Source organism: Neobacillus sp. 19, assembly GCF_049463095.1.
GTDB lineage: Bacteria > Bacillota > Bacilli > Bacillales > Cytobacillaceae > Neobacillus.
In genome coordinates this window covers 55,281-149,923 of the sequence record NZ_JBMPZU010000100.1, presented here as the reverse complement: position 1 = coordinate 149,923, position 94,643 = coordinate 55,281, and the positions used below count along the sequence as shown (strand labels likewise).

Sequence of the window (94,643 nt, the reverse complement as noted above, 5' to 3'; positions counted from 1 at the left end):
CCTTTAAAAGGCCTTATTAAAGACATTCCTCTCGTTTTCTTATACCATTTTGTCTTTAAGAGCCCTTATTAAGGACATTTCTCTCTCCTTATTATCGACTTTTGTCCTTAAGAGAGTCTTTATCATCCGGTTGTAAAGGAAATTGGCGAATCAGCTCAATTACAGAAGTCCGAATATTGTAAATAAGATATAATAAAAGGAAGAGCTTAACGAGGAGGAACGATCGGAGTGTCTGTAGAGGCTAGGTATGAAGAAATCGGAATTTTAAAGGAAATTGCTGAGCTTTTAAATGAAGGAACGGATACCAATGCCGTTTTATCTGGTGTGTTGAAAAAGCTGCTCCACGTAACGGGACTGCAAATAGGCTGGATTTTTTTCATCGACGAAAATGGCAAGCAGCAGCTCGCAGCCGATGTAGCCCTGCCTCCTGCTTTGGCATACAACGATAAACAAAGGATGTGTGAAGGTAAGTGCTGGTGCGTGAATAAATACAATAATCAGCAACTCACTAAAGCATCTAATATTATGGAATGCAAACGAATTGAAGATGCCATTGATGAGAGAGCCGGGGAAACGTGCGGCTTAACCCATCATGCGACCGTCCCGCTAAGAGCCGGGCAGGAACGCTTCGGAATCTTAAACGTAGGATCGCCCAACAAAACCCATTTTGAGAAAAATGAACTTGCTTTACTCGAAGCGGTGGCCTATCAAATTGGAACAGCCTTGAAACGAATCAAACTAACGCAGCGGGAACAAGAGACAGCGCTCGTTGCCGAGCGAAATCGGCTTGCGCGCGATCTTCACGACTCCGTCAATCAACTGTTATTTTCGCTAAGCCTCACCGCAAGGGCCGGTGTTGAAATGACACAAACCGATGAAGTCAAACAAACGTTTAGTTATATTCAAGATTTAGCCCAAAAGGCGCTTGGGGAAATGAGAGCCTTAATCTGGCAGCTGCGGCCGCTGGGACTCGAAAACGGCTTGGTAAGTGCCTTAAGAAGTTATGCTGATATGCTCGGCTTGTCGATTGAGACAACGGTGACCGGAGCTGCCAGTATACCCGGAAGGGCCGAGGAAACTTTGTGGCGCATCGGGCAAGAGGCGCTGGCCAATTGTAAGAAGCATTCACAAACCACAGCAGCACATTTATTTTTTCAAACCTCCAAAGATGGAGTTACGATGACCATTAGGGATACGGGCTGTGGCTTCCATTATGATGAAAATCTTGACATCCCCTCTCTGGGATTAAAAAGTATGAAAACAAGAACAGAAGCGTTAAGCGGGCAATTTCAGTTAAAAAGTAAACCGGAAGGCGGAACAGAAATACAGATCCACATTCCGTTCTAGGGGGAAGATTCAATGGGTATACGCATCTTAATTGCAGACGATCATCACGTTGTCAGAAGAGGCCTCGTCTTTTTTCTTCGGACACAACAAGGTTTTGATATTATTGGGGAAGCCGCAAATGGGAAGGAAGCCATCGAACTGGCAAAATCACTACAGCCTGATCTTATCCTGATGGATTTGGTTATGCCGGAAATGGACGGAATCCTAGCTACAAGAATCATTAAAAAAGACCAGCCTGAAATCAAAATTATGATGTTGACCAGCTTTTCAGACCAAGACCATGTCATCCCCGCCCTTGAAGCAGGTGCATCCGGATTCCAGTTAAAGGACATCCAGCCTGACGAACTGGTAGCATCAATTAAAAAGATCATGAATGGCGAAAACCAACTTCATCCAACAGCCACCTCACATTTACTGGCCAATTTATCCCACAAAGGCAGACAAGAGAAAAATCTGGTTGAGGAATTAACGAAAAGAGAGTTAGATGTGTTAAAGGAAATCGCAAAGGGAAAAAGCAACAAGGAAATTGCCGCCTCGTTATTTATCACCGAAAAAACGGTTAAAACACATGTGTCCAACCTTTTGGCAAAACTTGAATTGGCTGATCGGACCCAAGCCGCCCTTTATGCGGTAAGAAATAAATTGACTGAGTAACCTCCTCTTAGACGAATTCTAAGGGGTTTTTTACTGCATAATTTCCTTGCTGTTTTTAACACTATATAATGAGGTGTTTGTAATGAAAAACAGTGCTATGATAGTGTTTATTTTATTTGTATTTTGCCTGCATGTGCATGTTTCTCCTGTTTATTCGAAGGAACATATCCCTGACAATATCTACGAAGTCCGGTCCGGGGACACTTTACCAGGCATCGCCAACCAATACGAAACAACTGTAGAAGAACTGGTACTGACAAATGGACTACAATCCCACACACTTGTTGTGGGTCAAAAATTGTATGTTCCATTTATTTATGAAGTGACGTCTGGGGATAGTCTTGATAAAATTTCAGCAGCAAACCATTCATCCCCCTGGCTAATAAAAACGGTTAATGGACTTTCCTCTTCGGAGCTCTATTTAGGACAAAAACTAAAGATCCCGCCCAAAAGGATGAATATGCAAGGACAATATATACTGATGGACAGAGGGGAATTTCAGGATTGGTTATTCAATCAGAAATTTACGAGGAACATCAGCTTAATCCAAGAGCATCACACATGGTTGCCATCCTATAAGCAATTTTATGGAACCAATCATTTTCACATGCTGAAGAGTATGGAGAATTTCCATGTGAAAGAAATGAAATGGAAGACGATTGCGCAAAATCTAACGACCTTTCCAGATGGTACGATAGCTGTATCCAGGCCGTTTGACATCGCTCCTGAAGGTACGATTGGCCCGAAGGCAAATGCTGCCGGAATCACCATCGAAAATGTTGGCAACTTCGACCTTGGGCATGATGTCATGACAGAGGCCCAAAAGGAAACGATCATTACCGTTGCTGCTTTACTTTGTATAAAATTTGGACTAACCCCCTCCGTTGACAGTATCACTTACCATCATTGGTGGGATTTACGAACGAAGGAAAGAGTGTTAGATAACGGTCCCGATTATAATGTGAAGACATGTCCGGGTACAGGATTTTTCGGAGGCAACTCCACAGCTAGTGCTAAAAATAACTTTTATCCCTTGGTAGTTCAAAAAATGAAGGAGATTTCAGCGACTATGCATTAGCACCTTTTCAAATCCCGCTTAAGATGCGGGTTTTTTCTATTCTTAAGACGGTAAACAAATCTTACCCTATTTAAGAACTTGTAACCTTTCCCAGAATAGCCCGTCAATTAAGTAGTAGAAAGGGAGTGGGGCGTTCGGTGAAGAGGCTTTTAGGTTTATTTTTACAGTGTGTGGTTGGGGCGGAAATGCTGATCTTGATTACAGCTTTTCCAGTTTTATTTAAGAAGTTATCCTTCCATTTTTCGGATTATCTGCATGCCATTTATGAATTGAATGCAAGAATCATAACGTTTGGGGATTTCATGCTGGCTGATGGCATTAATTCCGTATTTCCGGTGATTTTTTATAAATACTTAAATTCGATGAAAATGCTGGGTCTCGGGGTGGTTGCCGCCTTTGTTATTGCCTTCCTTGTCTCCTATCTCGCCCTGCTTTTTTTCAAAAATAGAATCCATATTCTAAAAAATATCCTCGAGATCTTGGAAGCCATTCCTGATTTAATGATCATCCTGCTTCTCCAATTTATGGTCATCTACATTTATAAACAGACGGGGATTAAGCTGGCGCAAGTCGTAACTATCAGAGAGGAAGCCATTCTCCTGCCGGTTATTTGCCTGAGCGTGCCAATCAGTTTTTACATAACGAAAGTCATTATCCACCATATTGAAGAAGAGCTGGACAAACACTATGTCATTCTGGCAAAGGCGAAAGGCTTGAAGTTTTCTTATATCTTAAATGTTCACGTGCTAAGGAATATTGTCGACTCCCTGTTTGGAACATCGAAAACCATCTTCTGGTCGATGCTGTCTACCCTCTTGGTGATCGATTACTTGTTTAATATGAACGGCCTGCTTCGCGTCATGTTAACGGCTCCGGACCCATTTTTCATCGGATGCAGCCTTATCTTTATCCCATTTTTTATTCTTTTCCGTTTGTATGAATGGGTGAGCTTTGACCGTAGAAAGGATGTAGAATAATATGCTGTTATTTTTATTAAAGAGAAAAAGATTCGTAGTCAGCTCCCTGTTTCTAATCGGGCTGTTTACCTGGAGCATCCTTCAGTCAACTATATTTGATGGGGAAATCAACCAGGTGCGGTTCCGTCTGGATGAAAATAGCAATGTTCTCAGCCGGCCTCCCTATCCTCCCTTAACGGAATTCCTGCTCGGGTCGGACGTATACGGATACGATCTTCTCATAAAATTGGTTGTAGGGGCAAAATGGACGATTGGCATTACGTTAGCAATCGTCATCTTTCGGATGGTTATATCAATAATCTTTAGCTCCCTTGTTTATTCAATGCCTAATCGCCTGTATAACGGATTGAAGGCGGTATTTGAACCATTTACAGTTGTCCCGCAAACGATTGTTGCCTATTTTATTCTTTACAGCGTGCTGTGGATGCCTGTTTCTGGATTTTCCACCCCCTTTTGGCAGCGGGCTTTTTTTGAAACCTTTATTTTAGGGATTATTGCCATTCCAAACGTTACGATTCATCTTTCAGCAGAAATGAGGCTTGTTCAAAAGGAGTCTTTCATTGAGGCGTCCAGGATTCTTGGCGCGAGTAAACCGCATCTTTTTTTCAAACATATAGTCCCGCATGTGTATGAGAAATGGATCCTGTTATTTGGCCAGCAATTTATTCATACCTTGCAGCTGCTGGCTCATCTTGGCTTTATGAAGCTTTTCTTTGGCGGTACATTCGTTCCCTACGGATCGCCGGGGCTGGAAGATCCTCACTCCATCTCCTACGAATGGTCTGGCGTCATCGGGGGCGACATCAGTTACCTTTATAGCCACCATTGGATCGTCCTAATACCGATTGGCTTCTTCATCTTTACTGCGATCAGCGTCGCCCTCATTAACGACAGCATCCGTATGTACTTTCAAAGCTCGGCACGTATGCGGTTTGCTCATGTGGAAAAATAGTGGGACACACGCCGGATGGTAGGGAGTCTGAAAAATAGGGCGGTGACTTTGATGCAGCCGCCCTACACTTTACATTTTTCCAGTTGGATATATCTCAGAAATACCTCACACATTTCTCCAAATTAAATTACTTTCGGTCTAGAAGTGGTCAAAAAAACTTTGGTTGTCAGGATCACTACTTTTTAAACACAAAAAAGACCCTTTCCACATAAGTGAAAAGAGTCTTCGAAACGCCAAAGATTAACGTTTTGAGAACTGAGGTGCACGACGAGCGCCTTTAAGTCCGTATTTTTTACGTTCTTTTATGCTTGTTGTATATATTTTGTTATTGATTGATATTAATGTATAAAAGCCTAGGATTTTATTGAAGTTTAGGGAAGGTGGTTTCTACCGTTTTCTCTATTTTTTTATACTTTTTACATTCAGAGTACATTCGATACATTCATTTTACATTCACTTGATGCAAATTACATTCACTCACAAACCCTTTAACAGCAAGGGGTCACAGGGCTTTTTAGTTTGTACAGTCAAACTCATCTTCATTCTGGATTTTTACAGCCATTTTCTCTGCGGCTTTTCTCAACGCTTCTTCCTCAAAAGTCAAATACGCATTCCATTCAGCGAGCATCTTGTCCTTCTTTTCCTGTTCCCATTCTTCCCGTGTTCGGAAACGGATAATATTTGTCAAAGAATACACCTGCTTTTTAATGTTTGTTTTCTTTGATTATAGATCATTAGGATCACAAATAATAGGAATTAAAGAAAATAAAAAGGGAATCAAGGAGCAATACAACAATCGCACCCCGATTGTATCAAAATAAAGATTGCAATCGCTGCTGCCTTATGCTTTTTTTTACTAAAGCTACCTTTAGCCATCTATGTAGCACAAAATCATTGCCGCATTACAAAGAATTAGCCACTTTACGTATTTAGGGCATAAAAATAAACCCCAAAATGGGGTTTTAGTTATTTCTTTCTCACTTTTTCGACTCCAATGGTATCTTTTCCTGTAATCAAGGACATTCCATCTGATGTTTGGTTGATTCTTTCCGTCATATAGGATTGCGGAAACCAAACTTTTTTTTCTTCATTATAATTGATTCCCAAATGAGCGACAGCATTTTCGCACACATCATACACCAAGAACTTAACTGGAACACGACTTCCTTCTTTTGGTGCAAATTCAACAAATATATTGTTGTGGGGTGCTTCTGCCATACGATGCACGAGGAAGAAGAAAACCCACTTATCCTTGCTGAAATTGAATCTCTTTTTACCAATATTCCTTAACGCTGCAAAATCAAGTGTGCCATCCTTGATGTTTTGATAACCTTTTTCACCATAATAATTAATTAACTGGGAGCTATGAATTGTGCCTTCAACCAACTTTTTAATCCCCAGTAAGTGGCACAAGTCTTTTTCCTTGAAGGGAACTTCTATAGTTTGACCATCTTGAAGATGATATTCATACGTATTGTTTAACAAATAATGGTCATAATAATCTTGAAGCATTTTAAGTGATATATCCGTAATGGATGGGTTTCTTGTCAATTGTGCAAAAGTATGAATATCGAGCATCTTATTTTCCCCTAAAAAAATTAAAGCCCTTGATTATTTTTAATCAAGAGCTGTGAATTCCAAAGAAATGGCAGCAAGCTTTATTCCTGGCTTTTTTTAAGCTCCCCCCAGGCGGAGAAACTAGGAGCTGCCGTCCCAGTAATAACATTATACTCAGGTAAGTCTGAAAATATCCTGATGTTTTTAAAATATTTTTATGTGGTAGCAATCATTATTCCCAGCTTTTTTTAAGCTCCCCCTGGGCGGAGAAACTAGGAGCTACCGTCCCAGCACTTTCATACAAATACCTATAATCCTATCTTACACTATAGAAGTTGTTTTGTCTAGAAAAACCTAGTGTATGGAATGACCATGCTATGCAACCAAGTGTTACTAATATCGGTATTTTTTTTATAGTGTAATTACCTACTAATAACCTTGCTTCGATCCTCGTTATAAGCCTCTTTAATTTCTTTTTCCCTTTTAATTAGATTTTTATATTCTTTTTCATTAAAAGCATTATTATTTTTTAGTATTTCACTTTGTAATTTACTATAACTGTTTGAATACAGATGTTTCTTAAAGTTCTCAATAAATTTTTCAAGATCGAATCTAAAATATTTATTTAGTGGTAGACACTTAATATCAATTCGTTTATTTTTTGCATCAATAGTTTCTATTTTCATTTCAATATTTCTTAACGCTATTTTGAATTCGTTTATTAAATTTTCTTGATTGCTACGTTGATAATATCTTGAATTATTAAGTAGGTATTCAATGTCAAATTCCGCTCTTTTTTCAAAAGCAAATGAACCATACTTTTTTGAAAATAGCCTATTAGAAATTTCAAGGCTGATATGAAAGAACGGATAAACTGAAATTACAAATCCGCTGTCAGTAATTTTCTCTATCCTCATAAGATTAGAATTTATATTTTTATTGTATTGATGTGCAAGCTTTTCCAAAAAAATTGGTTCATTAATTTCATATAATACTTCGGAAGTAATAAAGCCATTCCCTGTACCTTTCACAAAACCTTTAATTCTAGAATAATCACTTGGTTTGTTTCTTTTTAACCAGTAATCGATTTCTTTCGTCATAACAAAGGTTTGATTTATATTAGAGTCAACATATTGTTTAATTTTTCCCCCTAGTTTTTCTTGTTTTAAAAAGATATTTCTTAATAGCTGAATTTCCTTTTGACTTTGCCTCTTATTTAATATGGATTTGAAAACCTTTTCTGCATTTTTTCCCAATTTTATATACGGATCCTCAATATTGGATGGTAAAACAATGTCCAATTCATCTAAAAATCTATTCCAGTGTTCAATCCTGCTTTTGGCCTTAGGAACAATTTCTAGAAGTTTAAGTAATCTTTTATTTTTAATTTGATTTGACACTAATTTTCGTCTATCTTTTAAAGCGTTTCTCCCAATATCCCCAAATTCCTCTATACACTCACTACCAACATTGATAACAACATTTGAAATTTTGTTTTTTATAAAGTGGATATATCTATTTTTAGTACCACAAAGCTGACACTTCTTCCATTCTTGTTCATTTTGGCCTAAATCAAGAGTCAATTGGTTGCTATTAGGTACTTTAGTTACAATCCATTCCTCAGTTGAATTCATTAGTAAATCAGAACGCATTTCTTTAATAAGCTGACTTTGTGTTGTATCTAAATCACTATATTTGAGGCCTTTTTTATCTTCTAACAATTCAATAAGCCAAGGGAGATCACTATGTTTAATGGTTTCACTATGTAATAACTTACTAGTCTCTTTTTTAGTAAAAATTTTTTTACTCAAAAAGCTTCCCCCTTATCATTCAGAGTGATTTTCTTTACTTTTTTACCAATATTTATATTATACCATTTTCAAAATGTAGAGCCCACATTATAATTCATAAACTATATTTAGTGTGTACACCATATCTTAATGAAACAGTCAGCTTCGGTTTCCTTTTCAATCCGCCACTAAACAGTTATCACCCATCGAATTAACAAAGCATATCTTAAACCGTATTGAAAAAATCGATCCGACAATTAATTCATATATTACCCTTCTTAGGCGAAAATGCCATTGAACAGGCAAAAGAAGCGGAAGATGCCATTATGCGCGGTCAATATAAAGGGCCCCTGCATGGAATTCCAATGGGCATTAAAGATAATTATTCAACAGCTGGTATACGATCCACAGCAGGTACAAAGATATTTGCTGACCATTTTCCTATGAAGGAACAGAAGAAGACCCAGCATCACTCAACCGTTATCTCACCCCAAAAAGAACATTGTCTAATTTTCCAATAAGATTATAAAACATCTTTCCGTAGGTTCCGCTGGAGAAAAACCAAGATGTAAAGCATAGGACTATCAAATATGGGATAAATGCTTTGTCCTTTGTAGTTACGAAAGCAGTTTTCCTAAAAATCAATTGGAGAAAACGGCTTGTAAGAAGGAATTGGGAATGCGATAACCATATATGCAGAACTATAATTGGAATTAACAAAATAGCCAATATTCCCAATAGATACCCAATTACTTTGGTAATTACAATGGCAAGTTCTTTTACCCCTATATCAGACAATAACTGTGTTAGCCCCCCATAAGCTTTAACATCAAATCCCCCTAAGTTGTAGAACATTATGTAAGATGCTGTTAAAATCAAAGCCAAGACAAAAATATAATACAAATTTAACCCTTTAAGGAGTTTATGTTTAGCAAGATATGAGGTAAATGCAACTACTCCTGATGTAGTTATAATCAATGAACTTAAAATGAAATGAAAAATTACTGTTTTGTATTCGATAAATAGCATAGTAATCAGCACAGAAGCAAAAAGGTAGATTCTAAAATCGTCGTTACTACCACGATTGCTCTTCTTTTTCCTATTGGAACGGGGAGAGCGATTTATATAAACAATTTCCCTTATATGATAAACCTGGTGTCGGAATGTTTGTGGATGGATTTTGGTTGGGTTTTCCTTTTGGAATAAAGCAGTTAAGTAACCTAATAATAGACCAACTTTAACATCCACAACTATTCCAACCCAATTGCTATGGAGGTATTCAATAAACACCATATCTAGATGTTCCCCTTTATTGTATTTTGTTATTTTGTATATATTTTAAAAAGTCCCCTCCTAAATGGAGGGGATTCTCACAACCACCTATTAACCCTGATACTGATAACGAACTTTGAACAGTGGGTCATTCTGCCATACCCATCCAATGACTCTTCTTAATCCCAAGTCGCTGTCGATGGTCTTGCCGACTACTTGCCCAGTTGGGTTTCCTTCTGCATCAGGAATATATCCTTCTGCTTCTAATACAGCACATCTGAACTGTTCGCCGCCACCTGGTAATTGAATATTCGCTATGACTTGTCCTCTCCCGACCACATTGAAGGATGGCATTGGAGCCCAAAGAGAAAGCTCGAATGTTCTTTCCTCGTTCGGGTAAAGAGCCAAGTCATATTCGAATGTTAAAACCTTTGTTCCAGCCTTATAAACAACTGCTGATAAAATAGTCGTCGATTTAAGTAGCTGATACATTTCCTCAAGCTTTACAGCGTCCCCTTGTTGTAGGGCATCCTTAAACTTGTCCAGCTCGTCTTGAATATCCTTGAACCGCTGCCCCGCAAAGTTAGTGATATTTCCGTCTGGAAAAATGGTGCGAGTGTCAAGTGGCTTGTCCTTGACAGGAATATAAAAGGTTTCATCCTGTTGCAATGGTGATTCAAGACCGATTTCGTGAAGTACTTTCACTCGGTCATATTCTTCACCGTATTTAGAACTTGAAAGAACTGTAGCGTTAAGTGAAACCCAAGCAACATTAATTTTTTCTTGATTTACAGTAATCATAAAATCTCTCCTATTCATATGAAGGTAATGGTAGATAGAAGAGATAATCTTTACAAATACATCAAAACATACTATAATAAGATAAGTTTTGGAGTATTTAAAGATAATCCTTTCATTCGGGACGGCAATCCTTGAAAAGTTCTTCTATCTTAGCTCTAATGACTTCGACAACTTAAGACTTTTAACTGAGACAAGGGTACTGCAATACTCTTGTCTCTTTTTATGCTTTCAAGGTCAATCGCCCCCTTTGTTTTCTACAAAATTTAGTATAACCAGTTTTTTCGGAAATGACAATACTTTTTCAAACAAAAAGATCACATAAAATGTTTACAAAGTAAACATTCATTGAAATAGCTTATGATAATAATGTTTACCATAAAAACAAAAATTGGGCTATTTCTGTTAATTATTATTGACTGTGCATTCTTTTAACGTGATACTGAACATAAAGAAATAGAGAAAAGGTGATGATATGGAGGAAATCTTATTTATTGAAATTGGTAGTCTTATCAAAAAGGCAAGAAAGCTTAAAGGATTGACACAGGAAGAGCTTAGTAAAGCTATAGATTTATCAAGAGCATCTATCGCTAATATAGAACGTGGGAATCAAAAAATATCTATATATACCCTTTATCAAATTGCTGAAGTTTTAAAAGTATCTCCCCAATCTCTCCTTCCAGAACCAGAAGTTCTTAAAAAGCCTCAAACAGATTTGTATGTAAATATTGATACTTTAAGAAATCAATTATCAAATGAAGAGATTGAATGGGTTAACAAAATAACCAAAAAAACAGAAATGAAAGAAGGGATGGTAAATGCAGACGACAAAGAAGATTGAACAAAAGGCAAACGAACTTCTTAAAATGTTTGAAATAGATGAAATACCAATTCCAGTATATGAAATTGCTAATAACTTAGGTATTATCGTTCAAGAGGAAGAGCTAGAAGGAGAAATGTCAGGAATTTTACTTAGAGATATCGACAAAACAATAATTGGGGTAAATTCAAAACACTATCCAAATCGAAAGAGATTTACAATTGCTCACGAACTTGGTCATTTTGTAATGCACAAAGGGAACCCAGTTCATATAGATAGAACTTTTAGAGTCAATTTCCGAGACAAAAATTCTTCTCTTGCTAACAATATTGATGAAATTGAAGCAAATGCATTCGCAGCTGCTTTATTAATGCCTGAAAAGAAAATTAAACAAGTGGTTAACAAAAAGTTAAAACAAGGAATTGATATAGAAGAAAGTGATGAATTAGCAAGTATTGCAGATATGTTTAAGGTGAGTAAACAATCACTTTTAATTAGGCTTTTTAAATTGGGGCTTATTGAGGATTTAGGAATTTAAGAATAAACAAAAGGGTTTTTTCCTTTTTTAAAATTAATCGAAAAACAATTCAATATTAAAGGAATGTTAACTCTAATAAGTAATATTTACACTCCAACTTAAAGTAAGAATTCAATTCGAAATTTAAAAATAATAATTCAAAATTTCTTAGAAATCTTTGAGTAGGCTATCATGCTTACTCTTTTTCATTTTAGAATATACTTAGCGATTTAAACCTTAGAGGCTAAACATTTAAAAATTAAATCCGAAAAATTAGTATCAGAATATTATTAAATTCAAAGCCATTGAAAGAGGAAAACTATGTCCATTATAAAAATTTAAAATCCTACTATCGGCAATTTTATACCCCTTTAGTTTTCAACCTACTTTTTGTAAGGAAGCCAATAAAAAAATCAAAAGCCTAAGTCTATATCGCTTAATGATATGGGCTTTTTTATTTCTTACACCTTGAATAATATATGTAATAAGTAAGCCTACTTTTCGAATGTTTTCCTTATAAAATATTACACAGGCGAATCATAGAGATTAGCGGCAGAAAAACACGCCACGGAAGTGTGACGTGTCTCTGATCAAATTTCAAAGGCTTCAAAAGCCCCCTCATCCTCAAAGTTTCGAATGTTTACTACCTTATCGGAAAAAGATTCGACAGAAGTTCGAGGGCTGCCAATCACAAGCGATAGTACATTGAATTTCTTTTCCTTTTTAGCTTTGTTAAATTTCCCTAGGAAACTATCACTTACGTTTGCTTCGCCATCTGTGATAAATACCACATCGGCTTTTTCAAAACGGCTCTTGTTGATTGTCGTCAACGCCTGCTTCAGCGGTCTCTCGAAGTTAGTACCGCCACCAAGAAATTCCGCAGCGAGGGCAACCATGTCATCAATGGTGATTTTTCCTTTGGGATATTCTTTTATTTTGGTTTGTACCGAAAAACGAATCAAACAGAAATCACGTTTCTGCCGTTTTGCAATTGACATCAAAGCAAGCGCAAAGCCTTTCGACTGCATATCAAGATGATCCATGCTCCCTGACTGATCCAGACAAAGAATGATTGGCCCCTTTCCTAGCGCTTCATTGCCTTTTTGTTCGTATTGAAGTGTTTCCCCCTCAACGAACCGCCGCATGAAATCCAATTTCGTTTTTGGATTCATGTACATGCCGAGTTCCACAGGTAGCAACCGTTCCACGCTGTTTCCTAACGTCACACCGCTTCTGTCAATGGATTCGGTGTGCTTCGATTTCTGCTTCTTTCGGGCAATCATTTTCATCCGTCCCGCCCATTCCGAAACCTTCTTAACTCTCATATCATTCGACAAGGTTTCGACAAGTTTGATCTGATCACGTAAGGGAACCTTTTTGAGTTCGGCATCCTGATTTCCCGTACTCGCGCCACCTAACAACGACTTTACACTGTTTTTAATGTTGTTGGTCTGTTGCATCGCTTTTGCCATCGCCTGACCGAAGGAACGGCCATTAGTAGTAAATGCACCTTGCAAGTGCTGATTCAATTCAGAAAAGGCTTGATTAATATTCTCATCATACTTGCCATTATGATTGTCCTGCTGCATCTTTTGGATTTCTTCCATCAGTTTCTGCATTTCCTCATTTTGTTGCTTCTGTTCCTTGATCCATTCGTGGGTTTCCTCCCCGAATTTCACCGTGCCGACAGCGGCAATCAAATCATCCAATTTGGTATGAATGCGATGATCCTCGAAGTTTTCATCGTTCATAATCCGTTCCATGATGGTTTTGTTTTGCAACAATTTTTCAGGAACTTCCTCCTTCAAAACAGGATTCATTTTATACAGGCCTGCCCAGATGTCACCTAGCAGCTGCTTGAACCCTGGCATGTCCGCTTTTTCAGCAAGTTGCTGCATCCCTTTCGACATATCGTATAAGGAATTGAAACGTCTTTTGTCGAAGGAATCCGTGTTCAAAACTGATTCATCTTTATAGCGACTGAACTTAATCAAAGAAATCACTCCCCATTTTATTAATCTGGCATATAGAAAAAAAGAGGGGAATCCCCTCTCACATTTACGGTAAAATTAGTTAATCGGATCAAGAACACTACCGGCTATTTCCTTATGGATAACCGTAACACGGTTTATGGCTTCCTGAATCTGCACATCCCGGCTAGGATTCTTCCCTTTTAAGTTTGAAAGTTCGCTTAACAACACTTTGACTTTCTTCACAGCTTCTAGACTTGACTCGGTAGAAGGTGCCTGTTTCAGGTTCACCAAAATTTCCTTCGCCTCCTGATTGGCATTTTCAATCGCCCGCAGCACGGTATCTTGTGCAAGCGCGCGGACGATTTTGGATGTCAATTCTTTCTGATCCGGCGACTCCCAAAGCGCGTTTTCAAGAAACACGATGTCGTCAACAATGACGTGCTGCCTTTGCGCAATCAACGCCTTCGCCTTTAGGATGGCCAACGATTGTTTGAACCTTCTATCGGAAGGACGGATGCCTTCATCTTTCAGATGGTATCGGATTTCCGCCAATTTCTCATAAACTTCATCCTGTACACTCACCATTTCCGTGAAGAATTGAAGATCAACCAATTCCGCCATAGTAAAGGCTGGCAACGATTGGTGTTGTCCCTGCCCTTTCATCATGGATATGAAATTGTTGTCATCCCCGATATAGTCCACTTCAAAACGAAGTAGGAACCGGTCGAACAACGCCTCCAAGCCCTCGCCTTCTTCAGGATATTCATTGCTAGAGCCAATCACGGACATCAGCGGCACTTTGACCGGGTGACCGTTGTTATAAAAGACCCGTTCATTTATCAGAGTCAGCAAGCTGTTCAGAATGGCGCTGTTTGATTTGAAGATTTCATCAAGGAATGCAATATGCGCTTCTGGCATCTTGTTAGCGGTGTTCCGCTTGTATACTCCATTCTCCAAATCTTTCAGGCTCAATGCACCGAACAATTCCTCGGGTGTGCTGAACCGGGTAAGCAGCCACTGAAAATAGCCCATTCCCTGTATGATTTTCGCCAAGTCAGCGGACAATGCCGACTTTGCCGTACCGGGCGAACCAATCATCAGCATGTGTTGCTTTGAAAGAAGGGCAACCAGAATGGCTTCGATCTCCTTTTCCCTTTCGAAGTATTTCGCGTTGAGTGCATTTTTTATATCCATCAATTTTGAGAAATTGTTTGTCATTTTTAATAATCCTCATTTCAATTATATTTTTAAAAAGTAAAAGGAAGCGTTGCGCAAGAACACTTCCTTTTTAGTCAAATCCCTTTATTTCTTTTTAGTTCGGCCAAATCTTGCAATGCCAAGGATTGCTTCTTTGAATACCCAAAGAGTTCGTCCTGGATCATTGACACTTTTTCCACCGCGAACATAATTCTCGTCATCGCAACCAGTTCGGAGGTCTGTTTGAGTTCGATATATTTTTTCATCAGTTCTAATTCGCGTTCTTTCAGATCATTCGCCCGTCTTGTTTCTTCCACCAATGCATCTAGACTTGAAACAAACTTCGGAAAGTCTCCTTCGTAGAATTTTCTTCCTCGTAACGTCTGGTGAAATTGAGGTCCGTTTGACATACTACCCATCCTTCATGTTTTATTTTCAACTTACTAATCCACGCGGAACACAACCTTGCAGCAGGCTCCGATAAGCTTCCTGTTTCCGCGTTTTTGACTTCAGCACCGACATTTCATCCTCGTTGTAGCCGACGATGGTTGTATGCTTCCCGACAAGGATCGGGGTCCGCAATACGGTCGGGTGTTGCCTGAACAGTTCAAGCAAGCCGCTGATCGTCAGCTCATCGAACTCCAAACCCTGATCTTTCAGTTCCCGGTACGCCTTTGAACGTGTCGCAAGAATCTCATCCACTCCCCTCGTCGTATACCGCAGAATTACTTGAAGTTGCTCCAAAGTGAGGGGCTTTCCCGGAAGGTAGTGTTCCTTACAGGCAATCCCATTGGTTCTTAGATACTTTTGGACCCTCCGTACATACGGGGTGATCTCCAAGTAGTACATTCTCGTTTCCATTTCATTCAACTCCTTCATAAGGGATTTTTAAAAAGGAATCATTCTATGTTTTCGATCAGCTTCGTCACTTCCGATTTAATTAAGAGAATTCTTTCCCCGAAATGATCGGCCTCGTTCTGAACAATGTTTTTATAGTTGCGATAATCCTTTATGACGGCATTTGCCTGAATTACCAATTCTTTTACTTGGGACTTCCGTAGGTGTTCACTGGATCGGCATTCAAGTAGAATGTTCTCCAAGTGCTCGCTTAGCTTCTTGTTCACCATCTGCTGATTATCATAGGTGTTGACGATTGGCACTTTGAACCCTTCACTGTTTTCAAGGGCGGACGTGAACCGTACCAATTTGTTTAACCCTTCCGTATGGGAATCGGGGATGAAATACACACCGCCATTTGGACGCACAGGCGTCGGGGCAAGTGATTGAAGAATTTTTCCGACCATGACGCGCAACTGTTGGGCGGAATAATAGTCCTTGTACACCTTGAATCTCTTTTCGGCTTCCTCGCACAATTCCTTTGCCAGGTCGTTTGACGTGACGAATATCAGCGAATCGTCCTTCTTGTTCAGGGTGATGATGCCCGCTTGACTGTCGTAATTCAGACGTTTCCCTGTCTGGTCCACTGTCTCCACGACGATGTTCCGTTGTATCTGTTCCTTATCGGCAAACACCTCCCGAATCAGGTAATTTTCAAATACATTAGCTGTCGCAGTAGACTTTTTTGCTTCAATCTCTTTGGTTGCCCGTCTGAACGCATCACTAGGACGTATCGGGTTGGGCATCCAACTCTCCTCTAGGCCGGCTTGTGTGAGTGTAGTCAGCAAATCCCCCCGTTTGACGAGCTGCTTGCCGACGGAGAACCACATCAGATGACCAAGAATTTCTTCCTCTCCAATGTTTTGAACCGCAGTCACGTTTTCTAGATCGAGTGACATACCATTCCATCCTTTCAATTGATATTTTTAAAAACAAAAAAAGTATCCAAACAGTGTTAAGCCGTTGAAACACATTTTGATACCAAACCTATTTATCTTTCAATAGAAAGCGTCACATCTTTAGTAGGCCCTCAAAGTCGAGATCTTTCGGAAGAGGCTGCCCTGTGCGAAGGGATTTCAAAATCTCGAACCGGACAAGTTCCTTCAAATAGATGGAAACGTCCATGTCGTCATATTCCGCATTGCAACTCTTGCAGACATTCAGCGGATAGTTGACAATCTCGATTATCTGTTCCTTTCCATTTATCATCTCGGTGTATTGTTTCGGCTTTTTACGGGTGACAACCGTTTTCTCATCGCAATAGGAACACACCAATGTAGGGATAGTTCCCTGCATCTCGTCGATGGACCGTTTTACCAATTCATCAACCGAAAGATCGTTCAGGCTCGCTTTAAGTTTCGTGATTGTTTTTTCTCGTTCGTCCAACTGCGCCACCAAATATTTTTCAGTCATAAAAACCTTCTCCTTTTGTGTTTTTCTTTCCATCATTCCGCATCATCAGGATTGCAGAAGCAGACACGCTTTTCAAAACGATCGTTCCATTTCCATGCGTGTGAGTTTGGATTGTATGCTGTGACAGCTACCCAAAGATCATCGCTTACCATATCAAAAACAATATGGAGGGGACGGAAATTTCGACCGACATAGCCAAGCAGCACAACGGAGGTTGACTTTGTTGTTTTGTTCCGTTCTACCACCCATCCGTAGGAAATAATTTCTTTCACATCGACTTCCGAAATCGAACGCTCCAGACTTCTTTTTTGAAAGTGCTTGTCGAATACGACTTTCGTTTTTCCTTTTTCGGCTTTTTCAAGAAACCGATCCAATTCCTTCTGACCGAGAGGACAGAACCGCTTTTGTAATTCCTCCCATCGTTCACGCTTTCGCTTGCATTCATATTGATCACTGCATTCGATTGTCATTTTTTTCGCCGTATATGCCACACAGAAGGATAGCCCCTCTGTATAGACTGCATACAGAGGGCTAATCCTCCTTTCATGAATTTTTGAAACACAAAAAAGCCGATCCTTCCCGAAGGAAACAATCGACTTTTCATATATTAACGCGCCAAGACGCGAAAATATCAAACGTATATAGTTTGCACGATGCAATTCCTGCCCCATAGGAGTCTGCCTGACATTTCTCCATAAAGAGAAAAATACAAAGGAAAAAAATTTGTGCCGAATCTCCTTTAAAAAGGTGTGACGACTTCTACTAAGTGTGTAGCATACAGAGCAAATGTTATACGTTAAGTGTAACAAATCCGATAGTTAATTACAAGACTAACCGAGTGATTTTTCGTTCTTATCCGAAAGCAGAAAATACCACCAGTAAGGTATATCCACGACAATCAATCTCTAATCACATCTAAAATTTCTTTAAAGCCATTTTTTTTAATATCTTTAAATGCCCTGCCAATTTTATTTTGCAATAAGCTCATAAAGCTACTTGTTGAGGGGATTATAGATACCAATTTTCTTTTTTCAAGTGCAAATTCTGCAATCATTTCGGAAGGGAGGTCTGCACTTTTAAGGCTCCTCTCCATTTCTTTCCCTTTATTGTTCCAGTACGTGATGTATGATAAACGCTTATTAAAATCATAAATACCCGCTTCAAAATTATCATATATATTCTGTTCCTTATAAAATTTAGCATCATCTTTGTTAACGATAATGAATAATAACTTTTCATTAAAATTAGGGTCTTTCATCAACTCAGTAATTTCATACATACAGTTTAAAGATTCCAAATATTTCCTACTAACAATCGAAACAACAAAATCATGATTTCTAATTGTTTTCATGAATTCATCCAAATCATCTCTGTATTGAGTTATGTTTATGTCTCTACTTACGCTAATATCAACATGTTTATTTAAACTTTTCTCAACAATATTTGCAAGGTCTGCATCAGCATGACAATAAGAAAGGAATACGGTTTTTGTTTTCATTTCTAGCAAATCTCCATCCGTGTTAATTATATAAGGAATATCATTAACTTTGACTAAATCTATTGATTTGTCAATGGAAATAAAACTAAGTTTTTTGCCTTCAAATTGGAAAGGCTCAAATATACAGTTTACATTAACATTTAAAAGTTTTCGTGCATTTTCTACTTGGAAGGGGACTGAATAATTTTTAACTCTCAGCGTTCGCCCATCATCATGTATACCCAAAATAATATCCCCCCCGCTTCCATTTGAAAAAGCAGAAATATATTTAGCTGCTTTTTCAGGAGTCAAAGTCGGGTGTATATATATTTTGTTATTTCTGTCGCTATTTCTTATAGCTTGTATAATTTCATCTTTTGTTCTCAATATTGTTGCACCTCTGACTTTTATAATTTTCTAAGAGGAATCTTTGTGATACCGGTTGTTTTGAGAAGATCACCCAATGTTATACTCTTTTGCTCGGTACCGTTATCTGTCCACAACTCATACTCCAAACTATCAAGAACTTCTAATTCTCCGTCACCATAAAAAATAATTTGGTCTCCATCAGTTGGACGAATGACAATTGTGAGTTCCTTTCCATCTTTTTTAATAGGGAATATCGTTTCTGTATATTGGTTAGCTTGCCATTCTTCCAAAGTTGTTGGAAGGCTATATTGTGGTAAACTTTTCAAATAATTATAGACATTCAAAACGCTTCTTGCCAATATGGCCTCGAAATGCTTTCGCATTTCTGGTGTTGAAGTTACAACATGCTTTAATAATTCCCTTATTTGTTCTGTATTTAATTGAGGGTTTGCTAAAATGTTTTTGATTTGTTGCTGGTTGTTTAAGAGTTCATCTAAACCTTCCATATCTATTCCATTTCGTTCAACCTTTTCGGCAATTTTCATTCTTCGTAAAGTTTCTTCGGGTGAAGATAACAGCATTCTTTTTGATAGAATCTTAGGGAAGAGTTCTTCCGATAATTCAGGTTCCTGTAAAAAAAAGTCGGTCAGTTTATTAAAAGTGGCTTGTACTTCATTTTTTCTCTCTGCTTGATTAACGGTCTCTTCTGAAAGAATAGCAGTCACTTTAATTTCGATTATCCCAGCACAGGACCTAGTATCTTTTAGCTTCAAGGGGCTTTTTTGATAATAAGAATTAAATGCGGTAATATTATGGTCCAACAGTTTCTTTTTATAGGTGGAATCTAACTCAAATAAAATTCCTTTTAATTCGTCGTTGATATTTGAATCGTAAAAGACATTATTAATAATATGAAAATTTTTATCTTGCGTGGGAACAAATGCAGATTTAATTACCTGTTCCATACCTTCATCATCAACCCATAACGAATAAAATTTATTTAACCATTCACATGTTCTGAATTCGTCATTGAAATAACCATTAAATTCAGTAATATTCATTTCCTCGAACATCGAATTAAACTGTTTTAAATAGAAGTTACCACCAAAAATCTTTCTCCAACCAAAGAAGGTTTCTCTTGTAGGTATACTAACGTATCCACCATCAGTGAATAATTCCCAAAATAAAATGTCATTGTATTCCTTTTTTGCTTTTGGTAGATAAATTTGAATGCGTCCAGAATCGTCTAAATAAGACTTTCTTTCGTAACCGTAAGAAGGGTTGCTAATCGGTATAAGTGGCTTTTTCTCTATATACCCTTTAATTTCATCATAGCAATATTTTTGAAGACCGGAATATTGGCAATTTTTTAATAAACATATGTTGAATTCATTTCTAGTAATTACATTATCAGTACAAAAATCTATTAATATTTTATATAAAGAAACAGCCTCTTCAATTATCTTTTTATTCTCTGCATTACCATCCCTTATAGCGTTACGATCTATTTCAACATCAAAAAGGTCAGAATTCACAATGATAGGAAATGAGTATTCCTCGCTTCCTATTAACGGGAAGTTACAAAATAACTTTGGCATATTTTCGGGAATATTAAGAAACGATAATAACTTATTATCGAAATCATATGTTACAGGGCAAGCGATTGTTACGTTGTTCCGTTTTAAAAAGAATATATACTTCAGAGTATCGTTATCCACATTGCTAGTTTTTATAGAGAAAATATTTCTATCCAACGGAGTAGGTATAGAATTGGTAGTTTCTCTTTCATAAATATCACCATTATAAGTTATTGAATTTATATTTTGATTAAATGCTAAAAGATAGGGTATTGTTGCTATTAGATCTTCTACCCCCTGTTTCACTGCTGCTACTGATTCATGAGTTCCGTTAAGATTGTAAATGAATTTTGTTTTATTTATTTTCTCCATAGCCCCATCAGTACTACAGTTTAATGTTTCCAACTTTCTTAACATTTCTTCTGTCTTACTTCTAATTTCAAGATATTCTCCATTAGTACGATCAATGGTAAAACTCATATCAGCCCATGTGCCATTTTCACGAATAAAAGTCCCTTCAATATCAACAATCTCTGACAATAAGAAAGTTGAAATAAATCCTGTACCAAATTTTCCTGTTAATTTTTCTTCAGATAGTTGTTTTTCAGAACACTGAGTTATTAACGAAAATAAATTGTCATATGAAAAAGGTGTTCCATCATGACTGAAGCAAATTCTATCATCCGCAATTTCTAAAGATATGTTAATCGAACTGTCTCTAGGCGTACAATCAGAAGCGTTTTGAATTAATTCCCATATCCACCTGCGCCGAATTTCATTTTTCTTTGCCTCTGAAGATTCTTTTATATTTTTTAATTCATTGAATATTTTACTTGTGCTTGTATTTAATGCAATTTCGAAATATTTATCTTTTGTCAAAACATGACCTTCCTTCTATGTGAATTTATTTGAACCGAAGTATAATAAATGCCATTTGCATGGAGGCTGATTTTAATTGTTTCAAGTGTTCAAATAATACCACTTTTTGCGGCTTTTTTTAGAGAAAGCTCTGATGTAGTTTTTGATTAAGGTTTGATTATTTTTCTACCTATGATTTCCTATAATCGTCAAAATTCTATTGCCATGTGACAACCCATTCCTTCTACCTACTTATTTCGAGTTACTTCTATTATATATAGGTTAAGAAATCATTTTTACCGAATCCCTTTCTAATAATCACTTTTTATACCGCATAAATTTATCTACCGTAGAATCCGCCACAGTTAGGTAATGCTTATCCAACGTTTCAAGCGACTGGTGTCCTGTTTGCTTGGCAATGGTTGACAGATCAGCCCCCGATGAGTGCATGAAGGCAACCATCGTTTTCCGAAAATTATAAGGGGTGTAGCCTGTCCATTTTTTTAACTGCTTCCTATAAGCGGTTTCGGATATTTTTACACCGTCAAACTTTCCGTCCTTCCTCCGGCTCCCTACAAAATAATCATTAGGCCGTAATCCATATTCTTTGATATACGACTGGATTGCCTGCACCGTTTCTGGCTGCATACGTTTATTGTGCCACTTATCTTGTTTTCGCAAATGAACACTCACATATCGGCCTTCCAAATAAAAATCTTCCACCCGAAGACTCACCATTTCATTTGGCCGGTTTGCCGTATCAAGATTCACCAAGCAGATCGCCCTTGCTCTCGCATCGAGCTGATCTATGATGTGTAGCAATTCTTCTATATCGACCGGCGTCTTCCCGGTTTCCCGCACCAGACGTTCGCGCCCTTCCTCCCGGTACAGTTTCCGGGTATTGGCGATTCGAGATTGGACGGCTTCATCGAACTGGATGCCATGCTCAATGTTGAAGTATTTCCGCAAGGCGACCACACGCTTTTCCCAAGTGTTCTTCTTCACACCTTCCTCGGTGACAGAAACAAATAAGTAATCAAGAAAGGATTGACTGGATTCCTCCTGCTGCGTTGCTTCACAATATTTCTGAAACATACGGATGTCACTTTGGTATCCATCCGGGATATGATTTTCAATTTCAGAAATTTTCTTTTCTTGTTCGGCATAGCGCTTCCGATTCTCAAAATCTTTTGCATACACAACATTTCCATTATGCTCCATTTCGCCACCCCTTTGCGAAATATTTACCGCTTACGCTTTTACTCTCTATTCTATCATATTGGTTACGATAACGTGGCAATATCGTAACCTATTTTTAAGTAAAAAACCCCTTATTCAAAACTGGTTTTGTTTGCTTATGAAGTTTAATTACAGGACTATTTGAATTGGATAATAAATAAAGGAAGGGGTATGACGATCAGGACTTTCAGGACACCTGCACAGGCAGAGAAAGACAGAGACAAATTGAAGGACTATATCAATCTAATTGAACATTACTAACCTAAAACATTTGCACAGTATGTCGTATTCGAAAATGCGTTGCGGGGGAATTTACAAAAGATAGTCGGAAACCTGAACAGGCGAGGCGTTCACTTGGATGGCGGTCTGTTCACTCCTGATCCTGTGAAGGAACTTCTTCTGTCAATGCCGCAGAAGGAAGATGAATAAAATAAAAAAGTATGTTCCTGCTATTTGAAAAGGACACTCCCTGTCCGTCAAAAATACTGAACAACAAAAAAACACGCCACTTAAAAGAATGACGTGTCTGCATATTATATCCTATTCACCTTTAAGGACTTCATCGTTGCCCTCACATTTACAATCTTGATGTGAAATCCTCATCCAAAATTTCAAAAACCGTTTCCGTTTTAATTTTTCATGATAACCTCTCCCTATTCACAAGAAACTATTTGATAAGTAGTTTTAATATTGAAGCCTCCAAAGCCCACGCTCGATAGGCACAAAATTATCGTGCATTTGAAGCGTCTGGCGGATTTTCTCTCTCCAATGTTTATTTTTTCTGGCTTTCTTGCTTCCTCCAATCAATTCATATATCTGTTCCAATTTTGCCTTACCACCCAACCATTCCATAGCCCCTTGAACCAAGTCACGCCATGTAATGTTATTGAACTGCCGCAAATCAAATGTCTTTGTCGTCGTACTTTTGAGTTGTACCATCCAGACGTGGTCCTTTTTGAATACAAGAAGATGTTCATGCACGATAGGGATGAAACTGTTATTCGCATACTCCTTGTTATCAGACAGGCAATTATGTTGCATCTTGATGATATGCGACTCCAAATTACCGAACCAGGCCATATCCTTAATGATGGAATAATACCGTCCTTTCCGCCGAACATCCCCCACTAAGAAAGCATGATACCCTCCGTTCAGCAAGGATTGATAGATTTTGGCATTCACCTTGTCCAATTTCTCAATAAATTCCTCATAACTCATGACATTCGAAAGATCGTCCGGGTCATAAGATTTCCTTTGAAATTCATATCGCACGATATCCCAATATGGTGGGTGTGAAAACACAAAATCCGAACCGTATGGAATCTCATCTTTCAAAGCATTCCATCCAATATTCAAATCCAAATGAACACTGTTGGTGATACCTAATTCTCTTACGACATCCTGTCCTGTTCCTCCACCCGAAAAAACTTCGACAAAGCGCTTCGGGGCCGAACGAGGGAAGAACTGTTGCAACAAATCCTTAATGACATGTCCTGAACAATTCCCCCTATAGGAAGCTTTCCCCCACTTACCACGATCCTGGTAACTAATGATAGATTTCAATTCAATTCCCTCCGTCTCCTGTCGCATCTTATCGGGTTATTCCGATCACTTTATAGGAGAATTTATCCTTTTGAATTTGCTCCAAGAGGGCTTCTCTACTTGGGAATCCGACCGTTTCGATTCCCTCCTCCGTCATCACTTGCCTGCCGACCAAAAAAGAACCAACAACTTGCAAACCATTTGGGAATTCGAATACGGGATTACCACTAACAAACAATCCTTCGTCATCCAAAATGAGATCAATCGTGGGATTATACGCCAAGATGTCGATTGTGCTGCAATCAATTGATTTACAGAAAAACGTTAATTTTTCTTTAATTCCGCCACTTGCAAATGAAACGACTTTTGTATTGATTTCCAAAAATCGTTTACCTTCCGTGTCTTTTTCTGCGTCAACCAATAGGAAAAACTCTTTCTTTGAACTCATGTAAACCAATCTCCTTTTCTGGGAAAATTTCAAAAAGAAAAAGACCGGAGCAATGGCTATCACCGCTGCATCCAATCTTTTTTTAAACAACTAATCAATAGAATTTACTTCCAAACATAAAATCCATGAATTCCGGAAATCGTTGTCCTGCAATTCCAGCACCCACGTTCCGATGCTTACCGTGAAATTTCACTTCGATTTATCCGCACCGTGCATGTTGCAAACGGGCAGATATTTACCGTTCCCGAGACCAATGACGATCGTTTCTCTTTGTTCCAAACTGTTAGATTTTGTGATTTTACAATAGTACACTCCTCTTTTTAATAAATGGGCAAAGCCGCCCGATTCGAAAAGATGGATTGTATTTTACGCAAAAATCAGTCAAATCCCTCGGACCCTGTTTTTTTACCTGTTCTTCCGCATTTACGTTCAACCATCCTCGTTGCATCAAGAAATCAGTCATTTCCCTGTCGTTGCTACCTTTTTCAAAACTGTCTTCTCAATCATTCCTACCATTTATTTATAGTTACGATTGAATAACTCACGAACTATTTCCGTTGAAATTCCTAGTTCAGCACCCAATTCACGAAGCAGCATTTCACTTTCCTTTGCAGAAGCCGTCTTTGTCATATCTCCAAGCGTCTTATTTGCATATCGCATCTTATCAGGTTCCGATGAAAAGTCAGTCGATCGCTTTGCCTGTTCCTTGCTGAATGCGGAAAACGAAACAGCTTTTGCAACGATTTCTTTTCGAAACTTCTCAATCTTGTGTTTTGTGATGTAGTCATGTGGATCGACGCCCCTAGGCAAAACCGCGAATCGCAAATCCATCCCTTTCTTTATCAGGGTTTCCCCAATCCGTTTAGCGGACTCCATGCCGGCACTGTCGCCGTCGTAGCACACGACAACTCGGTCTGTCCACTCTTGAAGGCTTTCAATCTGGTCCTCCGTCAAAGAAGTACCCATGACCGACACGACGTTCTCCAAGCCATGCTGCATTGCAGCCATCGTATCGAAATATCCCTCGAATAGGATCGCGAACTCCTTTCCTTTGATGGAAGCCACCGATTTATTCAAATTGTAGAGATGCTTGCCTTTCACGAAAAACGGTGTATCCGGCGTGTTCATATATTTCGCTGGGTAGGTATCGCCCGGAAGGACCCGGCCGGAAAACGCGATGATGTCTCCCTGCAAGTTTCGTATAGGAATGGTGATTCGATTATGAAACAGGCCAGTACGCATCCCGTTCCGCCGCCTGTCAGGTTTCAATAAACCGAATATTTCACACTCATCAAGGTCATAGGCATGTGCAAGAAGTAATTTTCGCAACACATCGCTTTGGTACGACCAACCTATCTGAAAGGTATCAATCGTCTCCCGCGTGAACCCCCGGTCTAGCAGATATTGATGAGCCTGTTCGCCTTCAACCGTGTTGCATAGTAGGTGATGATAAAAGGAAGCGACATAATTGTACAATGCCACATATCGCTTACGTAGCTCTTTTGCTGTGCCTGAAGGCTTCCAATCCGTCATTTTTGTCATTTCAAAACCTCTTTCATTTATATTTTTAAACAAGTGTTGCTAGTCCCCAGAATCCTTTCTTGGTTTCGCCTTCCTGCCGGTTCCTTTCCATATACAGACAGTAGTTGTCCCATCCGTACATATCCATTTTGGTCGCGCGGTCAAAATGAATCTTTTGAATCAATACGTCACATTCGTTGGTTGGCACATAGAAACGCTCGAACCCTTTATGATCCATAGTTGACACCGGGTACGGGCAACACGAGAGGATGTTATAGCGATAGGACAGGTGTTTTTTTCCCTTATGATCGCTGATCCTAATACTGTTGCTGACTCCGTAATCAAGTTTCAAGTAGATACTGTTCGTGCTGTAACTGTCATAGCGTTGAATAATGATCCCTTTCTTCTTCAAACACGCGATAATGTAGTCTACCGTCTCTTGCAGTTTCTTCTCAATCTTCCGGTTGCGGGGAGGTTTCCTTTTAGCCATGAGCCTATCCCCCTTAGCAAACACTCATCTTCTGAACGAACTCTGTAATCAATTCCGTTATCGAATGTCCACTTCTTGAAGTCTTCCTTACAAATGTAATTTTCATGCCGAGCATTGAATCTTGCGTGATTCAAAAACGTCTGCCCGCTGCATCCCTTGCCTTCCACAAGTTCCGCGTCTTCATCAACCCAGTAAAGGACCATACTTACCAACTCCTTTTGTTATTTTGAATGAAGCAAAAGACATTCCGAATGAACCAGAATGTCCTTGTCAGAAACGATAGCAAGGGTTACATGTACCCCTTTTCTTTTAAGGAAATGAACCGGTGATCACCGATGATGATGTGATCGAGACAGTCCACTCCCATGAGTTTTCCCGCTTCGACAAGCCGTTTCGTGACTTCAACGTCTTCCGTGCTTGGACTGGTGTTTTATCAAGAGTAAATTATTAAAAATCCATTAACATCAATGTCTTTACTTTAAGTACATATCTTTAACGTGGTAAATCAAAAAAAAAATACAATGTAATTATTAGATGACAATTGATTACGGTCAGAAGAATGTACAACAAAAAAAACTAATTCCTTTTTATTTTATCGAGGAATTAAGCTTCTGACCTGCAACAATCACGCCCAATTTCGGAATATCTATAATATGATTTCGATCTTAAATTATCTACTTTAACTGACGCTACCTGCTCGTTAAAGAAGACCTATTTAAAAAAGTTTATACTGCACCTGCCTTTATTATGTAAGTAAAAGTAGTGAAGCTTTAAATTGGTTTTCAAAAAAGTAGGGTTGATTATTTCTTTTTCATCAATTATTATTGTGTTATTATCACAATATCAGAAAGGAGGCAAAAAGTAATGGGAATTGATTTCATTAATGTCGAGTTTAAAAAGCATGTAAAAGTTTCAGGGGATTTAGGTACAACGGGATCAGTATGTCCTTTTTCACAAAGACAAAAAATGGAAACACTACCGGAAAACTTTTTGCCTCCTTTTATATAATGGGCAAAAATTTATGAATCTATTGCATTTGTAAAAATGCATACAAATGATTAGGCGCCGGTTGTTAAACTGGTGCCTTTTTTTGTTTGATCAGTTCAGTTAGTTTGGAGAACCGAATCTTTAATCATGCTGTAGAAATATGGTGAGTTCGTTGATTTGGTTTTACAATATAAATAGATATGAGGTGAGGTTTATGGTGAAAGCAGTGGATTTAGCCTCCTAAAATCACAATATATTTTAGGAGGAAATAAAATGAAAAATGATAGTAAATCTAAAGAAATGATTCAATTTGAAAAAAGGGGTTCTACTAGGCTTTTAATGATGGTACTCTCCCTATCTGTACTTGTAGCTGCGATTACGGTTGATTTAGTCAATCCCGTACTTCCACTAATAAGCAAAGATTTAGAAGCTTCGAAATCTCAAGTGAGTTGGATAGTTAGTGGTATTGCACTTGTTCTTGCGATTGGAGTTCCGATTTATGGTCGAATCTCAGACTTTTTTGAGTTACGAAAGCTATATATCTTTGCCATTATGATTCTGGCAAGTGGTAGTCTTTTATGTGCAATTGCCCCGAACCTCCCATTGTTGGTTTTGGGAAGAATGGTTCAGGGTGCTGGGATGTCCGCAATTCCAGTTCTATCAGTCATTGCAATTTCGAAGGTTTTCCCACAAGGAAAACGTGGGGGAGCTTTGGGAATTATCGCAGGAAGTATTGGTGTTGGAACTGCTGCTGGTCCAATATTTGGTGGAGTAGTTGGTCAATATTTAGGGTGGAATGCCTTGTTTTGGTTCACATTTTTGTTAGCCATTATGATTGTTATTGGTGCCTACTACGCGTTACCGACAATTAAACCGGCAGAATCCGTAGGAAGCAATAAGAACTTTGATTTCATTGGTGGTTTATTGCTCGGCCTCACAGTAGGATTACTCCTTTTTGGCATCACTCAAGGAGAAACTTCTGGTTTTTCTTCGTTCTCATCGTTAACTAGCCTAATTGGTTCTGTTGTAGCTTTGGTGGGATTTATTTGGAGAATTGTTACCGCAGAAAATCCATTTGTACCACCTGTCCTGTTCAATAACAAGGATTATGTCAATACGGTCATAATTGCATTTTTTTCGATGTTTGCTTATTTCACTGTTCTTGTGTTCGTCCCATTACTAGTCGTTGAGGTGAATGGACTCTCTTCTGGACAGGCTGGAATGATATTGTTGCCAGGTGGTGTGGCTGTTGCAATCTTATCTCCCTTCGTTGGCCGTCTTTCTGATCGATTTGGGGATAAACGTCTGATAATTACAGGGATGACTCTGATGGGGCTGTCTACCTTATTCTTGTCCACCTATGCATCTGGTGCTTCACCTCTGTTAGTTTCCGTGGGGGTCCTCGGAGTAGGGATTGCTTTTGCATTCACGAATTCTCCCGCAAATAACGCCGCAGTAAGTGCACTCGATGCAGACAAGGTTGGTGTCGGAATGGGGATTTTCCAAGGTGCTTTGTACCTTGGAGCAGGAACTGGAGCAGGTATGATTGGAGCATTATTATCCGCTCGACGTGATGCTACTGAGCCGATAAATCCATTATATATATTGGACGCTATGTCCTACTCAGATGCGTTCCTTGCAGCTACAGGGGCAATACTCATTGCCTTAATAGCTGGATTAGGTTTAAAAAAGCGTGGGTAATAACTTAGTTATGTAAAGATTAGTTATTGTTTAGTTCATCTTCTATAGTTTAAGCTGTAAATAAATAGCTTAGGAATCACGCAAATTTGACTTTCTTAGAATAGAATACTTTTAAGTAACTCAACTTTCGTACACTGTTTTATTGGTGCGAAAGTTGAGTATGTTAAGGATGAAACAATGAAAACATTGGTGATCGTTTCTCACCCAGATATGCCAAATTCTCGAATCAATAAAGTTTGGGTAGAAAAAGCAGCGTCCTATTCAAACGAAATTACCATTCATGATCTTTATAGAGAGTATCCTGATTTTATTATAAATGTAAAAAGAGAGCAGGAATTAGTTGAAAATCATGATAATATTATTTTTCAATTTCCATTATATTGGTATAGTTCTCCTTCATTATTAAAAAAATGGATCGATGAAGTGATTATATATGGATGGGCTTACGGATCAAAGGGTAAAAGAATATTTTATAATCGAAAATTAGGATTAGCTATATCAGCTGGCGTAAAAAAGGTGAATTTACAAGTATGGGTAAAAACAAACATACATTAACCCAGATGTTAACACCATTCAAATCTTTATGTGCATTCATTCATGCTGAATATGTACCAGAGTTTGTACTTTACGGTGCTAATTCGGATATGAAGAGCGAAGAGATACAGAAAAGTGCTAATGAGTATTTGCAATATATTAAAAAGTATTATTTAAGAGCATAAAACACTTCTGCGATCATGCCAACAATACTAGAAGAAAGCCCATTTCCCCTTAACACATTTAGGGAAATGGGCTATTGAAGTTATTGAAGGTTTTAGCGATTTCATTTTAGGTAGCCAATTCAAAGTACCCAATAAATTCCAAGAAACACAAATCTGCTAAAACAGCTTGCCATGTAATTTTTGAACTTGATCCTTTAACCGTTCATTCTCTTCTTCTAACGCCTTTATACGGCTTTTTAAGGTTTTTATTAATACGTCCTCTGAACGAGGGCTTTTACTAGGTTTACGGGGGGTTAACTCACTTATCTGCATACCTCTTAATGTCTCCACTCTAGTTCTAATATCTTTTTGTTTGTAAAGCCATGACTTTGAAACATTTGCTTTTTGTGCAACGGAATTAAAATTAATCTTCTCTTCTTTCAATGCCATCTCTGAAATTGTCTTTTCAACCCTAATTCTTGTTTTCTCCGACTTGTCTTTAGCTAGCTGAACTATGGCAGTTGTGTTACCTTTTCTAATCATTTTAATTCGTCTCCTTTAACGAATGAATAATCTGTTCTAATCTATTTTTAACACGTTCATTGGTTTCAACCTGACGCTGCCATTGGTTTTGTTTAGCCCTATTTAGTATTTCTTTAGTTCGGTCTAAGTGCTCTTCATGTTCATTAAGAAATTGTTTACTTGTACAGAAATTCGTACAATCTAAACATGCATTTGCGTGAGGACATGGTCCTGCAATTACTGGTAACCGACAATAGCCATTAGGAAGTGCCTGTGCATTGATATTCTTTTTAAACCATTGAAGATCTGTATTGTCAGCTTCAGTATTTTCCTCACTTAAATCCAGAATGCTACCGTTATTCGTTACTAAGGTTTCCTTAAATTTCGTAAATTCCTTCTTTAGGGTTTCATCAAAAATATGTGCATATCTTGCCGTCATTTCCGGTGATTCGTGACCCAAGAACTTCTGGACAATATGTTGTGGCACTCCGTTATTTATCATTCTAGTGCCAACTGTATGCCGAAAGGCATGAGCATGAAAACGAAAAATTTCTCCGTTGCTGTCCGTTATCTTTTCTTCATAAGCTAGTTCATTTAATTTAACCCTAAAGGTATCTTGTTTCAATGGTGAGCAATCTTTTCGGGGAAACACATATACACATCCATCATCGAGTTCATCAGCCACCCTTTGCTCTTGAACTAATATCAATGCAGCAATTTCTTTAGAAATAGGAATGATATGCTCTTTCTTCATTTTCCACTGATAATACTTTAAAAAGCAATCCCCTTCTTTATCGGTTATGACGCTCCCTTTTTTCAATGTACAAAGTTCACTGATACGCATCCCGCATTCTTGAAGTACCATAACCATTGTAGCAATATAAGGTTCCAATTTATCTAATTTCCCATTTAATTGTTCAAGTATATGTTCATCAATATAACGTGGTAGTGCCTTCGGCACTTTAGGGTAATCTTCTTGAAAGATAAGGATCTTAGAAGGTGTATCCTTCCAGTCATATCTTTGAATTGTAGTAAAAAAAACGTCTAAAGTAGATATTCGTCCAGTTACAGTACTGGGTTTTAAACCTTTTAAATTAATATAATTAAAATATTGCTCAATTTCATTTCTAGTTAATTGATGAATCCTTTGTATACCTTCACAATTTTTGTTCATGAAATTAAAAAACTCTTTTAATTTTGAAGCTATATCTACTACGTGAGAAAAGCTAGCTGTGTTTAACATTAGTTTACAATATCGCTTAACTATTTCTTTAAAATAATTATTCTTAAAACCCTTAAAGTTGATCGTATATTCGTAGGATGTTGGGTTTACCTTATCTTCCGGTAATGATAATTTTCTTCGATTCCAAACATCTTTTTCCCATTCTTCCCCATCAAAATAGAAGTCCTCATAGAATTCCATAAACTGCTTAAGATGAGTAACGTAATAGGAATTCGCATGTACAGTAACTTTCTGCTGATTTACATCAAGTTTGTAATTAGTAGTCGTAGTTTTTACTTTTTGTTCTGTTAAGTAGGTCCGGTATTCTGTCAAAGCTTTTTTTATAGGCACTTCGGTTATCGATGTAATATTAGGATATTTTAAATTTAAAAATCCCATCATCCGGCTTATCACTGTTCCCTTTCTAATCCAAACGGATTTTGCATTCCAAGCTCCATTATTCAAGTGAAGGTAATAAAAATATTTTAATTCTGTTTTCAACCAGACATTTTCCACCTTATCGAAATTTACCCAGCGATTTCTTAGTGACGGACTCTTACTTAACTCAATTGCACTAGGATGCGGACAAATTCTTATATCCCATCTATCTGCTGCCCAATAACCTTTTAAAACACTTGTCATATTAGCTATTTTTTTATTAATCTCTGTATTAGCGATAAGCTTTCGATTAGTTGCTACACTTGGAAATTTCATTGTCATGTTTCTCTCCCTTGAAGATACTTTTTATATTCATTCTTCATATCTTGATCAGAAAGATGAACATACGTATCAAGTGTTGTTTGTACATGGGCATGCCCTAATCTTTTTTGTACATATGCAGCATCCCATCCACTTCTAATAAGCTCTGTGGCATGCGTATGACGTAATATATGGGCAGTGAAAGTAATCCCTGTCCGTTTTCCTAGTCTTCTTATTAAGTCTAATACACTTTGATATTTTAGAGGGTGGCCAAAATAAGAATCTTTAAGATTAATAAATATATAATCATGATCTAAATCTTCCCCATATTCATGTACTAAGTAATCGGTATATAATGCCATTAATTCCTTACTTACATCAATAGTTCTTTCTTTTTTAAGTTTAATATAAGCTCCATTTTCATTATGATCTCTTGGCCTGATGTTAATCTGGTTATCCCATGTTGAAATATCTTCAATACGAAGGGATAATGCTTCTCCTATCCGAAGTCCCCCTTCATACATAAGCATAATAAGTAACTTATCTCTTTTGGTATGACATGCCTCAATTATTGCTTTGACTTGTCCATGTTCTAATACTTGTACAAGTTTCTTTTTGACCCTAAGCTTTAAAATATTTTTTTTATAGGATCTACCTTTAGTAATATGGTGAAGAAACCCCTTAAAATTTCTTCCTCTTGCTTCTTTAGACATATCTATAGCTTTAAAATTTTCAGTGCGATTTAAATACTCTAAGAAACTAGTTACAGCGTTAAGTATGGAATTAACTGATGTTTCCTCTCTTTTAGCCTTCTTTGGTTGTATATCTATTACCTTTAAATGCCCCGCTGGATTTCTTAACCATCCTACAAAGTTTGCTAAATCCTCAAATTGTAAATCTCCTAATTCGATTCCACTTTGGCTCATAAATTCATAAAACAGCTTGAGATGATAACAATATGTTTTAATGGTATTTGGAGCTTTGCCCGTATTATCCAAGTACTTTATAAATCGCTTAACCGGTTCTATCACTTCAAATTCTTTATCTAGCAGTATGTATAACGGATATGATTTTTCCTCCACAATTACTTTCTGAACCTTCATCTTTCCACCACCTTTAAATACTTTAACTACTATTAATAATACCCTTATATATTTAATAGTTAAAGCACTGTAATTAAAAAATCCTAAACTTCGAGTACTTAGAGTACTCTAGTTTAGGATACTATGTTTAAAGGATGCCCACTGGGATGATTATGACTTACAATTATCGAGGCTGCCGAGTGACGGAATGCTTCTTTGTAAATCTCGCGCGGATGCACGATACTAGCATTCAGGCTTCCGATGAAGATGGTCTTTTTCGCGATAACTTCATTCTTCGTATTCAGCATCAACGCGACAAAATGTTCCTGCGTCAAATCCTTCATTTCATCCATCAGATAACTAGCTGCGTCTTCCGGGCTGCGAATCGTATAGCGTGAAGCCGCCTTGCCGGTGGATCGGAATTTCTTCGAAAGCAGGAATGCTGCATGTAGTTCCAATGCCTTTAATTCGGTCAATCCTTCACTTTTCAACTCTTGCACGCTCATTTCGATCAGTGTACGAATCCCCTTTGAAGCAAGTCTGCCGGACAATTCAGGAGTTGCTTGTCTTCCTAGCAAAACTGCAAGCAATTCCTGCAATTCGACTGCCGATAGATCGCTTCCCATCTTGGGATACATAGATACGGATTCTCGTGCCACCTCGATATATTTTCTGTTTTCCATTTTGTTCTCCTTTCCACACGAGACGGTGCATTGCAGCACCGTCTTTCATGTGCCGCAGTACACTCGCCTATGCGGAAGGCATATTATTTAATTAATCATTTTTATTAAACTAGTTTTGTCTTAATGTAGCTACTCCACCCAGTTGTCATCCTTTACATAAAGTGAATCGTGTAAAATGACAATTAACTTGCGTAGTGATTGAAGCCAATGCACCTGCACAAGAGGTTATCTTTGTCGTTGAAACCTGCTTCGTTAGCATGTTCCTCCGCGAAATCCGAGAGCGCGCCATATCCGCGGTGGATGATGTCCTTGGCGCCCTCCTGATTAAGTCATGTAATTGCGTGAACCATTCGCCGACAAACTTGTTGTACTTCCCAAGATTTCCGATCCATACGCTGATTTCATGTTCGCCATTTAAATGTCCTCTTTCGATTTGCAATTTTAAATAAAAAAAAATCGCCACGTTCCCGGACCGGGGAAACATAACGACTTTTATTGTCAACCATCTTGATTCCTGAGTGTTTTTATTCATTGCTCCATAATGGAACCGTATACCATCACCCGGAATATCTCTTTCCGTTCCGCAGTCATCAACCTCTTTTATATTTGATTTTTTAATAGCGAAATCTAGGTGTTTGCGTACAGCATCTTCCTTGATCGCAAGTGTTGCATGAGCTGCCTTTTCGGACAGTTTCTGCATGTGATCGTTCTCGATCAGGTAGATGCCTTTGATTTCATTCCTGCAATTCGTTAGGATTGCATGAAAATGCGCTTTTGCATCCCAGACTTCGCCTTCCAAGAACTTTTCAGACATCAAGTTGATAAAGTGCGTTCCGTGTTCCCGGACGATCCAAAGGAAAGTTACGTTTTCTGCATTCCGGTACAAGGACACATATGGACGTAAAAATCCACATGATACTGTTTGACATGTCGTTCGACCACTCCCATCATTGATCGAAGGATTGCATCGTTCCCTTTGCGAATTTTATTTCGCATGTAGCGGATATACCTTTTTTCTGTTCCTCCGACTTTTCGTAATAGGCTAGGGTAATGTGTCTACTTACCACTTTTAAAACTCCTTTCATTTTTATTTCGAAACATAAAAAAGCCGATTTTCTCCTGAAGGAAACAATCGACTTATAACTATATTTGACGCGCGAAAGCGTGAAATATCAAACTGATATAGGATGCAGACTTGCAAATTTAGACGAATTACGCCGATCCGGCCATTTCCCGAAACGGGGAATGCGTAGGTGTTGGAATTTATGTCGAATCTCCTTTGAAGGAAACAAAGGTATGACGACTTTCACTGCAATAGTGACACAGGGATTAATTAGTGTATACCCATTATAGCAAACAAACAGATAAATATCAACTTTTCGTGTAACATAAATCAGATAATAACAACACAAAATACAATTGAACATCAAATCAATGAATAATTTTATAACATTCGCTCAAATTCATTTTGTAGGCTAACGTCGAATGGATTCCCTTGGAATTGTTTGAATCTTAATTCACTCTTTTAAAACAACTTTATTAAATTAATATTATATGAAGTTATTCTAATTTTGTTTCCAATACAAAAAAGGAATTAAATCTTCCCCTCATCTTAATACTTCGAATACACAGTTTAGCCTAGGCTATTTTGATTAATAAAAATCTAAATAAATTCATCCTTAAAATTCTAATGTATCAGTGGGTATTTGTTTCAAAAAAATTTAAAAACTCATACTTATTAGATATTGCCATTTTAGTAGATATAAGTTATCCTATTAAATAAATATATATGTGCACATATTCATGTAGGTGATGTTAAAATTGATAGCAAAACCTATAGGAGGATAGAAAAAGTGGAAAACATGAGCTACCCTACTAAAAATGATTTACTATTGTCATGGGACCCCTTGTTACTTATCTTTTTTTTAGCTGTTGTTGTTATTTATTTTTATTTCATAGGGCCTGCTCGGAACAAATTTAAAAATGCCGAACCCGTGAGTTTTTGGAAGAAGTCATTATTTTTATTTGGAATCCTACTATTCTTCCTTGCAAAAGGTAGTCCAATAAATAAATTAGGGCATTACTTATTTTTAGTTCACATGACCCAGCAATCAATTTTATACCTTGCAGCTCCACCACTAATCTTAATTGGTTTACCATCATGGTTAATAAAACCTATTTTCAAGAATCGTTATTTTTACAGAGTTTTTTCTTTATTAACAAAGCCATTCATTGCAATTTTTCTTTTCAATACAATCTTTTCTTTTTATCATATCCCATTTATATTTGATGCAATAATGAGTAATGTGATTTTAATGAAGCTAGCAATTTTTGTTCTTTTACCTACAGCATTTATTATGTGGTGGCCAATTTTATCGCCCATTGAAGAAATTAATACTTTGAAGCCTTTACATAAAATTGCTTATATTTTTGGAATGGGTATCTTATTAACACCTGCTTGTGCTCTTATAATATTCTCGAAGGAATTTTTATATGATACTTATATTGGTCTACCAAGGTTATTTGGAATACCATTGTTAGACGATCAACAATCTGGTGGAATTATAATGAAAATCATGCAAGAAATTATTTATGGCGGGATTATGCTTTTTACTTTCATTCAGTGGATCAAGTATGATAAGAAAAAAACAGAGGAACTTGACAAATATAATATAGAACAAGCATCAAAATATAAATAATAATATAGCCCAAAATACTTCTATTAGAAAAGTATTTTGGGCTTGTTAGTTTTCTACAAACGTCTTTTAAAATTAAAATTCGTTAATTTAATAATTTTTTTAAAAATGGAAAACACAATATATTTCTCTTTTTCATAGAAGCATCTGTGTTTCCAAAATAGTATTATTCCTAAAATTAATTTATGAGTGGTATTTTCACTTTATCGATTTTCTTGATCACTTTCATTATCAAGTTTTTATATAGTAATTATATTTTGTATAAATATTACCTATCGATTTATTTCATGTCAAACTGTTTCTGGCATTTAAATGATGTATGTTTCGGCAGTATGTTTATCATCTTGAATCATTACTCGATACAAATTATGTATAGATAATTATATTTATACATAATTATTGAGCTGTGCTTATAGCGCTAACTGGCAGATTAGCGAAATAAAAAAATTATTATGATAAGATAAAACATAGAAGAGTAAAAAGAAAGTAGAGATGCTTCTTGCAATTTCCGATTAAAGCCAAAAAAGTTTTTTATATAGCCTTACCAGCTATCGGAGAATCTTACTTGCAAAGTTTACTTGGGGTAATTGATTCCTTTTTTGTTGCCAAATTAGGGTTGCTTGCTATTAATTCCATTGGTGTAACCAACATCTACTCCATGACCTATATTGGCGTTTTTACGGCTGTCTCTGCCACACTTTCTGTCTTTTTATCAAGAGCGTTTGGAGCAAAGGACACAAGGAGAAGCAAGTCTGTTATTTTTCACGGCCTTTTTCTTTCTGTTCTTTTGGGTTTGGTTTTCTCTTTTTTTTCCGTTGTTTTCGCCTCGGCCTTATTGGACTGGACTGGTGCTAAAGAACCGTTAAAAGAGAATGCGTCAGTTTATTTTAAAGTGGTTCTTGGATTAACCCCTTTCATTGCCTTATTTACGGCTCAATCTGCGTCGTTTCGTGCCATAGGGGATACAAGGACCCCTTTAAAGGTTGGCATAGAAATGAATATCGTCCATGTTATACTCGATTACCTTTTGATTTTCGGAATCGGCTCATTACATGGACTAGGGTTAACTGGGGCAGCGATAGCCATGATTTTAGCAAGAATTTATGGTTTTGTTCGACTTTTGAAAATTTCTCAACGTATCCCTTCCATTGCGTTAAAATTAAGTGATTTCGGACTTGTATGGGGTTTAGCCTGGAGTATGATTAAGTTTGCGATACCCGCCATGCTAGAAAGGCTGTCGATGAGATTGGGGCAAGTCATATATTTTGGCTTAATTGTACGCATGGGAACAGAAGTCTATGCCACCCATAACATTGCAGGGAATTTAACCACATTCGCTTCGACAATAGGCGGAGGATTTGCTGTAGCAGCCAGTTCTTTAATTGGTCAAGCAATCGGAGAAAAGAATCAATCCGATGTGAAGGAATATCGAAAATGGAGCTATATTCAATCTGCCATTTCCATGACCTTAGTTACGGCAATTCTTGCCTTGGGAAGTCCCTGGATAGGTAAAATTTTTACGACTGAGAAAACCGTTCTTCATTTGTTATTTATCATCTTATTAATTGATACGGTTTCTCAGCCGTTCTTGGCCTCCGTTACCATCGATGCTTCCGTGGCCCAAGCTGGCGGGAACAGTAAATTCCCGATGATTGTCACTTTCGTTGGAATATGGGTAATCCGAACATTAGGCGTTTATATCTTTGCATGGAAACTTGGATTTGGATTACCAGCCGTATGGACTGCCATTGCAGCCGATAATGCACTAAGAGCAGGATTATTTGCATGGTATCGCAAACAGAAAAAAGTAATCAGAGATTTGGCTTAATGTATATTAAGTAATCAACTAACAGCAAGAGTGTGGAATAATTTACTTAAACAAACGGGGGCTTTTGCTCAATATCTCCAAATTATCAATAAGCTGAAAATATGCAAGCTTCCATTCATTCCCTGCATATTCTCGGTTTATTCCATTCAAAAATCATACTGCTATAATTCACTAAACAGCCATATTCCTATTGTTCCGATGGACTTTTACCGCGGGTTGATAGACATAATAAATTACCCCAGGTTGTCAAGAGGTTATTAGCAACTTGGGGTAGTTATAAAAGTAATTAGATGGATTATTTAGAAGCGGTCCCTTTTTTAAGGATCCCTTTTAAGTCGTTATCCATTACCTCTACCTTTGCATCTTTAAGTTCTCTATCCATTACCTGCTGTACTTTATTATTGTCAATTTTAGAGACTTTTACTTTGTATTCAATCTCCTTTTTCATTTCGTCGAACGGTTTTTTCTCTTTTTTATCTGTTACCTGTATGATGTGGTAACCATTTTGGGTTTTTACAGGATCACTAATCTGATTAACGTCAAGTGCATAAGCTGCTTTTTCAAACTCCGGAACCATTTTTCCTGATCCAAACCATCCTAAATCTCCGCCTTTTTCAGCAGAACCCGTATCTTTTGATAATTCTTTTGCAAGATCCTCAAACTTACTTCCAGCATTCAATTTTTCTTTTACTTCTTGAGCCGTTTTCTCATCTTCAACTAAAATGTGTCTTGCCTTTATTTCTGGTTTGTAGTTGTCATAATATTGCTTAAGCTCTTTGTCATTAACCTTAATATCTTTTAGTGCAGCTTTTTCTATGAGTAATTGACTTTCTAAAACTTTTTTTAATTCCTTTTCATCTTTAATATTATTCTGTGCAAGAAGCATATCAAAATTTGGGCCAGCCTGCTCCTTTATTTCTTGTACTTTTTGGTCTAATTCTTCCCTTCGTTACTTTGTATTTTGCTGACAAAACTTTTTCATATAAAATCTCTTGCAATGCTTGTTCACCATATTTTTCTTTCATCACATTATAAAGTTCGTCCTTTGAAATATTGCCTACTTTTGTTTCCGCGACTACATTCGAACTACCGTTTGCAGAACTACATGCACTTAGGCTAATAACTCCCATAGCTAATGCAAGAGATAACATCCAATTTTTCATGAGAACACTCCTCGTATATTAGTCTTTTATAATAAAAATAGGGTAAGGCCTATGAATTTTTCTATTTAAAGTTTCACTAATCATAAAGTTCCCTATGCTTCTGCATATATTTTTCAATGACATTCTAGAACCTGGTTACCAAAGCCTCAATATTAATAATTACCTATATTTTATTATGTGAATATATGCTCTCCCATTCATGTATCTTCTCTTATATTATGAAGTGAACCTACTAAAAGGTCAATTTATTATCATAGAAAGCTCACCTTCTTTTAAATTGTCAAGTCAATTTACAGTAATAACCCCATAGTAACAGTTCTTGCATTAAATCCCATTTTCTCATAAATATTAATTGCAGAGTTACCAACAAATACATTAAGGCGAACTTCAGGGTACCCTTCCTTTTTAAAATGATCAATTGCTCTACTCAGCAACTGCTGTGAAATCCTTTTTCCTCTGAATTTCTCCAAAATATAAAGTTCAAAAATAAATCCAATCTTCTTATCAGTAAATTGGTCTTGGTTTTCCCCAATTAGAATCCATCCCATTAATTTATCGTCTTCCGTTGCTATTAAATAGAAACTTCCATATTTTAAAAGCGGTGTAACAAGCTGCTTTATTTTCCGATTAGTAGGCTTTACTTTACCCAACGTCCCTTCAAACATCACTTGAGGGGAAAGTTTGAAAATCTGTTTTAATTCCCTGTTAGTGGGTTTTCTTATATCCATTTTGCTGAGTTCAAACCTTTCTCATTCTACATTTAATCTATTTAATAATACCATCAAAATAATAATCTAATCCCACAAATATGTCTAATTCTATAGTGTTGTTAAATATTATAAAAACAGGATTAAAATAAATATACTCTTGATTGTAAATGATTCACCCTCAACTGATGAATTTTTATCCTAACCGAAGGACCCAATTTTCCTTCAGCCGGAATATTGATTATTTTTGTAATAGAAGGTATTCAGGATTTGAAATTGAAGGTGTTGTGTAATGACAAGAAGATGGTTTATATTTAAATCTAATTTCTAACAAAAAACCTGTGTCCAATCAGGACACAGGCTACTAGGAGGCTTTCTTTCAGATTTTACTGGTAGGTTAAAGTACTATCCAACAATACCTATCAAATAAACAATAGTAAAAATAAATACCCAAACAACGTCAATAAAATGCCAGTAAAGACTTGCAACATAAAACTTTGGTGCATTATATAAATTCAATCCCCTTCTTGCATTCCTAACCATTAGGGTGATAATCCACAGGAGACCAAAAGCAACGTGAGCACCATGGAATCCGACTAGTGTATAAAATGCTGAACCAAAAGCACTTCCAGTAAAAGTATGTCCTTCCTTAACGTACTCCGAAAATTCAAATATTTCTAACCCTAAAAAGCAAGCACCTAATAGAACCGTAATTCCTAACCATAGTAACATCTTATGGAAACGGAAATTTTTCATATGATGCATTGCATAAACACTTGTCAGCGAGCTAGTTAACAGAAGCATAGTAGAGATAAAAACAATCTCCAAACTGAACAGATCTTTCGATACTGGGACGTCCGAATTAGGAACCCGGTCCCTTAATGCAAGGAATGTTGCGAACAGAGAAGCAAAAAGGACTGTCTCCCCGCCTAAAAATAACCAAAAACCCAAAAATTTATTTTTTGCCTCAAGAGTTGCTTTTTCCGGCTCAGCAGGCCAGGTTTCCGCTGTAAACTTTTCCTCATAATTCATAAAAATTACCTCCAAATGTTTTACCTAATTTACCTTGACTACATCATTTACCCTAAAACCACGAAATCATTAATAAAAAATTATTTGGACAACAAGGATTTTAATCTGATATTCAGGACGCAAATCCCCCCTTAAATATTTAAAATTCCCCCACACTTTCCCTACTCAACAATCTTAGGTAATTTTTTATGTAAAAAGTATAAAACAACTATAATATAGAGACCTGAACGCTTATTTTTGAAAGCGTTATTCTCATCATTATTATATTAAATGAAAGAAGCTAATTAAACAAGGACTACATATCTTATGAGACCACCCTTGAAAATATAAAATCCCCTTAGGAAAAACGCTAGAATTATGCTAAAAGTCCACCTTTCTGTAACCAATTATGTGTAAATTCCCCACTTTTATTTATAGACAACCAAACGAAATATTGAAGTAAACGAAAAAACAATGATGCCAATAATACTTACCAACTGGTGCCATTTGGAAAGGCAATCTTCGACTGCCTGCTCTCCGGGACCAAAGCAACCTACAATTTTCTACACAGCAATATTTTTTCATATTCCAACGGTTCTTTTAAAGTAGCCAGCATGGTAAAATTGTCTGTAGTTATATTCCTAGGTTTAATAGTATGGTTGCTGGAAGTTCTTAACTCAAGTTGAATAACTGGTTCAATTTTTTGTTTCAATGTAAGTTTTGTAACGTTTTTTTCTTCATTAGTGCAGTCCAATTAAATTAGATGAGCCACTAACATCAAAAATATTTCAATTAGGGAAATTATGTTTTTTAAATTAATTGTCGATATAATGAAAATAAGGAGGTCGTTGAATTTTGGATAATAATCAGGAATTCACCCCTAACGTATTAGATGAAGAAACGCTATTTATGGTATCTCAAACCTTCAAGGCATTATCAGATCCAACAAGACTAAAAATACTATATTTACTATTTAAAGGTGAACGTTCTGTTAATGAAATTGCCGAGAGTCTTTCCTTGCTTCAGTCCACGGTGTCGCATCAATTACGTTTCTTAAAGAATTTACGGTTAGTCACGTTCAGACGAGAGGGTACAACACTGTACTACCGTCATGACGATGAGCACATTATGAGTATATTAAAACAAACAATTGAACACGCCAATCATCACTAGTTGGATTAACTCTGGAATGATTTTGGGCATATAAAAATAAAATTATAATGTACTATATGTTGGCTTGTGGACATAGAAATTGTTGTTGTAAGTGAGTTTCAAATGGAGGGGTATTATGCAAAGAAATCAACGTCGACGTAGACTCCTGTTTATAGCCTTTTTTGTTTTGCTTATAATACCGTTTTTTATCAGTTTAATGTATGGCAATTCCCCATTCAAATACCAAATTAATAATGGAAATGGACAGACGGGTATTTTGTACAGTGATCCCAACTATAGTTTCCCAAATTCAAATGGTAAGTCACAAGGAATAATAAACAACACTTTCCCCCCTCATAATTATTCCAGCCTTGAAGCTAAGTATTACGCTTCTAGGACGATGACCTTTACACATATATTTAGGGATACAATAGTTCTTATGGTAATTGCGCTATTATCCATGATATTGGAACGGAAATTCCGCATATTAGATACAATTTTTAGAAGATAAAAATGAGATACATTATGTATCTTTTTTTTGTAAAAAAATCCGCCATTAATCAAAGGCGGATATAGTTAAATTATTTAATGTTGATGGCTATGCTTATGATCTTGCTCATTACTATGGTCATGATTATGGCTGTAATCGTGGTTATGATCACCTTGTTTTCCTTCGCTTAATGAACAAAGTAAAGAATCATCATGAGCATGATCCGCAGTTTCCGGCTGAAGTGTAACATGACCAATACCAATCTCAGCTAACTTCTGAGTTGCCGTTTGTAAAATAGATTGGCTTTCTCTAAAGGCAATCCCATCCTCCAAGACAACATGACAGGAAAGGGCATTCTTACCGCTTGTAATACTCCAAATGTGCAGATCATGAAGATTCATAATCCCTCTAACGGAACGAATGGTCTCGGCAACCTTTTCCAAATCTATTCCTGCTGGCGTACCTTCCATTAATATATGAATGGAATCTTTTGTAATACGGATACCAGAAATAAAAATCAGAATGGCAATGAGAGCACTTGCTAGTGGGTCAGCAATATTCCAGCCGAAAAACATAATTAATAATGATGCCGCAATTGCTCCAACTGAGCCAAGCAAATCCCCCATGACATGAAGTAACGCGGCTCTTACATTAAGATTATCACCTTCAGAGCCCTTCATTAAAATCCAAGCCCCCGCAATGTTAATTAATAATCCCATTACTGCAACACCAAACATCCAGCCACTCAAAATTTCTGGAGGGGATTCCAACCGTTGAAAAGCTTGCCATAAAATCCAAACATTCAATACTAACAAAGTAATTCCGTTTAAGGCAGCTGCAAGGATTTCAAATCGTTTATACCCATAAGTTTTGGCAGCATTCGCTGCTTTCTCGCCAAGCTTCAATGCGATTACCGCAATGAGCAAAGAGGCAGAATCACTTAACATATGTGTTGCATCTGAAAGAAGGGCCAAGCTGTTAGTAATAATTCCACCTATGATTTCTGCCACCATATAGGAAGTGGTTAAAATGAATGTTGTAAACAAAGCCTTCTTGTTCGCACCATGAGAATGGTCATGACCGTGGCCGCCATGACTATGTCCGTGTGAATGTGACATTGACAATTCCTCCTTTAATCTTGTGAATATCTTGCCCTAATTTGTAATTGAAATTCAACCGCTAATATATATGTGTTTATATGTTTATATTAACATATAAACACATATATATTAATTAAATAATTCAACTTATTTTTATAAATATGAAGAAGTAAAGTTCAATGCTAAAAGTAATGATTAATTCATTTGTGTCCAACTTTTATTGACGCATTTAGATTAAGTGCATATAATAAAAGTATCATTATATGAGTAACTGTTCATATGTTCATTGATATTTTTATAAAATTAGATAAAAATAACATTAGTAAAGGGGAGAAATATAGTGGAACGGCAAAATGCGTTAGTTAAACGCGAAATTCTCTTAGAAGGTTTAGATTGCGCGAATTGTGCAATGAAAATCGAAAATGGGGTAAAAAAAGTAAATGGCGTCTCTGCTGCATCTGTTAATTTTGTTAATAAGACACTTACATTAGAAACTGATTTGGAACAAGAAACCGCCGTGGTGACAGAGGTAAAGAAAAAAGTAAAAAGCTTGGAACCACACATCCATCCTCAAGAAAAAGGAAGAACAAGAAAAGGTTCCACAACTCGAACATTATATCTAAAGGGGTTGGATTGTGCAAACTGTGCAGCTAAGATTGAGCATGGAGTAGGACGTCTTGAGGGAGTGACTTCTTCCACAGTGGACTTCGTTTCCAAAAAATTAATTATGGAGACAGTAAAGCCTGAGGAAATGGATCGTTTAGAGGAAGAAGCAACGAAGATTGTAAAACGTCTAGAACCACATATAGAGGTTATTTCGTCAAACAACCATAACAACCATGGACACAGTCACAAACATAGCCATGGGCATGATCATAGCCACGGACACGAACATGGTCATAGCCATGATCACAGCAGCGACAATACGAAAAAAATGTTGATTCGCTTAGGAATTGGGACGATTATAGGGGGAATTGGACTTCTTGCCCCTGTTTCGGGAATGATTGAGCTTGGCCTGTTCATAATCGCCTATCTACTAATAGGCGGAGAAATTGTTTTACGTGCCGTTAGAAATATTATTAGAGGCCAAGTTTTTGATGAGCACTTTTTAATGGCTTTAGCGACAGTTGGCGCTTTTGCCATTCAACAGTATCCAGAAGGCGTAGCCGTTATGCTATTCTACCAAGTAGGAGAACTATTCCAAAGTATCGCCGTGAATCGTTCCCGCAAGTCCATCAGTGCCTTAATGGATATTCGCCCGGATTACGCTAATGTCAGGCACGGAAACGAGGTTGTGAAGGTTTCACCGGAAGAGGTTAAAATTGGAGATATTATTATGGTTAAACCAGGTGAAAAGATTCCGCTAGATGGAAAGGTCATTGAAGGCAGCTCAATGGTTGATACCTCTGCATTAACAGGTGAATCTGTGCCGCGTGAAGTAGAAACAGGAAACGATGTGTTAAGTGGCTTTATAAACAAGAACGGTGTCTTAACCGTTGAAGTAACAAAGGCATTCGGAGAATCTACCGTTTCAAAAATTCTCGAATTGGTTCAAAATGCCAGCAGCCGGAAAGCACCAACAGAAAATTTCATCACCAAATTTGCCCGTTACTATACACCGGTTGTCGTAATTGTTGCAGCAGCATTGGCATTAATACCGCCACTCATTATTGATGGTGCAACCTTTTCAGATTGGATTTACCGTGCGCTTGTGTTCCTAGTAATTTCTTGTCCATGTGCACTAGTGGTGTCTATACCACTTGGATTCTTTGGGGGAATCGGTGCCGCATCAAAATCAGGAATTTTAGTTAAAGGAAGCAACTATTTAGAAGCGTTAAATGATGTTAAATATATTGTGTTTGATAAAACAGGGACCCTCACAAAAGGCGTGTTCGAAGTAACCAGCATCAATCCAAAAGGATCATTGACAAAAGAAGAATTATTGCAATATGCTGCGTTTGCTGAAGTACATTCAAACCATCCAATTGCATTGTCCATTCGAAAGGCATATGGAAAGGAAGTAATTGAAGAAACAATCCAAGATTATAATGAAATCTCTGGTCATGGAATTCAAGTAACAGTGACAGGCAACACTATCTTAGCCGGCAATGCCAAGTTAATGAATAAAGAAAAAATTACCTTTGTTCAGCCTAATGAAATCGGAACACTTGTTCATGTTGCGGTTAACAACGAATACGCCGGATATATTGTGATATCTGACCAGGTAAAGGAAGATTCAGCACAAGCTATACGATCATTAAAAGAACTGGGTATTAAGAAAACAGTCATGTTAACCGGCGATGCGCAAGCAGTTGGAGATGCAGTTGGAAGAAAGCTTGGATTAGATGAGGTTCATGCTGAATTGCTGCCACAGGATAAAGTAGAAGAAATTGAAAAGTTGGATGCTCAAAAAACAGCAAAAGAAAAAATCATCTTTGTCGGTGATGGGATTAATGATACCCCTGTTCTTGCCCGTGCAGACGTGGGGATGGCCATGGGTGGTTTAGGTTCTGATGCGGCGATTGAGGCTGCTGATATCGTAATCATGACGGACGAACCTTCCAAAATCCCAGAAGCTATCGGAATCGCCAAACGTACACGCCGAATAGTCTGGCAGAATATCCTATTTGCTCTTGGTGTAAAAGGGGTTTTCCTTCTATTAGGAGCGTTCGGAATCGCAACGATGTGGGAGGCAGTCTTCTCAGATGTAGGTGTTACCCTCCTTGCTGTCCTTAACGCTATGCGTGTATTAAAAGTTAAAGGCTCAACAATTAATGCTACCAATTCTTCAAGATTGGAAATGAATGCTTAAAAATGGATACTCAAAACAGAAGCCCCTGGTACAATACTGGGGGCTTCTGTTTTGAATTGACCTTTTGTTAGTTTTTTTATATTACAGTTACCGATCCTTGGTTTCTTATCTCCACTGGATCCTTTACTTCAAACGGTTGATTAACTTCTACTATTGGTGAATTAATTTCCACGTTGGTTATGTTTCCAATTGGGCTCATTTCTGCAGGTTCACCCATGTCACTCATAGCCAAAGGAAAGTTTTTTTGCTTTGCCAGAATTACCACCTCCGGTAATAGTATTTCTTTTCCCTGATAATTTAATTTGCCAAACTTCAAACTAAATAATGGTAAAAATTAAAGCAAAAAACAAATTCTTCCCTTCTAATTAATCCCATACCTGACTTTTGGCTACGATAGAGGCTGCAAGTGCAATGCTGATAATCGTGAAAATCATATGAAAAGAAGAAGTAAATGGACTTAATTCGTTTGCTTTCGTTAAAAAACCAAAAATAGTTGTGATAACTAAGGTTAAGATTAGAAACAGAATTCTAAATTTATACTGATTGTCTTTAAAGAATAAAAACATAAGGTTGAGGCTTGAAATTACAATTGCTAGTCCTAAGATGCCATGAATAAAATAGATAAATTCTGCAAGTAAAGGGCTGTTAATCAAGACCTCGCCATTATAATTCGCATAAAGAAGCTTGCTAAATCGTGGATGCTTAAAGAATGCACCTATTACCGTTTCCACCATTATGAATAGAAGCAATAAGAATGCAGGGTCCTTGTAATATGGATTTTTTACTCCCGATTCTTTTGAAACATCTTTATTTACTAAGGCATAATGAAGATATATAACAGATATTAATAAAAGTAGACTGATAGTTACATCGAAAATAGTAAATCCAACTGGAGTCCCTAAAAGGACATTTAATCCACCAACCAAGGACTGTAGACCCAAAAGGAAAAGGGATACAACAGCAAGCCACTTTGCTTTTTTCCTTCTTAACTTAATCCAGGCTAAAATAGCATTAACAAGAATAATAAATCCTAGAACTGTCGTAAAAAGCCGATGGGAATACTCAATCAAAATATTTACGTTGGTTATATCCGGGAAAAGCGTTCCGTTGCATTGGGGCCAGTCAGAGCCGCATGCATCTCCAGAATTGGTTGCAACCACTAAATTTCCAATGATAAGCGCCAAAATTGTTGCAGCTACAGTAAACAGAGAAAATTTATTTTTCAAGTTGATCATCCTATCATTTATATAAAATGTATCCATCATACAATAAGACTTATTATAAAATTTAAAATCGAATTTCAGTATTCTGCAAAGTACATCAGCTTCTCGAACTGTTAAGTCCCTTACTTATAGATTAATGGTGCCCTGCTGCCGACCTTAAAAAGAAATATATAGCGCCCACAGATAGAAAGCCAATTATGAGAAAAATGGCACAAATGGATAAAAATTTCCTTTGATATAGCTTATCTTGAACCAATGTTTCTCCTTGATTTAGTCCTTTTATTTTCTTTGTTAGACTCATAATTCTAGCCAATACCAGGATCATGAACACACCAAGTCCTAACATTATATATAAAAAGATGGAATACGTATTTTTTGAAATTTCAATTGCACCTGAATGATTAGCAAACACAGGCTTTTGGTAACCAAAAAAGCCAACAGCAGAAATCAATAGTAGGATTAGAAAGTTATTTAGTTTTGCCAATAGGATACACCACCTATCTACCATTCTATTATTAAAGATTTAATATGATAACTTTTCCTATTTTGGTACAAATCATATTTTCCAGGTAAAAAAAGGTGAATGCGAAGGACAATCATCCTTCGCATTTCCAAGTCCTGCAAAATTCAACTACTAAAAATTCATTACCCAGGAGGATCCGCCAATAACGGTAACCACAATAAAGATACCAACCGTTAACGTAAGCAATATATAGCCTCGATTTTTGGTCTCATTTAAATGCATAAAATAATAAATTTGAATAACAAATTGGAAGCAAGCAGCGACAAGAATAAAAACAATCAAATAGGATCTCTCCATCAAATCATTTAAGACTAATACGAGAGGAACTATCGTTAATAAGATGGAAATGGTAAAGCCAATAATATAGGACTTTGCAGATGTATGATGATCTTGTTGTTTATGATCTTTCCCCACCTTACATCACCCCCATCAAGTAAACAACAGTAAAGATAAAAATCCACACAACATCGAGAAAATGCCAATATAGACCAACAATGAATACTTTCCGTTCTGTGACTTCATTAATTCCATGGCGCGCCAACTGTATAGTCGCACTTGCCATCCAGATGATACCAGCAGAAACGTGAAGTCCATGTGTTCCAACTAAGACAAAGAAGGCAGAAAGAAAAGCACTTGTTGAAATCGTGGCTCCTTCATTAACCAAGGTTATAAATTCTCGAACTTCTAAGCCTATAAACCCTAAACCAAGTATCATGGTAATGATTAGCCATCCAACCACATTTTGTTTATAACCCTTCTTTAACGCTAAGGTTGCAAGACCGCTTGTAAAGCTGCTCGTTAAAAGAAGGAAGGTCTCTGCTACAAAAATTGGAACTTCAAACAGTTCTTGACCAGTCGGACCTCCATTATATCGGTTCTTTAATATTGCGTACGTAGCAAACAATACGGAAAACAAGATTAAGTCCGTTATCAAGAAAATCCAAAATCCAAATATCTTTAATGAACTTTCATCATGACCATGTTCTTCATGGTCATGATGTTTAGGATGGGACAGTGTGTGTTCCATTAACGTGCACCTCCCGAAATAGCTTCAGTTTGTTTAACTTCTTCTGATGAAATATAGTAATCTGTATTATTTTGAAAATAACGTGTGAGCATTGATCCGGCAACACCGACCAAACCAATAATGCCAATCCAAGTCCATTCAAATACAAAGCCAAACCCTGCAATAAACCAGAATGCGCCCATAATAAATGGAATGCCTGAATCCTTTGGCATATGAATTGGTTTATAGACTTCTCCCTTTTTATACGTCTTAATCCCCTTTTGCTTTTTATACCACCAATCATCTTGTTCTTCGACTTGTGGAATAACCGCAAAATTATAGGCCGGTGCAGGGGATGGTATCGACCATTCTAACGTACGGCCATTCCACGGATCACCAGTTGTATCCTTCTTCCCAAACTTAATACCGTGAAGAATTTGGTACACTTGGAATAAGAATCCGATTCCCATGAGAAAAGCCCCAATAGTCGATACGAAGTTTAAAGACGTCCAGCCCATGTCCCAGCTGTAGGTGTAAACACGGCGCGGCATGCCCATAAATCCTAAAGCATATTGCGGCATAAATGTTCCGTAGAAACCCACTACCCAGAACCAAAAGGCCCATTTCCCAATTTTCTCGCTTAATGAAAAACCAAAGATTTTTGGCCACCAATAATAAATACCTGAAAAGAAGCCGAATACAACCCCACCTATTAACACTTGGTGAAAGTGGGCAATTAGAAAGTAACTGTTGTGGTATTGGAAATCAGCAGGCGCTACCGCAAGCATGACTCCTGTCCCTCCACCAACTAAGAAAGTCGGAATAAAGGCAAATGTCCAAAGCATTGGTGTTTTAAACTCAACCCGCCCCCTAAACATGGTAAAGATCCAATTAAATACCTTAACTCCGGTAGGAATCGCAACAGCCATTGTAGTGACTGCAAAGAATGCATCCACCTTTGAATCTGCCATCGTAAAGAAGTGGTGAACCCAGGTTAGGAATGACAAAATACTGATACTTAGTAAGGCAAAAACCATTGACTTATAACCAAAGATTTTCTTTTTCGAAAACGTACTGACAACTTCCGAAAAAATTCCAAATGCCGGCAGGACAACTAGATATACCTCAGGGTGTCCCCACATCCAAATTAAATTGATGTAATACATTGGATTTCCCCCGCCATCTAACGTAAAGAAATGTGCTCCAAAGTATCGATCAACGAAAAGCAAAGCTAAAGTTACTGTTAAAATCGGGAATGCAAAGATGATAATGATACAGCTTGAAAGAACAGACCAAGAAAACATTGGCATCTTCATAAGCTTCATCCCTGGTGCACGCATTTTTAAAATGGTCACCAAAAAGTTAATTCCAGTTGCTAAACTTCCAATTCCGGAGATTTGGATACCCCAAATATAGAAGTTTTGGCCGGGACCCGGACTAAACTTTTCCCCAGATAATGGTGGATAGCTTAGCCATCCTGCATCCGGAGATCCGCCAATAACAAAAGATAAGTTAAAGAGCATCGCTCCAAAGAAGAATAGCCAAAAACTTACTGCGTTTAAAAATGGATATGCAACATCACGAGCACCTAATTGAAGTGGTACTACCATATTAAACAATGCAAACATTAATGGCATCGCCATGAATAAGATCATAATTGTTCCATGGGTAGTGAAAATTTGATTGTAATGCTCAGAATTCAATAATTTCATATCCGGTAATGCCAGCTGGGTTCTCATTAGAAGGGCATCAATGCCCCCGCGGAATAGCATTAATAGCGAGGCAATCAAGTACATGATACCAATTTTTTTATGGTCAACAGTTGTCAGCCATTCCCGCCATAGCCAGCCCCATTTTTTATAATAGGTTAGAACAAAGACAATCGCGATCATGGTTAAAGCAATCGACACATCAGCCGCATAAATCATTGGGTTTCCTGTCACAAAAAAATCTTCTGCAAAGGATTTAATTTCATCTAACAATTTTAACTCCTCCTTCCTATAAACCTATTTATTTTCCTCTTGTTGATTGCTTTTGTAATACTGACCGCCATTTTTGTTGATAATATAGTTAAACAATTCTTTTGGATAAGACGTAAATTCCTGTTTCTTTACAACACCAGGATTGCTAAGCTTCTCATATCCTTCCATTGTTAATGAATTCGAACCAGCCTTTACCTCTTTTACCCAACTATTAAAGTCTTTTTCTGATTTGGCAATCACATCAAATTTCATATCCGTAAAACCTTCCCCGCTGAAATTATTGGCAGTACCATAATACTTACCCTCTGCTTCAGCCTCTAACCAAAGTTCAAGTGCTTTACCTGGTATTGTATATTTTTGACCTCCCAATTGGGGAACCCAAAACGAATTGATTGGGGCATCTGTTGTTAATTCAAACTTGACAGGGCGGTCGGTTGGTATTTCTGCATAGTTAACCGTTGCAATTCCTTGCTCAGGGTATAAAAACAGCCATTTCCAATCAAGGGAAGTAACTTGAATTGTCATTGGTTTTACTTCTGGTGATGGTGATTTAGCAAGTGCAAAGGTATCTCTAACTGTGTAAATACTTAGTACTACAATAACCAAAACAGGAATTCCCCACCAAACAATTTCCATCCACTTATTATCATCCCACTCTGGTTTATAAGATGCCTTATTTCCTTTTTTATCCCGATATCGAAAAATGACATAAAAGAAAAAAAGCAATACAGGGATAATGAAAACCCCTAAAATAACGGTGGACAATATAATCAGATTTAGTTGCGTTTCACCGACAGGTCCTTTAGGATCTAAGACAATATAATTCTCACTGCACCCCGATAAAACACCGATTAAAACTGCCATCAAACTTACTAGTGAGAACTTTTTTATATTCGTCAACTTCATTAACTTTATACACCCTCTCCTTATTCACATAAAAATTAATCTTTTTTAATTATGACGATTTATATTCCACTCCCTTTATTCTATTTAAAACATTACAACGTTGGAAAGCCAGGATAATAAGTTTTAATAAAATGTTCATAATCTATTCAAATTTCTGTCACCTAATCGACAAAATTAATCTCCAATTTTGTTATATTTGAACTTGAAAATTATTTGGCTATATGATAAAAAAGTTATTTTTCAATGTAAATGGTGTTTTCTGAAAAACCCATCCTTCTTATGAGTAACGGGTTCGGATTTTGAAGTACCCCCCCTTTTTAACAATGCATTAGTTTATTAAATCGCAAATTTATTAATTACCAAGCACCAAAAAATGCCCAAAGGTATCCTCTGGGCATTTCTTTTTCATCAGTTGAACTGAGATAGGCTTTACTTTATAGAAATAATAATTAAATAAAGGATCGAAGTTTTAAGATTTCTGATTCAGGTATCTTTAGTTTTATACAGTTCGCTTATATTCAACTTTCCAACTAAGCATTGTATTTAAGAGGCATTTTGCTAAAAAAAATTCACAAGATGAAACCGTTATCTACGAGGGACTGACTTAAATACAGCTACCAAAATTCATTGTTTTCTACTCTCAACATATTTATACGTTGAATGAAGGACGGCACCAATAATAAAAATTTGTAAACTTGCAATAATAAAACCACAGGTGAGGACTGCTACAAGACCATGATTTAAACCGCTTACAAAAAGTAGTAGCAACACGATTCCAATAAGAAGATAAATTAATGCAATTCTACTCATCAAAACTGCTGGTTTGAGATATTCATTTTTCTTAACAACAAACTTTTTAAAAGAAAATACGTTGGATATGATCATCACACCCCAATAAGATAAAAATCAATTGTGAATATTAGGAAAATTGCAAATAAAGCCTTCACTTTTATTGTTATATTTTATCATATTATTGGCTATTTATTCTTATTTTTTTGAGGGTTTTATATAACGGCTTTTTTGAGTATGGAAAATAGAAAAGATCCAACCTTTGGTTTGGATCTTAAATAGAGGGTTTTGAATAAGCATGTAGTTGTCCTAGCTACAATTGTTATTGTAGTTCAAAATTATTACCATTATATGAACAAATTTTTATAATAAAATTAAATTCAACTTTTTAAGCTGCTTGATCTAGCTATAGGTTAACCACTGTTTGGCTCCCTCGAATTATAATTAAAGGTAAAGGGTAGATGTCATACAATCAAACATGCCACCAAAAACAATTATTGTAGATAGGAAAGATACGGAAGAAATTTTTATTGTTTTTCCCTTCCTTATTTTAATAAGTTAAAGTAAATCAAAAAAAAACAAAATTAATACCCATTAAAAAGAGATTCCCTGCTAATTTTGCTGAGAAACAATAAATAACAGCCCTTTTGTAGAAGAGCTGTTACATTGAAACTTATTCAATTTTTTCGGAGCTAAGTTTTATTTATTGTTCATGCGTCCAAGTAATTGATTCTCCTGTTTTGGGACAGTTTGGGAACTTATCTCCTTGTTGCAGTACCACATGCTCACCATCTGCATCTACATAATGACCTGATTCCATAACAGTTTCCCCGGTTCTATGAGTGTGGCTTGCATGAGTCCAGGTTGTTGAGTCTCCTGTGGATGGACAAACAGGAAATGTTTCTCCTTGATGCAGTTCTTTTTTTTCTCCGGTAGCACAAATGTAGGTACCAGCTTCTGATACAGTTTCTCCTGTGTGGTGATGGTCTGCCATATGAGTCATAAGAATTCCTCCTTTTTTACTAAACAATTGTTAGTCTCTCACAGACCCATTAAATTATTCTATTGATGAAATGGAAGAAAACGTAAGAAATAATGAATTCCAATCATCCCCAAAACCGTGATTAATACCACTTTGCTTTTCGGTAGGTGTTTGGATTTCTTCCAAAGTAATTCATAAAATGTGACATAACCCATTGTCCCAAGTGTCATTCCCATCATAACGGTATTCCATTTAATTGAATCCATTCTTATATTCTTACCTATAAAAATATTCGCCACGATAACAATGGATAGAATAATGCAATAAAATGCAAATAAACTATTTTTCCGTTTAATACTAGGAATTGATGACATTATAATCATGCCTTCAGGAATATGATGAAAAACAAAAGTGGCTAATAATCCATAGTTATCCGGGTTTTGAAGACTCAGTCCAAAGCTAACCCCTGTGGGAATACTGTGAATAATTAATGCAATCAATAAAAGATAAAGTGTTTCATGATTTCCATGGTGAAGTTGGGATTTATTATGTAAAATAAACTCCATTGAAATCATGATAAAAACACCAATTGAAATGCCAGTAAAAATGCCGATGGATTGAAAATGGCTAAATGCATCAGGTAGTAATTCAAATGCAAACATCCCTGCCAATAATCCCCCGCAAAGGATTTGTAAATAAAGGGAATTTTTATTTAGAAAATGAAACATAAGTCGAATTAAGTATCCACCTAGAAACATCGCTCCCAAAATAAGTAGAATTAAAAAACCACTTAATTTTAATTCTTCAATCATTCCTTACCCCCATTTAATGACCTTAATCATTGGTCAAAGGTTTATCAATTAAGGATATGTGTTCTAGCCATTAAATAGAAGAAGTTACTATAACTTCACTTTACTCCCATAAAAAAACAGCACTCCTATTTATGAAGAATGCTGACGTCCAGCGATGAAAACCGCTGTATTGCCTCCAAAAAAAGCGCTTGAACCAATGGTTACCAATCAGGAAACTGCATGAATATTGCTGCTAGAATAGAATTTCTTTTATATACATATCTCCTTTTTGTGGTTCTTTTTTGGCTCACAAACGGCAATCCAAACAATAATTAAACCAAGCACATAACATTTTGACCTTGCATCTGCAAGTAGCACGGCAATTTGCCCCCGACTGCCCTTTAGATTCCACATCACGGTGAATACCCTCGCCACTAGCTAACAGTTCCTTCCCCAAGCCTTTTATAGACTTTCAAGATATAGCCCAACCGGGCGTGTACAAAAAAGTAGCCAATTTTATTATATGGCTACTCACTTTTATATTCTCGTATTTCATTTATTCGCTTTCTTATCTACATGATCCAGCTTCAACATGATAAAAGTCAGTATACCTGATAGGAGTGCCCCTCCTATAGCTATCAGTATACGCAATTGTAGTTGTACTGCTGCATGATACTTTCCTAGCATCCAAGTAGCTATAACTGCGACAACAATCATAATGGGTATGACGATTTTGAAACGTTTCATGATGTCCCCTTTCATTTACGTTATTTTTTATAGTATTTTTACAACGTATATTTTTTGTTTTCCCTTAATCAAAGTATACTGTTTTTATTTCAGTCCCAAAAATATATACTTTATATGTTTTAAGATTTAAATGGACAAAGACAGCATCAAACCTATATATAAAACAATGATAAAAATCACTCCAAATGTTACCGATAGTATAGGTCTTCTCTGCTTAAAGCTGAACAAAATCAGTAACAAAAATAGTATTGAAAGAATGACCAATATTATCGATTGGAATGAAGGTACTAAATGCATTTGTATGGTCGAAAGGATATTTTTCCCTAATAACCATTCCACCCACTTAGATGCACCCTCCGACTTCACGGTAAATTCAACTTCATGTGGCGGCGATAACGTCCCCATCACCGAAGTGAAATAAAAAACAATAAATAAAATAATGCTTTCTCCTCTTATCCACGGTTTAGGATTGAATGATGAAATATTTAACGATTTTCTTGAAAGTATACCGTTTATTAAGGCAAAAGCGATAACGGGAATTATACTAATATGCTTTAAAAGCAACATTTGCCCATAAGGCAATGCCCATGACTTTACATAATCTTTCGGTTCAACAACAAATAACATCAGATAGATTCCACTAAGGATGATTATTATTAAAGAAAAAGCCGCAAATGGAGTAAACCAGCGTAAAAATTTTGACCAATTATTATGATCCTTAGAGAACCAAGCAATATGAATTAAAATTCCTGTCCATAATGTTACCATTAAAAAATGAGTGCTGTGAGACCATAAGCCTGCCCAAAATGACAATGATGCCACATGACTGGAATAACCGACACCTAATATCATTAACAGTAGTAATAGTGATTGTAGATATTTAGAGCCATTTAGGATGATGGCAATCCATAATAAAGTTGCCATAAATCCAATAAAAATCCAAGCCTTTCCAACTTGGAAATCTAATAAAACAGATTTAGTAGCTAGAGCGAGACCAATTCCATCTTGAAAATAGGAAATGGTCTGAACAATAGGCCCTAACGTAAAAATAATAATCCCAAGTGTAGAAAGCAGTAAGACCGGTTTTGCAATTGTGATTTTAGGCTTAGTTGCTTCAGGTACAAATTGTAAGGCAACGTGTCCTATTAAAATTGAAAACACGAGATAATTTCCAAATTCAGCAAAAGGAATTACAAAACCCATAATTAACGCTTCCTTCTAAATAAGAGAAACAAACCGATAACCAAAATTAGGACAACTGCCACAATGATAATGTTTTTCAAGTCTGAAGAGGAATCCTTATCTTGCATATTAATTTGATCTTGTTTTGTATTCTCTATTTTAGTTTCTTCTTTTTTAACTTTCACAGGCTCTTTCGTTTCTGACTTTTGGTCCAACTTCACTTCTTCTTTTTCTACAGTAAAAGGAATTTCACCTGTTATCGGGTGACCGTCTTCGCCAGCAATACTCCACGTAAGTGTATAAGAACCATTTTCTAAGGGGGCAGATAATGTACCTATTAATTGATTTTCTTTTGGTGTAACACTTACTTCTGGCCCTTCTTGTCCATCTTTTATTAATGTCATTGTGCTTAAGGATTCAATCTTACCTCCATATGTTAAGACGATTTCTTTTAGGTCTTCTGTCACCACTTGATTTTCAGCAGGGTTAGAAGAAGTTAATTCCGTATGTGCACTTGCGATGGTCGGTATCATCACCAATAGGCAAATTAATAAAAATAGTATTTTTTTCATTTTGTTTCTCCTCTCTTAATACCTATAATTTTCCTATACAATCCATTCATCATAACATTTTTATCTTGTATTAAAATGCAATTATTTTCAACCAATTTGTATATCTCATAAAAATCCAACCCTATATCTGTTCCGAAAAATTTAACGATTGGACGAAGGATTTTTTGTTTCTTTGTCATTTTTTTATTTTGAGTGACAAACTTATCAAAAATAAGAAAGCTGCCATTTTTCTTCAAAACCCTTACTATCTCATCCAGCGTTTTTACAGGATCCGGGACCACACTTAGAATTAAACTTGCAACAATAAAATCAAAGGACTCTTCAGAGAAATTCATTTTTTGTGCATCCATTTCAAAAAAATGTACGGTTGATCCGGGATATTTTTGTTTTGCCACCTTCAACATATCATCAGAATAATCAATAGCCGTTATATCGTATCCTTTGTTCAAAAAGAAAGGAATATCAGCTCCTGTGCCAACGCCGACAAAAAGTATTTTACTTCCTTTTTCGAGAGGCAAATCGTTGAATATTTCTTTTCTGGCCTTCAAGAATACACCTGAATTAAAAAAACGATCATAAATAGGTGACCAGCATTTATATATCATGCGATTCCAACCATTATTCATGAATTCTCCCCTATTCATTTAATAATCCTAGTTTCTGTTTCCATTAAAAACCTGTAAAACCCCCAAATAAATAATTGGTTAAGAAAGAGATGAGAATTGTCATCCAATCAAAATACAAAACAATTCCCATAATAATCATTCCATAACCACCAAACATTATAATTTTAGGTGTCCATCTCTTCATTCCATTTATTTTCCCGATAAAGAAAGCCATTATAATAAAGGGAATTGAGAAACCTAGGGTGTACATCACCATATAAAACAATCCACCAGAAGGATTGGAAACCCCCATTGCGATAACAGCAGCAAGGATGGGTCCTGTGCAAGGTGTCCATCCTGCTGCAAAAGCCAACCCTATAAATAATGAACCAAAATAACCAGATGGCTTACTCTTAAATGCAATTTTTTTGTCCTTCATTAAAAATCGTGGATTAAGAATACCACTAACCACTAAACCAAAAAATACAATTAAAATTGCCCCTAACTGTCTTAGTAAATCATTATATCGAGTAAACAAACTTCCAATTAATGACGTAGAGAAACCAAGTGCCAGGAAAATAATCGAAAATCCCAATAAAAAAAAGAGTGTATGGAATATAGCACGTTTTTGAAACATCCCCTTGTTCCCTTTTAAATCATCAATAGAAACTCCTGTTATGTAAGAAATAAACGAAGGATATAATGGCAGACAACACGGCGAGATAAATGATAAAAAGCCCGCTCCAAATGCTAATAAGATATTTACATCAGACATTCATTAGTTCCTACTTTCCTTATTGCGATTTAATTTTTACTATATTCATCAAAAGAGCTCCCCGTTAAGGAAAGCCCTATTGATTATTTATCTTTCACTCGGAGGAGCCTTAGACCATTAAGCGTAACAATCAACGTGGCACCCATATCAGCAAAAATAGCAATCCAAAGGGTTAACCATCCTGGGATGACTAGTAATAAAGCTAAAAGTTTAATCCCTAAAGAGAAGGTGATATTCTGTTTAATGATAAATAAGGCTTTTCTGCTTAGTTTTAATGTGAATGGCAGTTTACCCAAGTCATCCGCCATTAAAGCAATATCAGCTGTCTCAAGGGCTGTATCCGTTCCTGCTCCGCCCATGGCAATACCGACAGTAGATGCAGCTAAAGCTGGTGCATCATTTACACCGTCTCCTACCATTGCCACATGGTCATATTTATTTCTTAATTCTTTAATGAAGGTTAATTTATCTTGAGGCAAAAGTTCAGCTTGTATTTCAGATACTCCTACCTGCTGACCGATAGCACCAGCTGTCCCTTTATTATCACCCGTTAACATGATGGTTTTTTGAATACCTAACGAGTGAAGTTTCTGAATAACTGATTTGCTGTTTCCTCTCACCTCGTCCGCAACTGCAAGTAATGCCAATATTTCTGTTGCGGTACCAACCACCATTACAGTTTTACCTTTATTTTGGAGGTCATTTATAGTTCCTTTTAGATTGGGTGGAATCCCATCCGCTAAAAATTCATCGAATAAATTAGGACTACCAACATAATACATTTTATCATTGACTCTGCCTTTGATTCCTTTACCTGTAATGGAAGAGAAGTCTTCAATAACAAGGTCTTGATAAGATAATCCTTCTTGTTCAGCCTTTTTCATGATTGCTGAAGCCAATGGATGTTGAGAACCATTTTCTAATGCAGCGATAACCATTAGAAGCTCTTTCGAATTTGAAGTTGTTTGGGTAAGATAATCTGTTACAACGGGAATTCCTTCTGTTAAAGTACCTGTTTTATCAAAAGCAATGGCTTTAATAGCCCCCATCTCTTCTAAATGGACCCCGCCTTTTATTAAAACACCATTTCTAGCAGCATTTCCTATGGCCGTCACAATCGACACAGGAGTGGAAATAACCAGAGCACAAGGACAACCGACCACAAGAACAGCTAGACCTTGGTAAATCCATTTACTCCAATCGCCATCAAATAATAGTGGAGGAATTACAGCCACTAACAACGAAATCAACATGATAACAGGCGTATAATACTTAGCAAAACGATCAACAAACGCTTGAGATGGTGCTCGTTCTGCTTGAGCTTCTTCAACTAGATGAATGATTTTTGCAATGGTGGTATCATCCACATGCTTGGTAACTTTAACTTCAAGAAGACCTTCTTCATTTAGAGTTCCAGCAAATACTTCATTATCCACTGATTTGGAAACAGGAACAGATTCCCCTGTAATCGCAGCTTGATTTACAGAAGATAATCCTTTTACAACCGTTCCATCCATGGCTATTTTCTGTCCAGGTTTTACGATTAATATATCGCCAATTTGAATATCGTCCACTTCCACTGTAATTTCTTGATTACCTCTTCGAATTAAAGCATCTTTTGGAGCAATATCCATTAAGGAACGAATCGATTGCCTTGCTTTATCCATCGAGTAGGATTCTAGAACCTCACTGATGGCGAACAAAATGACAACCGTTGCTCCTTCTCCCCACTCACCTATAATAGCAGCACCAATAACCGCTATTGTCATCAAGGTTCTCATATCAAAATCTAAACGGAATAAGTTTTTCAATCCCGTAATAAAAAGGCGATAACCACCTACTAAAATAGCAAAACAATACGCTAAAATCGATGAGATGCTTTCTTCGCCATTTATTTGTGCTGAAAACCATCCTATAAGCAAGAAAACAACTGAGGCAATGACCGTTGAATGCTTCTGTAAAAATGGTTCCTTTGTCTCTTCAAATCGTTGTTTTTCAGGAATGACTTTTATATTTTCAAAAGCCCCTGCTTTTTCTAATTCCTCTATTGTTGTTTCACCATAGATCGTAAGTTTTGAAGCCCCGAAATTTACACTTGCATTGACAACACCATCCAGGTGTTGGACGTTCTTTTCGAACTTTGTTGCACAGCCTGCTCAGGTGAATCCCTGTACACGGTATACTGTTTTTTCATTTGATTTTTCTAAAGCCTCGCTCATAGTTTTCAACCCACCTTTGATGCGTAATTGCGATTTTAATCAGTTGTCTCGTATGATCATCATCCAATGAATAAAAGACTAATTTACCTTCTTTACGGTATTTAGCTAAGCCTAAATTACGAAGAAATCGTAAATGATGAGATGCGGTGGCGGTCGTACTTCCTACAATGTTGGCTACATCACAGACACATAGTTCATCTTCTTCACTTAGTGCATAAGCAATCTTAATTCTAGTGTCATCGGCTAAAGCTTTAAATATTTGTGAGGCAGCCATTGTATTTTGCTTAGAAATAGATTCCTTTACCCGCTTCACTTTCTCTTCATCTACACAGGTTACTTCACATACATCATCGTGTTTCATTTTTTCACCCCCTTTTTATTCAAACACCTATTTGATTATAAGTATATGTCAATTAATAAAAATGGGCAAACGATTATTTGAATGTTTTGGTATGTGCTGTTAATCCCTTTGAATATTAGAATGTTGCATTCCTCTCTTGTTAACTTTCTGAAAGTAACAAAAAAGAACAACGAATTCGATGTTCTTTTTTGTTACTACTTATTCTGTTGGTGCCTTTTCTGATCCAACTGTTATTTCCTTTTTAGGCATATTGTGCATATCCCTTGCTGTTACATGAGCGACAATATAATATTTACCCTCTTCCGAAAATGTATTGTTAATAGAATAAATACCTTTGCCCTGTGATTTTCCTATATACCTTGCATGTTTTTCTTGACCTTCTTTCCATATTTCAAAATTCACTTCCTCGGCATCATTTACTTTATCTTCACCTTGTGTGACAATTGCTTCAATTTTTACCTCTTCCTTAGCGTTTACAATGTCAGGGGTTTTAATGGCCACCTCTAATAGTGCAGGAACTTCATCTTTTTGAGCAGTATTATCTGTTTTAGAACAACCTTCCAAGGCGATTAATAAACATAGCAGTAAAAAAAGATTTTTTTTCATAAGATCAATTCCACTCCTAGTGATTTAGGTTTTTATAAGTCAAAGTTTATTATACCGATTAATTTAACTGAAATTGTGTCAAATTAATGAACCTACTTTAAAATAAAAGATATTATTTTATGCTTGAACCATTGATTCTATACATAGAATTCGTTATCCTAATAATGAATTATGAAGAATTTTACCTATAAATAAGTTGATAATAGAACTTTGAAAGGAAGGTTAAATGAAGAAGTATTTATTTCCTATATTCACTATCTTCGCATTAGTTGCTGGTTGTTCTTCATCAGGAGATCAGTCTTCCAAGGAGGAGCAGTCAAACAGTAAAACCACAGAGCAAAGTGCTCCTGTTTTAACTTATAAAATAGGCAGTGATGATTGGTCTGCAATCACTACTTATAGTGACAGTCCAAAAGTATTAGAAGCCTACCAGTTTGCTGTCGAGCATCCCGAAGTGCTTAACTATATGCCTTGCTATTGTGGGTGCTACGAAGAAGATGGTCATACAAGCAATACAAATTGTTTTGTGGATAATGTAAAAGGAAGTACCGTTACCCTTGATACAATGGGCTTTGGCTGAGGGGTTTGTGTAGACATAGCCCGTGAGGCTAAATCAGAGTTTGAAAAAGGTACACCTTTAAAAGACATTCGAAATATGATTGATGAAAAATACAAGGGGACTGGAACACCGCCAACTCCCACACCTATGCCACAAGACTAAGAAAATTTAATAAACCGAAAGCAAGGGTTCAACTGAATAAGTTGAACCTTTTAAATTTGGATTTACATATGATTATTTTTAAAGGTCGGAGGAAAGAAATTATTTTGTTAAAATTAAATTTATTCTTAAGGGAGAGGAATAAATGAGGACAGTTGCTGATAGTAATTCCACTTATATTAACAATTAAATGTTAGGATTAATTGAACGGTTACACATCCCCTAAGCATTTATTTGCATAAATAATAAAGGTGTTCTCCCACTAGGAAAAAACAGTTACAACTACTTAAGTTTGATTTGCCTTTTGTGGATTACGCTAAGGCCAACTTTGTTTCCTCAGTTACAGCAGTAGGAATATTACCCGTTTTATTTATCATTGCTGGAGGATTTTTTAACGATTTTGTTAATATCTTTTGGAAACCTTAAAGAATTCCCGTTATTTTACCAATGATATTCTTTTAGCTATAACTATATTGACAAGAGTAATGGTATATAATAAAATTAGCATAATTTTTTATTTGAATAATTGTTCATATATTCAACAAAAAGATTTATTAGTCTTTTCCTTTTCTCTTCTTCGTGTTAATTGTTTTGTAAATTGGAGAATTTTATAAATATAAAGGAATAAAAAATAGGTTAAAAGGTGATGGTGATTGAAATGTTAGGGATCCAACTGGCCGGGGCAGCACCTGGTTTAGCCTTATTATTATTCTTCTATTTAAAAGATCGGTATGAACCAGAACCTCTCATCATGGTATTTCGAACATTTATTTTTGGTGCATTACTTGTATTTCCCATTGCCTTTATTGAATATGTACTTGAAGTAGAAAATATGGTTATGAATGAATTAAGCGTTGCCTTTTCTACAGGACTGATAGAAGAATTTTTTAAATGGTCTATTCTATATTTGGCCGCTTACAGGCATAGGGAATTTGATGAGCCTTTTGATGGAATTGTTTATGGAACCTCTTTATCGTTGGGATTTGCAACAGCTGAAAATATAATGTATTTGATGATAAATGGGATGGAATACGCTCTTATCCGTGCACTTTTGCCTGTATCGAGCCATGCATTGTTTGGTGTTATGATGGGATTTTACATTAGCAAGGCAAAGTTTACCAACGGACCAAAATGGCCTTGGATGGGGTTGTCATTCGTACTTCCATCCTTAATGCATGGGATATTTAATTATTTATTGTTAAGCCAGGAATCCTGGTTGGTGACTTTAATTCCTTTTATGATTTTCATATGGTGGTTTGGGATGAAAAAGGTACAAAAAGCGGAACTTTTGAGTAAAAATCATTTCAATAGGCAAGACAAACATTCATCCAGGACCTAATCAAATCAGGATACCAGTGTAATATAATAGTTATCTTCATTTTCAATTGATTTGCTTGGATAGTAATATAAACCATATAAAAGGGATACTTCATCAATCATTGAAATATGAATGAATCCCTTTTCATTATCCTCTCCCCCTATTAACCAAAAGTTAATAAAATAAATGTTTCCAATACAAACTTGTTATCCTTATTCAATTTAATACTCCTCTAAAATTGGTGTTAATAATTTTTAATTTATTATCACTTTTATTCATGGAATTCTTTTTTTATCGGTTGACTCTTAGCGATATTTTCAATTGCCTTAATATGAATATCCATCACAAGTTTACCGTTTTCAATCTTTTTGCTTAATATATAAGTATCTTTTATACTAGCATCTTTATTTAAATTGCTTTTCAGTTCTTCTTTAGCCATCTCAACTGCAACTTTTTCTGCTTGTTTATATGTGTACGTCCGAGTAATTTCTTCACTCTCTCGAATCGTTTTACTAACGTAGTATATAGGTAAATCCCACTTTAAGAAATGAATTTTCCTAACGCTCTTATCTGTCTCAAAGTTCTTAAATTTTGGATTTCCAAACCCTACAATCGGAATTTCAACTTTTCCTACAAGAATAGAATTTTTTTGCTTTACTTTCCCACTAAATACTTTTAAGTTTGTTTTTAGTGGCAAATTAACATGACTTTTATACCATGTTTCTCCCCAAACTTCACCTTTGGCTGGTACAAGTTTTGTTTGGCCATTCTCTCCTATTTCCCCTGAAACAAGTAATTGCCCTGGTTCAACATGTTCATTTTTATCTATAACCTTTTGTCCATTCTCAATATAATAATTTATAATTGTTGCTTCTTTTTTCGCCACCAGATGACGAGGAGATAATTTTTTACGTTTTTTTGTTTCATTTTTTTCTACCACTTGAAAGTGATAGGTTGTCCCTCTTAATTCCACACCAACCCAAGTTAATGTTCCAATGTTATTTATTAATTTCCTTTGAATCGTTTCAACATCACCAACTAAGAATTGGAATTCCCCGGGCTCCAGTCCCATCTTTTCCAATTCTTTGCGAATTTGATACTCTGTTGAGGGTTTTGCACCTTTAATTTCTATCTCCCAAATAACATTCGATAATAACATGATAATTAATAAAAAAAGGGCTGCACCTATCAAAAATCCACTATTTTTAAAGAGTCTTTTTATTAATAATGGGATTCCTTTGCGCTCTAAAAATGAAATTGAGCACCCACTATTTCTTGCATGATGCCTGATATCTTTTGCATCTTGAAACTTCATTTTGAATGTTAAGGTTTCAGTTCCATGCCGTTTTACATCCCAAAGTAGAAAACCATTCCTAGTAAGAATATTTAAAAACCTCTCAATTCCCCTTCCTGTTACTTTAACAGTTACCTTTCCAAATAAAACTTCAAACCACTGGTTTTTCATTTAGCTCCTCCCAAATTCATTTAAAACTGTTTATCTCATAACTATGAAATAATTGGAATTTCAAGCACTAGTTTTTTGGAAATTCCGATTTATTATTACATTATTTAAATAGTTAATTTCGTCCTAAAAAATAAAAAGGCTACCGTTTATAATGGCAACCAGTTCGAAATTCACAATATAAGTTTGTTTATTATATTTCAAGCATCAATCGTATACTTGCTACGAAATCGAACCTTTACTCGTTTTATTTTATCTTCATCCACACAGGTAACTTCATATACATCACCATATTTCAAACTTATTTTATTATTGGAATATTAAATATTATTCTAATGGGCAAATGTTTTATTTAATTGCATTTATTCAAGAGTTTGGACTTATTTTACTTTCTAGGGGTTAATTTACCTTTGGTACAATCGAATCCATATATTTCTTCACGTCATATTCAGTCATTGAACCCGTTATAATTTTTAATATCTTCCCATTTTCATCTATTAAAAAAGTGGTAGGGATTGGTCCAATGTTGTAAAGTTTAGTTACTTCACTTTTACGGTCCATTAAAATTGGAAAAGTTAAATTGTAACGTTTAACAAATTGATTAACAGCAAGATCGCTTTCCTCAATATTGACTGCTAGGATTTCAATATTTTTGTCTTTATAAAAGTGATACTGATTCTCCATATATGGCATTTCCTTTTCACATGGTTTGCACCAACTTCCCCAAAAATTTAGGAAAATACCTTTTCCTCTCATGTCCGAAAGTTGAACTTTTTTACCATCCAATGTTTCTAATGCAAAATCAGGAGCCGTAGATCCCACCTTTATGGGTAACTTATCCTTTGTGAAATTTGCATATAAAGTGTATACAACAGCTGTTAAAAGAAGAAATAAAATAACTGTCCTCATAACTAACCTTTTTCTTTTCAAGTAACTTCACCTACAGTCAAATGGAAATTAGAATAACCATTTTCATTATAGGAGATTTCTTCAGTTTATTCAAACATTAGTTTGTGTATATGAATATTTTTGTGACCTGTTGACTTCCAGGGGAATTATAATTCCCCCCCTTCTAAAAAGTTCCCTAAAACCAACTTTATTGCATGTTGTCAATCCACTTTTTATTGGATATAGTTTTTGTGGATCCTTAATTTTTTTCCTGGTCATAAAGTGTCATTTTCTTAAAAGGTTTGAAATTAAATCAAACAGTCAGTTAATGTAAGAAAAATGATTTTATTAAATAGAGCATTTTCCTAATCTGACTTTTAGATTTTACCAAGAAAATGTATATATTCAAGTGTATATTTGAAGAGTCGGAGATTTTCCAATGGCAGATTAATCTTAGAGTGTAAATTGATTTCAGCAAAAAATAAGTATTTAGAAAACTGGCCATGGAAAAGGCCATTTCCAGCCTAAGTTCAGGGGTTAAAACACCTAAGATATTGATAAAAAACAATTTTTAACTTTAGATATCTATTTTGTCTCGCATTTTTATAAAGGTACAATCCCTACTGGATTAATAGCATTTGTCTTGTTTGCATTCCATGAACCCCTATGAAGTTCGAAGTGCAAGTGTTGTCCAAAAGATTGTCCTGTGTTCCCCATATACCCAACTTGCTGACCTTTAGAAACCACTTGACCTGTACTTACAGAACGACTATTCATATGAGCATAAACGGTTGTGTAAATTTGCCCATTAATAGAGTGGGAAATAAAAACAACATTACCGTAGCTTGATGAGTAATAAGAACGGATGACAACGCCGTCAGCTGATGCAACAATTGGCACAGTTCCACTTTTGGCGATATCTGTACCATAGTGAGTTCCGCCACTTCGACCACCAAAACTAGAAGTGATGGTTCCACTAGTTGGTCTTGTAAAGTTCCCACTAGTAACAGGAGGAGATGATACAGAATTTTCTCCCTTTTCGCCAGCACTACTTACCGGTTTTACTTGGCGTTGTTGTTCTAACTGAATAGCTTTTTGCATTGCTGATTCCTGTGATGATAAAAGCTCTGCTTCATCTTCAAGATCCAGCTTCTCAACATGCATTTGCTCCTCTTGTGTTTTTAAAGAAGCCATTAATTTATCCTTTTCTGCTTTTTCAGAGTTTAAGCTTTGTTTTAGTTGTTCCAGTTCACTTAGCATCGTTTGAAAGCTTATCAGTTTATTCTCAACATCTACCCGACTTTTCTCCAAAAGCTCTTTATCCGCTTGGTGTTCACGGAGTATATCTTGGTCTGCATCTACAATCGTAGCAACTGCTGCAACTCGAGAAACGAAGTCGCTGAAACTATCTGCACCCAATAATACATCTATATAGTTGATCATGGTTCCATTTTCTTGTAGGGAACGCGCACGATCTTTTAACAACTCATTTCGCTTTTCAATTCGTTTCTCTAGTCCTTTAATTTCCTCTTTTAAATTAACAATTTCTGTTTCTGTTTCTTTAATTTCAGCTTGCTTCTGCATCATTTTTTTCTCAGCATCGCCGATGGCTAAATCTAATCGTTCAATATCCTTATTTATCATTGTTTGTTTTTCTTTTAATTTATTAATCTCTATATTTGTACTGTTAATTTTAGAATTAACGGTAGAACGCTTTTCTTCAATTTCACTTTTTTGATTTTTTAAATCCTCTAATTTAGATGCCGCAACTGCAATGTTAGCTGGATTCTCAGCTATTAAACTCCCAAATCCTAAAGCAGCGGCAAAGGTTAATGTTACCAGTGACTTTTTCAATAACTACTCTCCTTTCAAATAGACCACATGTATAGGTGTGTATATTATTCTTTTTATAGAGAAGAAACCTAAAACTTGGTGAATAAAGTATTTTTTATATGCATCTTTCATTTCGACTATCTGTATCACCAAGGTTGTTTATGAGAGAAATATTCGTTGGAAAACGACAAATTTTAACTTTATATACGCTGCTTTTTAGCACAAATCCAATTATAATATCTTATTTTGTCAAATTCATCTACTTTTTGTATTTTTAATTACTATGAAATAATTTGTTCATAGATTATTAATAATTATAATCCAGTATGAGTGGGTAACGAGGACAAATAGAAATTTGTTTTTTCCTATATTTAAAGGTAAGGTGAATAGCAGATCTTTTCCTTCAGGGAAAAAATAAAGCACTCTTGTAAGTAAATATTGTGCCATACAGCATTCGTTACTTCATAATTTATTAGAATTGAAAGTTGTTAAAGCTTAGCACACTTGTATGAATTATGGTAAACTGACATGGTATGATCACAATAGCAAAAAGGGACGATATAAATGAAAAGTGAAGTAAAGATTGGACAAAGTATTCAAAAAGCCTCTCTAAAGATTCCTAAACAGGAATCGCCAAAAATTCTGGCAGAAACCATTAAGATAGGTATTATTAAATCAAATTTGATTGCAATGCTTGCGGGATCGGCACTTGCCTTATATACAAATCATATTAGCCCTTTCGAGAAACTCCCAGAAATTATTTTTGCTATAATTGGATCAACATTAGTCATTGGTGCGGCAGGTACTTTTAATAACTTGTATGATCGCGACATCGATTCGATTATGGATCGTACAAAAAATCGCCCAACCGTTACCGGTGTAATGCCACAAAAGTTTGGACTTATTTTTGGAACCTCTATGGCTTTGTTTGGACTAGCAGCCCTTGCAATAGCAATGCCTCTCGCTTCATTCTTTGGCTTGTTAGGCTTATTTATCTACGTAGTCCCCTACACAATGTGGTCTAAACGCCGAACAATTTTCAATACTGAAATTGGAAGTATTTCTGGCGCCATGCCGCCCCTTATTGGTTGGACAGCTATCACTTCAGACATGACCCATCTTGGACTTCTTGGACTTTTTACGGTTATGGTCCTTTGGCAAATGCCACACTTTTATTCCATCGCTATTCGTAGGCACGATGAATATAAATCTGCAAAAGTTCCGATGCTTCCAGTTGTTAAAGGTTATAAGCGAACTTATATACAAACTAATATATATTTATTTGCATTAGTAGCTGCAAGCTTTCTTTTTGCTTCCGTAAGCATTGGAATTACGTTAGTCGCACTGCTTTTAAGTTTAGGATGGTTCATTTTAAGTATTGTCGGTTATAAAAAAATGCCGCCTGAAAAATGGGCGAGAATGATGTTTATTTTTTCACTTAACCATATTAGCATTTTATTTATTACTATCGTTATTTACGGGTTTATTGGCACTTTTTTCAGATTGTAAAATGCGGTTTTATTTAAATGGAGAGTTCGTTGATGTAATTGGCGGAGGTATTTGGCAAACATCTTCAACTTTATTTAATGCTGTTGATCAACTAGGGGTTAGTTATATCGAAAGGAATCATCACTTTTTTAAGCGTTGGCTATGTACCAATAGGCAGAGATGCAACCGTATCCTAGGACGGCTTAGACTTTAGATTTAAAAATACCACTGGTGTACCGTTGATATTAAAAACAAATGTAAGAAAATAATCCCTTACAGTAGAGGTCAGAACATCCAAAGCTTACAAAAGTCTCATTAAGAAACCTGAATAAATATCTTTTAAAACGGTTAAAGAAACATTGAGAACATATACGGAATGACAAAAAGACGTTTTTCCTTTCTAAGTAATCTTTAGTGCTGCTGACCATAGCAAGTTCATCATTTTACAATGAAATCTAATAAAAAAGACAGCCTTCGTTTTAAGGCTATCTATAACTGAAACAATATTCTAGATAAAAAACATATAAATAGCTGCTGCCAATACAATTCGGTAGATTGCAAACGGCAGCAGTCTAACTCTGTTAATCAGTTTTAAAAAAAAGCGAATTGAGAGAAGAGCAAATATAAAGGAACTGATAAAACCCGCAGCAAAGATAGGAAGTGCCTCCATCGTCAAATAACCCCAATTTTTCAATAACGATAAAAAGCTCGCACCAGCCATTATAGGTACCGCCATGATAAATGTAAAATCGGTAGCAACCCTGTGGCTCACCCCTAACAGAACTCCCCCCGAAATCGTAGAACCAGATCGAGAGAATCCTGGCCAAAGCGAAAAACATTGGAACAAACCAATAACGAATGCCTGTTTATAAGTTATCTCGTCCACAGATTTAGTCTTCGGGTTTTTAGGTCCTAGGAAATCAGCCAAAATCATAAAGACTGCTCCAATTACCAAGCCGATTAGTACAGTCGATGTCGAAAATAAATTCTCATCGATATAGTCTTCAAAAAGGACTCCTAATACCCCGGCGGGGAGTAAACCAACAATTACTTGGGACAATTTTAGACGCCCATTTCCATGGACAGTTTGTTTGTTGAAACGGCCTAAACTCAATAAATTAATGAAGCGATCTTTAAAAGTAACAACAACTGCTAAAATTGATCCTAACTGAATGACAACTTTAAAAGTATTTGCTCCATTCTTTGTTAAAAAATTTTCAGATTGCAGCCATATATCATCAACAATGATCATGTGCCCTGTTGAGGAAACAGGTGCAAATTCTGTTAGACCTTCTACTAATCCTAAAGTAATCACTTTTAAAATTATTTGTAAATCCATACTGTAAATTCTCCTAAATTTCTTGCATAAAAATATTAAGCCTGATTTCGCCTTCCTGATTTTCTCATTAACTAGCAGGGTTGTTAATTTATTTTATTATTATCCCAAATCTATTTTTGAACAATACTTTAAAGATATGATTTCTAAAGTTAGATTTTGAATACATTAGAATAATGTAGAATATGACGAGATTTGAACTAATCAGTTATAGACACAACTAATAAAAGTTAAATCGTCACTTTTTTGAATTTTTTAGCTTACAAAAGTTTTCTTTATGTTGATACAACGCTTATGGAATTAACATCAAGAACCAGCATATGAATGCAAACCCGCTATAACAAGATTTACTACAACAAGATTGAACATTATAATTACAAAACCTATTACAGCGAGCCAGGCTGATTTCTCTCCGTGCCATCCTTTTGACAACCGCAGATGTAAAAATGCAGCATAAAACAACCATGTGATTAAAGCCCATACCTCTTTAGGATCCCACCCCCAGAATCGGGTCCAAGCCATTTGTGCCCAAATCATTGCAAAAATTAGGGCACCCAATGTAAATACTGGAAAACCTATTAACACAGATCGATAGCCAATTTCGTCTACAAAGTCAAGTTTTATATTTTTAACTAATGGCTGAATGGCAGCGGCAATACGTTTTCTTAAACATAGGCGAATTAAACCATATAATAACAATCCCCCAATTAACGACCAAATGACAGAATTCAATTTTTTAGCATTAATAATTGCCGGCATTTCAACGAGTGGCTTAAATCCGCCCTTTGTCTCTAATTCATAATTGTGCGGGCCTGTAATAGCAGGCATTGTATATTCAACAATAGCTTTATTTTTGTTTTTATCAATCCAAGTGAACCTTTCTTGATAGTCTATTGCGGAAAATACAGATGATACTAGAACAAAACCAAGAGTCATAATTAATCCAAATAAAACTATTTCTAGCCAAAAGGTTCGTTTACTAGCTTTTGACTGATTAATTGTTTTCACTAGATAGATAAGGCCTGCTACGAAACTAATGGAAAGAATGGCTTCCCCAATGGCTGCTGTTGTTACATGAATTTTCAACCAGTCACTCTGCAACGCAGGTATTAAAGGAGTAACTTCCCGTGGAAACATACTTGCATAAGCAATAACTAGAATAGCCACAGGCATTGTAAATAATCCGAGAAGTACAGTTCTATAAAGATAATAAAGAACAAGGAATGCACCTACCAAAGCCATTCCAAAAAAGGTTGTAAATTCAAACATATTACTAACCGGTGCATGTCCAGCTACTAGCCATCTAGTAATAAAATAGCCTAGTTGGGAGATAAACCCAATTATTGTTAAGGAAACGGCAATTTTCCCCCATCTATTGGTACCTGTTTTTTTATCAGGATTTTTCTTTGACTTAATGGAACCACCAAAAAAAAGAGTAGCTACTAAATATAAAATAAAGGCAGTATAAAGTAAATTGCTACTTAATATTATCAACTAGACCTCCTCCTTCTCCAGGTTTTCCTTTTGAACCTGATCTTCCGGGACTACAAAATTTGTATCAGACGAAATTTTTTCAATTTCTCTCTTCAGACCGTGCCAATTTTTATTGGTATGGGCAGCAATCCATATTTCTCCATTTTTGTGTTGAATCCAAATTCTACGATGATTCCAATATGCCCCTTGAACAACCCCAATCATAAAAATAATGCCACCCAAAATAATCACCCATAAGGTTAAATCTTTCCGAACGGTAAGACCAGTAACATTTTTTGTTTCAATTCCATTAAAGGCCATTTTATACTCATTGTTTCCTAAAGGTTCGATTGTTTGTTTGATTGCAACGAAACTTGTTTCTCCTTTTGGTTTCTCGGGTGAAAACATACGAAATACAAACGCTGGATTATTTGGAATCCGCGATTTAGTTGTTGGATCTCCGTTTTTCGCAAATTCAAAATCAGGAAAATAGCTAAGTAGTTCAACAGAATAACCATTACCAAGATTATATTTTGACTTTGGATCATAAAGGTTAATTTTAATATTCCCGTGTGTTTGACCGGTTTTTTTATCCAATAAAGAAAATGACATAGAGTTTAATTCATCTAGCCTGTAACTTACTTGATAGATAGAAAATTTACCAAAACTTAAGGGATGATTAACCTGAATTTTAAAATCTTTTACTTTTTTTAGTTTTGGATTCTCACCAGGCAGAGAGTTTCCTTCCTTTTTATAAAGAATAGCATTCGTTTGGTAATTTTTCACCACATTTCCAACGCGGTCTATAGCTTGTTCAAAAGTTTTGTCTTTATTTTTATCATAGAATTGCAACATAAATTGATTGTTTTGGAGGAAATATTCACCGTCAGTTCCGGGAATAACCGCAGTTTCCCCTTCTCGGATCCATAGGACCTTATCTACATACATACCTGGAAAAAAGCGTAGCATACCTCCAATTAGAAAAATTATTAAACCAATATGGTTTACATATGGACCCCAGCGGGAAAATCGTCCTTTTTCAGCCAGTAAATCTCCGTTTTCTTCGCGTATTTTGTAGTGCCTTTCGATTAAATTTTTCTTGATAATTGAGAGTTCGTTATCATTTACGAACTGATTCACACCAAAAAGTCTTTGACGTCTTAAAAATCCTTCATGCCTTGTTACACGTTGAGCTTTCAAAGCTTTATATAAAGGTACAACCCGATCCAGACTACAAATAACAAGAGAAATACCGATCATGGAAATTAGCAATAAATACCACCATGAGCTATATAAATTATTAAAACCTAATTGATAATATAATTTTCCGAACCAGCCATATTGCTGCTGATAATACTCTCCGGGAGGCATGATTGGTGGTATATACATTTCTTGAGGAAGTATCGTTCCTATTGATGAAGCGATTAAGGTAATAACAATCAGCCAAACCCCTACTTTAACAGAAGAAAAAAAGCTCCAAATCTTATCAATAACTGTTCTATTATAGACTTGTGAGCGGCGAGCACTACCTTCATAACGCATATCTAAAAGATGTTTTTTATTTTCTTGCTCATCCAGTACTTTTCCACATGCTTCGCACAACACAGTACCATGTGGATTCACATGACCGCATTCACATTTAATGTCTTTCATTATAAATAACTCCCTATAAAAATATGGTTTTATTTTCTCTATACAATCTCTAATCGTTTGTTCAGTATGTTTTGTTATAATATTTAATCACTTTTTATCTATATAAGTAGCTTGAACCTACCACATACATCCATTACCGTTGTATCTTTACAGGAACCATAATTGAAAAGGAAGTTTTGCCTTTTGATAAATCTATCCACGGCTATAGGCTTTCAGCAATATTTGCTGCTAGCCTGAACCTTTTAAACTTTAAATTAATTGTATTGATTATCTATGTATATGGTTACACTATGTTCCGCAGAAATTAAGAAATCTCTCAAGCCTTTATATTTAGATAACGGTGTTTTTTTCCTTTCATATCAGTCAAATAAGAAATCGGGATCTTTTTTACCAATAGCAACCTTTGATTTTTTAGCCTCTGTAAAATTGGAATATGGCATAAGAAACCGTAATTCCTAAAAAAAATCTTCGTTTCTTCATTGAATTAATTGTTATTTACTGGTTTACCAAGTCAATAGTCAATCGGTAATTACTGAAGTCATATTTTTTACTAGTCAAACCATATCTTTAGTTATGCTGATATTTTATTACAAACTTAAAGAAATAATTATCTATAAAGATTGGTAGGATTGAATATACCAGCATGCATAATAATACCAACAACATATGTATAAATTGTGAATTTTTTGTTAATAAATCTTATGCAGTCTTTGTTGGACCAATCTGCAAATTTCCTCCACTTTGTTCTCTAAAAAATAATTAAGGAACAAACACCATTTTAATACCTGTCAGGGTCTTATTTCTAAGGTTAATTTAAAATCATAAGTATTTAAAAAAAGTAGTGAATCGAAATCAAAATTATCAATTATACTAGTGCGTTTTTAGAAATGGGCAGTTAGCCCTGTATAAATTGAACTTAGACGTATTCTTAAGACTAAACAGGGTACTAGCTACACCTTTTTAACATTAATGTTACTTAAGCAATTAACAAGATAAAAGGGGCTGACTCTTAATTGTCAGCCCCTTTTATCTTTAATCCATTGTATTGTCCTTTGCAGAGTAGCTGTATTTAGCAAGTCCTTTTGACCTTCTAAACCATAGTAAGAATAGCGCTACTTCTAGAAGGAATAGGGATATGACCTGAGCTATTCTCAATTTATCAGTCACCATTAAGCTATCTGTTCGAAGTCCTTCAACAAAAAACCTTCCAACAGAATACCAAATCATATAGGAAAGAAATAATTCCCCTCGCCGAAGAAATGGCATCCTTCTAAGAACTAACAAAATAACAAAACCCATAGTATTCCAAATTGATTCATAAAGGAAGGTTGGGTGATAGTATACACCTTTTATATACATCTGATCAATGATAAACTTCGGCAAATGGAGGTTTTCTAAAAAGGACCTTGTTACTTCGGTACCATGTGCCTCTTGGTTCATAAAATTGCCCCACCGGCCTATCGCTTGTCCTAAAATAAGACTTGGCGCTATAAGATCAGCAATTTTCCAGAATGAAACACCCTTCTTTTTCGCAAAAATAATGGTAGTGATTAGACCTCCAATTATAGCTCCATGAATAGCTATACCTCCATGCCAAATGGCAATGATCTCTATAGGGTTTTCTTTATATTGATCCCATGTAAAAAGAACATAATAAATTCTTGCAAAGATGATAGCTATAGGGATTGCCCATAATAACAAATCCGACAAAATATCTTTACTCAAATCCAACTTTTTTGACTCTCTTGTTGCAAGAAGCAACCCTAAAATTAACCCCGTTCCTATAATAATTCCATACCAATATACGGTTATCGGTCCGAATGTAAAAGCGACCCTATCAAGTTGTTGAATTTTATCCATAAAATATTTCCCTCATTAAATTTTCTAGTTAAAACATTCTTAGTTTGACTGATTTACCCACAGTACTAACTCTAACTATTTTGTTATTCCTATATAACTGGCTACATTGCAATCCTTTTCCAGTAAATATAAAATCTTTTAAGTAAAAAGCAGATCTCATGTGACGGCCAGTTTCATATGCTTCTTTTAAAACTTATCTTTCCCTATTTTTATTATTAATCAAATGAATAGTAAGCTTGGGATTTATATAAACATATAATGCTATGCTTCTTAATTTATGAGACATTGCTTATTACCATAATTAAGTGAAAATAGGAAAGATCCGACTGTAGTCGGATCTTAAATAAGAGAGGTATTGAATAAGCTTGTAGTTTGTCCTAGCTACACTATTTAAATTAGCTCATTTTTATTATCATTTTATGAATAAACTCTTACAATTTAGTTAAATTTACTCCGAATCTTTTCTATCTCCTTATTCTTAAAGGTTACATAAACAAAAAAAGTATGTAAAAAATGTATTTGGTAAAAAGTAAATAAAGAAATATACATAAGAAATGAGATGATTGAATGGAGAATTGGTTCTCTATTGTTCCATTTGTCGTTGCTGTTATTGTGGCGATGGCGACCCGGCAGGTTTTAGTAGGGCTGGCATTAGGGCTTCTGATTGGTTCCTATTCACTAAATCCCGGGCTATATACTGCGATTGCTAAAATGAGCAATTATTTGTTTACCGCTATTGCTAACAAGGAAAATCTTCGGATCATCATTTTCCTTTTCGTATTCGGCGGTCTTGTAGGCATGATGCATGTTGCAGGCGGCATTAAAGGGTTTTCTAAAGTTGTTCAAAAACGTATAAAAACCGAAAGAAGCGCTTTAATTGTCACCTGGGCAACAATTCTTGTTACCTTTATGGATTGTGAGTTCAGAATTATGACAACGGGCCCTGTTATGAAGGCGATAAAAACGAATGTTGACATAGTGAGATCGAAACTTGCTTATACCATTGACGTTTCCACTGTCCCTATAATTGTACTCATGCCCGTAGCAACAACATATGCCGGCTACATGGTTTCCGTAGTTGGTGGTGCTGTAAATCAAGCAGATATTAACCGTACACCCTATCAGTTATTTTTGACAAGTATTCCTTTTAATTTTTGGGCAATAACCATTGTGATTATTGGACTATTTTCTGTTTTAACAGGACGGTATATTGGAAAAGGAATAAAAACAAATAATAATCAAGAAAATCTAAAACGGAATAACGTAGATGAGGAAGAGGTGCATAGAGAAAGCATTGAAGCAGAATTAGAAAATGTGCAACCAAAAGCTTTGAATCTTGTCCTTCCTTTGCTTCTTTTACTTATAACCACTTTTTATTTGATTGGAAAAGATGGATTTCGTAAAGGGGCAAATACTGTTTTAAAGGCATTCCAGCAAGCAGATGCAACCCAGGCTATGCTAATCGCTCTCTTTCTCACTGTTATTTTTTCATCCATTCTGTTCCTTCTCCGGAAAGGAAAACTCTCAGAGCTTATGTTTCATTTCGTAGATGGTGGAAACCAGTTAATGATGGCGATCATCCTCCTCGTTCTTGTTTGGGCACTTGCCGATATGGCGGATGATTTAGGTTTTTCTCAATTTATTACTGGAACAGCAGGGACAGTCATACCAAAGTCCTTTGTTCCGGTATCTGTTTTTCTATTTGGATCAGTCATTGCCTATTTTATAGGCTCCTCTTGGGGAACATGGGGTTTGCTTATGCCTTTAGCCATATCCTTAGCTGATGCAACAGGGGCTTCATTCCCTATGACAATCGGTGCCGTCTTTGCCGCAGGTTCCTTTGGTGACTTCACTTCTCCATTAGGGGAAACCACAGTTACGACTGCCTCTGTATTTGATTTACCTGTCGTCGATTATGCAAAGGCCAAATTTGCTTCCTCCATTTTAGCTGTGGGCATATCAACAGTTTTGTTTATTATTGCTGGGTTGTTTTTTTAATCTGATATAATAACACATACTTTTTAACCAGCACCCAAAGGGCTGACTTCAAAGGGACTGAAATAGTCATTAAAAAATAACCAAAGGAAAGCTCTTATATTATTGGGAGCTTCCCCTTCCTTCGCTATTTTCTTCCTTTTATTTCACTTAAAATTAACTAACCTATAATATTTATTTTGCAAATTCGATATCATGGTCATAATACAGAACAAGAATGGATTAAAGTAAAGATGATAATGACCTATTCAAGCGGATTTTCTTTTCTATGGGTAATAGAGCAAATACGCGCTATTAGCTCATTAAATTCAAATGGTTTTATGATATAATCATCCGCCCCTGAATCCCGTGCGGATTTAATGTCTTTAATTCCATCCTTTGCAGTCATAAATAAAATTCCACTTCGAATCCTTTTTTCACGAAGTTTTTGGCAGACAGAAAGCCCGCTTTCCTTTGGTAACATCCAATCTAAAATAATCACATCATAATCAGAGTTGCAGGCAAGTTCATAAGCATCCTTGCCATTTTTAACCCAATCCACAAAATGAAGTTCCTTTGTTAGTAAATGGGTAATCAGCCTACCCAACTGAACATTATCCTCAGCTAGTAAAATATTCACCTTATCCACTCCATTTCAAAAAAATTTTCAGAAGACCTTCAGCCTCTTTTTCCGTGAGACACGTAATTTTTTCATGCTCCTTAACAGTTGACTTGATATTTGAATTTTATCAATAGGGTTATACTGGCCCCGTTCCTTCGATAAAAAAACGTCCAATTGAATACCACAGAGATACGACAAGAATAGTTCTCCACGACGAAGATTAACTTTTCGTAATAAAATTAGAATGATAACTCCAATTAAACTCCATAAAGATTCATATAAAAATGTAGGATGATAACAAATACCGTTAATATTCATTTTGTTAATTTTAAACGTAGGAAGATGTAGGCTTTCAAGAAAAGTTCTTGAAAGAGGACCCCCGTGAATAGCTATTCCTCCATTCCATTGGCCGAGATTTCATTTAGATGATTCTTAAAATAGCCCCATTCAAACAAGACGTAATAAGCTCTAGCTGAAATAATGGCAATTGGAAGAGTAAATACAAGGGGTGAAACTCCCCTTTTTTTACATTCTTGTGTTGCTATGTATAAACCTAACAAAGCACCTAAACCACTGATAACACCATACCAGTGGACGCTTATGGGACATAATTCAAACGCAATAGGGTTTATAGGGGTAAGGTTTGTATTCAAAATATTATCCTCCCTTTACTTTTGATCATTTCAATTGATACCATTTCTTGAATTACATTATTTGAGAGTTTTATACCGACACGGATAAGCTAATCGGCTCTACGTGGATATGAACATGGTATACACCGTTATCTTTTATCAAGACATTTTCGATATGGGTTGCTATTTCATGTGCATCCCTAATATCTAAAGTAGAATTTACAACAATCACAACATCTATCACTTCATTATTGCCGTAGTTCCTCCCTCTAATTTCCTTTATTCCTTTAACTCCATTTACTTTTAAAATGACATCCCGATAAAGTTGAATTTTATTTTCATCGAATCCGTCTGAAAGTTCATGAGATGCCTGTGTAAAGATTCCCCAAGCCGTTTTGCATATTAATAGTCCTACAATTATAGCAGTTACCGTGTCTAGCCAAGGCATATTTAATTGGGAACCAAATATACCTACAGCTGTTCCTATACTTACCCAAGCATCGGAAATATTATCCTTTGCAGCTGCCATTACAGCCTTACTATTAATCTTAATTGCCAATTTTTTATTATATCGATAAACGAAAAACATAGATAAAGCAGCAAAAATACCAACATAAGCAGCAATGATATCTGGCGACTCTTTTCCAACTTGAAACACAGAGGTGACAGCATCAATCAACACCTGTATACCTACGGCTAACATAATAAATGAAGCGATCATTGATGCAATACTTTCGCTTTTCCAATGACCATAACCATGGTCTTCATCAGGTGGTCTTTGTGAAAGCTTCAATCCGATTAGTACAGCAATAGATGCAATAATATCAGTTGTATTGTTTAAACCGTCCGCCTTCAAAGCAGCGGAGTCACTTGAATAGCCCATACCTAGTTTTATAATGGAAAGAACAACATAGGCAATAATACTAATGATTGCCCCTCGTTCGCCTAATTTAAGATCTTCGTACTTTTGATTTTCCATCTTACTTATCCCCCAAAAATTAGGTCTACTTAAAAAGTATAGCAACTAAAATATAGTTGGGTCTACAACAACCTTTTTGCATTGTTCTACATAACTAAGCTATATATATAAATGTTTCGCTAGGGAAAAACACTATGACATTTTGCTCTATGATAATTAATATCAGAATTTCCTATACGTTGTAAAATGTCTTTTTCTGACGCTGCCCCTTCTAGCACCTTTACGTGATTATTCCTCTTACAAGCAAGTCCTGTTTGACATAATCAGCAAATACATTAATTAAAACACTAGATAATATCAATCCTAATGTAAGAAGCAATACAACAAAAATTCCTCTGAATAATAGCCCCAACTTCGTTGATATACTCTTTATTTCTTTTATTTTTCATTTAATGCTCCTTGGTTTTCAAAAAAAGTAACCATTTTTTCCATCTATATAATTGGAGAATTCTATTTAGTATTGAATCTAGAATATTACAGCTAAAAACCAAAACTTGGTACTTTTTGCTTGTCCTCATCTAGATTGAATTTCTTTATAAATTTTTTCCAAAATGAAAAGGAGATTGGCAAGTTGCCAATCCCCTTTTCATTAATTCTAGCCTATTTTATTGCAAAATTATTTCACAGATCAAAGCTTACTTTCTGTTTTGATCTGCTATCTTTTCTCCAGTTTTTATATCCGTGTAATCAACTATATAAACGGTTGTTTGTTCATTCGTTTCAATTGTTTGCTTTTGCACCATCCATTACTGCATATGTTAAGTATGAATAATCTCTTTACTCCCAACAGGGTGTTACCTCTGCTAAAACCTTAGGGGACCTCAGCTGATCCAGTGTGATTTATTTCTGAATCATTCATTCCTTCTAGATAGGCGTCTTTACGATTTTCTAATTCACGAATAACGGAATCACTCCCATCATTTTTTCCGAGAAGCGAACCGTTTTACGATGGTCTTCTTGCCGAGATTTGCAAGAAATGCTTCGTCCCATCCGAGTTTTTTAAGATTGGTAGCGTTGATTCCGAGGTAGTCCCAGGGATTGTCCCCACCTAAGGCGATATGCTGTGCGATATTTTTGAGTTGTGAAGCATCGAACTTGTAGGACACTGCTTCATTGATGTCCCAGATCGTATCCGCCGTTTCAACCGGGCCATTTTGTTCGACGAACTTCCGCAGATCAGTTTTCATGAGTTTAGCCGCGGCTTCAATCCGTTCGATTTCATTTGCGAGCTTCACCGCTCCCTCCTTCGTCATGCCGTTTTCAATCACCTTGTTTGCTGCTGTCGCCATGTTACATTACCTCTTTCTTTTCGTTATTTTTAAAAATGGAATTACCATATTGTCCAATGCCTTCGACTTTGTACATGCCGTTCGCGCTCCCTACACACAAATGAAGGAACTTCTGATGAGAAATCACGGTTATCACCAAAGATTTGCCATCAACACGGTAGAATGTGCCATTCTCAATGACAACAAAAAAACGCATGTTGGTGACAGGCGTTTTTAGACAAAGATAGGAACAATCCTTTAACAACGTTTGAAACGCATTTCTTTTTACTGTTGACACTCCGAACCTCTCCTTTTTAGTTAAGTTTAAACCCAAACAATGTCCTTTTGATTTTTAGAATTACTGGTTCGTTGGCGAAACTATGCCACAAAAGCGTAACCAACGTAACAATATCCGTTTCATTCATCAGAATCTCACTACACGAACACTAGAACAAACACACAAGCGCAACAAGCGACATCGAAATCGTAAATCTACCTTTGCAGTGTAGAAGAAATCCTCAAATTCTATTCATTTCATCACATCCTTTCAATATTTTTTAAACACAAAAAAGCCGATGATCCCCATACAAGTATGGAAACAATCGACTTTTTATCTATTTGTCGCACAAGTGCGCAAAAAAACAACCTGGGTATTGTGTACCATGCAAATTTAGACGAAGAACGTCAATCCCGCTTTTCCACAAGGGGGAAATGTAAAGGGAGAATTTATGCCGAATCTCCTTTTGAATCAATAGAAATAAAGGTACGACGGCTTCTACACAGTGTGTAGCTTAATGATAATAATTATACAATTAGTGTAACAAACGACATTCAATTATACAACTAAACAACATCATATTCACTCATACTTTTTTTTGTTTTCTGTTTTTAGATTGTTGCAAACGTCCGCAAGCACTCTCTCGCGAACGGGCAATGCTTGCAATGGCCTGACGGGTTGGCCGGGAAGATGCGTGTTGCTTCCCCAGGGACCATTCCGTAAAGTTCCATGCGTGCGTTAACCTCTTTCGCAAGCCCGAGCGCCCACAGTCTGGCCCGTTCCATATCCGCGGGCATAAAGCAATGGCTGCTTCTCTTCCTGAAACGCAGGAAATATAGCGTACCCACGACATGTGGGACATTGTACAACTCGCCCATCACCCATGCGTACAGGCCAACCTGATGATTGTCGAGGACGTGATACGGGACGCGGTTTGTCTTCCAGTCCGTGATTGCCATGCCGGAATTGCTGACTACATCTATATAGCCTTGTAATAGTGGACCATCCTGTGAATCGTTAAGTGGTAGTTTAAAGTGGAGTTCTGTTTTTCCCATACCGGGCGCGGCATTGGAACGCGATGTGAGAAATGAAACGTCTTCTGCTCTCACTTCGGGATGAAAGTCCGCTTCGATCAATCCATTCAAAACAGCTTCTCTATGCTCCACTCCGTTTATTTTATCTTCTATCGCTTTATGGACCGATTTTCCTAATGCAAGGGGAAGAGTCATTGGTTCTTCGTAGCCTAAAACGTACTTCTTGTAGAAACGGAACGGGCAGCTTTGGAACAGATTCAAACGGGAAAATGAAAAAATCATCATTCTTTACCTCTACTCTCAATTAACTTTCATAGGGATTAAAAAAGCAAAAGCCGAACCTCTGAAAAGAAGTCCGGCTTTCACATCATGCACTTTCATTCGGGTTTATCTAAAATGGAAGATCGTTATCCGAAACTTGAATTGGTCCATTATTCGCAAACGGATCATTGAAGTTTCCGTTTTGCGGTGGTTGGTTGAATCCGCCTTGCGGTTGCCCTTGACCATAGCCTTGGTTCTGCTGTCCTCCATAACCGCCTTGTGGCCGCTGATTATAGCCTTGACCGCCTTGATTGTAGCCTCGCTGTTGATTTTGGTTGTACCCTTGCTGATTGTTATTGTATCCTTGGTTCCGCGGCCCTTGCCCCTGTTGCCCCTGACCTTGTCCATTTCCTTTCGGGTCGAGGAATTGGACGCTGTCCGCGACAATTTCCGTCACATACACCCGCTGTCCTTGCTGATTTTCATAATTCCGCGTCTGGACACGCCCGACAACTGCGGCTTGGCTTCCTTTACGAAGGAAGTTCGCCGAGTTCTCTGCCGTCTTGCCCCATGCCTGAATCATGATGAAATCCGCTTCGTTTTCGCCACTTTGTTTTTTGAATGGACGATTGACGGCAAGCGTGAAGCTTACGACCGCCTTGCCTGCCGGTGTGTATTTGAGGTCGGGGTCCTTTGTAAGCCTTCCAATCAAGTTTACAGTGTTCATCATAATAGTCTCTCCATTCATTTTTTAGTTATTTAGATTCCCGATAGCACTAACCTACTGTGTAACAACCATTTTATTTTGTGTAAGCTGTTTCTGCTTTCGTTCGGTTCTTTCTAGTTTCCACTGATAATGAAAGAACGGAACATAGAGAACAATCTTTTCAAGCTCGAAATCATCCGTCTGATAACAAGCCTTCCATGCCATCCGTGCAAGTTTCGTACCTTCTTTCGCCCATTCTGAGCGGAATTCTTCATCCTTCACATATTCTTTAAGCAGCTTTGAGAAGCCCAGATGAATCTGCGTGCCTTTCGCTCGGTCCATGAGATATCTCATCAACTCCTCCTGTCGCACCTTTGGCGTATTAAGAAACGCAATCAACATAAATTCAGCAAACAATCCGACCAGTTCCGTATACTCATATTCCTTCCAGTCGAGAAACACGTCTTCCCGCCTTTGTGCGAACGCCTTGCGATCTTTGCGCTTTTTGTCCTTCCACCCGATTGCATCAAGTTGTTTCGGATTAAGTCGTTCCGCGGGATGCAAAGGTTTCCGCAGCTTGCCGAGCCGTTTTTCCTTCACCTGATTGTATGGCAGGCCGGTCAGCTTTGCCTCGAATTGAATGACACCGCCCGATTCCCCGCAGTACCAGCAGCGGAAAATCTGCTCATTCGTATTTAGGGAAAGATAGAACCTTTTTTCTTTGCCCGGTTTGCTGTCCTCTTGGCAAAACGGGCATTTGCATAGAACCTGTCGCTTTCCATAGGTATTCAGCTTGATTGTTACGCCGTTTTCCTCTGCCACGTCCAAAATCTTAGGAAGCATGTTGAGCACCTACACTAGTAAGGAATGTCCATCCATTTTCCTCGCGTATCTGCAAGTTCACTTGTGTTCCATCCTGTAACCCTTCTGTTGCTTGGAATGCCTGTGGATCGTTTGCAAACACGACAAACTCATCTTGACTACCGGAAGGCGTCACATACAGTTTCGCATAAGGAACATTGCTTGGGGATACACCACGCTCCACTTTATTCAAAATGAATTGCCTGAACGGGGTTCCGCTCGTTTGTTGCGGTGCGGCATTCGATTCCGATTGGGCTGGTTCCGGCTGTTTCAATCCGTTCTGCTTCGCATTTCCGCCTGCATCCCCTGAATAGCTTTGAAGGAAATAGAATCCGTTTTGCATATTCATGGCCAGCTGTAATTCCGTGTTCGGCTCTACACCATTCAAGGAAGAGATCAGTTGTTGATCATCCTTTACAAGAATTGTGAGCGTTTCTCCTGAATCTTTCCGCACAACATCAAGTTTCCCAAACGGCACATTTTGAGGGTTCACACCGACCGTGTAATTGTGCACAATAAACACACCCCTTACTTCGCCCGTTTCTGATGTAGCTTGTTCTTGTCTCGGTTGCTTGGTTGCTCCTTGTTGCCCCTCTAGATTGCCTTGATTAGCCGGTTGTGTATTCGGGGCGGCTTGACCTTGACTTTGCGAGTGCAGCCTGGCACCATTCAGCATCATAAGCAACTGATCGCGCACACCGAAATACATTTCCACAGGCACTTTATCGAGACTTCTCATGTTCACAGTCGCAAGCACGCTATCGAAAGGAACATTTCGAAGCTGACTGATTTCTCGTGCGAACCCTTCAAGCTCATTGATCTGTTCCTTGCTGATAAAACGCGGAACGGAATGGTCGATGCGGTTCTGGAAGCTGTCTGGATCATCTTGATCGGTTGCGATATTGAATTGCTTCAATAGAAAATATTTTTCCGCGTAGCTAAGGGCTTTTCCTACTCCCTTTTCGCCTGCGAGGTCAATCCCTTGTGCATAGAATGGAATGACAACCTGGTCCCACGAATCTTGATCAACCCATGTGAAGTCAATATCGAGTTCAGTAAAATAGTTGTTCCGTCCTTTTTGATCGATTGTGACCGTGCATTTTTTATTCACCACCCGCGGAAACAACATCAAGCCGAGTTCATCCATCTTCTCACGCAATGCGCCAAGAACAGCGGAGGAGCTGACGTACTGGAACTGTGGTCCGATGGCATCCTTCTGCAGGTATGTTACTGTTTTCCGCAATTCCACCAACTTCTGAATGATGTTTGAGTTTTCATTCGGTTGTACATCGCTTTTGATAATGAAAGCCATTTTGAATCAATCTCCTGTCTGTAAGTATTTTTAAAAAGAAAAAAGCCGAAACGACACAAATTGTGACCCTCGACTTCCAGCCAAAACCCATCTGCAACAAAAAATATTTTGTTTTCTTTCTTCTACATAACATCGCTCCTTTTATTTTTTGAACACAAAAAAGCCGATGAATCCCGAAGGAAACAATCGACTTTTATATACTGACGCTTTTCCGAAAAAAAGGTAATTTTCGTAAGCGTGAGTATCAAACTGAAAATAGTATGCACATGCAATCTCTTGACAATATTTCGTCTACCTAGCGTTTCCAAAGAGGAATCCAAAGGCGGTAATTTTGCGCCGAATCTTTCCTGCGAAAGCAAGAATGTGACGACTTCCACTGAAAGAGTGACGTAAAAATGATTGGTATAGGGTTAGTATAGCAAACCTACTTACCCGTTTCAACAAAGTATATTTATTTTTCATTCAAATTGTGTAAGTATTCCGTTTGTAGCAGAGCGGGCTCCCTTTGTCCTGCTAGGAAGCCTGTTCCGAATTATAGGCATCCGGCCAGTTTGAACGGATATCGTTTGACATGGAAATAATCAGTTACATAAATACTTCCGTTTTGCATCAGCATCGTAATGAGGGACAGATAATAAAGGACGAAGGCGGGCAAATAGAACACAGTTGATTCACCTTCCATTCGTGCCAAATAAGAAAAGTTCTGGATCATCAACTCTCCATTAACCAAATCCCGAAGTTCAATTGTGTCATTCATTAATAGCAATATGGCAGAACTCATCGACAGGTAATCCCATGACTACTCGCAGGGCTTGAACACTTGCGACAATTCCATTTCTCCCCTTTCTTGCATGTAACTGCTTATTTTCACAGACCCTTCATAGACGTACGGAAATATCAACAGCCTTTTTCTGCATGAAATGCATCAAGATAAGATTGAACACGTAGAACGAGCAAATAATCGACACGCCCGCCACTTTAAAGGTGAGAAAGTCAGCCCACAGATTCGGTAGCATCATTGCCATCATAACTGCGATTCCTAGCACCATGATAACCATCATCATAATGTTCATCTTCATGCCTTTTCGTTTACCGAGCAGTTCATCCCGTTTCTGGATTTCACTCACCATCCGCTTCTGAATCAGATCGAACAATTCCTTCGCATCGCCCCCCCGGTCATATTTGACGGCTAGGTTCTGATGGAACTGGTCCAGGGAGGGGAAATCGTATTTCTCGAAATGCGACGTATCAAGCATCGTTTTTTCTTTCATAATCTCAATGGTTTTTTCAATATCCTTTCCAATTTCATCATTAACGGAATTGATGGAGGATTCAAGCGAGCGCATGACGTTCTCCCCGGAATTCAGCATGAAACTCATGTTGTTGACGTATTTCAATAAATACCGTAAGTTTCCCTGATAAGCTTTGAGTTTCCGGTCCTTATATGAAAAGACAAGGAAGAAGAACACCAAACCGATGATGCCGAAGATGGCACTGACGAACGGTTCTCTCGTCAGGTAATAAATGTATGCTGTGTTCCCGCCAAAGAAAAGAATGAACAGGACGATCAGCTCAACAGACGAATATAGGTTATAAAAGTTGTACCAGAACCGCTTCAGGCGTTTGGAAAGAGGTTCCTTTTCAAGACCCGCCGCGGGCGATCTTTTGCTTTTCCGCTTCTTCAGCTTTTTGGGACGTCTCTTCTTTTCTTCCTTAACGGTTCTGCCTCCTTTAAAAATTGTCATTGCGCGAGCACCACCTTTTCATCCGTATTCGGCACATAGAGTTCCGGCAGCTGGTGATAGAGTTTTGCGTCCTCAACTTTGGAAAGTAACCGTTTCGTCAGCGGATTCGTTTCTTCCGAAAGTGTGTACTCCTTTGTCTGTCGATTGAATTTGTTCGCCTGCCTGTACAGGTAATTGCCCTGCGCCCCGTATACATCATCGAAACCCGTGAACTCGACAATCTCCTTGATGCCCCGGATGACACCAACACCTTCCACTTCCTTCACATCGAGATGTACGCCGATTGGCAGGAATTCGATCAATTCACGGGCGATTAGCGTGTCGCTCATGTTGGCGTAGGAACCACCCTGCCGTATCATCGACATCAGACGAGATGGAATATTCATTGCGCCACTCGCGTGAAGGGTAGTGATGAGGGAATGGTTCGTCTTTACCGCATCGAGCATATCTGCCGCTTCTGCTCCCCGCGTTTCTGACACGATGAGCCAGTTCGGTAGATTCCGCAAACCGGACTTGACGAGGACTTGCTGCGTAATTTTCCGTTCCCGCTCATCGGACATGAGTACCTGCGTACTCTTGATATTCTTTTCGGGGTATAGGGACTTAATATGACTATCTCTTGTATCTTCGATGAGGAATATCTGCTGCTTGTCGTCAATGTAGCCGACGAGCAGCTTCTGCAATTCCGTTTTCCCCGATCCTGTTGCACCACTGATGATGATGTTGCATTTTGATTTAATCAACACTGACAGCAATTCTTCAATGGACGAGCAGATCTCCTCATTGTTGCTCATGATGGAGTCGGCAATGGAACTGACCGCTAGCCGCGGTCTTGACACACGGAATGAGAACGTCATGCCATCCGGGCTGACGGCCTCGTGCATGGCATTCAGTCGCAGGAAGCCGATTTCTGTATCGAGAATCGGGTTACTGACCGTGAACTCCTTCCCTTGAATGTCCGCAATCTGTTTGATAAGGTTGCGAACCGCCTCGATTGAGGGATGCTCGTGATTCTTTAAATTAATGGACCCTTTCCGGTTATGCTTGATGGAAAGTTTTACCCCATCGAAGTTTATATCAGTAACTCCTTCATCTTGTAAATATTCGTTCAGAAAACTCTTTCCTAGTATTTCGCTTGTCCGCTTTTCGATAAACTCTTTGTCTTTAAACAAAAGCACGCACACCTTTTCTAATTTTTATTGTTTTTATCCAATGTTCAGGTTTCCCATGACTGGTCCAAGCAATTTGATCACCATGATGACGAGGAATCCAATAACAAGGTACATCGAAATAAAAATCGGGATAAAACCGAGAAATTCCATGTCGTTTATCTTTTTCGCAATGACTTCGTTCTGCTTGTTCGCTTCAAGGTCCATGACGAACCGCTCCAATTCTTTCAACGGCTCCTTCTTGATCCCGAACTCGCTGAACTGATAGATCATATCCATCACCATGTATGCTTCACTTGTGCCAATATAATCGGCAAAATCCATGTAATGCTCCCGCCGGTTGTCATCCTCAATTTTTGCAATCAATTCTTCAAGGCCCGTGCGCAGCGGATCTTTCGTATATGGCATTGTTGCGACTAATGTCTGATATACGTTACCGGAAGATGGAATCAAGCCGATGAAACTTCCAAGAAAATCCGGGAACAGATACGAGTTGTCATTGTCGATCCGTTTCTTATTCTTCACCAGATTGTAGTAGGGATATTTGAAGGCAAGTACAAACAGAAACGGAACCGCAATGAAGTACAGCAGATTCCCCATCCTGTAAATAACCATAGCGCCAATAAGGGTAAGGAGAAGCCCGTAAATGATACGGACTTTCATAAAATCTTTTTTCTCTTTCTTGAAGTAGGCCAAATGTTCATTCAATCTGCTCTCGTTTATCAATTCGAAGAACAATCAATCTCACTCCTTTTCTATGAGTCTTTCAACCTTTTTACGGTATTCAAATAGCAGATTATACTGATAGCGGTTTTCACAGGTTCGGGGATCCCTACTTTTTTTGTGACCTATCCACGAACTGTGTCCTGTTTTCTCTCACTATCACGACTCGGAACTTACTGATTCAATCCAGGATGTTGGAAAGTCTGTTCTTGTGTGGAATTGCCGAGATAGCAAGGTTCGCCCTATCTGTGTTATTAATCATCCACCGTCTTCCATAATTGTTTTAACCGTCCGCTCATCCAACGGTATTCGTTCCATTCCGTTTCATGATGAAGGCTTTGTTCGTCGATTTAAGGGTTTGATCTTTAAACACGCTCTTAAATGTGTATTCGTATGTGACATATACCGTATCGCCATAATTGACGATGCTGTTCACGGACTGCCCATGCTGATCCTTGAACGTGATCACATAGCCTTTTTGCTTGTAACCATTTACGACCGACTTCACCCGGTCACTGACGCCTGCATCTTCCTGCACGAGTTCCGTGATTTCCTTAGTCGCTTTCATAAAGGCGTTCTGATTCAGGCTGTCGATGCCGAACATAAGAAGTCCCGGAACAATGAAACCAATGAAGAACAGAAGCGCAAACAAAGCTGATTTCATTTCCGACAAGTTGGCTTTCCTCCTTTTCTATTATTTCACCGTGATTTTAATTGCTCAGATAGTTCAGGGCGAGCCTGCGTTCCGCCGTGGCCTTTACTTTTCCCTTATCATCCACGTACTGTACCCGGAACTGGATACCACGGATCAGGTTATCGTCCTCCGTCACATTCCCCTGATTATCGAGGAACACATAGTCGAGTTTCACATCGAACCCAAGTGTCTTTTGTACGGTGGATACGTTCGTGATGAGGTTTGCTACCAGTTCATCCTTGTCAAAATGCGGGAAATCGTCGGTTCCTTCTTCGACTTCTCCCCGAATAATGCCGGCACTGACGCTTTCCGTCAGCACCTGGACTTCCGATGTCGTGGTCGTTGCCGAGTTCTGTATAAGCCCTCTGTAGACGATGAAGAACACAACGACCGCAAGTGTTGCGGAAATAACGAACCATTTTAATGGAGTGGCCATATCACTCCCTCCCTTTTTCAAAACTCATTTCTTTTTATTTTTAAAACGAACGCTCGTTTTAAAAATGCCCCCTCGCGCATAAGGGAGGGGGCAAAGATTAGGATGAAGATTCGGTTTTAATTAACAAGATAGAGAATGGTCTAGGCGTTTCAAACCTGCATGTGAGATTGTTTTTTTCTCTTCAATTCTTCGGTCCACTACCTTGCGTTCAGGTAGATAATCGGTAGAGTGATTGACCGCCAACTCACGGCTGTGTCGGTGTGTTTGGCGTCACACTAAAAACGTTGTCAACCATTGTAGTGAATCCGTCACCGATACTCGTTAGGATCGGGGAGATGTAGTTTTCTCCGAAGAAGATCCATAGTGAGAACAAGAGTAGAACCGCGATAAGTAGTGTGATGGCTCCCTTATGCTCTGCCAACAGCTTTCCCTCCTTTTTTTGTTATTGGCGAAACTCGCCATAAAGGAATCATCCGATGCTTGTTGCTTCTTTTAAAAAGCATTAGGTTGAAACGAGGGAGTTAACTTCTTTTGTGTTGTACGCCCTTGTCTTTCCTTGTAACTTAATAATACCAAGCCTGATGGATGGCAAAGTCCGCAAAACGTCCACGGAATGTCCGTGAAAAGTCCACGATCAAAAAAGAAGCATGGGACCTGAAAAGGCCTTCATGCTTCTCCCTTTCTTTCTATAAAAAGATCAGTGGAATAAATCCGCAATCTTGTCTTTAAATGACCGATCAAGCAGCCGGAATTTGTGCACCCTTTCTTTCGGCCGTTTAGCTTCCTCCGCTGCGATCCGCTTCAAATCTTCATATTTGATAAGCACTGTATGGATCTCTTCGGTGTTGACCGGAACGCGTGATTCCACTTGTTCGATCATCCATGCGTCATCTGCTCCTGACCCAAATAGATACCGCTCAAACTGAAATGATTGATTAAACCGAATTGATACATCACTTAGCCCCATATTTGAAAGGATGTAATGATTCTGATATTTCTCGCCCGGATGCAGGATGGAGTCCGCCGATACCGGCAACAGATAGCGTTGCAGTTTGTTCCGATTGGTCTTGCTGTCCGTGTCCGTGTAGAGGACATCGTCCTCCAAACTATATCCCGTCTCATGCTTGAAATTCAAAAAAAGTTTTGTTTTCCCTTCATTCGCCATTTGTGAAAAACTAGGAGATTCTTTGTTTGCAAGAATTGCATCTTTAACTGCCTTCGCGTTCGGATAACCGACGACATAGCCTGTATGCTTCCCCATAAAGAAGAAGTCACCCACATAGTCCATATTGAAAGATCGAGTATTTCCTGACCCCCCTCGATCGTTCATGATACTTTGCTGCAAAGGGAACATGTATTTGTATTCCGTATAGGAAGTTGTATTTCTATAGTCGTTTTTCAGACTGTCGTCAATGTCCGGCGGGAAGAAGTAACCAGCACTTAACTGACGTTTCATCGGGTGGAACGCGGGCGATAACTGCAAACCGGAAGGAAGCGAGACTTCATAGATCAGACCACCAACCGAGACCGGTATGGTAGATTGTGTTTTCAAAACGTATTCTGATTGATAACGACTGTTTTCCGCTTTCCTCCACCGTTCGAAGAAATCGTTCCTTGAAAGTTTCGCTGTCCCATTCCAACGGTCTTCCTGTCCGACAAGCAACTTCTGGTTCAGTGCATCCTCCAACGTCGGTAGGCTCAATGTGTCACCCTGCCTGTGATCTATCGTGAAGGTATCCATGACCGCGAAAGTCTTGCCAAGTTCCCAAGCAGGCGTCCGCTCCTTGAACTGCCACTTGAAGCAATCCTTCCCCTGCTGTTCGACGCATATATAATGATCGTAATAGAAATTTGTATATTCATAAGAGAAGCCGTATTTATAGGGTTCCCCTTTGACACGCATTCCTGCTTCGGCATCCTCAATTGGCCTTTTTTGTTCGATGAAGCGTCCCGCAAAATCAATTTGGTGTTTCTCATTCCGCACGGCATAGTGTTTTCCTGTGACATTGAACTGGTTGCTAACAGCCACATCACTTGCCCTTGACTGGTCGTTCCTCCGCAGCTCCCAATAGGCAATCCCATCTGCCCTTCCAGGGGTCATCCCTTTTTCTTCATAATTCTTACTAGGATCAGGGAGTGACCGGCGATACGTGAAGTCTAACGTTGTTTCCTTCTTAATGATGCCTTTGAAATTTTGATTCGCCGGTGAAGGAATATACAGATTCCCGTCCTTGTCCTTGAAGTGGCCCGAAGGTTTCGGTTTTGCCTCAAACTCATGATTGATGATGACTTTATCCTTTTCGGTTCCGAGAATCTTACCGGTATCCGCGTCTACATGCCGGATGGTCACATCCACTTCCTTAAAACGATAGCTTAATTTTGCTGTCGCCCCTCCGAATGTCCAATAACTAGAGGACGTCCACCGCACGGCATTTCCGTCATGCGGACTTCGCACGCCATACCACACTGCAACACCCGTGCTTTCGTCCTGTTCAACCCGTTGATATGTCTGGCCCAGCGTGAAGTATTTGCCGTTTTCATTCGGGTTCACCCCTCTCGGCACGGATCTGCGGATTGCACTGGATACATTCATCTTCAATTTATTTGTGTCCTTACCGCTTTCCAGACTCAATTCGCCATTAAGGAAGTCCAAACGATCGAATGCAAACGGCATGATGAGTTCATCGTATACGATATGCCCGTCTATGTTTTTCAGGATATAGAGAATCCAGTTTTCCTCTTTATCGGGATTAGGGAACAGTTCATCAAGGGGAAGCCATGCTTTGAATCCGACCCATTTGTATTCCATGTTACAGACATCGGACGGCGCATTTCTAACACTGCTGGCACATAGATTGTTAATAGGTCCCCCCGCTGACGTCTTACCGAACTCCATGTCCTTTCCCGCATCTAGGTTCGTCATTTCCGTTTTCACGATAACTTCCTTGCGTGTCCGTTCGTTGACCGCGACAATGTATGTCGCCTGATTGTCCTGGGAATGATGCTGCCTACCTTCGATTGCACTCCATCCGTAGAATTGAAGGAAGGATTCCGTCCCGCGCCCCTTGTTTGCCTTTGTGATGTTCCAACTCTGTTTTAGGGGATCGCTTGACGCACCAGAATACACGTCATAGACAAGTTTTCTTCCGGTTCCTGGCAGATGTTCTTTTCCTCCCTTCGTTTTTTTCCAATTTTGTTTGACTGCGGCATCGACAACAAATGGATTGAAGCCGGCACCCGTTGCATTCCCATCCGAAATTGCGGCTTCCGTATGGCGATTTGCCGGCCATATGACCATCCCCAAAAGACAAAGCAGCAGGAGAAAATGAGCAAAAC

General features: G+C 37.3%; 92 protein-coding genes and 4 pseudogenes (1 of these 96 only partly in view). 21 read left to right on the top strand and 75 right to left on the bottom strand.

Annotated elements, in window-relative coordinates:
- Positions 1-228 precede the first annotated feature (228 nt).
- The 5 genes from ACO1D1_RS28085 to ACO1D1_RS28065 all read left to right on the top strand — a co-directional run bounded on the left by ACO1D1_RS28085 (position 229) and on the right by ACO1D1_RS28065 (position 5,008).
- Positions 229-1,347 carry a GAF domain-containing sensor histidine kinase gene (locus ACO1D1_RS28085; RefSeq protein ID WP_423337741.1) on the top strand — a complete coding sequence of 373 codons (1,119 nt, stop codon included), beginning with the start codon at positions 229-231 and terminating at the stop codon, positions 1,345-1,347.
- Between the two features lie 12 nt (positions 1,348-1,359).
- The gene (locus ACO1D1_RS28080) at positions 1,360-2,001 is read left to right on the top strand and encodes a response regulator (protein WP_423337740.1); all 642 of its coding nucleotides are present in this window, start codon (positions 1,360-1,362) and stop codon (positions 1,999-2,001) included.
- Between the two features lie 82 nt (positions 2,002-2,083).
- The gene (locus tag ACO1D1_RS28075; protein ID WP_423337739.1) at positions 2,084-3,079 is read left to right on the top strand and encodes a LysM peptidoglycan-binding domain-containing protein; all 996 of its coding nucleotides are present in this window, start codon (positions 2,084-2,086) and stop codon (positions 3,077-3,079) included.
- A gap of 137 nt (positions 3,080-3,216) precedes the next feature.
- Complete coding sequence (locus tag ACO1D1_RS28070; protein WP_423337738.1) at positions 3,217-4,056, top strand: ABC transporter permease subunit; 840 nt, start codon at positions 3,217-3,219, stop codon at positions 4,054-4,056.
- 1 nt (position 4,057) lies between these two features.
- Positions 4,058-5,008 (top strand): ABC transporter permease subunit, encoded by a 951-nt coding sequence (locus ACO1D1_RS28065; RefSeq protein WP_423337737.1) that lies wholly within the window; start codon positions 4,058-4,060, stop codon positions 5,006-5,008.
- Positions 5,009-5,248: 240 nt separating this feature from the next.
- Here the strand turns inward: ACO1D1_RS28065 and rpsI are convergent.
- From rpsI to ACO1D1_RS28045, 4 genes and pseudogenes are all read right to left on the bottom strand, one after another.
- Positions 5,249-5,314, bottom strand: a pseudogene (gene rpsI, locus ACO1D1_RS28060) (30S ribosomal protein S9); the annotation flags it as partial.
- 208 nt (positions 5,315-5,522) lie between these two features.
- Complete coding sequence (locus ACO1D1_RS28055) at positions 5,523-5,696, bottom strand: hypothetical protein (RefSeq protein ID WP_187373114.1); 174 nt, start codon at positions 5,694-5,696, stop codon at positions 5,523-5,525.
- Between the two features lie 278 nt (positions 5,697-5,974).
- Positions 5,975-6,586 carry a PBECR4 domain-containing protein gene (locus ACO1D1_RS28050; protein WP_423337736.1) on the bottom strand — a complete coding sequence of 204 codons (612 nt, stop codon included), beginning with the start codon at positions 6,584-6,586 and terminating at the stop codon, positions 5,975-5,977.
- Between the two features lie 401 nt (positions 6,587-6,987).
- The gene (locus tag ACO1D1_RS28045) at positions 6,988-8,376 is read right to left on the bottom strand and encodes a hypothetical protein (protein ID WP_042353585.1); all 1,389 of its coding nucleotides are present in this window, start codon (positions 8,374-8,376) and stop codon (positions 6,988-6,990) included.
- A 215-nt stretch (positions 8,377-8,591) separates the two neighbouring features.
- Between ACO1D1_RS28045 and ACO1D1_RS28040 the strand changes: the two genes are divergently transcribed.
- The gene (locus ACO1D1_RS28040) at positions 8,592-8,876 is read left to right on the top strand and encodes an amidase family protein (protein WP_082193045.1); all 285 of its coding nucleotides are present in this window, start codon (positions 8,592-8,594) and stop codon (positions 8,874-8,876) included.
- On the opposite strand, the gene ACO1D1_RS28035 is transcribed toward ACO1D1_RS28040, so the two are convergent.
- Together ACO1D1_RS28035 and ACO1D1_RS28030 are read right to left on the bottom strand one after the other, a co-directional pair.
- On the bottom strand, positions 8,836-9,648 hold the full coding sequence (locus ACO1D1_RS28035; RefSeq protein ID WP_042353586.1) for a hypothetical protein: 813 nt from the start codon (positions 9,646-9,648) through the stop codon (positions 8,836-8,838). The two genes, ACO1D1_RS28040 and ACO1D1_RS28035, sit on opposite strands and share 41 nt — an antisense overlap.
- Before the next feature lie 90 nt (positions 9,649-9,738).
- Complete coding sequence (locus ACO1D1_RS28030; RefSeq protein WP_042353587.1) at positions 9,739-10,428, bottom strand: hypothetical protein; 690 nt, start codon at positions 10,426-10,428, stop codon at positions 9,739-9,741.
- Between the two features lie 472 nt (positions 10,429-10,900).
- Here ACO1D1_RS28030 and ACO1D1_RS28025 point away from each other — a divergent pair, with 472 nt between their 5' ends.
- Both ACO1D1_RS28025 and ACO1D1_RS28020 read left to right on the top strand, forming a co-directional pair.
- Entirely contained in the window at positions 10,901-11,266 is a 366-nt protein-coding gene (locus tag ACO1D1_RS28025) for a helix-turn-helix domain-containing protein (protein WP_052404702.1), read from the top strand.
- Positions 11,244-11,783 carry an ImmA/IrrE family metallo-endopeptidase gene (locus tag ACO1D1_RS28020; RefSeq protein ID WP_042353588.1) on the top strand — a complete coding sequence of 180 codons (540 nt, stop codon included), beginning with the start codon at positions 11,244-11,246 and terminating at the stop codon, positions 11,781-11,783. Before ACO1D1_RS28025 ends, ACO1D1_RS28020 begins: the two co-directional genes overlap by 23 nt.
- A 569-nt stretch (positions 11,784-12,352) precedes the next feature.
- Here ACO1D1_RS28020 and ACO1D1_RS28015 read toward each other — a convergent pair.
- From ACO1D1_RS28015 to ACO1D1_RS27940, 16 genes and pseudogenes are all read right to left on the bottom strand, one after another.
- The gene (locus ACO1D1_RS28015) at positions 12,353-13,756 is read right to left on the bottom strand and encodes a vWA domain-containing protein (protein WP_052404703.1); all 1,404 of its coding nucleotides are present in this window, start codon (positions 13,754-13,756) and stop codon (positions 12,353-12,355) included.
- Between the two features lie 75 nt (positions 13,757-13,831).
- Positions 13,832-14,953 (bottom strand): AAA family ATPase, encoded by a 1,122-nt coding sequence (locus tag ACO1D1_RS28010; RefSeq protein ID WP_042353589.1) that lies wholly within the window; start codon positions 14,951-14,953, stop codon positions 13,832-13,834.
- A 74-nt stretch (positions 14,954-15,027) separates the two neighbouring features.
- Positions 15,028-15,342: a hypothetical protein gene (locus ACO1D1_RS28005; RefSeq protein WP_042353590.1), complete on the bottom strand. Its 315-nt coding sequence runs from the start codon at positions 15,340-15,342 to the stop codon at positions 15,028-15,030.
- 25 nt (positions 15,343-15,367) lie between these two features.
- Complete coding sequence (locus ACO1D1_RS28000; protein WP_052404704.1) at positions 15,368-15,793, bottom strand: ArsC/Spx/MgsR family protein; 426 nt, start codon at positions 15,791-15,793, stop codon at positions 15,368-15,370.
- A gap of 38 nt (positions 15,794-15,831) precedes the next feature.
- Positions 15,832-16,728 (bottom strand): DUF6744 family protein, encoded by an 897-nt coding sequence (locus ACO1D1_RS27995; protein ID WP_042353591.1) that lies wholly within the window; start codon positions 16,726-16,728, stop codon positions 15,832-15,834.
- Between the two features lie 112 nt (positions 16,729-16,840).
- Positions 16,841-17,242 carry a hypothetical protein gene (locus ACO1D1_RS27990; RefSeq protein WP_042353592.1) on the bottom strand — a complete coding sequence of 134 codons (402 nt, stop codon included), beginning with the start codon at positions 17,240-17,242 and terminating at the stop codon, positions 16,841-16,843.
- Between the two features lie 32 nt (positions 17,243-17,274).
- The gene (locus ACO1D1_RS27985) at positions 17,275-17,877 is read right to left on the bottom strand and encodes a DUF4258 domain-containing protein (protein WP_423337735.1); all 603 of its coding nucleotides are present in this window, start codon (positions 17,875-17,877) and stop codon (positions 17,275-17,277) included.
- A 263-nt stretch (positions 17,878-18,140) separates the two neighbouring features.
- Positions 18,141-19,106 carry a TIR domain-containing protein gene (locus ACO1D1_RS27980; RefSeq protein WP_042353594.1) on the bottom strand — a complete coding sequence of 322 codons (966 nt, stop codon included), beginning with the start codon at positions 19,104-19,106 and terminating at the stop codon, positions 18,141-18,143.
- Positions 19,107-19,126: 20 nt separating this feature from the next.
- The gene (locus ACO1D1_RS27975; RefSeq protein ID WP_423337734.1) at positions 19,127-21,544 is read right to left on the bottom strand and encodes a sacsin N-terminal ATP-binding-like domain-containing protein; all 2,418 of its coding nucleotides are present in this window, start codon (positions 21,542-21,544) and stop codon (positions 19,127-19,129) included.
- Between the two features lie 297 nt (positions 21,545-21,841).
- The gene (locus ACO1D1_RS27970; RefSeq protein WP_042353596.1) at positions 21,842-22,744 is read right to left on the bottom strand and encodes a tyrosine-type recombinase/integrase; all 903 of its coding nucleotides are present in this window, start codon (positions 22,742-22,744) and stop codon (positions 21,842-21,844) included.
- A 702-nt stretch (positions 22,745-23,446) separates the two neighbouring features.
- Complete coding sequence (locus tag ACO1D1_RS27965; RefSeq protein WP_423337733.1) at positions 23,447-24,325, bottom strand: hypothetical protein; 879 nt, start codon at positions 24,323-24,325, stop codon at positions 23,447-23,449.
- Between the two features lie 28 nt (positions 24,326-24,353).
- Positions 24,354-24,752 (bottom strand): hypothetical protein, encoded by a 399-nt coding sequence (locus tag ACO1D1_RS27960; protein ID WP_042353598.1) that lies wholly within the window; start codon positions 24,750-24,752, stop codon positions 24,354-24,356.
- A gap of 189 nt (positions 24,753-24,941) precedes the next feature.
- Positions 24,942-25,064, bottom strand: a complete 123-nt coding sequence (locus tag ACO1D1_RS27955) for a hypothetical protein (protein WP_423337732.1) — start codon at positions 25,062-25,064, stop codon at positions 24,942-24,944.
- A 204-nt stretch (positions 25,065-25,268) separates the two neighbouring features.
- On the bottom strand, positions 25,269-26,294 hold the full coding sequence (locus ACO1D1_RS27950) for a DNA primase (protein ID WP_148347703.1): 1,026 nt from the start codon (positions 26,292-26,294) through the stop codon (positions 25,269-25,271).
- Between the two features lie 25 nt (positions 26,295-26,319).
- Positions 26,320-26,763, bottom strand: coding sequence for a hypothetical protein (locus ACO1D1_RS27945; protein ID WP_042353599.1), 444 nt, complete (start codon positions 26,761-26,763; stop codon positions 26,320-26,322).
- A gap of 289 nt (positions 26,764-27,052) precedes the next feature.
- A pseudogene (locus ACO1D1_RS27940) lies at positions 27,053-27,193 on the bottom strand (JAB domain-containing protein); the annotation flags it as partial.
- Between the two features lie 434 nt (positions 27,194-27,627).
- Here ACO1D1_RS27940 and ACO1D1_RS27935 point away from each other — a divergent pair.
- The 4 genes from ACO1D1_RS27935 (at position 27,628) to ACO1D1_RS27920 (ending at position 30,170) form a co-directional block, all read left to right on the top strand.
- On the top strand, positions 27,628-27,771 hold the full coding sequence (locus ACO1D1_RS27935; protein ID WP_368916152.1) for a hypothetical protein: 144 nt from the start codon (positions 27,628-27,630) through the stop codon (positions 27,769-27,771).
- A gap of 252 nt (positions 27,772-28,023) precedes the next feature.
- Entirely contained in the window at positions 28,024-29,451 is a 1,428-nt protein-coding gene (gene fexA, locus ACO1D1_RS27930) for a chloramphenicol/florfenicol efflux MFS transporter FexA (RefSeq protein ID WP_423336670.1), read from the top strand.
- A 177-nt stretch (positions 29,452-29,628) separates the two neighbouring features.
- Positions 29,629-30,006, top strand: a complete 378-nt coding sequence (locus ACO1D1_RS27925) for an NAD(P)H-dependent oxidoreductase (RefSeq protein WP_423336671.1) — start codon at positions 29,629-29,631, stop codon at positions 30,004-30,006.
- Complete coding sequence (locus tag ACO1D1_RS27920) at positions 29,982-30,170, top strand: NAD(P)H-dependent oxidoreductase (protein ID WP_423337731.1); 189 nt, start codon at positions 29,982-29,984, stop codon at positions 30,168-30,170. Before ACO1D1_RS27925 ends, ACO1D1_RS27920 begins: the two co-directional genes overlap by 25 nt.
- A gap of 156 nt (positions 30,171-30,326) precedes the next feature.
- On the opposite strand, the gene ACO1D1_RS27915 is transcribed toward ACO1D1_RS27920, so the two are convergent.
- From ACO1D1_RS27915 to ACO1D1_RS27890, 6 genes are all read right to left on the bottom strand, one after another.
- Positions 30,327-30,692 carry a DUF6262 family protein gene (locus tag ACO1D1_RS27915; protein ID WP_000619629.1) on the bottom strand — a complete coding sequence of 122 codons (366 nt, stop codon included), beginning with the start codon at positions 30,690-30,692 and terminating at the stop codon, positions 30,327-30,329.
- Between the two features lies 1 nt (position 30,693).
- Positions 30,694-32,607: a tyrosine-type recombinase/integrase gene (locus ACO1D1_RS27910; RefSeq protein WP_423336817.1), complete on the bottom strand. Its 1,914-nt coding sequence runs from the start codon at positions 32,605-32,607 to the stop codon at positions 30,694-30,696.
- Between the two features lie 2 nt (positions 32,608-32,609).
- Positions 32,610-33,695 carry a tyrosine-type recombinase/integrase gene (locus ACO1D1_RS27905; RefSeq protein ID WP_368916203.1) on the bottom strand — a complete coding sequence of 362 codons (1,086 nt, stop codon included), beginning with the start codon at positions 33,693-33,695 and terminating at the stop codon, positions 32,610-32,612.
- A 113-nt stretch (positions 33,696-33,808) separates the two neighbouring features.
- On the bottom strand, positions 33,809-34,357 hold the full coding sequence (locus ACO1D1_RS27900; RefSeq protein WP_423337730.1) for a JAB domain-containing protein: 549 nt from the start codon (positions 34,355-34,357) through the stop codon (positions 33,809-33,811).
- A gap of 145 nt (positions 34,358-34,502) precedes the next feature.
- Positions 34,503-35,171, bottom strand: a complete 669-nt coding sequence (locus tag ACO1D1_RS27895; protein ID WP_187373115.1) for a hypothetical protein — start codon at positions 35,169-35,171, stop codon at positions 34,503-34,505.
- 47 nt (positions 35,172-35,218) lie between these two features.
- Positions 35,219-35,353 (bottom strand): hypothetical protein, encoded by a 135-nt coding sequence (locus ACO1D1_RS27890; RefSeq protein ID WP_423337729.1) that lies wholly within the window; start codon positions 35,351-35,353, stop codon positions 35,219-35,221.
- An 866-nt stretch (positions 35,354-36,219) separates the two neighbouring features.
- Between ACO1D1_RS27890 and ACO1D1_RS27885 the strand changes: the two genes are divergently transcribed.
- Together ACO1D1_RS27885 and ACO1D1_RS27880 are read left to right on the top strand one after the other, a co-directional pair.
- A complete protein-coding gene (locus ACO1D1_RS27885; protein ID WP_042353748.1) occupies positions 36,220-37,056 on the top strand; it encodes a cytochrome c oxidase assembly protein in 837 nt (278 codons plus the stop codon).
- A gap of 496 nt (positions 37,057-37,552) precedes the next feature.
- The gene (locus tag ACO1D1_RS27880; protein ID WP_042353601.1) at positions 37,553-38,881 is read left to right on the top strand and encodes an MATE family efflux transporter; all 1,329 of its coding nucleotides are present in this window, start codon (positions 37,553-37,555) and stop codon (positions 38,879-38,881) included.
- Positions 38,882-39,176: 295 nt separating this feature from the next.
- On the opposite strand, the pseudogene ACO1D1_RS27875 reads toward ACO1D1_RS27880, so the two are convergent.
- The 3 genes and pseudogenes from ACO1D1_RS27875 to ACO1D1_RS27865 all read right to left on the bottom strand — a co-directional run bounded on the left by ACO1D1_RS27875 (position 39,177) and on the right by ACO1D1_RS27865 (position 41,783).
- Positions 39,177-40,044 (bottom strand): annotated as a pseudogene (locus ACO1D1_RS27875) (peptidylprolyl isomerase).
- Positions 40,045-40,334: 290 nt separating this feature from the next.
- Positions 40,335-40,772, bottom strand: a complete 438-nt coding sequence (locus tag ACO1D1_RS27870) for a GNAT family N-acetyltransferase (RefSeq protein WP_042353603.1) — start codon at positions 40,770-40,772, stop codon at positions 40,335-40,337.
- Positions 40,773-41,156: 384 nt separating this feature from the next.
- The gene (locus ACO1D1_RS27865) at positions 41,157-41,783 is read right to left on the bottom strand and encodes a cytochrome (ubi)quinol oxidase subunit III (RefSeq protein WP_042353604.1); all 627 of its coding nucleotides are present in this window, start codon (positions 41,781-41,783) and stop codon (positions 41,157-41,159) included.
- 888 nt (positions 41,784-42,671) lie between these two features.
- Between ACO1D1_RS27865 and ACO1D1_RS27860 the strand changes: the two genes are divergently transcribed.
- Complete coding sequence (locus tag ACO1D1_RS27860) at positions 42,672-42,935, top strand: ArsR/SmtB family transcription factor (protein WP_148347723.1); 264 nt, start codon at positions 42,672-42,674, stop codon at positions 42,933-42,935.
- 564 nt (positions 42,936-43,499) lie between these two features.
- Here ACO1D1_RS27860 and ACO1D1_RS27855 read toward each other — a convergent pair.
- Positions 43,500-44,522: a cation diffusion facilitator family transporter gene (locus tag ACO1D1_RS27855; RefSeq protein WP_042353607.1), complete on the bottom strand. Its 1,023-nt coding sequence runs from the start codon at positions 44,520-44,522 to the stop codon at positions 43,500-43,502.
- A gap of 322 nt (positions 44,523-44,844) precedes the next feature.
- Between ACO1D1_RS27855 and ACO1D1_RS27850 the strand changes: the two genes are divergently transcribed.
- Complete coding sequence (locus ACO1D1_RS27850; RefSeq protein WP_042353608.1) at positions 44,845-47,316, top strand: heavy metal translocating P-type ATPase; 2,472 nt, start codon at positions 44,845-44,847, stop codon at positions 47,314-47,316.
- A 76-nt stretch (positions 47,317-47,392) separates the two neighbouring features.
- On the opposite strand, the gene ACO1D1_RS27845 is transcribed toward ACO1D1_RS27850, so the two are convergent.
- The 18 genes from ACO1D1_RS27845 to ACO1D1_RS27760 form a co-directional block, all read right to left on the bottom strand.
- Positions 47,393-47,542 (bottom strand): hypothetical protein, encoded by a 150-nt coding sequence (locus tag ACO1D1_RS27845; protein ID WP_423337728.1) that lies wholly within the window; start codon positions 47,540-47,542, stop codon positions 47,393-47,395.
- Between the two features lie 139 nt (positions 47,543-47,681).
- Positions 47,682-48,542, bottom strand: a complete 861-nt coding sequence (locus ACO1D1_RS27840) for a COX15/CtaA family protein (protein WP_052404709.1) — start codon at positions 48,540-48,542, stop codon at positions 47,682-47,684.
- 130 nt (positions 48,543-48,672) lie between these two features.
- The gene (locus ACO1D1_RS27835; RefSeq protein WP_042353610.1) at positions 48,673-49,023 is read right to left on the bottom strand and encodes a hypothetical protein; all 351 of its coding nucleotides are present in this window, start codon (positions 49,021-49,023) and stop codon (positions 48,673-48,675) included.
- A 150-nt stretch (positions 49,024-49,173) separates the two neighbouring features.
- Positions 49,174-49,476: a cytochrome o ubiquinol oxidase subunit IV gene (locus ACO1D1_RS27830; protein ID WP_042353611.1), complete on the bottom strand. Its 303-nt coding sequence runs from the start codon at positions 49,474-49,476 to the stop codon at positions 49,174-49,176.
- Position 49,477: 1 nt separating this feature from the next.
- Positions 49,478-50,089, bottom strand: a complete 612-nt coding sequence (gene cyoC, locus ACO1D1_RS27825; RefSeq protein ID WP_042353612.1) for a cytochrome o ubiquinol oxidase subunit III — start codon at positions 50,087-50,089, stop codon at positions 49,478-49,480.
- Entirely contained in the window at positions 50,089-52,050 is a 1,962-nt protein-coding gene (locus ACO1D1_RS27820) for a cbb3-type cytochrome c oxidase subunit I (RefSeq protein ID WP_042353613.1), read from the bottom strand. The genes cyoC and ACO1D1_RS27820 overlap by 1 nt, the downstream gene beginning before the upstream one ends.
- A gap of 24 nt (positions 52,051-52,074) precedes the next feature.
- On the bottom strand, positions 52,075-52,914 hold the full coding sequence (qoxA, locus tag ACO1D1_RS27815; RefSeq protein WP_423337727.1) for a cytochrome aa3 quinol oxidase subunit II: 840 nt from the start codon (positions 52,912-52,914) through the stop codon (positions 52,075-52,077).
- 666 nt (positions 52,915-53,580) lie between these two features.
- Positions 53,581-53,766 (bottom strand): hypothetical protein, encoded by a 186-nt coding sequence (locus ACO1D1_RS27810; protein WP_148347706.1) that lies wholly within the window; start codon positions 53,764-53,766, stop codon positions 53,581-53,583.
- Between the two features lie 682 nt (positions 53,767-54,448).
- Positions 54,449-54,748: a hypothetical protein gene (locus ACO1D1_RS27805; RefSeq protein WP_042353616.1), complete on the bottom strand. Its 300-nt coding sequence runs from the start codon at positions 54,746-54,748 to the stop codon at positions 54,449-54,451.
- 59 nt (positions 54,749-54,807) lie between these two features.
- Positions 54,808-55,539, bottom strand: a complete 732-nt coding sequence (locus ACO1D1_RS27800; protein WP_042353617.1) for a ZIP family metal transporter — start codon at positions 55,537-55,539, stop codon at positions 54,808-54,810.
- A gap of 249 nt (positions 55,540-55,788) precedes the next feature.
- Entirely contained in the window at positions 55,789-55,932 is a 144-nt protein-coding gene (locus ACO1D1_RS27795) for a hypothetical protein (protein WP_423337726.1), read from the bottom strand.
- 459 nt (positions 55,933-56,391) lie between these two features.
- Positions 56,392-57,468 (bottom strand): copper resistance D family protein, encoded by a 1,077-nt coding sequence (locus ACO1D1_RS27790; RefSeq protein ID WP_042353619.1) that lies wholly within the window; start codon positions 57,466-57,468, stop codon positions 56,392-56,394.
- Positions 57,469-57,470: 2 nt separating this feature from the next.
- Positions 57,471-58,019 carry a copper resistance CopC family protein gene (locus ACO1D1_RS27785; protein ID WP_042353620.1) on the bottom strand — a complete coding sequence of 183 codons (549 nt, stop codon included), beginning with the start codon at positions 58,017-58,019 and terminating at the stop codon, positions 57,471-57,473.
- Positions 58,016-58,645: a class I SAM-dependent methyltransferase gene (locus ACO1D1_RS27780; protein WP_042353621.1), complete on the bottom strand. Its 630-nt coding sequence runs from the start codon at positions 58,643-58,645 to the stop codon at positions 58,016-58,018. The genes ACO1D1_RS27785 and ACO1D1_RS27780 overlap by 4 nt, the downstream gene beginning before the upstream one ends.
- Before the next feature lie 43 nt (positions 58,646-58,688).
- The gene (locus tag ACO1D1_RS27775) at positions 58,689-59,399 is read right to left on the bottom strand and encodes a cytochrome c biogenesis CcdA family protein (RefSeq protein ID WP_042353622.1); all 711 of its coding nucleotides are present in this window, start codon (positions 59,397-59,399) and stop codon (positions 58,689-58,691) included.
- An 83-nt stretch (positions 59,400-59,482) separates the two neighbouring features.
- A complete protein-coding gene (locus ACO1D1_RS27770) occupies positions 59,483-61,618 on the bottom strand; it encodes a heavy metal translocating P-type ATPase (protein WP_082193048.1) in 2,136 nt (711 codons plus the stop codon).
- Entirely contained in the window at positions 61,590-61,979 is a 390-nt protein-coding gene (locus ACO1D1_RS27765; RefSeq protein WP_042353624.1) for an ArsR/SmtB family transcription factor, read from the bottom strand. Before ACO1D1_RS27765 ends, ACO1D1_RS27770 begins: the two co-directional genes overlap by 29 nt.
- Before the next feature lie 198 nt (positions 61,980-62,177).
- Positions 62,178-62,585, bottom strand: a complete 408-nt coding sequence (locus ACO1D1_RS27760; protein ID WP_042353627.1) for a FixH family protein — start codon at positions 62,583-62,585, stop codon at positions 62,178-62,180.
- 226 nt (positions 62,586-62,811) lie between these two features.
- Between ACO1D1_RS27760 and ACO1D1_RS27755 the strand changes: the two genes are divergently transcribed.
- Positions 62,812-63,306, top strand: coding sequence for a PCYCGC motif-containing (lipo)protein (locus tag ACO1D1_RS27755; protein ID WP_281288012.1), 495 nt, complete (start codon positions 62,812-62,814; stop codon positions 63,304-63,306).
- Positions 63,307-63,961: 655 nt separating this feature from the next.
- The gene (prsW, locus tag ACO1D1_RS27750) at positions 63,962-64,642 is read left to right on the top strand and encodes a glutamic-type intramembrane protease PrsW (protein ID WP_042353750.1); all 681 of its coding nucleotides are present in this window, start codon (positions 63,962-63,964) and stop codon (positions 64,640-64,642) included.
- 250 nt (positions 64,643-64,892) lie between these two features.
- On the opposite strand, the gene yqfD is transcribed toward prsW, so the two are convergent.
- The 3 genes from yqfD to ACO1D1_RS27735 all read right to left on the bottom strand — a co-directional run bounded on the left by yqfD (position 64,893) and on the right by ACO1D1_RS27735 (position 68,825).
- The gene (yqfD, locus tag ACO1D1_RS27745) at positions 64,893-66,086 is read right to left on the bottom strand and encodes a sporulation protein YqfD (protein WP_042353629.1); all 1,194 of its coding nucleotides are present in this window, start codon (positions 66,084-66,086) and stop codon (positions 64,893-64,895) included.
- 396 nt (positions 66,087-66,482) lie between these two features.
- Complete coding sequence (gene resA, locus ACO1D1_RS27740; protein WP_082193049.1) at positions 66,483-67,013, bottom strand: thiol-disulfide oxidoreductase ResA; 531 nt, start codon at positions 67,011-67,013, stop codon at positions 66,483-66,485.
- Between the two features lie 561 nt (positions 67,014-67,574).
- Positions 67,575-68,825, bottom strand: a complete 1,251-nt coding sequence (locus ACO1D1_RS27735) for a murein hydrolase activator EnvC family protein (protein ID WP_042353630.1) — start codon at positions 68,823-68,825, stop codon at positions 67,575-67,577.
- Positions 68,826-69,368: 543 nt separating this feature from the next.
- On the opposite strand from ACO1D1_RS27735, the gene cyoE reads away from it, so the two are divergent.
- Both cyoE and ACO1D1_RS27725 read left to right on the top strand, forming a co-directional pair.
- Positions 69,369-70,313: a heme o synthase gene (gene cyoE / locus ACO1D1_RS27730; RefSeq protein ID WP_082193050.1), complete on the top strand. Its 945-nt coding sequence runs from the start codon at positions 69,369-69,371 to the stop codon at positions 70,311-70,313.
- A 1-nt stretch (position 70,314) separates the two neighbouring features.
- A complete protein-coding gene (locus tag ACO1D1_RS27725) occupies positions 70,315-70,506 on the top strand; it encodes a VanW family protein (RefSeq protein WP_342780571.1) in 192 nt (63 codons plus the stop codon).
- A 294-nt stretch (positions 70,507-70,800) separates the two neighbouring features.
- On the opposite strand, the gene ACO1D1_RS27720 is transcribed toward ACO1D1_RS27725, so the two are convergent.
- From ACO1D1_RS27720 to lgt, 4 genes are all read right to left on the bottom strand, one after another.
- Entirely contained in the window at positions 70,801-71,631 is an 831-nt protein-coding gene (locus ACO1D1_RS27720) for an undecaprenyl-diphosphate phosphatase (RefSeq protein ID WP_042353631.1), read from the bottom strand.
- A 303-nt stretch (positions 71,632-71,934) separates the two neighbouring features.
- Positions 71,935-73,122: a c-type cytochrome biogenesis protein CcsB gene (ccsB, locus tag ACO1D1_RS27715; protein WP_042353632.1), complete on the bottom strand. Its 1,188-nt coding sequence runs from the start codon at positions 73,120-73,122 to the stop codon at positions 71,935-71,937.
- Complete coding sequence (resB, locus tag ACO1D1_RS27710; protein WP_042353633.1) at positions 73,123-74,754, bottom strand: cytochrome c biogenesis protein ResB; 1,632 nt, start codon at positions 74,752-74,754, stop codon at positions 73,123-73,125.
- Between the two features lie 1,032 nt (positions 74,755-75,786).
- A complete protein-coding gene (gene lgt, locus ACO1D1_RS27705; protein ID WP_042353634.1) occupies positions 75,787-76,614 on the bottom strand; it encodes a prolipoprotein diacylglyceryl transferase in 828 nt (275 codons plus the stop codon).
- 567 nt (positions 76,615-77,181) lie between these two features.
- Between lgt and ACO1D1_RS27700 the strand changes: the two genes are divergently transcribed.
- Complete coding sequence (locus ACO1D1_RS27700) at positions 77,182-78,612, top strand: Na+/H+ antiporter NhaC family protein (protein WP_042353635.1); 1,431 nt, start codon at positions 77,182-77,184, stop codon at positions 78,610-78,612.
- Between the two features lie 241 nt (positions 78,613-78,853).
- Here the strand turns inward: ACO1D1_RS27700 and ACO1D1_RS27695 are convergent, their stop codons facing one another.
- The 18 genes and pseudogenes from ACO1D1_RS27695 to ACO1D1_RS27610 all read right to left on the bottom strand — a co-directional run.
- Complete coding sequence (locus ACO1D1_RS27695; protein ID WP_042353753.1) at positions 78,854-79,228, bottom strand: response regulator transcription factor; 375 nt, start codon at positions 79,226-79,228, stop codon at positions 78,854-78,856.
- Between the two features lie 133 nt (positions 79,229-79,361).
- Positions 79,362-79,863 (bottom strand): annotated as a pseudogene (locus tag ACO1D1_RS27690) (prolipoprotein diacylglyceryl transferase family protein); the annotation flags it as partial.
- A 70-nt stretch (positions 79,864-79,933) separates the two neighbouring features.
- The gene (locus tag ACO1D1_RS27685) at positions 79,934-80,821 is read right to left on the bottom strand and encodes a cation diffusion facilitator family transporter (protein ID WP_042353636.1); all 888 of its coding nucleotides are present in this window, start codon (positions 80,819-80,821) and stop codon (positions 79,934-79,936) included.
- A gap of 635 nt (positions 80,822-81,456) precedes the next feature.
- Positions 81,457-81,564, bottom strand: a complete 108-nt coding sequence (locus tag ACO1D1_RS27680; RefSeq protein ID WP_148347708.1) for a DUF1541 domain-containing protein — start codon at positions 81,562-81,564, stop codon at positions 81,457-81,459.
- Positions 81,565-81,738: 174 nt separating this feature from the next.
- Positions 81,739-82,110: a hypothetical protein gene (locus tag ACO1D1_RS27675; protein ID WP_042353638.1), complete on the bottom strand. Its 372-nt coding sequence runs from the start codon at positions 82,108-82,110 to the stop codon at positions 81,739-81,741.
- A 1-nt stretch (position 82,111) separates the two neighbouring features.
- Positions 82,112-82,387, bottom strand: coding sequence for a hypothetical protein (locus ACO1D1_RS27670; RefSeq protein ID WP_042353639.1), 276 nt, complete (start codon positions 82,385-82,387; stop codon positions 82,112-82,114).
- A gap of 590 nt (positions 82,388-82,977) precedes the next feature.
- Positions 82,978-83,685, bottom strand: coding sequence for a RecB family exonuclease (locus ACO1D1_RS27665; RefSeq protein ID WP_042353640.1), 708 nt, complete (start codon positions 83,683-83,685; stop codon positions 82,978-82,980).
- A 106-nt stretch (positions 83,686-83,791) separates the two neighbouring features.
- Positions 83,792-84,391: a single-stranded DNA-binding protein gene (locus tag ACO1D1_RS27660; protein ID WP_042353641.1), complete on the bottom strand. Its 600-nt coding sequence runs from the start codon at positions 84,389-84,391 to the stop codon at positions 83,792-83,794.
- Between the two features lie 51 nt (positions 84,392-84,442).
- Entirely contained in the window at positions 84,443-85,210 is a 768-nt protein-coding gene (locus tag ACO1D1_RS27655; protein WP_042353642.1) for a CHC2 zinc finger domain-containing protein, read from the bottom strand.
- On the bottom strand, positions 85,200-86,540 hold the full coding sequence (locus ACO1D1_RS27650) for an ERF family protein (RefSeq protein ID WP_052404711.1): 1,341 nt from the start codon (positions 86,538-86,540) through the stop codon (positions 85,200-85,202). Before ACO1D1_RS27650 ends, ACO1D1_RS27655 begins: the two co-directional genes overlap by 11 nt.
- Positions 86,541-87,072: 532 nt before the next feature.
- Positions 87,073-87,321, bottom strand: a complete 249-nt coding sequence (locus ACO1D1_RS27645; RefSeq protein WP_042353643.1) for a hypothetical protein — start codon at positions 87,319-87,321, stop codon at positions 87,073-87,075.
- A gap of 97 nt (positions 87,322-87,418) precedes the next feature.
- Positions 87,419-88,285: a type II secretion system F family protein gene (locus tag ACO1D1_RS27640; RefSeq protein ID WP_052404712.1), complete on the bottom strand. Its 867-nt coding sequence runs from the start codon at positions 88,283-88,285 to the stop codon at positions 87,419-87,421.
- Positions 88,282-89,457, bottom strand: coding sequence for an ATPase, T2SS/T4P/T4SS family (locus tag ACO1D1_RS27635; protein WP_042353644.1), 1,176 nt, complete (start codon positions 89,455-89,457; stop codon positions 88,282-88,284). Before ACO1D1_RS27635 ends, ACO1D1_RS27640 begins: the two co-directional genes overlap by 4 nt.
- A 33-nt stretch (positions 89,458-89,490) precedes the next feature.
- Positions 89,491-90,192 carry a hypothetical protein gene (locus ACO1D1_RS27630; RefSeq protein WP_042353645.1) on the bottom strand — a complete coding sequence of 234 codons (702 nt, stop codon included), beginning with the start codon at positions 90,190-90,192 and terminating at the stop codon, positions 89,491-89,493.
- Between the two features lie 280 nt (positions 90,193-90,472).
- Entirely contained in the window at positions 90,473-90,850 is a 378-nt protein-coding gene (locus ACO1D1_RS27625; RefSeq protein ID WP_042353646.1) for a hypothetical protein, read from the bottom strand.
- A gap of 37 nt (positions 90,851-90,887) precedes the next feature.
- Positions 90,888-91,307, bottom strand: a complete 420-nt coding sequence (locus ACO1D1_RS27620; protein WP_042353647.1) for a hypothetical protein — start codon at positions 91,305-91,307, stop codon at positions 90,888-90,890.
- 244 nt (positions 91,308-91,551) lie between these two features.
- Positions 91,552-91,728 (bottom strand): hypothetical protein, encoded by a 177-nt coding sequence (locus ACO1D1_RS27615; protein WP_423337725.1) that lies wholly within the window; start codon positions 91,726-91,728, stop codon positions 91,552-91,554.
- A 276-nt stretch (positions 91,729-92,004) separates the two neighbouring features.
- Positions 92,005-94,643, bottom strand: partial view of a hypothetical protein gene (locus ACO1D1_RS27610; protein ID WP_042353648.1) — the 3' portion only. It continues 16 nt past the right edge of the window; the window shows 2,639 of its 2,655 coding nt (coding positions 17-2,655); its start codon lies off the right edge, out of view — the gene reads right to left on this strand; its stop codon occupies positions 92,005-92,007.

Coding starts and splice junctions, on each gene's coding strand:
- ACO1D1_RS28080 (WP_423337740.1), top strand. CDS start 1,360: ATGGGTATACGCATCTTAATTGCAGACGATCATCACGTTGTCAGAAGA.
- ACO1D1_RS28075 (WP_423337739.1), top strand. CDS start 2,084: ATGAAAAACAGTGCTATGATAGTGTTTATTTTATTTGTATTTTGCCTG.
- ACO1D1_RS28065 (WP_423337737.1), top strand. CDS start 4,058: ATGCTGTTATTTTTATTAAAGAGAAAAAGATTCGTAGTCAGCTCCCTG.
- ACO1D1_RS28050 (WP_423337736.1), bottom strand. CDS start 6,586: ATGCTCGATATTCATACTTTTGCACAATTGACAAGAAACCCATCCATT.
- ACO1D1_RS28035 (WP_042353586.1), bottom strand. CDS start 9,648: ATGGTGTTTATTGAATACCTCCATAGCAATTGGGTTGGAATAGTTGTG.
- ACO1D1_RS28030 (WP_042353587.1), bottom strand. CDS start 10,428: ATGATTACTGTAAATCAAGAAAAAATTAATGTTGCTTGGGTTTCACTT.
- ACO1D1_RS28025 (WP_052404702.1), top strand. CDS start 10,901: ATGGAGGAAATCTTATTTATTGAAATTGGTAGTCTTATCAAAAAGGCA.
- ACO1D1_RS28020 (WP_042353588.1), top strand. CDS start 11,244: ATGCAGACGACAAAGAAGATTGAACAAAAGGCAAACGAACTTCTTAAA.
- ACO1D1_RS28010 (WP_042353589.1), bottom strand. CDS start 14,953: ATGACAAACAATTTCTCAAAATTGATGGATATAAAAAATGCACTCAAC.
- ACO1D1_RS28005 (WP_042353590.1), bottom strand. CDS start 15,342: ATGTCAAACGGACCTCAATTTCACCAGACGTTACGAGGAAGAAAATTC.
- ACO1D1_RS28000 (WP_052404704.1), bottom strand. CDS start 15,793: ATGGAAACGAGAATGTACTACTTGGAGATCACCCCGTATGTACGGAGG.
- ACO1D1_RS27995 (WP_042353591.1), bottom strand. CDS start 16,728: ATGTCACTCGATCTAGAAAACGTGACTGCGGTTCAAAACATTGGAGAG.
- ACO1D1_RS27990 (WP_042353592.1), bottom strand. CDS start 17,242: ATGACTGAAAAATATTTGGTGGCGCAGTTGGACGAACGAGAAAAAACA.
- ACO1D1_RS27970 (WP_042353596.1), bottom strand. CDS start 22,744: ATGGAGCATAATGGAAATGTTGTGTATGCAAAAGATTTTGAGAATCGG.
- ACO1D1_RS27960 (WP_042353598.1), bottom strand. CDS start 24,752: ATGAGTTCAAAGAAAGAGTTTTTCCTATTGGTTGACGCAGAAAAAGAC.
- ACO1D1_RS27950 (WP_148347703.1), bottom strand. CDS start 26,294: ATGACAAAAATGACGGATTGGAAGCCTTCAGGCACAGCAAAAGAGCTA.
- ACO1D1_RS27945 (WP_042353599.1), bottom strand. CDS start 26,763: ATGGCTAAAAGGAAACCTCCCCGCAACCGGAAGATTGAGAAGAAACTG.
- ACO1D1_RS27935 (WP_368916152.1), top strand. CDS start 27,628: ATGGGAATTGATTTCATTAATGTCGAGTTTAAAAAGCATGTAAAAGTT.
- fexA (WP_423336670.1), top strand. CDS start 28,024: ATGAAAAATGATAGTAAATCTAAAGAAATGATTCAATTTGAAAAAAGG.
- ACO1D1_RS27925 (WP_423336671.1), top strand. CDS start 29,629: ATGAAAACATTGGTGATCGTTTCTCACCCAGATATGCCAAATTCTCGA.
- ACO1D1_RS27920 (WP_423337731.1), top strand. CDS start 29,982: ATGGGTAAAAACAAACATACATTAACCCAGATGTTAACACCATTCAAA.
- ACO1D1_RS27915 (WP_000619629.1), bottom strand. CDS start 30,692: ATGATTAGAAAAGGTAACACAACTGCCATAGTTCAGCTAGCTAAAGAC.
- ACO1D1_RS27910 (WP_423336817.1), bottom strand. CDS start 32,607: ATGAAATTTCCAAGTGTAGCAACTAATCGAAAGCTTATCGCTAATACA.
- ACO1D1_RS27905 (WP_368916203.1), bottom strand. CDS start 33,695: ATGAAGGTTCAGAAAGTAATTGTGGAGGAAAAATCATATCCGTTATAC.
- ACO1D1_RS27900 (WP_423337730.1), bottom strand. CDS start 34,357: ATGGAAAACAGAAAATATATCGAGGTGGCACGAGAATCCGTATCTATG.
- ACO1D1_RS27895 (WP_187373115.1), bottom strand. CDS start 35,171: ATGTCTGAAAAGTTCTTGGAAGGCGAAGTCTGGGATGCAAAAGCGCAT.
- ACO1D1_RS27890 (WP_423337729.1), bottom strand. CDS start 35,353: ATGCGAAATAAAATTCGCAAAGGGAACGATGCAATCCTTCGATCAATG.
- ACO1D1_RS27885 (WP_042353748.1), top strand. CDS start 36,220: ATGAGCTACCCTACTAAAAATGATTTACTATTGTCATGGGACCCCTTG.
- ACO1D1_RS27870 (WP_042353603.1), bottom strand. CDS start 40,772: ATGGATATAAGAAAACCCACTAACAGGGAATTAAAACAGATTTTCAAA.
- ACO1D1_RS27865 (WP_042353604.1), bottom strand. CDS start 41,783: ATGAATTATGAGGAAAAGTTTACAGCGGAAACCTGGCCTGCTGAGCCG.
- ACO1D1_RS27860 (WP_148347723.1), top strand. CDS start 42,672: ATGGTATCTCAAACCTTCAAGGCATTATCAGATCCAACAAGACTAAAA.
- ACO1D1_RS27855 (WP_042353607.1), bottom strand. CDS start 44,522: ATGTCACATTCACACGGACATAGTCATGGCGGCCACGGTCATGACCAT.
- ACO1D1_RS27845 (WP_423337728.1), bottom strand. CDS start 47,542: ATGAGTGACATGGGTGAACCTGCAGAAATGAGCCCAATTGGAAACATA.
- cyoC (WP_042353612.1), bottom strand. CDS start 50,089: ATGGAACACACACTGTCCCATCCTAAACATCATGACCATGAAGAACAT.
- qoxA (WP_423337727.1), bottom strand. CDS start 52,914: ATGGCAGTTTTAATCGGTGTTTTATCGGGGTGCAGTGAGAATTATATT.
- ACO1D1_RS27810 (WP_148347706.1), bottom strand. CDS start 53,766: ATGAGTAGAATTGCATTAATTTATCTTCTTATTGGAATCGTGTTGCTA.
- ACO1D1_RS27805 (WP_042353616.1), bottom strand. CDS start 54,748: ATGACTCATATGGCAGACCATCACCACACAGGAGAAACTGTATCAGAA.
- ACO1D1_RS27800 (WP_042353617.1), bottom strand. CDS start 55,539: ATGATTGAAGAATTAAAATTAAGTGGTTTTTTAATTCTACTTATTTTG.
- ACO1D1_RS27795 (WP_423337726.1), bottom strand. CDS start 55,932: ATGTGGAATCTAAAGGGCAGTCGGGGGCAAATTGCCGTGCTACTTGCA.
- ACO1D1_RS27790 (WP_042353619.1), bottom strand. CDS start 57,468: ATGGGTTTTGTAATTCCTTTTGCTGAATTTGGAAATTATCTCGTGTTT.
- ACO1D1_RS27785 (WP_042353620.1), bottom strand. CDS start 58,019: ATGAAAAAAATACTATTTTTATTAATTTGCCTATTGGTGATGATACCG.
- ACO1D1_RS27780 (WP_042353621.1), bottom strand. CDS start 58,645: ATGAATAATGGTTGGAATCGCATGATATATAAATGCTGGTCACCTATT.
- ACO1D1_RS27775 (WP_042353622.1), bottom strand. CDS start 59,399: ATGTCTGATGTAAATATCTTATTAGCATTTGGAGCGGGCTTTTTATCA.
- ACO1D1_RS27765 (WP_042353624.1), bottom strand. CDS start 61,979: ATGAAACACGATGATGTATGTGAAGTAACCTGTGTAGATGAAGAGAAA.
- ACO1D1_RS27760 (WP_042353627.1), bottom strand. CDS start 62,585: ATGAAAAAAAATCTTTTTTTACTGCTATGTTTATTAATCGCCTTGGAA.
- prsW (WP_042353750.1), top strand. CDS start 63,962: ATGTTAGGGATCCAACTGGCCGGGGCAGCACCTGGTTTAGCCTTATTA.
- yqfD (WP_042353629.1), bottom strand. CDS start 66,086: ATGAAAAACCAGTGGTTTGAAGTTTTATTTGGAAAGGTAACTGTTAAA.
- cyoE (WP_082193050.1), top strand. CDS start 69,369: ATGAAAAGTGAAGTAAAGATTGGACAAAGTATTCAAAAAGCCTCTCTA.
- ACO1D1_RS27725 (WP_342780571.1), top strand. CDS start 70,315: ATGCGGTTTTATTTAAATGGAGAGTTCGTTGATGTAATTGGCGGAGGT.
- ACO1D1_RS27720 (WP_042353631.1), bottom strand. CDS start 71,631: ATGGATTTACAAATAATTTTAAAAGTGATTACTTTAGGATTAGTAGAA.
- resB (WP_042353633.1), bottom strand. CDS start 74,754: ATGAAAGACATTAAATGTGAATGCGGTCATGTGAATCCACATGGTACT.
- lgt (WP_042353634.1), bottom strand. CDS start 76,614: ATGGATAAAATTCAACAACTTGATAGGGTCGCTTTTACATTCGGACCG.
- ACO1D1_RS27700 (WP_042353635.1), top strand. CDS start 77,182: ATGGAGAATTGGTTCTCTATTGTTCCATTTGTCGTTGCTGTTATTGTG.
- ACO1D1_RS27685 (WP_042353636.1), bottom strand. CDS start 80,821: ATGGAAAATCAAAAGTACGAAGATCTTAAATTAGGCGAACGAGGGGCA.
- ACO1D1_RS27680 (WP_148347708.1), bottom strand. CDS start 81,564: ATGGTGCAAAAGCAAACAATTGAAACGAATGAACAAACAACCGTTTAT.
- ACO1D1_RS27675 (WP_042353638.1), bottom strand. CDS start 82,110: ATGGCGACAGCAGCAAACAAGGTGATTGAAAACGGCATGACGAAGGAG.
- ACO1D1_RS27665 (WP_042353640.1), bottom strand. CDS start 83,685: ATGATGATTTTTTCATTTTCCCGTTTGAATCTGTTCCAAAGCTGCCCG.
- ACO1D1_RS27660 (WP_042353641.1), bottom strand. CDS start 84,391: ATGATGAACACTGTAAACTTGATTGGAAGGCTTACAAAGGACCCCGAC.
- ACO1D1_RS27655 (WP_042353642.1), bottom strand. CDS start 85,210: ATGCTTCCTAAGATTTTGGACGTGGCAGAGGAAAACGGCGTAACAATC.
- ACO1D1_RS27650 (WP_052404711.1), bottom strand. CDS start 86,540: ATGGCTTTCATTATCAAAAGCGATGTACAACCGAATGAAAACTCAAAC.
- ACO1D1_RS27645 (WP_042353643.1), bottom strand. CDS start 87,321: ATGAGTTCTGCCATATTGCTATTAATGAATGACACAATTGAACTTCGG.
- ACO1D1_RS27640 (WP_052404712.1), bottom strand. CDS start 88,285: ATGACAATTTTTAAAGGAGGCAGAACCGTTAAGGAAGAAAAGAAGAGA.
- ACO1D1_RS27620 (WP_042353647.1), bottom strand. CDS start 91,307: ATGGCCACTCCATTAAAATGGTTCGTTATTTCCGCAACACTTGCGGTC.